The organism is Synechococcus sp. CC9605 (genome assembly GCF_000012625.1).
GTDB lineage: Bacteria > Cyanobacteriota > Cyanobacteriia > PCC-6307 > Cyanobiaceae > Parasynechococcus.
In genome coordinates this window covers 168,752-280,074 of record NC_007516.1, presented here as the reverse complement: position 1 = coordinate 280,074, position 111,323 = coordinate 168,752, and the positions used below count along the sequence as shown (strand labels likewise).

The window sequence follows — 111,323 nt, the reverse complement described above, 5'->3', positions numbered from 1 at the left end:
ACTCACGCCATGGAGAGACGTGAAGGAGGGCTGAGCCATCTGCCAATGGTTGCCGAGCACAACCGCAACCAGAAACAGCACCGTCAGCAACGGCGCCCGAACCGGAAGGCTCAGCAGTCGCAGAATTGGCATGGATGCAAGCTAGCGGCGGCCTTTTGAAGGAGCTGCCAGAGTGATCGCTGAGGTTGCAGTGCGATGACAGGCACTCCGAAGTCTTCGCCCCTGGGCACGGCACAGCAATGGGTGCTGGTGCTGATCGCGGTGGTTCTGGCCATTGGCCTGGTCATCCTGCGGGGCGGCATTCAGAGCGAAAGCCCGATGGAGCAGCTGGCGAGACGATCCCTCGACCCGCAAACAGCGTTAACGAATGGACGCCCAACCCTGATCGAGTTCTACGCCGATTGGTGCCAGGTCTGCAGGGAGATGGCCCCTTCGATGCTGGATTTGGAGAAGCGATCGCGGGATCGACTCGATGTTGTTCTGGTCAACGTCGACAACCCCCGGTGGCAAGATCTTGTTGATCGCTACGACGTCAACGGCATTCCCCAGTTGAACCTGTTTAACGCCGAGGGGGAGGCTAAGGGCCGATCCATCGGTTTACGCAGCGTTGAGGAACTCCAGCTGCTCACCACAGCACTGATTGAAGATCAACCGTTGCCTGCCTTGCCTGGCGTCGGCAACATCAGCCGGCTGGAGACGCCCTTCTCCGCGAACAATGCGTTGGCAGGTGCCTCAAGCCCAGCCAACGCCGGGCCCCGCAGCCATGGTTGACACGCCTCGCCATGATCACCACAACTCGTCACTCTGACGCTCCCATGGACCGCTTTCGGGTCGATCTGATCGCAGCCACGCCGAACCCGCAGCAATGCGTTTACGCCGCCATGCATCAGGACTACAGCGAAGGATTCGTGGCCGCAGATCGTGCCAACTGGCCCGATGAGCAACGGGCCGGGGAGATCTGTGTGAAACGTCTGCTGTCTGGAGAACGCGGCCACTACGGCCCGATGGAGCATGCGCAGATCGTGCTGAACGTGGGATGTTTCCCGCACTCGGTGATGCAGCAGGCCCGCACCCACCGGGTTGGGGTGAGCTTCGATGTGCAATCCATGCGCTACACCGGTGAACGCATCTGCCGTGCAGCGGATGGCGCCTTGGACCTGGAGGACGTGTTTTATCTACGGCCCGTCGGCGAGTACAGCGATCGGCAGGGAAAGAAATACACCTACACCGAAGCACTACGCCAACAGGATCTCGATCTGTGCCGAAGTGCCGCCGAGCGCTACAGGGATCTGCTCAAGGCCGGTTTCGCCGAGGAGCACGCACGCGGCATACTTCCTTTCGACTACCGCCAGCATTTTGTGGTGAGCTTCAGCCTGAGGGCATTCCTGCATTTCATGGATCTGAGGGCCAAGCTCGATGCCCAGTTGGAGATCCGCCAGCTCTGCGATCTGATGTGGCCCCACATGGTGAATTGGGCCCCGGAATTCGCAGCCTGGTATGAAAAAACCAGGCTTCACCGGGCGCGACTGGCCCCGTAAGCGGGGGCTAGACCTTAGCCAGCGTCACCCGTTCCGGTTGGTGCTGGTATTTGCCTTGTCGATCGCTGTAGGTGGTCGAGCAGGGATCACCTTCAAAAAACAGCAGCTGACAAATGCCTTCATCGGCATAGATCCGACAGTCAGCGCCAGAGCTGTTGCTGAATTCGAGGGTGAGATGACCCTCCCAGCTGGCTTCTGCCGGGGTGGTATTGACGATGATTCCAAGGCGGGCATAGGTGCTCTTGCCCAAACAGATAACGGTGATGTTGGGGGGAACCCGTAGCTTCTCCAACGCCACACCAAGGCCGTAGGAATGCGCAGGGAGAATGAAATAGCGCCCGTCTTCATCCTCATGAAGGGGGGTGGGCTCGAGGTTGGCTGGGTTGAACCGCTTGGGGTTCATCACCGTGCCCGGAACATGCCGGAAGATCAGGAATTCCTGGGGCGACAAGCGCAGGTCGTAGCCATAAGAGGAGCAACCGAAACTCAAAACCGGTCTCAGCTTTTGCTCCGGATCCAGGTGACGAACCAGACCGCTCTGGAATGGCTCGATCATTCCCTGGCCGGCCTGTTCAGTGATCCAGCGATCGCACTTGAGCATCAGAAACCTCGGCGCAACTCCGTGACTTGATCTGCCATCTCCATCACACCGGCGGGGATTGCAGGTCCAGTGATGATCACATCCATCGAAGCGGGCCGCTGCTCAAGGGCTGCAATCACATCCGCTTCATCCAGGTATCCGAAGGCCACGGCAAGGCCGATTTCATCCAACACCAGCTGGTCGAGATCTCCCTGAATCAAGTGCTGGCGACAGATGGACCAAACTGCAGCCACCGCCTCGGCGCCACCGGGATGCCCCGGTGAGGAGAGGCAGAGGGGCACTTCCGGACGGAGCCAGACAAGACCTCCGCAGAGCTGCACCCGTCCAGCCGGTCCCTGCTGAACGCCCCCTTTGAGGAACTGACTGATCAGAACACGACTGCCCAAGCCAGCAGCACGCATGGCCTGACTCAGAACACTGGCGAAACTGCCTCGGTAGGGCGCCGTATGCACTTGAAGCTGCCCTTCGGGGGCCACCAGATGCAGGGGTGGCGAATCAGAGACAGGTGCTACGGGCCTGAGGCCCGCCCGCTGCAAAGCCTGCTGATCCTGATCCAGGGAGTTCTGGAATGCTTGGGGATTGGCGAGGCTTGTGGTCATCACGGAAGCATCTGCCCGGGTGCCCCCGGCGAGACCTTGAATGTAGCGGCGAGATCACATTCCACAAGGGGATTGACACCACCCATGGTGTTTGGACGGGGCGAGAACCAACCGCCTGCGAGGCTTGACGAACTGCACACCACCGATGAGCCAATCCCCTGAACACCGCACTGATGGCCGTCGCCCAGAGCAGTTGCGACCGTTCTCGGTGACCTGGAATCCCATGGGGTTTGCTCTGAGCTCCCTGGTGGTTCACACGGGCCGAACCGCTGTGCTCTGCAGCGTCTGCTTGGAGGGCAAGGTTCCCCGCTGGCGGAAGGGAGAAGGGCTGGGATGGCTCAGCGCCGAATACCGGTTGCTGCCAGGGTCCACCCCACAGCGGCAATCACGGGAGCTGATGAAACTCTCGGGTCGCACCCAGGAGATTCAGCGGTTGATCGGGCGCAGCCTGCGCGCCGTGATCGACATGGAACGCCTGGGGGAGCGCACCTTGCTGATCGACTGCGACGTGATCCAGGCGGACGCCGGCACCCGGACGGCCTCGATCACCGGGGCTTGGCTCGCCCTGGACCAGGCCTGCCGATCGCTGGTGGAACAGGGAGTGCTGGAGCAATCGCCGCTGGTCGATCAGGTGGCGGCCGTCTCCGTGGGCTTGGTGGATGGCCAGGCCTTGCTGGATCTGGACTACAGCGAAGACAGCCGAGCCGAGGTGGACTTGAACGTTGTGCAGGCCGGCGATGGCCGTCTTTTGGAAATCCAGGGAACTGCGGAGGGAGCACCCTTCAGCCGCAGCCAGCTCAATGAGCTGCTGGATTTGGCGGAGCCGGGATTGTCATCCCTGATGCAGGCACAACGCCAAGCCTTCACCGAGCACAGCAGCGTTACGTAATAACCGCTACATGGCGGCCACCGCCGGGTCCGTAATTTCGCTTCACCAGGGGGTTGTCATGACCAGTAGCCGAGGTTTCAGCCGATACGCCCCGCAGATGGTGGCTCCTTCTCCCAGCGCAGAACCGGCCAACCGTTCTCTCCTTGAGATCATCCGAGATCTCGATGGCGCCAGCAGTGAACTGGTGGACCGCAACAAGACCATTTTCTTCCCTGGAGATCCCGCAGAACGGGTGTATCTGATCCGCCGGGGGGCCGTTCGTCTGTCCCGCGTCTATGAGTCGGGGGAGGAAATCACCGTGGCCCTGCTCCGCGAGAACAGCCTCTTCGGTGTGCTGTCACTGCTGACCGGCCAACGCTCTGATCGCTTCTACCACGCTGTGGCCTTTACCAGGGTCGAGATGGTGACGGCACCGGCGACCTCCGTCAAGGCCGCCATCGAAGCCGACACCAGCGTTGGACTGCGCCTGCTGCAGGGTCTCTCCAGCCGGATTCTGCAGACCGAAACGATGATTGAAACCCTCACCCATCGGGACATGTCGTCCCGGCTGGTGAGCTTCCTGCTGGTGCTGTGCAGGGATTTCGGCGTGGCGGATGAGCTGGGCATCACCATCGATCTGCGCCTGTCCCATCAAGCCATCGCTGAAGCAATTGGCTCAACACGCGTCACAATTACGCGTCTGCTGGGAGACTTGCGTCAATCCGGTCTGGTTCAGATTGACCGCAAGAAAATCACCGTTCTGGATCCGATCGCTCTGGCCAAACGCTTCAGCTAGTCCGGCCATCGCCCCACGAGTGCAGCCATGAGCGGCTGGGCACTGATTCTGGTTCTGCTGGTGCTCGGGGGAGTGCTGTCGACCCTGGGTGATCGTCTGGGCAGCCGCGTCGGCAAAGCGCGACTGAGTTTGTTCAAGATGCGCCCAAGGCGCACCGCCGTTCTGATCACGGTTCTGACCGGCAGCCTGATCAGTGCGCTTTCACTTGGCCTGATGCTGCTGGTGAGCCGACAGCTGCGGGTGGGCCTGTTTGAGTTGGATGCCCTGCAGGAGAAGCTCCAGGACAGCCGGCGACAGCTAAAGGCAGCCGAGCGTGAACGGGACAAGACCCAAACAGAAACCCGGCGGATCGCCATTGAGCTGAAGCAAGCGCAGCAGCGGGCCAACACCCTGCGCCTTGAACTGGCTCCTCTTCAGAACGAGCGGGCCCAACTTGAAGCTGAACGTGAGCGCCTCAGCCAGGACATCGCCTCCCGCGATGCGGACATTCAACGCACGGAAGCCGAACTCAACAGCGTTCGCAGCCGTATCCGTGCCGGGGAGCAGGAACTCAAACAACTTGAACGCAATCTGGTCGCCCTGAGGCGTGGATCGGTGGTGATCAGCAGCGGCCAGACCTTGGCGAGAGCAACGGTTCGACTCGAGGCTCCGGACCAGGCCAAACAGGCCGTCGACAGGTTGTTGCAGGAGGCCAATCTCAACGCCTACGGGAAAGTGAGGCCTGGCGAAGCGCCCGAACGCCAGTTGATCCGCGTTCCTCGAAGCGACGTGGAACGCCTGCAAAACATCATCCGCAAACCGGAAACCTGGGTGATCTCGCTGCGCTCTGCCACCAATGTGCTGCGGGGTGAAACGGCGGTGTACGCCTTCCCCGAGGCGCGTCCCAACCGGCCGGTGGCCCAACGTGGAGATGTGCTGGCCACAACCACGCTTCAACCGAATGACCGCACGCCAGAGGGCATTCGCACACGGTTGAACCTTCTCCTGGCCTCGGCCTATGCCGAGGTGCAGCGGCGTGGATCCCTGACCGAGGGGCTTCAGTTCGATGGATCAGCCCTCTCCCAACTGGCCCAGACCCTGATGGAAGGCCCCAGCCAAAGCGTGGTCCTGGAGGTGATTTCCGCAGGGGTCAGCGACAGCGCCGATCCTGTCGTTGTCACCATTCAGGCCTCCCTATGAAACGAGTGGCCGTTCTCGATCCAGGTCGCTGCAAATGTGGTCTTGTGCTGGCCGATCTTCAGCTCGGCCTTGTGCGCGAAGGATATGTGCTGGCCCCGGAGGCCGTGGAACCCTGGCTGGAGCAGTGGAATCAAGACCAAGCTCTCGACCGCATCCTGATCGGCGATGGCACGGGAAGCCGAGCCTGGATCAAGCGACTAGAACGGCTGTGCCATCTGACCTTGGTTCCGGAGCAGGGAACAACCCTGAGGGCAAGACAGCGTTACTGGACGCTGTGGCCGGCGCGGGGTTGGCGAAGGATGCTGCCGGCAGGGCTGCGCATTCCACCGGTGGATCTGGATGCGGTTGCAGCTTTGGTGATGCTTGAGGAGCACCTGCAGTGCAGCCTGAGATGGCCGGAGCCGGCCCCCACGTTCTCGCTCAGAACCTGGCCCGAACCATGAAGGTGTAGTCACCCCCCGGTTCCAGCCTGTAATCGGAACGCACCAGAAACCGCCGCAGAGCATCCTCGATCAAGGCACGTCCCAGGGACGGCTCCACCACCAGTTCGCCGCGATCAAAGGCCCAGGAAAACTGCCACTCAAAACCTCCGGCAGAGACTTCACCCTCCACGCATTTGGCTTGAAAACACTGGCGAAGCACCCGCAAATGGGCCGTTGTCGCCGGGAGAGCCGGCATCAGTCGACAGGCTCCAGGTCGTAGCGAAAACCGTTGATCCAGGTTCCAGCGCGCTCAAAGCTCTGGCGCTGAAGACGTTGAATCCCGTCCAGAACAGCATCAAGAACAGCGCCGACGCAGGGTTGCTCCACCTTGCTGAACGGACCAAGAACATGGGACACCGTTCGAACACGACGTTCGGCAGGATTCTCAGCAGGCGCACCAATACCGATCCTCAGCCTTGGGAACGCCTGAGTCCCAAGATGCTGAATGGTGCTGCGCAAGCCGTTGTGCCCCCCGGCGCTGCCCTGGGCCCGCAACCGCAAACGACCAAGCGGTAGGTCCATGTCGTCCACCAGCACCAGCAGTTGGTGGGGCTCCAGGCCAAACCAATCGAGGGCCGCACGAATCGCGCGACCGCTGTCGTTCATGTATGTCTGGGGCATCAGCAAGCGCAGCCGCTGCTCACCCACCCCTGTGTCTGCTGCAAGACCGTGCAACTTGGCTTGCTGACGAAAGCTGAATCCAGAGCGCTCGCCAAGAAGCTCGAGGGCCATGAAGCCGATGTTGTGGCGGGTGCCGGCATATTTCGCACCCGGATTACCGAGTCCTACCACCAGCTTCAGATCAGTGGCCATACCGCTGGAACGACTCAGTCGCTGGGGGGAAGTTCTTCGACAGGCTTCGCAGCATCACCGGACATCTCCGGGTCAGCCATGGCTTTGTTGATTTCGCGTTCAAATTCCTTTGACGCGGACTGGAAACCCTTCAGGGTTTTTCCAAGAGTCCGGCCAAGTTCTGGCAGCCGTTTCGGCCCGAAAACCAACAGGGCAACGGCGCCGATAACCGCCATTTCGGGGAGACCGACGCCGAAGATGTTCATGGGTGCAGATCAGCCGAGGCCGTTCCAATTCACGTTGATGCCCTCGAGGATGAGGGACTTGTTGTAAAGCTGAAGAATCACCAGCAGAAACACCAGGAACAGCACCATGAAGATGCCCATCACGGGAGTGGTGCCCCATCCGGGAACCACCTTGCCGTACTCGGAGTTCAGTGGGCGGAGAAGGTCTCCCAGACGGGTGCGTTGTGCCATGGCGACGCCGGGTCTCGGGTGGTTTGATGTCTCGATACTGTAGGGGCCGACTCCGGTTCGGGGTTGATCCTGTCGAGAGATGTGATGGAAACGTCGTCCCCAGCTCTGTCCGTCGCCATTGGCGTGCTCGCCGTTTTGTTCGGACTCACCGGATTTGGCGTGTACCAGGCCTTTGGGCCTCCATCAAAAGCACTCGACGACCCGTTCGACGATCACGAGGACTGATCCACCACCAGGGAGACGAGTTCTCCCGGGGCGATCACTACGGCATCAGCGGCACTTGAATCGACATCCCTGCGGACACTCCAGTCCGCTCCGGGGGTCCAGCGACAACGCGCTGATCCCGCATTCAGCAGCTTCAGCAGGCAAACGTTGGCATGGCGCTCCAATGCCACCGGCGTGAGTTGAAGCGGCAGCGAGGGGAACCACTGACGCAGCTCCGCCGGCAACGCCGCACACCACCCGGGCTCGCGAAAGGCAATCGCCGCCTGCGGCACACCGGCCTCACTCCAGGAGCCGGAGAAGGGCATAAGGGCCAAACGCTGGCGATGCCAGCCCTGATCAGCGCTGGGATCAGGCCAGGTCGGACCCCGCAGCAGCGAAATGCCAAGTCGGTCTGAGGACCAATCCACACCCTGGGGACCGTCCAGCAACACAGCCATCCCGCCTCCGGGAGCTTGCGACTGGGAAGCGAACCAGGAGATCACAGGGACTTCCCAGCGGGCCCGTTCCCGAACCGTCATCGGTTCAGCCGGCCGTTCGATCACGCCGCCGCTGGTATCGGCAGCGATGCGGACGGCGGGGGTCGCCAGCGGCAGGTCCAGGCGCAGCAACTCATGGGTCTGACACCAGTTGATGCTGCAGATCAGCTCCAGCCACGCGGTGTCGGCCTTCAGCCGCAGGTCCAGCCGCATGCAACTGGCGCCGAGCTGGCGCCGCAGCACCAGATGCGCCACCAGGGGGCCCTGATCGAGCCATTCCAGGGAATCCGTGCCGAGCACGCCCAGGGGCTGAGATCGATAGTCCGCCGCCAGATCCCAGGCATCCCAGAATTCGCCACAGTCCCGATAACGCTCCAACTGCAGGGGTGACGACAACTGATTCCGTCCATCGCGATCCCGCAGAGCCATCAGTCCAACCGCGGAGACATCGAGATCGATCAGACCATTGACCAGCCGCCAAACTCCTGCCCCCAGCGACGTGATGACCACAGGCTGACGGGGTTGAGCAGCGCAGGACGCCATGCCTGGTTCACGCCGGAGCGGCACAGAACAACTGCCGTGCTGACGCGGTAGCTGCACCCAGGCACCACCACCGGCAGCGGCTTGCTGCGGCAATGAAACGCCTTCGGATGACCATGATCCGGCCGGAAGGCGAACCAGGGGCGACCAGGACGCCAAGGGCTGCAGGCCCCACCAGCTCCATGCCGCCGCTGTGTCCTTCTGGCGCGTCAGCCTTGCCAGCCTCCGGTCGCGCTCTCCGCGGGCCTGGCGCCGAGCCGAGCGCCAAACCGGTTCCGCCTGCTCAAACACCTCCGGGATCGACGTTCCCGGAAGGATGTCGTGAAACTGCTGAAACAACAGCGGGCGCCAATCGCTCCCACCGCCATCCCGGCCGGCCAGGGCCAGCAGGGCTGAAGCAGCGTCGGCTTCCCGCAAAAGCCGCTCGAGCGTTCGGTTGTGACGTTTCTGATCGGGACGGCTGGTGGCACAACCGCGGTGCAGCTCCAGAAAGAGCTCATCGCGCCACACCGCCCAGGCCTGATCGTCCTGCTCCAGGTTGGCCAAGAACTCCCGCACCGTTCCGGCACGGGTGGGCACAGCGGCCGCTTGCTTCTCCCAGAGCCCGATCTGCTCAAGCAACTCCTCGGTGGGACCACCGCCGTGATCACCGACGCCCGGGATCCAGAGCGCTGCCTCAAGTCCCGTGGCCTGATGCCAGGCCCGCTGCTCGCCCTGCATCTCCACAGGATCAGCGCGACGCCCGATCGGCGGCAGCATCAGGCTGCGCAGTTCAGACCGCCCCCGTCCGCGCCAGCGGAACAAACGGTGGGGGAAAGGGTTCTCAGCATTCCAGGCCAGCTTGTGGGTGCAGAACCAGCGCACCCCGGTAGCTGCCGCCACCGCAGGCAGACCCGCAGCAAAGCCAAAGCTGTCCGGCAACCAGGCCAGCTCATGGGTCCATTCCGGAAAGCGGCGCAAGCTGTCCTTCTGACCGAGAGCGAACTGATTCCAAAGCGACGCCGTGGAAACCAACACACAGTCGGTCTCCACCCAGGGTCCGTTAATCGGTTCCCAGCGACCGGCACGGCTGGCCGCCTGGATCTCCGCAAACAGAGCCGGTCGATGCTGCTCCATCCAGGCGTAGAGGGCGGGCGTGGAATGGGCAAAGCGCAGTTCGGGCCAGCGACGCATCAGATCCAGCGCTGATCGGAAGGTGCGTTCAGCGGCCTGCCAGGTGTCGGCCACCGGCCAGAGCCAAGCCAGGTCGAGATGGGCATGACCAAGCCAATGCAACGACCCTCGTGGAGGGTTCACCTGATGCAGGTGCGTTGCAACAGCATCCTGCGCTTCAACACCGCTGGGATCCAGATCCGCCCAATGCGATGGCAGGTCTCCATCCGCCGCCAGATGCAGTTCCAGGGCCGCTGGCAACAACGTGCCCTCAGGATCGGGGCCTGCGAACTGCGGCTCCAGGTCGAGATGGCTGCTGATCAGAGCTCCGTCGTCATGCAAAGGGCTGCAGAGCTCCAGCACAAGATCGAGCGATGCTCCCTGACGACAGCGCGCAGGCAGCGGCCAGCGACAGGCGGTATCGAACAGATCCCCCTCATGAACCAGCACGCCATCCACCCACAGGCGCATCTGCTCGGCCCACCAGCTCAGCACCAACCGGGCACAGCAGGAATCACTGGTACTCCAGCCATCAGGCCAGCTCAACCGCTGCTCAAGCCGCAGCCATTGACGTCCCCTGGGCCAGATCAGCAGGCCGCGTTTGGCCCAGTCCGGACGGTGCGTAAATCCCCAGCTTTCATCGAGAAAAAACCCAGCCTGGGCAGCGCCTGAGCGGAGCCAGCGGCCACGCAGATCACGTCGCGATCGACTGCGAAACGTTTCAATCCACTCCGATCGACCGACCTGATCAGGGTTCATTCCCCTGCTGACGCTGTCATGCCCCATAGGATGATGCCCTTGTCACAGACGCCGGTCGGTCTCCATGCTCGCCCTCAAGATCTCCGTTTACTCGGTCGTCTTCTTCTTCCTCGGCATCTTCGTGTTCGGGTTCCTTGCGAGCGATCCAAGCCGCACCCCCAGCCGTAAAGACCTGGAAGATTGATTCACCTCCCGATCAGACCGCGCAACGCACTGGTCTGATCGGACCGTGATTACTGAAATGAGCTGGCAAGCTCATGGGGCGCAGCAGGATTGCCTTGGCGGCGCACCGCCTTCTCTTTGCATTGACCGGAACCCTGATCACAGGGTCGGTTTCAGTGTTGCTCGTCACGGCCGGCTCGGCTGAATCAACGCCAGAGACGGTTTCTCCAGCGCCGGCGCGCCTGAACATTCGAGCTGACCTCCAATACACGGACACCAAATCAAAAGCCACGATTGCCGAAGGCAACGTTTCGGTTCAGCTCGGGCAGGCTGAACTGCACGCTGATCGCATTGAATTTGATGCGGCGTATCGCACGCTCTACGCCCGCGGTGCCGTGCGCTTCCGGCGTGGCAAACAGTTTTTTCAAGCCTCGAGCTTCCGCTACAACCTCGTCCAAAACGAAGGTCAGCTCAACGATGTTTACGGGGTCATCGACCTTGAAGAGCCCCTTACCAATCCATTAACAAGCTCTCGAACAACATCAGCCCCGCCTGAGCCAGCCACCTCAGCCAGCCGTGAAGACATGCCTCCGGTGGCTTGTCCACCGCTGCTTCCCCCGGTTCCGGACTGGCATCCGCAACCTTGGGCAGTGACGGCCTGGGGCGGTCAGATGATTGATGCCGCCTTCGGGGACACCTTCCTGTTCAACGGTCGAATGCGTCCGGAAGCCGTTTTGGGCGTCGGCGTGCAGAAACGGATCATGCGCGCTGGTCCATTCGCCATTGAACTTGAGGCTGACCTGTTCAGCCACATCGCCAAGCAGCAACAGGGTGGCGAATTCAACCAGAGCAAGCCCTATGCCGATCTGCCGGCACAGAACTTCGGCGAGGGGGTGCTGGGGATTGGAGCACGCGTCTGGGTTCAGCCTTGGCTGAGCTTCAGCGTCATCGAAGGCATCAGCTACAACTCCAACGTCAGCCTCTACGAGAAAACATTCCGCGAGAACTACACCCAGCTGTTGAACTATCTCGGCTTCGAGGTGGAGGCAGCGGTGTCCTCCGACTTATCGCTCGTGGGCCGGATTCACCACCGCTCCGGTGCTTTCGGCACCTATGGAGGCGTCACTGAGGGCAGCAATGCCTACTTGCTCGGCTTGCGCTACCGCTGGGGACGGGACACACCCAAGCAGGCGAGCGACGTGATGCCGCCCATGCTGGAGTGTGACGACCCGGATCGCGGCCAGCGCTTCAAGCCCTCCTCCCTCTCCGAGCGCCTCGACTCGATTGCCCTCGGCGATGGAGGAAGCCCTCAACGCCATGTCAGCAGCGACAACACAGCGGAGCAACCCACGATTCCGCCAGCCCAGCAGCAGGCCATGCGGACTGAAGCGATCGCCAGGATCAACCAACGCATCTCAGACGTCGACCTCCAGGGCAGCTTCAGCATCGAACGGCGCAGCGGCATCCCCGTTCAACGCCTGAATTCCTCGGTCAGGGATGAAAACCGCTTTGGCGTGGTCAAAGTTCCCCAACTGAAGAGCCTGGGAAGCACGAATTTCCTCAACGGCACGATCAGCCGCTGGAGGGTGCAGGCCTCGAAGATCCTGATCACGGCGGATGGCTGGGAGGCTGACCGCATGGGCTTCAGCAACGATCCCTTCACGCCGGCGCAAACCAGAATCGATGCAGAGGATGTGATCGCCCGCGAGCAAGCCAATGGCGATGTGCTGATCTCGGCGCGACGCAACCGGCTGATCGTTGAAGAGCGGCTGCCCATCCCGGTCACCCGTCGACAGCTCATCCAGAAGGAAGAGGAAGTGGAGAACCGCTTCGTTGTTGGCATCGACAACCGGGACCGTGATGGCCTTTTTGTGGGACGCAACCTCAAGCCACTCACCATCGGTACGAGCACGGAACTGTCCGTTCAACCGCAGTTCATGGTGCAGCGCGCCATTGACGGCGACTTCAACAGCGCCGCTGATTTATTTGGCTTGGACGCCAAACTGCGCGGCCGCTACGGGAACTACAAACTGAACGGCGACGCCGACATCAGCAGCTTTGATCCCGCAGACATCCTCAGTAGCAGCCGCTACTGGGGAAGTTTTGGCCAGGACATCGACATGGGCAGCTTGGGCGTACTGAGCACCAATCTGTTCGGGGCCTACCGCTACCGCACCTGGAATGGCTCCCTCGGTGAAACCGACATCAATGCGGCCTACGGCGTTTATGCGCAGACCAAGGGCAGCTGGTCGACAGGCGAAGTGGACCATGACTACCTCATTCGCGGTGCCATCGGCGACTACGACGCCGACCGCTTCAACAGCAACCGCCGTTTGCGCAGTGGGCGAGGCAGCTTGTTTGCCTCGGTCACCAGCAAGATCCCCTTGCTCAAAGGGAAGACAGCAGAGCTGATTCCAACAGCGGCCTATCGCTATTCCCCCGTTCCCATCGTTCCGGGGCTGAGCCTGAACACCAACGTCAACACCTCGATTGCTGTGTACGGCGATGGCCTTCACCAGGAGACCCTGAGTCTCAGCGGAGGCCCCACCATCACCCTGGGCACCTTCAGCAAGCCCTTCCTCGATTTCACGCAGATCTCCATCGTCGGCAACGGCTCCCTGAAAAATGGCGACAGCCCGTTCGCCTTTGATCGGAACGTCGATCTCGCCACCCTTGGGGTTGGCCTCACCCAACAAATTGTTGGGCCGGTCGTGCTGAGCACCGGCGTCAGCTACAACGTCGATCCCGGTTCGAAGTTCTACGGCAGCACCGTCAACTCCAACATTGAATTGCGCTGGCAACGGCGCAGCTACGACGTGGGGGTCTACTTCAATCCCTACAAGGGCATTGGTGGCGTTCGCTTCCGGCTCAACGACTTTGACTTCAAGGGCACAGGCGTGCCGTTTGTTCCCTACACCCCAACAAACTGGATGGAAACGACAGACTCGGATCGGCCCTTCTGATCAATCACCGCCACCGATGATCAGATTGCTGCCGAACAGCGAAGCTCCGGCGTAGCGCATGCCGGAGGTCCGCACGTTCGGTGCATAGGCATTGATCACATGAGCCTCCCGTAGATCGGCATTGCGCAGATCCACGCCAGAAAGCTCAGCGTTGGTGAGGTTCGCTCCTCTCAGGTCAGCACCTTCCAGCAACGCTCCCGTCAGGTCAGCACCTTCCAGATTCGCCTCCCGCAGATCGGCACCGCGCAGATCACTGCCCCGAAAATCAGCACCGATGAGATGGGCCTGACGGAAATCCGCCTGGCGGAGATCACAGCCGGGGCAGCTGCGATCCAACGGATCATGGGCCTGCACCTGAAGCGGCAGGGCCCCAGCAGGACCCACACCGGCAACAACCAACAGCGGCACAAACGGCAACACCAACCGCGAAAGCGAACAGGCCATTAAGTCCCAACCTCCTATCTATTTCATAGACACAGGAGTCGCGCTTGGCTGTTACCCGGCGGCGAACTGGTTGATGTAGGGCAGTTTTTGCATCAATTCCGCAACCTGGGGGCCATGGTCCAGGAGCTGGGACGTTGCATCCCAACGACCGCTGCGCAGCATGTCCAGAGGACCGGGATCGATCGACATAGGCCAACTGGTGTCGGCTGCGGTCAGTTGCAAACTGGCAAGATCGAGGCTCCAGGATCGGCCGGGATCGCCATCCACCTGCGCCTGAATCGCCTTGATCTGCTCGGGGGCCGCCGTTGCACAGGGAATGCCAAGGGCAAGACAGTTGCCGTAGAAAATCTCGGCAAAACTGACCCCAACCACCGCGCGAATTCCCCAGCGCATCAACGCCTGAGGTGCATGCTCACGACTGGAACCACAGCCGAAATTGCCATTCACCACCAGGATCGAGGCCCCCTGATAACGGGCCTGATCAAAGGGATGCTCACCGGAGAGTTCAAGACGGTCATCGGCGAAGACCTGGTCACCCAATGCCTCGAAGCTGACGCATTTGAGGAACCTTGCCGGAATAATCCGATCCGTGTCGATGTCTTCACCGGAAACAACAATGGCCGTTCCACTCACCTGTTGAATCGGACCAGTCGGGAAGTGAGCCATCACGATGCGGACGGAGAAATCAAAGTACGAACATCGGTCACACGACCGTTAACGGCAGCGGCGGCCACCATGGCTGGACTCATCAACAAGGTCCGACCACTGGCCGATCCCTGCCGACCCTTGAAATTGCGGTTGCTGGAGCTGGCGCTGATCTGACGCCCCTCCAGCCGATCCGGATTCATAGCCAGACACATCGAGCAGCCGGGCTCACGCCACTCAAAGCCTGCGGCACGGAACACAGCATCCAGCCCTTCCGCTTCAGCAGCCTTCGCCACCTGCTCCGAGCCGGGAACCACAAACGCCTTGATGCCTTCAGCCACCTGACGCCCACGGGCCACATCGGCAGCCGCACGCAGATCGCTGAGACGACCATTGGTGCAGCTGCCGATGAAACAGACATCCACAGGCACCCCGGCGATGGCCGTTCCCGGCTGGAGATCCATATAGCGATAAGCCTCCTCCGCAATCGGACGCTCACCTGGATCCAGTTGATCAAGGCTGGGAACGGTTTCATCGATGCCCAGTCCCTGGCCAGGGGTAATGCCCCAGGTCACCGTGGGTGGAATCGCAGCGGCGTCAAACACCACCTCGTCGTCGACCGTTGCGTTGGCATCAGTGGCCAGGGAACTCCACCAGGCGACAGCGCGGGTCCAGGCGTCACCTTCGGGAGCATGGGGGCGACCTTTCAGATACTCAAAAGTGACCTGATCGGGATTGACGTAACCGCATCGGGCTCCTCCCTCGATTGCCATGTTGCAGAGGGTCATCCGCTCTTCCATCGACAACGCCTCGATGGCAGAGCCTGCGAACTCGTAGGCATAGCCAACGCCACCCTTCACACCAAGGTGGCGAATCACATGCAGGATCAGATCCTTCGCCGACACGCCCTCTGGCAGCAGGCCATTCACCTGAATCCGGCGCACCTTGAGCTTGTTCATGGCCAGGCTCTGACTGGCCAACACATCGCGCACCTGACTCGTGCCGATCCCAAAGGCGATCGCCCCGAAGGCGCCATGGGTGGAGGTGTGGGAATCACCGCAAGCCACCGTCATGCCTGGCTGGGTCAGGCCCAGCTCCGGGGCAATCACATGAACGATGCCCTGCCGGCCACTGCCGATGTTGTTCAGAGGGATGCCGTACTCCTGGCAGTTCCGCTCCAAGGTGCTGAGCATCTCCTCCGCCAACGGGTCGGCGAACGGCCGCTGCTGAGAGGTCGTCGGCACGATGTGGTCCACCGTTGCCACCGTGCGCTCAGGACAACGCACCAACAGGCCCTTGTCCTTCAAAGCCGAGAAGGCCTGAGGACTGGTGACCTCATGGATCAGATGCAGACCAACAAACAGTTGGGTGGAACCGCCGGGGAGCTCCGCCACCCGATGCAGATCCCACACCTTGTCGTAGAGGGTGCCGGAACTCAACAGCTCAGTCGCAAGAACCGTCGACCCTAAACCTGAGCGAGCAAGCAGAGACGCAGACGGTCTAAGCCACGGATCACGCTCATCCTCTGAATGGCCTCCCGACCCCGCCGCTCACCGAAATGCTGCACCCAGGCCTCACAGCCACCGGGACCAGCCAAGGCCAGATGCACCAAGCCCACGGGCTTCTCAGCACTGCCACCGCCAGGGCCGGCGATACCGCTTACAGCGATCGCCCAGTCGCAATTCAGGCGTTCCCTTGCTGCCCGAGCCATCGCCTCGACCACAGGCTGGGAAACAGCACCATGGGCAGTGAGCAGATCCAGCGAAACCCCCAGCAAAGCCTGTTTCACCGCGTTGCTGTAAGCGACGACGCCACCCTGAAAAACCGACGAAGAGCCTGGAACAGCCGTCAGGGCTGCCGCCAACCCACCACCGGTGCAGGACTCCGCCACCGCCATCGTCTGGTGCCGTTGCTTGAGCAGGTCGATCACCACCGACGCCAGGCTGTCCGCATCGACGCCATAGCAGTGGTTTCCCGTGCGACGGCGCAGCTCAGCTTCCACCGGCAGCAACAGCTCAGCGGCGGCATCGGCAGTGGGTGCACAGGCCGTGAGCCGCAATTTCACATCTCCAAGGGAGGCATAGGGAGCCACCGTTGGGTTGGTGGACGCCAACAAATCGGCAACACGCTCAGCCAGATCGGATTCACCAATGCCACTAAAGCGGAGCTGGCGGCTCACAAACACACCGGACGTCCCAGCATTGGCTTGAAGCCAGGGGGCGGCCGTTTCCGTCCACATCGCCCGCATTTCCGAAGGCACCCCAGGGAAGGTGAGGATCGTGAAATCAGGCCGGGGCGACCAGATCATTCCCGGTGCCGACCCCTTTGGATTGGGAAGCACCTCGGCTCCACGGGGCAGAAAAGCCTGGCTGCGGTTGCTGGGAGCAACCGGCCGGCCACCTGCCGATAACTTCTGCTGGATCTCCAGCCAGAGTTCGGGCCGCTCCTCGAGAGGAGTGTCGAAAGCAGCGGCCAGGGCCTCGGTGGTGAGGTCATCGGGGGTTGGACCCAAACCTCCTGTCGTCACCAGAACCCTGCAGCGCTGCCGTGCCTCGCGTACGGCAGAGATCAAACGCTCTTTGTTGTCGCCAACAACGGTTTGGCGGTAATGCGGCAGCCCCAGTCCCGCCAACTGTTCGGCAATCCATCGAGAATTGCCGTTGAGGATATCCCCCAACAACAGCTCTGTGCCCACGCACAGGATTTCAACACCCGATTCAGCCACGCGGTTCGCCAAGGGCCGCAGGATCAACAGGAGTGGAGCAAGGGTTGGTGTTCATCAGAGCTCGCTCATGTTGCAGCTGGCGACGGCTGATCACCACCGTTGCCACAAGGATGGCCGTGGCCAAAGCCAGCCAGAGGAAGCGCATCTCAGCATTGGCCACCACCAAGGCCAAAGCAGCAAGCCACTGGGTGAAGACGTAGATCAACAGCACCGTGCGCCGGTGACTGAAGCCAGCGCGGAGCAGGCGGTGATGAAGGTGACGGCGGTCGGGATAGAAGGGGGAACGTCCCTCGCGCAGACGGCCCATGATCACAGCCGACATGTCGGCCAGGGGCAGCGAAAGAATAAGCAACGGCAGCAGCAGACTCACTGTGGTGAGCCCCTTGGCGGGTCCCACGATGCTCACGGCAGCGAGGGTGAAGCCGAGGAAGTAAGAGCCCCCATCCCCCATGAAGATGCGGGCGGGGTTGAAGTTATGGCGCAGGAAGCCGAGGCAGCAGCCCGCCAGGGCTGCTGCAAGGAATCCGGCGGCCACCTGATGCAGCGAAAAGCTGACGGACACTAGCCCGACAGCGGCAATACCAGCCACGCCCGCAGCAAGGCCATCGAGGCCATCCAGCCAGTTGATGGCGTTGGTGATTCCCACCAGCCAAACAACAGTGGCTAGCAGGCTGAGGGTATCCGGCAGAGCAATCGGACCGGCTGCAGCGGTAAACCAGGGAAGATCGATCGCTCCAATCCGAACGCCCTGGCTCCAAACCGAACAAGCCACGGCAATCTGTCCAGCCAGCCGCGGCCAAGGAGAGAGAGCGAAGAGGTCGTCCGCCAGGCCAATCAGAAAAAAGCAGAGCGAACCGGCCAGGGTGCTCCAAATCAGCTGATCCTTGGCCGGCGCCAGCAGGCCGAAGCCCCCCATCGACCACACAGCCGTCAAAGCAGTACCAAAACCCAGCACCATGGCAATGCCCCCCAGCCTCACCATGGGGGTGACATGCTGCTTGCGCTCATCGGGCAGATCGGTCCACCCAAAGCGAAGCCCCAGCCTGCGAACTTGAGGCACCAGCACCGTGGTGGTCACCGCAGCCAAAAGAAAGCTGACCGAAGCGACCGCTATGGGGCTGGCCAAGAGATTCACGCAGGCTCCAGGAAAGAGACGATCCCCCGGTCAGAAGGAGTCATCTCAATCCTAAAGAGCCTCCAACCCATCCACCAGACATCGGCCAGACCCCTGTAGAGCCTGAGCCAGGCCTCACACCAGAACAGGCTGCTTGTGCTTGCTGTCGGCGTAGAGGGGGAAGCGCTCACATAGAGCACCCACCCGGTCGAGGCAACGCTGACGAATCGCATCATCCTCAGGATTGAAAAGACGGTCGGCAATCACATCGGCGACCTCCCGGAAAGCCTGCGAATCGAAACCACGGGTGGTGAGCGCAGCTGTTCCGAATCGCAGGCCACTGGTGACGAAGGGCGATTCAGGGTCGAAGGGAACGGTGTTCTTGTTGGCCGTGATGTGCACATCACTCACCAACAGATCAGCCACTTTTCCAGTCATCCCGATGCTACGCAGGTCTAACAGCACCACGTGGTTATCGGTGCCGCCGCTGACGACATCGATGCCGCGGGCGATCAGCTGTTCAGCGAGGGCTGCCGCATTGGCAACCACCTGCTGGCTATAGGCCTTGAACGAAGGCTGCAGTGCTTCCCCGAAGGCCACAGCCTTAGCAGCGATCACGTGCTCCAGAGGGCCGCCCTGGCTGCCAGGGAACACGGCCTTGTCGAACTTTTTGGCGAACTCGGCATCGCGGCAGAGGATCAAGCCGCCGCGGGGACCGCGCAGGGTCTTGTGGGTGGTGGTGGTCACCACATCGCAGTGGGGGACAGGGCTGGGATGCACTCCAGCGGCCACGAGGCCGGCGATGTGGGCCATGTCGGCCAGCAGATAGGCACCCACTTCATCAGCGATGGCGCGGAAGGCGGCGAAGTCGATGGTGCGTGGATACGCGGAGTAGCCACAGACAATCAGCTTCGGCTTGTGCTCCAAAGCCAGCTGGCGGATCGCCTCCATATCAAGGCGTTGGGTCTCCTTGTCGACGCCGTACTGGACGACGTTGAACCACTTGCCGCTGACGTTGACCGGGGAACCATGGGTCAGGTGACCTCCATGGGACAGATCGAGCCCCATGATCGTGTCGCCAGGCTGTAGCAGCGCCAGGAAAACCGCGAAGTTGGCCTGGGCACCGCTGTGGGGCTGCACATTGGCCCAAGCGGCACCAAACAACTGCTTGGCCCGCTCGATGGCCAGCTCTTCAATGGCATCAACGTGTTCACAACCGCCGTAGTACCGCTTGCTGGGCAGACCCTCGGCGTACTTGTTGGTGAGAACGGAACCCTGGGCCTGCATCACCGCACGGGACGCAAAGTTCTCCGATGCGATCAGCTCGAGGTGGGTTTCCTGACGCTGCCGTTCCTGGTTGATGAACGCAGCGATGTCGGGATCCGACTGAGCCAGATCAGCGTCGATGGCGCGTCCAGAGGCCTGGCTCATGGAATGTCAGTAAAGCTTTGGCCAATCGTAAGAAACCGCAGCGATCAGCTCGACCGATCAACCAAAAAAAAAACTGCCCATCGGGGACAGTTGAAACGCGCCTGGAGAGATTCGAACTCCCGACCCTCTGATCCGTAGTCAGATGCTCTAATCCGCTGAGCTACAAGCGCTTGCGCCAAACCATCAGACCCCATCGAGGGTCCGCTCGTCAACCGGGTGCGGGGCGCGTCAGGATTCAGGTGTTTCTGAGCCCGAGCAATGCCGATCCGCTGGTACGGCCCCGCTGACCCTGAGGATCCGACCTACCGGCATTTCGAGCGCATCGTGAACCTGTGCCTGCACGGCGGCGTGTTCGCTGCGGTGAACAGCGGCGGCTGGTTTCTGCAGGAGATGCGCCACCCCTTCCCTGGCGGGAGCCTGACCTGGATCACCAGCCTCTGGGCAACCCTGTGGCTGGGCCAGTTGATTTGGGTAATTCTTCAGCGACCCAAGCCTGAGGAATAAAGCCAGCATGGAGGCAATCCACACCGCGATCTCCCTGGGCTGATGTCCCTCTCCGCCAGCGACCTGCAAGACCTTCAGAGTGCTTTGGCTGACCGCCTCTACGTTCAAATCAGCGGTTGGCATCTGTACCTCGGCGATGCCGACCTGGCCTCAGCCCTGGCGATCGAATGCAGTGCCCGCGTAAATCAAGGTGCTGAGGTGGCAGCACGGCAGGCCCTCGACGCCGTCAAGGTGCCTCTGGCGGGTGGGGCGAGTCAACTTCCCCTCTCCAAGCTGATCCCCCCAGCCCAGCTGAGGGATCTTGAGGAGATCCTCGAGCCGTACTGCGGATAAGGTTGCACTCCATCCGCCGCGGTTGGTGTGCTGATCATTGAAGTCACCAACTCAAGAGAATTGGTGCGCCAACGCATTGGCCGCCTGGGTGAACGGCTGATCGGCCGGGTGGTAGATGCAGAGGCTCAAGTTGAGAAAGCCCTGATTCAGGAACTGGAAACCGCGTTTAAAGAGTTCGGCATCGAGGCCCGGATTGTGTCTGTTCAGGGCCCTCAACTCGTGGGTCGCGAACAGCTGGAGTTGCCCATCCAGGTGCGTGAAGAACTCGATGTTCGTCTCAGCGAGCCCTGAATCGGCCCATCACCAACTGCGTGATCTCACGCACCTCCGGCACCTGAAGCTGTGCACCGATTAAGGCAAACAACGCCAAACCCAGCAAGCCAGGGGCACCCACCTGAAACAGCAGGCCCAGCAACCCTGCGGGCCAGGACACAAAGGTCACGATGATCCCGGCGCCCCCCGCTGCCAGCACGCCTGCGATGGCTAGCCTCAGAAGGTCCATCCCCCAACGCCGTAGCGGCAGTCCTGAAATGCGTTGCTGCAGACCCAGCATCAGGGCGAAGCAGGTGAGCAGGTTGATGGCAACCGTGGCAAGCACCAGCCCGGGTGCACCGAAATTGAACGGGGACTGATTCCCCCAAGGGGTCGGACCACCAACCAGCAGCCAGTCAAAAATCACGTTGAGACCAATCCCCGCCAGCGAGAGCCGAAAAGGCGTCGTCCCATCCCCCAGGGCATAGAAGACACGCACCAGCACATCCCGGCCTAGGTAGGCCGGCATGCCCAGGCCGTAGGCCATCAGCAAACCCGTCACCAACTGGGCGGCTGACGCATCGAAAGCACCGCGCTCGTAAACCAGGGCGACGATGGGGCCACCCAAGGCGATGAAAAGCCCCCCCAGGGGAATCATCGATGCCGCAGACAGCATCAACCCCTGGCGGATCCGATCGATCAGCTGCGGACGATCTTCCGGCGCCGTGAGCCTGGCGAAGGTGGGCAGCAGGGGCACCAGCAGTGCATTCGAGATCAAACCCAGGGGCGTTTGCACCAGCAAATTGGCGTAGCCCAGACCCGCCGCCGCGCCGAGAATCCCGGAGGCGAAGAACAGATCGGTGAACACATTGATCTGCAGCATCCCGGACGACAGCGTCGCCGGCCCCATCACACGCCACACCTCGCGCACCCCCGGGTGCCTCCAGTCCCAGACCAGTTGAAAACGGGCCAACCCCTGCCGGATCAACGCCGGCAGCTGGATCAGCCACTGCAGCAAAGCCCCCACCAACGTGGCCAAGGCGAGCACCACACCCCCGGCCATGGCGGCAGACGGCAAGGCGATGTCAGCACCGAGCTGCCACCAGAGCAATCCAACCCCGATGATCAAGGCGCCGCTGGACATCAGCGGAGAAATCGCCGGAATCCAGAATTCATCGGCGGCGTTGAGGGATCCAAAACCCAACCCGATCAGTCCGGCCAGCAGCGCCATCGGCGCCATCACCTGCAGCTGCAACCGTGCGATGGCGTGAAGCTCGGGGGCAAGGCCAGGGCCCACAAGGGTGATCAGAGGATCCGCCGCCAGCACCAGAACGATGGTGACCATCAGCAACAGAGCACTGACGCTGGTGTTGAGCGCCGCAAGGATATGGGCTCCTTCGGCCCGTGGGCGCCGGCTCAGCACGCTCACCATGGCGCTGTGGAAGGGGCCATTGATCCCTCCCAGCAGGATCAGCAGAAATCCAGGCAGCACATAGGCGTAGTTGTAGGCGTCATAAGCCGCGCCCACCCCGAAGGCCGCTGCGATCACCAGCTGCCGAATCAGGCCACCCACCTTGCTCAGCAGGGTGCCGAGGGTCACCACCAGTGCGATCCCCTTCAGTGAACGCGCCATTCGGCCCCCAGCATTGGGCGCATTGTGGAGGCACCACACGAGACCATGGGCCAATCTCGGCTGCTGCCATGACTGGCCTTTCCTCTCCGGGCGATGCCCTGCTGCGCTTTGAACCTCTGACAGAGGGCGTGCTGCTGAAGCGCTACAAACGCTTCCTGGCCGATGTGGAGCTGAGCAGCGGCGAGACCGTTACCGCCCACTGCGCCAACACCGGCCCGATGACGGGAGTCTTGATCCCTGGCCAACGGGTGCGTCTGCGCTACGCACCCTCCCCCAAACGCAAGCTGGCCTGGACCTGGGAGCAAGCCGAAGTGCCAGGTGCCGATGGCCAACATTGCTGGGTGGGCATCAACACAGCCCTGCCCAACCGCCTGATTCGCGCCACGGTCGAAGCTGGGTGCCTGGAGGCTCAACTGGGCGCCATTGCAAGGATCCGCGCTGAGGTGGCTTACGGCACCAACAAGCGCAGCCGGATCGACCTCCTGCTGACGCCGGCCGAGCAGAACCCCGATCAACGTCCGATCTACCTGGAGGTGAAGAACACCACCTGGACCGACGGCAGCACGGCCCTATTCCCCGACACGGTGACTGAACGGGGGCAAAAGCATCTGATTGAGCTGATGGGGGTGCTTCCGGATGCGCGGGCAGTGCTGGTGCCCTGCCTAAGCCGGCCGGACGTGACTGCCTTTGCTCCAGGCGACAGCGCCGATCCGCGCTACGGGGAACTGTTTCGCCAGGCCACCAACAGTGGCGTGGAGGTTCTGCCTTGTTGTTTCAGCTTCAGCGCCGATGCGGTGCACTGGCAGGGGACTCGCCTAGTCGACCTAGGTTGATTTTGGTAGCAGATCGAACATAGAAAGACGAGACTGACGTGCAGCGTAGGCTGGTTCGCCTAGTTACAACTGGGCGTGTCACGCAGCTCTGCACCCTCGTTCATGACAACTGCATTCCACGCGCCACCGCAAAAGCGGCGCAAAACCCTGCAGGAGGCCAGCCTCCTGGAAGGCCCGATGCTGCTCCTGAAGAGCATCCGGGGCTTTAGCTCCAACCGTGCCATGACCTGGCTCGCCTGTGCGCCCCTGGCGCTCATGGGCCTTGGCATCTTCACCCTATCGGCCAAAGCCGAAGAGCTTCCTGAGCTCTCCGCCGCTTTCCTGGCCAACAACCTTTGGCTTCTGGTCGCCACCATCCTGGTGATCTTTATGAATGCCGGCTTCGCCATGGTCGAAGCAGGCATGTGCCGGCAAAAAAATGCCGTCAATATCCTCGCCAAGAACCTGTTCGTGTTCGCCCTCGCGGTGACCGCCTACTGGTTCGTGGGCTACTCCTTGATGTACGGCGACTCCGTCATCGACGGCTGGCTGTATTTCGGGGGCCTCTTCTTCGACCCGACCGTCACCGCTGAGACCATCAGCGATGCAGGCCTGGTTCCCACCGTTGATTTCCTTTTCCAGGCGGCCTTCGCCGGAACCGCCGCCACGATCGTTTCCGGTCTCGTGGCTGAGCGGATCAAGTTCGGCGAATTCGTGATCTTCGCCCTGGTCCTCACCGCCTTCATCTATCCAGTTGCTGGCAGCTGGGAATGGAACGGTGGCTGGCTCAACAGTGTTGGCAGCGTCGAATTCATCGACTTTGCTGGTTCCTCGATCGTCCACTCCGTTGGCGCCTGGGCCGGCCTCGTTGGCGCCATGCTGCTCGGACCCCGCATCGGCAAGTACGTCGACGGCAAGGTTCAGGCCATCCCTGGCCACAACATGTCCATCGCCACCCTTGGCGCTCTGATCCTCTGGATTGGCTGGTACGGCTTCAACCCCGGATCCCAGCTGGCCATGGACCAGTGGGTCCCCTATGTGGCCGTTACCACCACCCTCGGCGCAGCCGGCGGTGCCATCGGCGCCACGGTGATCTCCACGATGACCTCCAAGAAGCCTGATCTCACCATGATCATCAACGGCATCCTGGCTGGCCTGGTGAGCGTGACTGCCGGTTGCGGCAACCTCACCCTGACTGGCTCCTGGGTGGCTGGCGTGGTGGGCGGCATCATCGTCGTCTTCTCCGTCGCCGCTCTCGATGCCTCAGGCATTGACGATCCAGTTGGCGCCTTCTCCGTGCACGGTGTGTGCGGCGTGTGGGGCACGATCGTGATCGGTCTCTGGGGCTACGACGTCCAAGGCGATGGCTCCGGCCTCGGCCTGCTGGTCGGAGGTGGCGTTGAGCAGCTCGGCATCCAGGCTCTGGGTGCTGCTGCCTACGCCATCTGGACTGTGGTCACCTGCTTCATCGCCTGGTCGATCATCGGCTCCCTATTCGGCGGCATCCGCGTCACCGAACAGGAAGAGTCCGAAGGTTTAGACATCGGCGAACACGGCATGGAGGCCTACGCCGGTTTCTCCACCACCAACAACTGATTCCTCTTCGGATCAATTGCTGATCTCAAGCCCGGCCGACTGGCCGGGCTTTTTTACTGCCTGAAGCGCTGCTTCAGGCCACATAGAGTTGCCCCACTCCAGCGCCCTCCATGGACACCCACGCCTTCAAGCGCTCCCTCCACCATTCCGAGCGTTACAACCGGCGAGGCTTCGGGCGCGCCGAGGAAGTGGCGGAAAGCCTTGAGCAGGCCTACCAGAGCGGCCTGATCGGCACGATCCGGGACAACGGCTACCGACTGGAACACGGCCGGCTCAACGTCCGATTGGCGGAAGCCTTCGGCTTCTGCTGGGGTGTTGAACGGGCCGTAGCGATGGCCTACGAGACCCGCAAGCACTACCCCAGCGAGCGTCTCTGGATCACGAACGAGATCATCCACAACCCTTCCGTGAATGATCACCTCAGGGAAATGGATGTGCAGTTCATCCCTGTCGAACAGGGAGTGAAGGACTTCTCAGGCGTCACCTCCGGTGACGTGGTGATCCTGCCGGCCTTTGGTGCCACCGTTCAGGAAATGCAGCTGCTGAATGAACGGGGCTGCCACATCGTTGACACGACCTGTCCCTGGGTCTCCAAGGTGTGGAACACCGTGGAGAAACACAAAAAGCACACCTTTACCTCGATCATTCACGGCAAGGTGAAGCACGAGGAAACATTGGCCACCAGCTCATTTGCTGGCACCTATCTAGTGGTGCTCGATCTGGAGGAAGCCCAGTACGTCGCCGATTACATCCTCGGCAACGGTGACCGTGAGGACTTCATCAAACGCTTTGCCAAAGCCTGCTCCCCAGGGTTCGATCCCGATCGGGACCTCGAACGTCTGGGGGTGGCCAACCAGACCACGATGCTGAAGAGCGAGACCGAGGAGATCGGACGCTTGTTCGAACGCACCATGCTGAGCAAATACGGTCCGACTCAGCTGAACGACCACTTCCTGGCCTTCAACACCATCTGCGACGCCACCCAGGAACGTCAGGACGCCATGTTCTCCCTCGTGGATGAACCCCTAGATCTGATGGTGGTGATCGGTGGTTTCAACTCCTCCAACACCACCCACCTGCAGGAGATTGCTGTCAGCCGCGGCATTCGCTCGTTCCACATCGACACGCCCGAGCGCATCGACGTCGGCAGCAATTCAATCGAGCACAAACCACTGGCAGCCGACCTCTGTCGTGAGGGCGATTTCCTGCCTGAGGGCCCCGTTCGGGTGGGCATCACCTCCGGTGCCTCAACCCCGGATCGGGCGGTGGAAGAGGTGATCGAAAAACTGATGCAATTGAGCGAAAACTGAAGCGCAGAGAGCTTTACATTGGTTCATCTTTAATCGCCCTCCGCCGGCAGCTCCCCATCCGTGACGGTCTTGTCGTCCACTGAAACCGACAATCAGCTGCACGGTGCCGACCCGCAGGTGCGCTGCTACAGCAGCCTCTTCGAGGATTCGATGCAGATGCTGGCACCCCAAGCGGTGGTCGCTCGCTACCTGGATGACCATCAGAGCTGGTTTGAACGTTGCGCCAGCCCGATGCAGGTCGAGGCGATCGATCAGCAGTCCTACAGCCTCACCCTGGGGAAGTTCGGCAACTTCGGTTTCGAAGTGGAGCCCACGATCGCTCTGCGACTGCTGCCACAGCAGGAAGGGATCTACCGGATCGAAACGGTGCGGACCGTGCCGCAATCCCTGGGCCTGCGCCATCACTACGACGTCGACTTCCGCGCCGGGATGCACCTGGTCCCCGAACAGGAGCAAACATCCGTGCAATGGGACCTGGATCTCAAGGTCTGGATCCGTCTGCCCAAGGTGATCACCATGCTCCCGGATCAGTTGGTCCAGAGCAGTGGTGATCATCTGCTCAAGCAGATTGTGCGCCAGATTTCACGACGGCTGACCTGGAAGGTGCAGGAGGACTTTCATGCGGCCCATGGCCTCAGCTGCCCACCCCGTCAGCGGGCAGCCTTCTGAAGGATCTTCAGCGGTTGGCCCAGATCTTGTTGACGATCTCCATGCCGCTGACGGCCTGCCAAAGGAACAGCGTGAGCATGCCCATGTTCAGGCCCACATGAGCCTTGCGCGCAATCACATTGCCCCGCTGCATCAGGGGTGAGAGCGAAGCGGCGACGGCGATCATCCCAGTCATGGCCAGACCCACCAGCAGGTGCGGACCGACAAACAACTTGCCGTTGTTCAAATAGGTGACCGCCATGCCACCCAGCGTGCCGAGGGTCATCACGGCCAGCAGGATGCTGCCCCAGAGGTAATGGCGCTGGGCGAACTTTTTCGGCACCAGTTCTTTGCGCTGTTCGGGGGTGCCGGTGCGGGTTTTCTTGGCCTTGATCCCCAGGTAAAGAGCCCAACCACCAACGGCGAGCAGGCCCCACTCCGCTAAGGGGTGAGCGAAATTGAGGCTGAAGGGGAGGGTGGCGAGCATTGAAGGGGACTCTTCAGTCCCGCGAGGCTAGGGGGCCGGCGGCCCCCACCAGCGTCAATGCAGGAAATGACGGCGCCCCGTGAGCTGCATCGCCAGGCCGAGCTCATCGCAAGCTTTGATCGAATCGCCATCGCGCATGCTCCCGCCGGGATGAATCACTGCGGTGATGCCCTGGCTGGCAGCCAGACGCACTGTGTCGTCAAACGGGAAGAAGCCATCACTTGCCAGAACGGCTCCCTGCGCTTTCTCACCTGCAGCTTCCAGGGCAATCCGCGCGGAGCCCACGCGATTCATCTGCCCGGCACCCACGCCAAGGCTCTGCCCATCCTTGGCAACAACGATGGCGTTGGAGCGCACGTGACGCACCAAACGCCAGGCAAATTCAAGGTCCAGCTTTTCCTGGGGTGTGGGCGGCCGCTGGCTGGCCACGGTCCAGTCGGTCGGCGTGATCGCCTGGTCATCGAGATCCTGAACCAGGAGACCACCCAGAATGCTCCGCACGTGATCGGGGCCAGCCACATCAATGGCCTGCGGAGCCAGTTCCAACAAGCGCAGATTGGCTTTGGCCGCCAGCACCTCCCGCGCTTCGGGCGTGAAACCTGGTGCCACGACGCATTCCAGGAACAGGCTGGTGAGCTCACGGGCCGCCGTTGCTTCCACCACATCGTTCATGGCGATGATGCCGCCGAAGGCACTCACCCGATCGGCATCCAGGGCCCGCGTCAGTGCTGCAGGCATCGAAGCTCCGACGGCCACGCCACAGGGATTGGTGTGCTTGACGACCACGGCCGCGGGTTGCGACGCCGGTGCGGAGCCGTCGGCTCCGTAGCCGAACTCCCGCACCGTGGCGAGGGCCGCCTCGAGATCCAGAAGGTTGTTAGTGCTCAGCTCCTTGCCCTGCAGCTGAATGGCACCACCCCAACCCTGTTTGGGATGGCTGAACCAGCGCGCTTTCTGGTGGGGATTTTCGCCATACCGCAGGGTCTGCCGCAGCGGCACCGCCTCCAACCAGGGGCAGCCTTTTGCGGTGGCTTGCTCGGCCATCCAGCGGCCGATGGCGGTGTCGTACGACGCGGTGTGATTGAACGCTTCAAGGGCCAGTTGGCGCCGCAGCGCCGAAGGCACGCTCCCGCCCGACTCCGCCATGGCGGTCAACAGACGGTCGTATTGGTCAGGACTGGTGAGGACAGCCACATCGGCGTGATTCTTGGCGGCCGCCCGCACCATGGCAGGGCCACCGATGTCGATGTTCTCGATCGCCTGATCCCAGGTGACGTCAGGCCGCGCAATCGTTTCGCGGAAGGGATAGAGGTTGACCACCACCATATCGATGGGGGCGATGTTCTGCTGCTCAAGATCGGCCTGGTGAGACGCGTCACCCCGCTTGGCCAAAATCCCGCCATGCACCCTTGGATGGAGCGTTTTCACACGACCGCCAAGAATTTCTGGAGCCCCGGTGTGGTCCGACACACGGGTCACCGGTAGGCCGGCCTGCTCGAGCACCTTGGCCGTGCCCCCACTGGAGAGCAGCTGATAGCCATGGGTCCGATGCAGGGCCTCCGCCAGGGGCACCAGCCCGGACTTATCGGAAACACTCAGCAGAGCGACAGGAGCCATCGAAGGGTCGTGACTGGGTCGTGAGCCAACCTACGCAGCAGTGATGTTCATGCCCCATGGATGGCCGGCTGGTGCTGCTCCACGGCTGGGGAGCCAACGGAGAGGATCTCAAGCCCCTAAGCGATCGCCTTGCGCGCGAGTGCTCCAAAACCCTTGATGTGGTGTGCCTGGAGGCTCCTGAGCTCCATCCCTACCAACCGGGAGGACGCCAGTGGTATGGCCTGTTCCCAGCCCAGTGGGATGCCGTGCCCGCGGCCGTTGAGCGCCTGAAGGCCCAACTTCAGAGCCTGAGCAGATCAGGTCTTGGGCTTGAAAGAACCGTGGTGTTCGGCTTTTCCCAGGGAGGTGCCATGGCTCTGGAGGGCGGCTGCGCCCTGCCCATCGCAGGAGTGATCAGCTGCAGCGGCTATCCGCACCCCAACTGGGCTCCACGCCAGCAACACCCCCCTGTGCTGCTGATGCATGGTTCAGACGATCCCGTGGTGCCGTTCCAGGCGATGCAATTGATCGCTGCGCAGTTGCAGCCCAATCAATGTCAGACGCTCCAATTCAAAAACGGCCACACTATCCCCGATGAGACGGTGAAGCCGATCCTGATGTTTATCGAGCGTGTTCTGGAGAACGCCTGATCAAACGAAGGCGTATTCGTACTCCTCCATTTCCTCCCAATCATCAGCGCCAAGCTCGAGCCCCTCGAAGAGCTTGTCTTCACCGATGGAATCAACAATCGTGCGCAATGAGGGGAAGAGGAAGTGATTCTCCTCGGCGTATTGAGCGCTGAACAGACCCTTCTCTCCCCAGAAGAAGCGGTCGGTGGTGTGCTCATTGCGGCGGACATTCAGCAACGCCGGAGGCACCAGTCCACCCTCAGCGATGTAACGACGAGCGGCCGTCACGGGCTTGTACTCACCGGTTTCGAGGTGATGGGTAGGCACGTGGGCCAAAACCCGCTGGCCTGCCAGGCGACGACGGCTAATGCGCTTGCGCTTCTTGGACATGGAAGGGCTCCGGTACGAGAGGAAGAGGGTGGATCGTCAGAACAAACAGGCGCCGTCGGCACGAAAACGCCAGACGCGAGGGAAGCGTCGGGGCAATTGCAGACACACCACAATCACCGGCAGGACACCAACACCCAAGCAGGAACCAGCGGAGGACACTGCAACCTCTGCTGTAGCTTTGGTCGCAAAGCGATTGCAACCTTTGTGAGAGCTGGCGGGCGCCTGTTCACATTGAACAGCGCTTCGGTCGATAAAAGGATCTTAAGACTTTTCCCAGATTTTTCAAGTCCCCCTGGCGCAGGCTTGCGCAAGCGCCTGAATTGATCGTCCGGATCTGATGCAGCTCACCGATCGATTCTTCGATTTCACCGATCAACAGCTTGTTGATCTAACCGCCAAAGAAGGCATTCAGCATCTGGGGCTGTACGTCAGTGCGCCACCCAATCAGCAAGGCCCGCCCTTGTTGCTGATCCGGCAATGGTCGGCCAATGAACGATCGCTCCCCCCTGCCGACGCAGACCCGAACCTGCGCCTGCCTCACGAGAGCCGGCGCTGGTATCCCCTCCAGGATGCCGGCCTAATCCTGGGAGCCCTGCGCGCGGACCTGGATCCCCAGCGGAGCTGGACGCAGACCCTGGACCAACGGATGCGGCGCAGTGCCGCCGCCATCAGCCACGCCCTGGGGCGTGACCTGGAATGCCTGCAACTTCGCCAGGAACTCAACCAACAAAACGATCAGCTGCGCACCCTCGTGCATCAGCTGCGCAACCCACTGGCTGCCCTGCGCACCTACGCCCAACTGCTGCTGCGGCGGCTCGAAGCCGACAGCTCCCACCGTCCACTCGTGGAGGGAATGCTCTCGGAGCAACGCCAACTCGGCCAGTACATCGACGTGCTCGAAGGCCTCGGGCAGCAACGTCTTCCCCAACAGGAACCCCTTGGCCCCACCCTGTTGCCCCCCGGCCCTGCCGAAGGTGAGGCAACCATGCAAACCCTGCTGATGCCTCTGCTGGAGCGGGCAGAAGCGACGGCAAGCCTGCAGGGCCGCCCCTGGCGGGGTCCCGACCTGTGGCCCCAGTGGATTGATCAACCGTCCCAGGACGGAACGATCGCGGAGATCGTCGCCAACCTCCTTGAAAATGCCTTCCGTTACAGCCCAGCGGGCTGCAGCGTGGGGCTGTGCCTGTTGCCCGACGGGCTCTGCGTCTGGGACAACGGGCCGCCGATCCCCCTGGAGGAGCGCGAGCTGATTTTCGAGCGAGGAGCACGGGGGTCCACCGGGCACGACCGAGCGGGCACCGGCCTTGGCCTCGCTTTGGCACGCTCCCTGGCGGAGCAGCAGGGCCGCAAGCTCACGCTCTGCGTGGAGCCTTCCACGATCGCTCCGGATCTGCCCGCTCAGGGCAACGCATTCGTGCTCAGCTGGCCGGCAGAAGCAAAGCCAGACCCAACAACGTGATCATCTCGGTGAGCACAAGAACCGCTCCATAGCTGTCACCGGTGTGCCCCCCCAGGCGTCGCCCAAGGCTCTGGGCGACCAGGATCGCCACCACGCCTCCCAGAAGAAGGGGCAGGGGCCGCACCCAACCGGCCAACGCAACAACCACAAGAAGTGAGGGCAGGGCATCCCAGAGCGGCCTGCCGTTATCGCGATGAAACGCCGCGGTTCCATCAGCGCGGAGGTAGTTGAAACGTGCCATGGCCCAGAGCGGTGCCACGCGAGCCCAGAACGCAGCCAGGCACAGCCCGAGCGGCGCCTGCCCCCCCAGCTGAATCAATGCCGCAACCTGCAGCAGCAGCACAATCACGAGAGCCAGCACACCACTGGCGCCCACCCGGCTGTCCTCCATCGCCTCGAGCCGCCGCTCCGCTGGCGCCCCGAGGCCATCCGCCGTGTCGATCAGGCCGTCGTGGTGCAACCCACCACTGAGTTGGATGCCGAGAGCCACCACGCAAAGGGCACAGGCCGCCGGAGGCCAAGCGAGCCTGGACAGACCGATCCAGAGCAGCCCCTGCAGTGCACCGATCAGCAGCCCCATCCAGGGGGCGAAGCGGGCAATGCGCTGAAACGACGGCTGCGGCCAGGGCCATGGCGGCAGCACCGTGTAGAAGATCCAGGCTCCCGCCAGATCGGAAAGCCAGGGCAGAACGATCCTGGAAATGGCGCGATGGATGCAATCGGCCCTCACCGTAGGGTCATTGCAGGGGCGGATCAGTCGTGTTCGGCTTCGAGATCAACGCGCATTGCGCCAACACATCAGCACGGTGCGGCACCTTCGAGACGCCGCACGGGCCGGTGAACACACCACGCTTCATGCCGGTGGGAACCCTGGCGACCGTCAAGGGCATCAGCACGGAGCAACTGGGGCGCACGGGAGCCCAGATGGTGCTCTCAAACACATACCACCTGCACTTGCAACCGGGCGAGGAGATCGTGGCGGCGGCCGGTGGCCTGCACCGGTTCATGGGCTGGAACGGCCCGATGCTTACCGACTCCGGCGGCTTTCAGGTGTTCAGCCTGGGGGACCTGAACAAGATCGATGACCGTGGGGTGGTGTTCCGAAACCCCCGCGATGGACGCACCATCGACATGACTCCGGAACATGCCACCCAAATCCAGATGGCCCTTGGGGCGGATGTGGCCATGGCCTTCGACCAGTGCCCGCCCTATCCGGCGACGGAGAACGACGTCATCGATGCCTGTCGCCGCACCCATGCCTGGCTCGAGCGCTGCGTCACAGCCCACACCCGCGAGGATCAAGCGCTGTTCGGCATCGTTCAAGGCGGCTGTTTCCCCCATCTGCGACGGGAAAGTGCCATGGCCGTTGCCTCCTTTGATCTGCCGGGTACTGCCGTCGGCGGCGTCAGCGTTGGCGAGCCCGCAGAGGAGATGCATCGCATCGTGCGGGATGTCACGCCCCTGCTTCCCTCACACAAACCGCGCTACTTGATGGGCATCGGCACCCTGCGTGAGATGGCCATTGCCGTGGCCAACGGGATCGACCTGTTCGACTGCGTCTTGCCCACCCGACTCGGCCGTCACGGCACCGTTCTGGTGGGCGGCGAACGCTGGAACCTGCGCAACGCCCGCTTCCGCCACGACCACACCCCCCTGGATCCGAGCTGCTCCTGCGTGGCCTGCACCGGTCACACCCGGGCCTACCTGCATCACCTGATCCGCAGCGAGGAACTGCTGGGCCTCACCTTGTTGAGCATTCACAACATCACCCAGCTGGTGCGTTTCACCTCAGCCATGGCACAAGCCATCCGCGACGGCTGTTTTTCAGAGGATTTCGCTCCCTGGGAGCCAGACTCGCCAGCCCATCACACGTGGTAGCGTCCAGCCCAACGCCTTTTTGATGCAAGGGATGGCCGCCTTCACCCTCGACCTGCTGGCACAGCTGCCCGAGGCCTATCAGGCCTTCTCTCCGCTGATCGACATTCTTCCGTTGATCCCGGTCTTCTTCCTGCTGCTGGCCTTCGTTTGGCAGGCTTCTGTGGGCTTCCGCTGAAGCCTCAGCCCAACCGGATCACCTTCAGAGCAAACGCTGGCAGCGACAGCATGCGTAGCCAGCGTGATGGTTCCTGGATGAGCCGATAAAGCCACTCAAGCTGCATCCGGCACATCCAGGCGGGGGCACGTTTCTTAGTACCGGCCCAAACGTCAAAACTGCCGCCGACACCCATCCATAACCCTGGCTGTCCGGCCGCCACGCGTTCCGCCCAGGTTTCCTGGCGCGGCACCCCCAGGGCCACCAAAACGAGATCCGGCTTCAACGCCTTGAGCTGATCCTCAAGGCCCGGCCAGGCCTCAGGAGCTTGATAACCGTCGACAGCGAGCGCCAGATAGAGGCCACGGATCCGTTGCGGCAACTCCGCACGCATAGTTTCCATCACCTCAGGTGTCGCCCCCACCAGCGCCACGCGCCATTGATGGGCTGCGGCGTACTCCAGCAAGGTCCAGGCCAGTTCGATGCCCGCCGTTTTGACGACCCGGATCTGCTGACGGCCCAAGGCCCAAACCACTCCCGCACCATCGGGGATCACCAAATCAGCTGTTCGAATCGCCTGCCCCAAAGCGGTATCGGCCCGGGCCGACATCGTCATCTCAGCGTTGAGGGTGACGATGCGTCCGCCGCCGCGGGCATGCAGACCTAAGGCTGCAGCACAGACATCACGACAGGCATCAACCGGCACGCCGAGCACCTGGCAGCGGCGACGGTCATCGGGAGCGGTGCTGACAAAGTCCATGGCTGCGTGTTGTCTCAAAGAATTTAGGGTTGTTAATACGTGGGGGCATGGTCTTAAAGACGACGCGAATGCTCAAAGAGAACCAAACCAAAAGCCTTCAGCGTCTGGATCAATCCATTCAACGCGTGGTTCTCGATCGACAGGACCCGATCAGTGGCCTGCTCCCCGCCAGCACAGCCCACACCATCCATGGCAACTACGGAGATGCCTGGGTGCGGGACTGCGTCTATTCGGTGCAATGCGTTTGGGGACTGGCGCTGGCCCACAGCCGTCAGCAGGGGCAGACCAGCCGGCGTGCCTGGGAACTGGAGCAGCGGGTGGTGGCCCTAATGCGCGGGCTGCTGCGCTCGATGATGCGGCAAGCCGGGAAGGTGGAGCGCTTCAAAGAGAGTCTCAACCCCCTCGACGCGCTCCACGCCAAGTACGACAGCACCACCGGCGAGCCGGTGGTAGCCGATGACGCCTGGGGGCATCTTCAACTGGATGCCACCTCGCTGTTCATGCTGCAGCTGGCGCAGTTGACCAAAGGCGGCTGCGCCGTGGTGCAAAGCCGTGATGAGGTGGATTTTCTCCAAAACCTGGTGCATTACATCGCCAGGGCCTATCGCACCCCGGACTACGGAATCTGGGAACGGGGCGACAAAGGCAACCATGGTTTGCCGGAGCGCAATGCCAGCTCAATCGGCATGGCCAAAGCAGCCCTGGAAGCACTCGATGGGCTTGACCTCTACGGACCCCATGGCGACGGCAGCTGCGTCCTGCTGATTCCCCAGGGGGCCATCGTGCGCCTTCGTCGAGCCCTGGAAGGACTCTTGCCAAGGGAATCCGCCAGCAAGGAAGCCGACAGTGCATGCCTCTCGGTGATTGGTTATCCCGCCTGGGCGGTGGAAGACGCTGCCTTGGTGGAGCGTACCGGCCGTCGGATTCGACGTGAACTCGGTGGGGCCTACGGCTACAAACGCTTTCTCCGGGATGGTCACCAGACGGCGGTGGAAGACGTCACCCGCCTGCACTACGAACCTGAGGAGCTCGCCGTCTTTGAAGGGATCGAGTCGGAGTGGCCGTTGTTTCTGGCCTTCGAACTGGTCACCACATGCTGCGAGGAGAACTGGGACAAGGCCCGGCGCTTGCACAGCCAGCTCAAGACACTGGCCGTTGAACAGGATGGAGAACGTCTCTATCCCGAGCTGTACCAGGTCCCGGCCAGTGCAATCGAGCAGGAACGGATGAATCCCGGCAGCCAAAAGCGGGTGGCCAACACCAACCTGCCGCTGATCTGGACCCAGAGCCTCGTCTGGCTCGGGGAAATGCTGCTCGACGATCTGATCTGCCCCGAAGACATTGACCCCTGTGGCCGTAGGGAGCCGGAGCCCCTCGGCGCCAAAAAAATTCTTGTAGCGATGGCACCCGAATCGGATGCTGTGCGCCAGGAGCTGCTGGCTGCAGAGGTGCCGATCGATCCAACCTCAGTGATTTCGGTGCAGTCATCCGACGAGCTGAAGCAACGGTTGAAGGCTGCAGGCACCAATCCACGGCTTGAGCTCACCGGGCGCCCCGGGCACAGGGTGGAAACTGAGGACGCAGCTCGGGTTTACCGCCAGGGCGGCGTCATCAGGGTGTTCACCCCGTCCGTGCTGGAAGACGTCAGCAGCTATCTGGCCGATGACCCGGAGGAGCTGCTGGAGACCGTTATCGACGAGCTGCATCTGCTGCAACGGCACTGGTGCGGCGTGGGATGTCCCCTTCTGGTGATACCCATTCGCGACGCGGCCCTCCAGCAGCATCGCGACGTCATCCTCAAAATGGCGCGGCAACTCAGCAGCGGCGTTATTGAAAGCATCCCCGTGCACTTGGGCTGCCTCAGCAAGCTTGTGGATCAGGCGCAGGAGGTGCAGCTGCCTGCGCTAGAGGAGAAACCAGTACCAACAACCGAGCCACCCCAGCCCCTTCTGCGCGATGCCACCGATCTACGGGATCTGACCGCTGCAGAGGAGCAGGAGCTGGATGACACTCCGATCGAACAGTTGAGTCAACGCCTCTGGAGCAGTGAGCTGTTGCATGAACAGGCCGAAGTGCTCGAGTTGCTGCAACGGCGTCTTGGCCGCCAGGAGATTCAACACAGCCCCGAGAGTCATCCGGTGGCCCTGCGCAACCTGCTCGAGGAGGTGTATCAACGGGGCTTGCGTTGTGAAGACTGGAATGTGGTGCGGCGCTGTGCTGGCGCCATGGGGATGGTGCATCCCCAACTCGAGGATGCCCTCACCGATCTTCTCGTGCGCCAGAAACAGGTGGTGGTGGGGCGCAACTACACCGGCGACTCCCGACTTCGTCAACCGATGGACAGTGCCGCCATCGCCGAACGGATTGAAACCACCAGCGGCATCGACGGCCGTGAGCGCATGCTCGAACAGGAACTACTGCTCGCCCTCGATAGCGTGGCGCGGCGGGAGCCAGCTCTGCTGAAGGGGAGCCTCACCCTGCAGCTGGGGCAGCTGATGCTGCTGCTCACATCAGAGCTGGCCGTGGAGAAAATGCTCAGTCAGGACGAAGCCTTTGAAGCCCTCTGCAGCGAAGCACCCCACGCGATTCGCAAGCGCTTGCACGGCGTGCTCTCCGATGTGGACCATGCCAGAGCAGCCCTGCAACGCGGCGAACAGCTGCACGTGAGCGGCCGGGTGCAGTGGTCAGTGCCTGACCCCTTGGAGGAAACACCTGGGGGTGGGGACTGGCTTCAACACCGTATCCGCCTGGGATCCTTCCAAAAAGTTCCCCGCGATTTCTATGCCGGGATCTGGTCGCTGCTGCAGCACTGCCGCGGCCTGGTGATTGGCGACAAGCTGGAACGGCGCAATCGCCTCAACAGCAGCCTCATTCTCGAGAAAACGCCAGGGGAGCGCAATTTCGCCGCCCAGGTCGACCATTTGCTGAGTCGGATCAAGGCACCTGAATACCGCCAACTCTGCAGCGAATGCCTGCTTTCACTGATGGCCTTCGTCGAAGCCAATCCAGAGGTGCGGTTCGAGGATGACCTGGCCCTCGATGTGGTGATCGGTCATGCCGTTCGGGTCGGCTGGCAGCAGAGCCATCCCTCTCTACGTCCAGAGAACTACCCACAACACAAGGCCCAGGCCTGGGGGCAGTTTTATCGCTCCTCACCCGGTGATTGCCGCCGCTGGCAAGTCACGGCATTGCGGGAACTGGCCGAACAGCAGGGGCTGGTGTGATCCCAGAGAAAGCTCTCAGATCGGTGCGCACAGGGGCGCTCCCGTATCCGGGTGTTCAACGGCCTGCTCGATCAGGTCTGCCAACTTGAGAGCCCGCGAGGCCTGAAGACCATCCACCGCAGGGGTCTCACGGCCGCGCACGCACTGCAGAAAATGCTCGAGCTCGGCATAGAGCGGCTCGATCGAGGTGGTGCTCACCTCCTCGATGAAGCCGTCATTCCGATAGAGCAGCTCACCATGATCGGCGGAATACCACTCATGGGCCCGGCGGTGGATGTGCAGAGTGTGGTTGAGGAAGTCCGTCTCCACCAGGCTCGAACGGCAGTGCGCACTGAGGCTGCGGATTTTGCGGTGGCTCATTTTGCTGGCCATGAGGCTGGCCACAACACCGTTCTTGAAACCCAACGTGGCGTTGACGTAATCGATCGGGCCTTCGGCACTGCGACCACCGGCAGCGGCGAGCTGCACCACTGGTGCCTTCGCCAGCTCCAGCACGAGGTCGATGTCATGGATCATCAGATCCAGCACCACGGAGACGTCATTGGCCCGATCGGAGTGGGGACTGTGGCGACGGGCCTCAAGAACCACCACCTCCTCGTTGGCCACCACCTTGGTGAGCTCACGAAAGGCTGGGTTGAACCGCTCGATGTGGCCCACCTGCAGCAGACATCCCGCCGCAGAAGCGGCCTCAATCAGTGCGGTGGCTTCATCCTGACTTGCCGCAATCGGCTTTTCGATCAGAACGTGTACGCCCGCACGCAGGCAGGCCAGACCGACGGGATGGTGCAGCACCGTGGGAACCGCGATGCAAACGGCCTCCACCTCCGAAAGCATGGCGTAGTAGTCGGCGAACCAGCGGCAGCCGAATTGCTCAGTGGCGAGCTTGCCGCGCTCAGCATCCGGATCCGCGACTCCAACCAGATCGGCATCCCGCAGAAGACTGAGCACCCGAGCGTGATGCCAACCCATGTTGCCGATGCCGATCACCCCGACCTTGACTGGGACCATGGGGTCGGGAGACATCAGCACAGGCGGTCGATTGAGGGAAGACTATCGGCCTTCAGTCGAATTCTTCTTCTGAGCTGGGGAGAACAAGCCTGACCCGCTCGATCCGCGGGCCTGCCATGGCTGTGATCTCGAACTGAAGGCCATTGAAATGCAGCCCTTCCCCCGCGGATGGAATGTGCTGGAGCCGTTCCAGCAGGAAGCCCGCCAGGGTGTGATGGTCATCGGCCTCTGGGAGATCAAGATTGAGCTGCCGGTTGAGCTCGAAGATCTCCAGATCTCCAGCCACCAGCCAGGCACCGGGGTAGTCCTTGTCTTCGAGCAGATCCGGCTCATCGGTCTCGCCGGGATCCTCATCACCAACGATTTCTCCGGTGAGATCCGCTGCAGTCACCAGACCCTCGGTGCCGCCGTGCTCATCCACCACCAGCAGCAGCGGCTGACCACTGCGGATCATCGGCAGCAGCTCCGCCAACGTGCAGGTCTCCAGCACGGGCACCGCAGGCTGGAGATAGGGCTCGAGCAGCGAATCGGCCTGGAGCTCACCCCGTGCGATCGGTTCGGCCATCTGGCGCAGATCCAGCACGCCACGCACGTCATCCAGCGACTGGCCGATCACCGGGAAGCGGGCATGACGGGTGTGATGCACCGCCTCCATCATTTCCGCGAAACGGACCGTGGCCGGCAGGGTGACCATCCCCGAGCGCGGCACCATCACCTCCCGCACCTGGGTGTCCCGCAGGGCGAAAACCCCTTCCAGGATGTTCTTCTCATCAGGGAACAGACCCGTCACCCGACCGGATTCCACCAAAGTTTCCAGCTCACCAGCTGACAGGGCTGGCACCAGCACATCCCATTGGGGAGCCAGGCCGAGCAGGCGCATCAGCAGGCCCGCCAGCGCCTCAAGCAGGTTGAGCAGGGGAGCCAGGCAGCGCATCACCGCCTCCAGCAGCGGCGCCAGACGAAGCGCCGAGGATTCCGGACGGTTCAACACCCAGGCCTTGGGCAGCAAACCAGCCACCAGCGTGGCCAGCAGAACAATGCTGAGAAACAAGGCTGTATCGCGCCAAACGACACCCACAGACCCATCCGACCAGAGCCGCCCCCCCAGACCACGGCCGGCCCAGCCAAGGGCCACCAGAGCGAGGGTTGCACCCAATTGGGATACCAGCAAAGCGCGCCGCAGGCGTCGCTGGAGACGCTGGATGGAACGGGCCCCGGCCTGCTGTTCCTCCACCAGCACTTCAACGCGGCTTGGGCGAAGCCGCAGCAGGGCCACCTCTGCAGCCGCGAAGAAGGCCGGCAGAGCGAGCAGAACAGCCAGCAGAAGAAGCCGCATCAACAGGGGGGAATGGGGGTCGCGAGGATCGAACTCGCCTTAGGCGAATTATGAGTTCGCTGCATTCACCAGATTGCTAGACCCCCTCGAATGATTGTTACCACAGGGAAGTCGCGTCGGGGAAGTGGTCCGCCATGGGCGCGTCCGGCATGGATTCGTTGACCTCGGTGGCCGCCAGGCTGCCGTTGAACCCGCTCGAGATGTCCAGGGTTCGCGTCGGCAGCGGCGGACTCTGCTCCTCCAGCAGAGCTCCCGTCGTGTTCTGAAGTGCCGAACCATCCCATACCAGTGTCTGGTCGGGGAAGCCGAATCCCATGAACCGATTTCCCTCGATGCCGCCGACAGCAATCCCCAGAACATCGGTCAATTGATGCAGGGGGTCCATGCCCCGGGCCATGGGCGAGGTCCAGGTGTAAAAGCAACGGTTGATCAGCTCACTGGTGGTCTCCATTGGGTGGCACACCGTGACTTCGACGGGGGCGGAACCACTGCCGGACGGAGGGGCCTCGACACTGGTGGTGCAGACCAACGGACCCGCCAGCACCGACGGGCCGACGAGCAGGAGCAGGCTCGAGCCAAGAAACGACCGCAGCAGCACCGAATGAAACAGCTCTATGCGCAAACTAAGGACATCTGCGAAGTGCGGCCAGTCCCATGTCTGAATCGTCGAGTGTCCCGACTGAGCGGGAGCAACTGCTGAACCGTCTGGCCACCCTGGCCTACCGACGCGGAGACTTCACCCTGGCTTCAGGCCGCAAGAGCGAGCACTACGTGAACTGCAAACCCGTGAGCCTGAGCGGTTCCGGCCTGGCGCTGATCAGCCGAGCGATGCTCACCCACGTGGAGGCCGATGCGCGGGCCGTGGCTGGTCTCACCCTCGGAGCAGACCCACTGGTGAGCGGTGTTGCCATGGCCGCCGCCGATCAAAGTCGTGAGCTTGATGCGCTGATCGTGCGCAAGGAAGCCAAAGGCCACGGCACCGGGGCCTGGCTGGAAGGTCCGCTACCCGCCCCCGGGACCCTGATCACCGTCCTGGAAGACGTTGTGACCACAGGAGGTTCCTCCCTGAAGGCAGTGCGTCAGCTGCGCGACGCCGGTTACAAGGTGACCCGTGTTGTCACCATCGTCGACCGTGAGGAAGGCGGTGACGCCGCCATGGCGGCAGACAATCTTGAACTGATCAGCCTTTACAAGCTGTCTGAAATCGCCGCCTTCGTGCCGGCATGAGCAAGTTGTTTTGGGACGCCCAGGTGCCCTGGCTGCGCTTGAACGGCAGTGGAGCTCGCCAGTTTCTTCAGGGGCAGACCAGTGCTGACCTCAACGCACTCCAATCCGGCGATCTTCTTCAGACCTGCTGGCTGACCGCTACGGGACGCTTGCGGGCGGTGCTGGAACTTCGTTTCGATGCAGAGGGAGCCGATGTGATCGTTCTGGCGGGAGAGGCCTCTGCCGTTCACGCTGGATTTGATCAGGTGATTTTTCCAGCCGATCGGGTTCGCCTCCAACCCCTGGCTGAGTTGCGCCGACTGCAGTGGCTTGAGCCCAACGCTGCCGCAGTCTGGTGCGATGCGGAAGCGGAACTGCCGGAGCCCTGGGCATCAGGAGAAGCTGCCACCGTGATGGCTCTGGAGCAATGGCGGCTCCAGAGCGGATTCCCCCCGGGCCCCGGTGAACTCAATGGCGAGACCAATCCCCTGGAACTGGGGCTCGTCGCTCAGATCAGCACGGAAAAAGGCTGCTACCTCGGCCAGGAGACCATGGCCAAACTCATCGGTCAGGCAGGAGTGAAACAACAGCTGCGCCGTTGGAGCTGCAGCAGTGCACTCTCGCCAACGGCAAAGCTCACGCTGGAGGGAGAGCGAGCAGGGGTGATCACTAGTGCTCTCGAACGCGACGGCACTTGGCTTGGGCTGGCCCTGGTGCGCCGCCAGTGCCTGGCCAGTCCAACGCTGGAAGGTCCCAACGGAGAACAGCTCCAGATCCGTCAACCCGAGGCGTTTCAGGATCCCGACGCCTGATCCTGTTCAAGCAACCAAGCGGCAACGGCCCAGGTGGCCAAGCAGTCGTCGCGGTTGTAATCGAAGATCCAGCGCAGTCCGTACCTGTTGCCGCGTCGATCGGGTCCCTCCCCCTGCCACTGCCGCCACCAGAGCAGGGCCCGGGCCCCGTCCACACCGGCCTGACTCCATTGGAACCCCTGCCAAGCGGCCACGGCCTTGAGGCCATAGCTGGCCAGGGGCAGGCGCCAGTAATGCCGCACTCGGGCATGCACATCCACCAACCGCTGACGAAGCTGCAGCACCTCAGCCTCTGCAGCACCCTGCCGCTCAGCCATACGCCTTAAGGCCAGGCTTTCTGTCTCCCCGTAGTGAAGGATCGGCCAACCCCGATAGCGATTCAGCAGCCGCTGCAGCCGCAGCCAGCAACGGGCTTCACCATGCTCCGCCAGGGCCAGGATCGGGTGATACGCCACTGATGCCAGATCCCAGTCTCCGCTTTGGGTTCTGGGCAACACCAGAAAACCGTGAAGGAAGTCGTGACGAGCGTCGGGGTCGGATTCGATGTCGTAGAGCAGCACACCCGGGCAGTCCTGCAGTTCCGGCAGCGCCGCTGAGGCACTCAAACGCTCCACCCGTCCATCGCGCTGCGCCCGGGCCTGAGCCACCAGGGATGCGGCCACCTCACCGTGCTGATCCCCAAAACGTTGCAGCCGCTCGGCGAGCTGCAACGGATCAGCCGCGGCCAGATCGGACAAGCCGCGAATCCCAAGCTCCAGCAACATCTCGCGCCGCTTGGCCCCAATACCGCTGACCTCGCTCAGATGTCCTTCCTCCACCGCCACCGCATTGCAGGCGACACGCCAGCTGCAAAGTGAACACTTGCGCCGGTCGGCGGCCAGCGGAGGAGGAACAGGGCGTTCGAGGTCAGCGTGCAATTTGCGCAGCCCCTCCGACAGCTGTCGGCGCAGACCACTGGAGAGATGCAGCCGCTCCTGTTCCAGGCGCCGACCACCACCGCCGAGCACCAGCATGGACGGAACGTCGCCCTGCTGAATCTGCTCAAGCAACAGAGCCATCAGCGCCAGCGGCAGCTGGTGTTCCCGGGTCGTGCGGCGGCCCTGACGGGCGAGCACCGGTTGGTAGGCGAAGTCACCCCAGCGGCTCTGGCCCTTGACCCGCCGCAGCAGTGGAGGGTGTGCCTCCAACGGCTCACCGGATGGACCAAGGCCCTTGAGGCGCAGACCCACCACAGCCTCGGCACCGGCAGCACAGGCGGCGATGCCATGGCCAGGCTTGCGAGGCAGCAAGGCCACAAAACAGCGCTGCTGGTCGTCCAGCAGCAGATTGCGATGGGCCGTCCAGCGCCGCTCGGCTGGATTGCCGTGGCGGTCGAGCCAGGCCTTACGACGGCAGCGCAGCCAACTGCGCAGCAACCGGTCGGTGAGAGCGTTGTCGGCAGGCGGGGTGTCACCCATCCGCCGACCCTACGGCTGCCAGCTGCTAGATCCACTGAAGTGCAGGCTGTGCCATGGCATCGGCTCCCCTCCCTCTGAGTCCAGCTCCGATCAAGTTCGGTACCGATGGCTGGCGCGGGATCACAGGCGTCGACATCACGGTGGAGCGGTTGTTGCCCGTTGCCGCCGCCGCGGCTCAAGAGCTCGCCCATCGCGCTCCCGAGGGTCTCAGCAGCCGAACGGTGGTAATCGGTTACGACCGCCGCTTTCTGGCTCCAGAACTGGCGGAAGCCATCGCGGCCGCTGTGCGGGGTTGTGAACTCGAACCCCTGCTCACCGACACCGCTGTCCCCACGCCGGCATGCAGCTGGGCCGTGGTGGAGCGCAAAGCCCTGGGAGCATTGGTGATCACCGCCAGTCACAACCCCCCGGAATGGCTGGGGCTGAAGATAAAAGGCCCCTTTGGTGGATCGGTCGAGGGAGACTTCACGGCCGCCGTGGAACGACGTCTGGCTGCCGGCGGCATCACGGCCCCGATCAAGGCGCAGGTCCCCCGGTTTGATGGACGCGGCGAGCATCTCGAAGGGCTGCGCCGCAAGCTGGACCTGAATGCCCTGGTTGAGGGCCTCAAGGCCATCAACCTCAAGGTGATCGTCGATCCGATGCACGGATCAGCTGCCGGGTGTGTGACGGAGCTGCTCGGCCCTGAAGCCGCTGGCGTTGTGGAGGAAATCCGCAGCGAACGAGATCCCTTGTTCGGCGGTCATCCGCCGGAACCCCTGGCGCCCTACCTCGGGGGGTTGATCACGGCGGTGAAAGCCTCAACCGCCGCCGGAACCCCTGCCGTGGGACTGGTGTTCGATGGCGATGGTGACCGCATCGCCGCCGTGGATGAAACCGGCCGGTTCTGCAGCACCCAGCTGCTGATGCCCCTGTTGATCGATCACCTGGCCCGGGCCCGCCAGCTGCCGGGCGCCGTTGTCAAGACCGTGAGTGGCTCGGATCTGATGCGGCTGGTGGCGGAAGCCCAGGGGCGGAAGGTTCTGGAACTCGCGGTGGGCTTCAAATACATCGCCGCAGAGATGCTGGCCGGAGATGTGCTGATCGGCGGCGAGGAATCCGGTGGTGTCGGCTTCGGCATGCACCTGCCCGAGCGGGACGCCCTGTTCGCGGCGATGCTGGTGCTGGAAGCCCTGGTGGAAGGGAAGCAACCCCTGGGTGCACGTCTGGATGCACTCCAGCAACAGCACGGTGGCAGCAGTCACTACGACCGACTCGACCTGCGCCTGGCCGACATGGAGGCACGCCGGCGTCTCGAGACGCTGCTGGCCCAGAGCACGCCCTCGAGCGTCGCCGGCGCCGAGGTGCTGGAAGTGATCAGCACCGACGGGATCAAACTGAGAATGGGTCCGAACCACTGGCTGATGCTGCGCTTCTCCGGCACGGAACCGCTGCTACGGCTTTACTGCGAAGGACCTGATGCCAGTCGGGTGAACGAGGTGCTCGCCTGGGCCCGCCAGTTCGCGGAGGCCGCATGAAGACCCTTGTGATCGCCAGCGGCAACGCCGGCAAGATTCGGGAATTCCAGGGCCTGCTGCAGTCCCTGCCTGTCAGCGTGCAACCCCAGCGGGAAGGCTTGGAGGTGGAGGAGACGGGCACCACCTTTGCCGCCAATGCCCAGCTCAAGGCCCAAGCGGTTGCCGCCGCAACAGGGGAATGGGCCCTGGCCGACGATTCAGGCCTAAGCGTTGATGCGCTTGATGGAGCTCCGGGGGTTCATTCCGCCCGCTACGCCCCCACCGACCCGGAACGCATTGCCCGGCTGCTTCAGGCCCTCAACGGCTCAGACCAACGCCAGGCCTATTTCTGCGCCGCGCTGTGCGTTGCCGCCCCAGACGGCACGATCCTGCTGGAGGTGGAAGGCCGTTGCGACGGCTTGATCACGGCCGCACCCCGTGGAGATCAGGGTTTCGGCTACGACCCGATCTTCGAAGTTGCTGGAACCGGCCGCACCTTCGCGGAGATGCCGTTGGCGGAGAAAAAGCAGCACGGCCACCGCGGCAAGGCCTTCACCCTCCTGGAACCCAGGCTGCGCCAGTTGCTCCAAGCAAGCTGAAGAGGAACCACCGATTCCCCGGCCCCCAGGCCATGGTCTGTACGGTGAGGCCTGCCGCTGACGAGGTCCATGGCCATCGCCATGACCACGGGTTACAGCGCGCAGACCGAAGGGGCTCTCCTCTGCATTGAAGCCGCTTCGGACTGGGCCTTGACTTGTGTAGATGAACTGGCTGTCGCTGACAGCCATGTCCTGATCGATTACGGAGCTGCCGATGGCGGCACTGCCGTTGGGCTCTGGAACCAGGTGCTGGATCGCCTGCATGCCAACCAGCCAAAGGCGCACCTGACGGTGATCGGCAACGACCTGCCGAGCAACGACAACACTGCTCTGGCCAACAACCTGGCCCTGCAGATCCCCCGGGATCCAAGGCCAACGGTGCTGGTGAGTGCCCGCAGCTTCTATGAGCCCTCCGTGGCGCCGAACTCAGTGAGCTTCGGCTTCTCCGCCACGGCCATGCACTGGCTGAGCGCCTCCCCCGGCCCCCTGAACAGCCACACCCATGTGCTGGCCTCCGGTGATGCCGGAGCGCTTCAGCGCTTCACCGCCCAGGCGATGAAGGACTGGAACCACATCCTCGAGCTGCGCAGCCGCGAACTGAAGGTGGGTGGCCGCCTGCTGACGGTGAACCTCTCCCGTGATGAAGCAGGCCTCTATCTCGGCCACAACGGCGGCGAAACCCGCAACGTGCACGACCAGCTGCACCAGATCTGGCGGGGCATGGCCGAGGAAGGCCTGATCAGCCAGGAGCAGTACCAACAAGGCACGGTTCTGAACTTCTACAAGTCCCCCGAGGAGTTCATGGCTCCACTGAAGGACGAGACCAGCGCCGCATACCGCAACGGCCTACGGCTGGTGGACGAGCGCACCGTTTACGTGAAGTGCCCCTACCGACGCCGCTGGAACGAGAACGGTGACACGGCGACTTTCGCCGCCGGATTGATGGCGACGATCCGCAGCTGGAGCCGCCACAGCTTCGCCAGTGCTGCCGGTGATACCGCAGCAGACACGGTGTTCGAGCGGCTGCAGCAGCGCATTGCCGAAGCCCCCAGCGAATGGAGCCTCGACTACGTCGAACACCACCAGATGATGGAGAAGGTGGCCTGATGAGCAGCGGCAAGAAAACAGCGCCGACCGTGTCGGTGCTGGCGGAACACGTCTCCGACCACCTCTCGGTGTTCGTCGTGGCGGAAGACACCGATGCCAAGCGCCCCGCCAACGGAGGCCTGCGTGTGCTCAATTACCCGAGCGATGAGGCCTGCATCGCAGACGGACAGCGGCTGGCGGGGTTAATGACCCACAAGCACGATCTTTACGGCACTGGTTTCGCCGGAGGCAAGATCGTGGCCCGGGCTGCTGAACCCGATGCCGTCAAGGATGAACTGATCAGCGTCACCGCCGAGCTGCTGGAGTCGCTTGATGGCGCAATGATCACCGGCTGCGATCTCAACACCAGCCTGGAGGACATGGAGCGTCTGACGGCGCTCACCCCCCATGTGCTGGCGGCGGTCGGCAGCCCCGTGGACGCCAGTGCGGCCACCGCCCACGGCACTCTTGGGGCCGTGGAGGCCGTTCTGGACAAGGCCCTCAATGACGCCCAACCCGGACGGGCCCTGGTGCACGGCTGCGGCGCCGTTGGTGGCACCGTTGCCCGCCATCTCGTCGAGCACGGTTGGACCGTGTTCACCGTGGATCTGAATCGCGAGAAAGCCAGTTTTACCGGGGCGACGCCGCTACCGGACAGCTGCGCCTGGTGGGAGCTGAACCACGACCTGCTGCTGCCCTGCTCGATCTCGGGATTGATCAACGCCGAAATGGCCACGGCGCTGAAAACCCCCGCCGTGGTGCCTGCCGCCAATGCCCCCTTCCAGCAACCCCAATTGGCGGATGACCTGCGTCGCCGCGGTGTGAAGGTGCTGCCGGACCCCCTGGTGAATGCCGGAGCTGTGATCGCCGATTCAATCGAGCGGTTCTCCCCCGACGCCTGGAAAGACGCTGGTGCCGTGGACGTCTATGCCTTCGTTCGCGATGAGGTGCGCCGACGGGCCAGCGACTATTTGAACCGGCGCGAACAGGGCTTGTCGGTGGGTGCCGCCCTTGATGAAGTGGCAGCCACACCCTCCACCGAGCCCATCGGCCTCAGCTTTGGAGAAAGCGAATGAGCACACCCACCTCCATACCCAGCCGGGCAGCTGTCGTGATCGTTGGCGGCGGCATGGCCGGCCTCAGCTGCGCTGCATCCCTGGCCCGCCGCGGCGTGCGCGATGTGGTGCTGCTGGAAGCCCAGACCCTGGCCCACGCCAAAGCCAGCAGTTATGGCGAAACCCGGATGTTCCGGGAGATGTATTCCGACCCGGTGCTCTGCCGTCTCGCCCAGGAGGCCAACCGCCTCTGGCGCGAGGAAGAAAACCACGCCGGACAGCAATTGCGGGAGACCCACGGCCTGCTCTTCTATGGCGAAAGCTGGGATGAAGAGACGATCGAGGGGTCGATCCCTGGGGCCCGACGGGTCATGGACAATCAGGGCATCCCTTATGAAGCCCTCGATGCCAACCAGATTGCAGCCCGCTTCCCGCTGAAGCCGAAAGCGGGCTTCACGGGACTGTTCGAGCCCACCGCTGGTGCCGTGCGCAGCGACAGGGTCGTGGCCCACTGGATCAACACCGCCCGCAACGCGTCCCATCAGCTGATCGAGCACTGCCCCGTGGCAGGCCTCGATCCAGACGGCGGAGGCGTCACCCTGGAGAGTGGCGAACACATTGCCGCCGGACAGCTGGTGGTGGCCTGCGGGATCTGGAGCCAACTGTTGCTGGCCCCTCTGGGCCTCGCACCAAAACTGGAGGTGTGGCCGATGCTCTGGGCCCATTACACGGTCGACCCGGCACTGGCCGATCGCTACCCCCAGTGGTTCTGCTTCCAGCAGGAACGTGGCGATGACGGTGGCCTCTACTACGGCTTTCCTGTTCTGAGCCAAACGGCGGATGGCCGCCCCCGGATCAAAGCGGGCATCGACTGGGCCCCGAGTGAGCTGCGCGTCGCCGAACCCAACGCCATGGTCACCGGACCACCAGCCCGATTGGTGGAGTTGCTCGATGCCTTCCTGTTCAACGAACTGGACGGTGTGCAGGAGCGGGTGGAGACCGTGATCAGCCCTTACTCCATGGCAAGCGACGTGAACTTCGTGCTGGACCGGCTCACCCCGAAGCTGAGCCTGTTCGCAGGAGGCTCCGGCCAGGCCTTCAAGTTCGCCCCCCTGATCGGTGATTCCCTGGCACGCCTCGCCAGCGGCGAACAACCCGCCGTCGATCTCTCCTGCTGGAGCCACCAACGCACCGCCGTCCGCGCCTGACCCCTCACCCGTCATCCAATGTCTGACATCCCCACGAACCAGCGTTCCTGGTGGCGGCAGCCCCCCCTCTGGGTGGGCGCTGCTCCCCTACTGATTTTTCTGCTGGTGTCGGCCATCGACCTGGCGCTGGCCAAGCAATTCACCGACAACGGCAAAGCCGTGATCAGTGATGCCCTTGGCGGGGTCTGGCAGTGGATGGTGGTGCTGCTGTTTCTGATCGCGCTGATCCTGGCCATCAGCCCAGTCGGAAAACTTCGGCTTGGGGGGGCGGAAGCCAAACCCAGTCTGAAATTCTTTGATTGGTGCGCGGTGCTGATCTGCACCCTGCTGGCGGGGGGTGGTGTGTTCTGGTCGGCAGCCGAACCGCTTTATCACTTCCAGACCCCATCACCGGTGTTCGAAGGGGTCGAAGGCAGCACAGCCGCAGCAGTGGATCCCGCCCTGGCGGTGAGTTTTCTGCACTGGGGCTTCCTCGCCTGGGCTCTTGTGGCCACGACCACCACGATCACCTTCTCAATCCTGGAGCGACGCGGTGAGCCCCTGCGTCCCCGCACCCTGCTGGTGAACATCGTGCCGCGCAGCTGGGTGGATGGTCCGCTCGGTCACCTGGCGGATGGGTTGTCTGTGGTGGCCGCGATCGCCGGAACCGTTGGCCCCCTGGGCTTCCTCTCGCTGCAGCTCAGCAATGCCGCAGGGCAACTGCCCTGGCTCAGCGACAGTGCCGGACTGCAATCCCTGGTGGTGGTGCTGCTGACTGCCGTCTTCGCGACATCCACCGTCAGCGGCATTCAAAAGGGCATCAAGTGGCTGTCGGAACTCAATGTGTGGCTCACCCTGGCCTTGGCGGCGGGCCTGCTGCTGCTTGGGCCGGGCCTCTGGCTGATTCAGCACTTCTTCAGCGGCTTCATCACCTACCTGATCCACCTGCCGCAGATGGCCCTCACCCCCAATGCCGTGCCGGCGAACTGGGTGAACGGCTGGACGGTGTTCTACTGGGGCTGGTTCCTTGGCTATGCCCCATTGATGGGCCTGTTCACCGCCGGCGTCAGCCGCGGCCGCAGCATCCGTGAACTGGTGCTGGCGGTGGCCATCCTCTGCCCGATCGTGACCAATCTTTGGTTCACCCTGCTAGGTGGCACCGGACTGCATCTGGAGTTGGCCGGGGGCGTCATCAGCGACGCCCTGGCCCAGAACGGAGCCGCTGCGGCCCTGCTCACCATCCTCAGCCAGCTGCCCCTGGCAGGGCTGCTGATTCCGATCGGCCTGGTGCTGGTGGTGCTGTTCATGTGCACCAGCGCCGACTCGATGAGTTACGCCGCGGCCATGGTGGTGAGCGGCCGCAACGAGCCCCCTGCTCTGCTGCGCCTGTTCTGGGCCTTGATGATCGGCAGCCTCACCTTGGTGCTGCTACGCATCGGCTCAGGGCTGGGGGACAGCACCTCCATCGATGCCCTGCAGGCCTTCATCGTGATCACCGCGGTACCGGTCACCCCCTTGGTGCTGGCCACCCTGTGGAGCGCACCACGGCTGGCCTGGAAAGAATGGCACCGCACTGCCGATCAACGCAGGCAGTAATCCAGTTTGAGAGCGAGGCTCTGACTTGGCTTGGGAGCCTCCCCAGGCCTGAAGCTGGTGTTCTCCCTGCGTACAGCCATCTGCATGGGTCGTTGGGTCGAACCACGCTGGTCAATCAGCAACAGCTCCACCTTGCGCAGACCGAGAGCCCGGGCTGTGGCCTGCGCACGACGTTGCCCTGTCTCGAGAGCTTTCTTCAGCAACTGATCAGCCAATGAGGCACGGCTGTCGCTGGTCGCCAAAGACGTCATGCCTCGCAGCCGAACACCCGGCAAGCGACCAACGGCTTGGATCAGCGCGTTGTAGTTGTCACGGCTGACCTCGCCCGTGATGGTGGTGCTCGCCCGCTCCAATCGTGGTCCCGACGTGCCTCCCCCAACGGAGTAGCTACGGGGTGCAGGGATCGTGAGCCGACCCAGAGCAAGCGGCTGAATGACCTGACGCGCCTCAGCCAAACGGCCGTTCAGAGCGGTCATCGCAGCATCCTTGTTGGCCTTTTCAGCGTCGATCCCGAGCGAAAAACGAAAGCGATCGCTATGGCTCGTTCCACGCTCATTCACCTGGATCTGAAGCAGGGTGCCATTGCAAACGCGCTCTGCTGCCCTCAGGGGCGATGGCGCAACAACACTGAGCCCGAAGAGAACGGACACGGCAACCTTGGCAACGCCCCAGAGTCGATTCGTCATGCCGAGCCTTCAGTTGGGATCTTTATTCTGGCGAGCTTGGACAAGCAAACCCTGCTCAACCATGACCGGCTTGTTTCAAGCCATGACTCACCCCGCCGCCCAGCTCCCATGCAAACCATGGGGAACGGCCAATGGCAGCTCCAGCACCGCCACCTCCGACAGATCACGGGCGTTGAGGATCACCAGATCGGAGGCAACCCGGGCACCGTTCCAAACCAGGTCCAGCACCCAACCGTCGTCCTCCGATTCAGCGCCAGGGCGCCGCACCATCAGGGGCTCACTGACAAAACCGCGGGGCGCCGCACTCCAGGTGTGGGTCGCCCCGGAGTCCAGATCAAGTTTCTGAATGGCCTGCAACGGATCGTTGCCCGTCTCCCGCTCCGCCACCGCCATCCAGGCGTAGCGGGCACTGAGGCCCTGACGCTCGGGGTTGACCATGGCGAACTCACAGGTGCGCTCGCTGATCCGCTCGGTCTGAACCGATTCACGGCTGAGATCAAGACGGCAACGGTGCAGGGTGCCCTCCGGCACCGTGTCGAAATCCACCTCAGCGAAATCCTCGTCAGGTCCGATGGACGGGAAATCGTCGTAGACGATGCTCTCCACCACAACGTGATCGCCATCCTCAAAGGCATTGAGGTGGTGGAAAACGAAGCCGTCGGGGGCTTCGAGGATGCGGGGCTTCTGACCAGCGAAGCGACCGGAATCACGGGGGATCAGCCAGAAACGCCCCTTGCCGCCGGGTTGAGATGCCAGGCACTGGGCCGCACCCTTTTCGCCGGTCACAAACGGCAAGGGATTGAAGGCGATGGCATTCTGGAGGAACACCGCCCAGTTGGGGGTAATGGCGAAGTCGTGAAGAAAGGCGAAACCGGGGAAGCTGTCGGAACGGTCATGCAGCAAGGCGCCGGCCTCCGGGCCATCGGTGGCGAACTCCATCAGACGGATGGTGCTGCGGGGCCCGGTCTTCACTCCGAAGGTCACCATGCAGGGCCGGCCGTTATGACCAGGATCGAAGCGGGGGTGGGCACTGAAAGCCTCGCCCTTTTTCAAGACGCCATCGAGGCGTGAAAGACCGCGGGTCTCCAGGCTGCGGGGATCGAGCGCATGGGGTTCCGCCGCCTCCCAGAGGGCAAGCAGCTGATCGCCGAGACGCACGACATTGGTGTTGGCGATGTTCTTCAGGCGCAGATCAAAGGCGTTAGCCAGCCGACCACCTGGCTTCTGGCTGCCGAACACACCTCGGTAGAGAATCTTCCCGGCCTTCTCCTCCGCCAGCCAACCCTCGGTGCGCACATAACGATTGCTGAGGGAAACGCTGCCGTTCTCAAACCGCATCGCCGCGATCATGCCGTCGCCATCAAAGGGGTGATGAACGCGATGCCCATCCCGCTCAAGACGTCCGGGGCCATTGCGATAAAAGGTGCCCTGAAGCTCCGCCGGCACCGTTCCACGCACCGGCGTCAGCGCCACGTCGGTGAGTTCCTGCTCCACATTGACGAAGGAACTGGCCCAGTCGCTGCGGTCGTAGCTGCGGGTGGGGGCGACAGTCACGGGCGAATGATCAACGTTCGCCCATCCTCTCGTAACGGACTGTGAAGCGCGGAGGAGGCTTCAGCTGGCGCCAGCCTGCTCAAGCACCCCTTTGCTGCTGGGGATGGCGCCAGCCCGGCGTGGATCCACCTCCGTGGCCATGCGCAGGGCCCGAGCAAAAGCCTTGAAGCAGGCTTCCACGATGTGGTGGGAGTTGACCCCATCCAACTGCCGGATGTGGAGGGTCAGCCCGCTGTTGTTGACCACCGCCACGAAGAACTCCTTCACCAGCTCGGTGTCATAGGTGCCGATCCTCTGGCTGGGAATCGCGAGGCTGTAGCTGAGATGAGGGCGACCGGAACAATCCAGGGCCACCTGCACCAGGGCCTCATCCAGCGGTGCCACGAAGTGACCGAAGCGATGAATGCCGCGCCGGTCTCCCAAGGCCTGGGCCAGGGCTTGCCCCACGGCAATTCCCACGTCCTCGTTGGTGTGGTGGTCGTCGATGTGGGTATCTCCCACCGCATTGATCTCCAGGTCGATCAGGCCGTGGCTGCTGATCTGATGAAGCATGTGGTCGAGAAACGGCACACCGGTGCTGGCCTGGCATTGGCCGGAGCCGTCCAGATCCAGACGCACCTTCACATCGGTTTCACCAGTGACCCGATGGATCGTTCCCTGACGTGCCATCACCCGAGCTTCAGTGCCCTCATCGTGCCTCACATTCCGGTGACGCAATAGCCCGCATCCACGTAGATGGTCTGACCGGAGATGCCGCTGGCCAGATCGCTGAGCAGGAAGGCAGCGGTGCCGCCCACTTCCATCTGGGTCACGGTGCGGCGCAGGGGAGCCTTCTCCTCCACGTTGTGGATCATGTCGAGAATGCCGCCGATGGCGGAGCTGGCCAGGGTGCGGATCGGGCCGGCGCTGATGGCATTGACGCGCACCTGCTTTTCGGGACCCAGCTCTGCCGCGAGATAGCGAACAGACGCCTCCAGAGCCGCCTTGGCGACGCCCATCACGTTGTAGTTGGGGATGGCCCGCTCAGCGCCGAGGTACGACAGCGTGATCACACCGGCCTTCTCGCTGAACAGCGGCTTGGCATGGGCGCAGAGGGGGGCCAGGGAGTAGGCGCTTATGTCGAGGGAGCGGGCAAAACCTTCAGCGGTGGTGGCGCTGTAGTCACCGATCAGCTCTTCCTTACCGGCAAAGGCCAGGCAGTGCACCAGACCGTCGAGAACACCCCACTTCTCCTTGATCTCGCCGAAGACCTCAGCCATCTGGTCGGCATCCTGCACATTCAGAGGCAGGAACAGGCTGGGTTCCAAGGGAGCGGTGAGTTCGCGCACCTTGGCCTCAAAACGGCCCTTGTCATCAGGCAGATAAGTGATGCCGAGTTCAGCACCGGCCGCCTTCAGTTGCTGAGCAATGCCCCAAGCGATCGAACGGTTGTTGGCGATGCCGGTGACGAGAATCTTCTTGCCGGTGAGATCAAGCAGCATCGGGACAGACCGGAACGGGTTGAATTCGCGCGATTCTCCCCCATCCCCCGCCAAGATCACCGCTCCCTTGCTGACAAAGGCCGGTGCCCAGCGCTGCGTCACCCCCGATCAACGGCGACCTGCCGCGGCAATTCGCGTCCCGCGAAGCCCTCAACACCCTGCTGGCGCAAGAGTTCCCAGGAGCGGAAGGGGAGCTCAGCCCGATCCGCGGTGGGCGTGTGCCAGCTGAAGAGAAACTGCGGCGCATTGACGCGAGGCGCTACGCCAAAAGCCGAAATCACCTCAGGGGCGCGGTTACCGGGCTGTCGCCCTACATCCGCCACGGCGTGCTGACCCTCGCGGAGGTGCGCGATTCAGTGTTTGAACGGATCCGCAACCGCGATGAGGGCGGAAAGCTAATCAACGAACTCGGCTGGCGAGACTTCTGGCAACGGATGTGGCTCGATCTGGGGGATGGCATCCATGACGATCAGGAACCGTTCAAGACGGGCCATGACGCTGGTGCCTATGCCCAGGAGCTGCCGGCCGATGTGCGCGCCGGGACCACAGGGCTGGCCTGCATGGATGGCTTCCGTGATCAACTGGTGAGCACCGGCTGGCTTCACAACCACGCCCGCATGTGGATGGCCGCCTGGCTCGTGCATTGGCGACGGGTCCACTGGAAGGCTGGAGCCGACTGGTTCCTGGAGCACCTGCTGGATGGCGACCCGGCCAGCAACCATCTGAGCTGGCAGTGGGTGGCCAGCACCTTCAGCCACAAGCCTTACTTCTTCAACCGCGGCAATCTGGAGCGCTACAGCGAAGGGCAGTACTGCAACAGCTGCCCCAGCGCGAACAGCTGCCCCTTTGAAGGCAGCTACGACCAACTCGAAAACCAGCTGTTCGCTCCTATGCCAGCCATTCGGGAGACCGGCAACAACCGCAACCAGCAGCGCAACCGCCAGCGCCGGAGCAGCGGGGGCGCCAGTGCCGCCCTGGCCCGTCCCAAGCGATAAGCAGGAGATTCATTGATGACATTTCAACGCCCGATCCTCTGGATTCACGAGGAGGCCCTTGGTGCCAACAATCCAGCGCTGCAGGCCTGGCCCGAGGCACCTGCGGTGTTCGTGTTCGACACCCAATGGATCCAGGACGCACGAATCAGCCGCAAACGGCTCGGCTTCCTCTACGAAAACGCCCTCGACCTTCCCGTCACCCTGCGCAAGGGGAACGTCGCCGATGAGGTGCTGGCCTTTGCCCGTCGCCATCAGGCCGATGGTGTAGTGAGCAGCAGCGCAGTGGATCCACGTCTGGGGCGCATCGGTGAGGCCATCGATGCTGAACTGCCGCTAGACCTGCTGGATCCCGCACAGTTCGTGGAACTGCCGCGGCCTCCCCGGCTGGGGCGGTTCAGCCGCTACTGGCGCGAAGCCGAAGCGGTTGTTTGGGAGGGCTACTCACCAGCCCGTTGATCCCTCAGCAGCTGCCGGGCCCGCTTCAATTCCTCCACGGGATTGGTGAGCAGGTCTTCCTCTTCGAGGGAGGGCAGCTGCACAGGGACCACCTGATCCTCCTTACGGGGCGGCTCGGTCCACTGCCATCGGTCTTCCGGAGCGCGGGCAAGGCATAAAGCCTTCAGCTCGCCCTTCAACAGCGCACGCACGTCGATTCGGGCTACTGCATCGAAAAACTCCTGACGGGTCGCCAGCCCGGAACTGAACGGTGTTGACCCGTTGCCGTTGAACAGGCGGGCTGGATCAGGCAGCCATCGGGGACGACACACCCCCGGGAAGCTGGTGTCTGTCTCCAGATAAATGTGGAGCCCGAAGCCATCGGGCTGGTTCACCACAGCGACCCCGTCATGGGAGACATGGCGCTGCAAAGGAAACAACCGCCAGCTGGGCGGCTCCTTCGGAGCAGCGCAGGCCCCCAGCAGCAAGGCAACTCCCCAAAGCAGACGCGGGCGCGGCATCCATCACCACCGGAGGTGGCCATCCTGAAGCAGATTCGCCGCATCTGCCCGCGCCTTATGGCCCTAACACCATCCACGATGCTGGCGCTCGGCACACGCCTGCCCGATTTTGATCTTCCCCAGGTGACGGACGGGCGGCTGAACAGCCAATCGCTGGTCGAACGTCCGGTGCTGCTGATGGTGCTTTGCGCCCATTGCCCCTTTGTGAAACATGTGGAGCCCGAGCTCAGCCGGCTGGATCACGACTTCAGCGAAGCGGTGCAGCTGGTGGGCGTCAGCAGCAACAGCCTGATCACCCACCCCCAGGACGGACCGGAACAACTGGCGGATCAGGCCAAGCGCCAGGGCTGGAGCTTTCCCTACCTTCTGGATGAACAGCAAACTCTGGCCAGGGATCTGCGGGCCGCCTGCACGCCGGAGTTCTACCTGTTTTCACCCGATGGCGAAGGCCTACAGAGCCTGCGCTACCGCGGCCAATTGGACGGCAGCCGACCCAGCAACGATCTTCCCCTCGACGGCCGAGAGCTGCGCGCCGCCCTCGATGCCGTACTGACGGGATCTCCCGTCAACCCAGACCAGACCGCCTCTGTGGGCTGCAATGTGAAGTGGAACCCCGGACACGAACCGGAGTGGTTCGGCTAAGCCACTTAAGCTTTCCTTCATGCAGGTTCCTCCCTTCAGCCTCAGCCAGCAGATCGACGATCTCGGTGTGGACCTCGAAGAGGCGGTGCTCGAGGTGTTGCGCAGCGGCCAGTACATCGGTGGACCGCAAATCAAACGCTTCGAGGAGGCCTTTGCCGCCAGCGTTGGTTGCGAGCACGCCGTGGGCTGCAACAGCGGCACCGATGCATTGATCCTTGCCCTGCGCGGCCTGGGGATCGGAGCATGCGATGAGGTGATCACCTGCTCGTTCAGTTTTTTCGCCACAGCTGAGGCCATCAGCGCCGTCGGCGCCACGCCAGTGTTCGTGGATGTCGACCCCAGCACTTACCTGATCGATTTTGATCAGATCGAAGCCTCGATCACCCCCGCCACCAGGGCCCTGATGCCGGTGCACCTGTTTGGGCGTGCGGTGAACATGACCCGGCTAATGGCCATTGCCGAACGCCATCAGCTGAAGGTGATCGAAGACTGCGCCCAGGCGACGGGAGCCCGCTGGCAGGGCCAGGCGGTGGGCAGCTTCGGCGATGCAGGCTGCTTCAGCTTCTTCCCCACCAAGAACCTCGGTGCGGCGGGAGACGGCGGAGTTGTCACCACCAGCGATGCAGGACTGGCCCAGGCTATGCGCGAGCTCGCCGTGCACGGCATGCCCGAGCGCTACCTGCACACCAGCCTTGGCTACAACAGCCGACTGGATGCAATCCAGGCTGCGGTGCTGAATGTGAAGCTGCCAAAGCTGGAAGCGTGGATCAGCAAACGAACCGCCATCGCTGAGCGCTATCGGGATGCCCTCGGTGATCTCAACGGACTCACCCTGCCGACAGCCGACGACGGCCACAGCTGGAATCAGTTCGTGGTGCGCATCGGCAGTTGCCCCAACGGCCAGCAGCTCTGCAACGCCAGCTGCAATCCCTCCAGCACCAGCGCACGCCACGGAATTCCGGAGAGCTGTTGCCGCGACTGGGTCAAGCAGACCCTGCAGGAGCATGGGGTGAGCACGATCATTTACTACCCGATTCCGATCCACCGCCAGCCGGCCTACGCCCATCTGGGTTTGAAACAGGGCTCCCTACCGGTGACGGAACAGCTCTGCAGCCAGGTGCTAAGCCTGCCGACCTTCCCTGAGTTGAGTGATACTCAGCAACAAGCTGTGATCGACACGGTGCGCCAGCTGATGGCACCCAAGGTGCCGGCCCAGTTCCGCCGGAGCGATGAAGGCGATCAGGACCGGATGGTGGCGTAAAGCGCTTTAAAACGAGCCTGCTGGTTCTTGTGATCCACCAGCGGTTCGGGATAGTCGCGCCGCTCAAGCGCACCGATCTCACCACTGAGAAGATCTTTAGTGTTCACATGGCGGAGCTCAGGCACCCAACGGCGGATGTAATCGCCGGCTGAATCAAATTTGGAGGCCTGAGTCGCGGGATTGAAGATGCGCAGGGGCTTGGTATCCATGCCGCTGCTGGCGCTCCATTGCCAGCCGCCGTTATTGGCCGCCAGGTCGCCGTCCACCTCCAGTTCCATGAAGGCGCGCTCACCCCAGCGCCAGTCGCAGATCAGGTCTTTGACCAGATAGGAGGCCACGATCATGCGGCAGCGGTTGTGCATCCAACCGGTCTGGTTGAGCTGACGCATGGCGGCATCAATGATCGGCATGCCGGTCTGCCCTTCCTTCCAGAAGTCGAACCAGTCCTCGTTGTTCTCCCAGGGGAAGCGGCGCCACTGCTCGCGATAGGGGCCATCGGCGAGCTCCGGGAAATAGAACAGGGCCTGCTGGTAGAACTCGCGCCAGCCCAGCTCTTGTTCCCAAACAGCGATCGCCTGCAACTGCTCCTCACTGCGGGCTTGCTCTCGGGAATCCTGGGCGGCACACCAGGCCTGACGCGGGCTGAGGGTGCCCACGCTCAGGGCCGCGCTTAGATACGAGGTGCCGGCGGTGCCGGGAAAATTGCGGTCGGGTTCGTAACCGAGCAGCGGTCCATTACAGAAGGTGGTGAGTTGCTCCAGGGCCGCCGCCTCTCCAGGGCGGCAAGGGCATATCTCGGAGCCCTGGAACCCATGGCTCTCGCGCAGGGCTGGCAGGGGATCCCCAGCCGGCATCAGCTCAGGCGGAAGATCCACCAAGCCTGTCGGAGCTGCAACGGTGGCTGGCTTCTGAGCCAGCACCTGACCACGCCAGTTGCGCAGAAACGGGCCATACACGCGATAAGGATCACCAGCGCCGGTCTTGAGCAGCTCCGGAGCGATCAGCAGCTGATCCCAATCCGCTACCACCCGCCGGCCATCAGCCTGCAACGTTTTGGCCACCTGGCGATCCCGCTTACGGGCGTAGGGCTCCACATCGCGGTTCCACACCACAGCCTCAGCACTGATCTGCTGGGCCACTTGAGGCAACACCGCCACCGGGTCGCCTTCAACAACGAGCAAGCGGCTTCCGGCCTCCCGCCAGCGCTGTTGCAGTTCCACCAGGCTTTCGATCAGGAACCAGAGCCGGGCCGGCGCCATTGGTGGCAGCTCCGGCGGCGGGTTGATCACCGCAGGATCGAGCACGTACACCCCGGTCACCGCCGGGCTGATCTGCGCCGCAACCACCAGACCGAGGTTGTCCGCCAGACGCAGGTCGCGCCGGTGCCAGAACAGAACGCGAGACGTTGGCATCAGAGTCCGAGAAGTTGCTTGGCGCGGTACCAGGCGGTGACGCTCTTGCCATCAAGCCATTCATCCCCGGAGGCAAGGGCCGCATCCAGCGCCGCCGGCGTCATCAGCACCACCTCAAGGTCTTCGTCGTCATCGCCAGCCGGTGGGTTCTCCAGGGGGGTGAGCGCCCGGGCCAGGAAGCAGTGGATCACCTCATCGGAATACCCGGGGCAGGGCAGCATCGGGCCAAGCGCATCCCACTTGGCTGCGCTGTAGCCGGCCTCTTCCCCCAACTCCCGCTGCATCGACATCAGAGGGTCTTCGCCTTCTTCCAGGGTGCCGGCGGGGAATTCCAGCAGACGTGCCTGCACCGCGAAGCGGTACTGCCGCAGCAGCACCACCTGACCGTCACCGGTAATTGGTACAGCCAGGGAGGCGCCGGGGTGGCGGATCATCCCAAAGGTGGCCTCCACCCCCATCGGCAACTTGATGCGGTTTCGCTCGAAGCGAATCTTGCGCGCATCAACCGCCTCCACTGTGTCCAGCAGCTCGAACGGTTCCGGGGCCGGCAGCGGCGCCATGGGATCAGGCGAAAAGGGTCACCAGCATGGCGGGTGGATGCCTTGCATTGCCTGAAGCAATGGCTCCAGCACAAAACTGCGCAGGTGCATCCGCGGATGGGGCAAGACCAGGCGGGGATGTTCGAGCCGCAGCTCACCCCAAAACAACAGGTCAAGATCCAATGGCCGTGGGCCCCAGCGCTGCTCTCGCTGCCGATCGCGGCCGCAACTCTGTTCCAATCGCTGGAGGTGCTCCAGCAACTCAAGCGCGGCTAGCTCAGACGGCAAACGCTGAACACGGGTGAGCAGAAGAACGGCGTTGCAATACGCGTCCTGACCTAAGGGGCCCCCAATCGGCTGGGTTGTAAGGAATGAGGAGCAACGCACATCACAAGAATCAACATCGCCCCACGTCAGAAGCCAGCCGCTCAGGAGCGGAGCAATCAAACGCAGCGTGGCTTCAGGAGGACCGTGACAGCTACGGACGTTGGCACCAAGCCCAATCGCGAGAGCCTGTTGAAGGGGAAACGGTGCCATGACACAAAATCAGACCAATGCGTCTGTCGACTCTAAGAAGACGTCATGTAATAATATTGTGCGATTTAATAGTGACGAAGACGAAATGATTATCAAAAAATTCATCAAAAAGCTCTCATTTCTTAATTTTAGTAAATACGAACGTAAAAAATCCATACCCTTACTCAACCCTAGTAAAGACGAAATTGAGCGCCTCACCTTAAAAGAAGTTGACTCATTAATCTCGGAAAAGAAATATAAGAAAGCACTTAAATTAATTACTACGTCAATCAAAAGCGGAGCCAAAACCAACAAAATATTACTCAAAAAAGCATTTCTTCTTTCTCAAATTGGGCAATATACCGATGCTCACGCAATTTGGGAAAGACTCAGCAATTTAACAAACAAGCCAAAAATTGCAGCTCTTGCTAAAAAATCGCTTGAAATGTCGAAACATTTACAAGCAAATCAAATTAATTCCGTCAAACTCCTCATAGAAACTTGCCATGCGATAGCTCAGAAATACCAGCAGAAACTAAATCACCTTCCTTCATCAAAAGACGAATATTCTGGTGAAAATATCATCCCAGCAATTAGACGAGAAGCTGAAATAGCTCGCACCTATGAACTTCCAAAGCTCTCATCAGACATCATCGAACAGACCTTACAAGCTGGGCTTGAATCGCCACTACTAATCAACGACAAGGCTCTTTCAATGGGCATGCTGGGGCAGCACAAAAAAGCGCTGGAAATCCTCACATCACTAGAGCAAGAAATTAAAAATCCATCAATTAAAAACACGATTAAAGAAAGCATCACGAATCTGGAAAAATCAGCCAACCATCACCAAGCTAAAAAGTCAATCTATCTAATCAAGCAATCGAAACTGCTCGCCATCAGTAGTGGGATAGAAGCTAAACACATCCCTGATGAATTTAATGCAAACACAGAACTCGAGGTCAAGTCATTGATTTTTGGAGTAGCAATCAATTGCATCAAGACAAACCCAAAAGCTTGCTTAAGAATAGTAAATTCAATCTTAGACTATTTTCCCGACGACGGCGCCTCAATGCAACTTAAAGGCGAGGCTCTGGCCGAACTAAAAAGGGACAAAGAAGCAATCAATGTCTGGACGAAACTAGCCCACTCGGAACATGAAGAAACAGCAGACAAAGCGCGTAAATCCATTTCACAACTTTTAGCTCAGAAAGCCCTTCTAATCAGCGCTAACAAATCCCCTCAGGAAGCGCTCTCGATTTTTATAGACGAGCATTTGAAGATTAATCTCGCCCCAACATTTAATGAACTGATCGCACCGATCCTCAATCAGTTTGGGCCAGGCGATGAAACTTTGTTCGATCCCGAACTCGAACACCATCAGCTTCAACTGCAGTTCAACACCATTGTCATCCAACGTCTTGAGGCTCAATTAATTAATCAATCCAATTCAAAGAATCACTCACCAGCTGAAAAGCCCGACGCAATCAGCAAGACTGCCTCAAAAGCGGGTTGAACGCCTCCATGGTGTCAAGCGGTTTAGCGATCAAGGACGACCAGGCAACACGCGCCTTTCCGTTGGCTGCCATTACGGGCCACGGAACCCTCAAGCTTGCTCTTTTGTTGGCGGCGGTCGACCCAGGCCTTGGGGGCGTCGTCATCGCGGGTGGGCGCGGCACCGGCAAATCAGTCTTGGCGCGGGGTCTTCATGCTCTGCTCCCCCCGATCGACGTTCTAGATGCCGAAGGAGGCGTGGGGCGAAATCTCGACCCACAAAACCCAGAGGAATGGGATGACGCCACCCGGGAAAGCGTCAGTGGCGAAGCTCCGTCAACGGTCATCCCCGCCCCCTTCGTTCAGATCCCTCTTGGCATCACCGAAGACCGCCTGGTGGGCGCCGTCGATGTCGCCGCCTCGCTGTCCAGTGGCAGTGCCGTGTTTCAGCCCGGCCTACTGGCAGATGCCCACCGTGGGGTTCTCTACGTCGACGAACTCAATCTCCTGGATGACGGCATCGTCAACTTGATGCTGGCGGCCGTGGGCAGCGGCGAAAACCGCGTTGAGAGGGAAGGTCTCAGCCTCAGCCACCCCTGCCGGCCCCTGCTGATCGCCACCTACAACCCTGAGGAGGGCAACGTCCGCGATCACCTGCTGGATCGCTTTGCAATCGCGCTCTCGGCCAATCAGCTGGTGAGTACGGAGCAGCGGGTGGAAATCACCAATGCGGTGATCAGCCATGGCCAATGCAGCCGCAGCTTTGCTGAGAAGTGGGGCGAGGAAACCGATGCCCTGGCCACCCAGCTGCTGCTGGCTCGCCAGTGGCTGCCGGATGTGCAGATCAGCGGCGAACAGATCGAATACCTCGTCACCGAAGCCATCCGCGGTGGCGTGGAGGGCCATCGTTCCGAGCTCTATGCGGTGCGGGTGGCCAAGGCCCATGCAGCCCTCAGCGGACGGGATCAGGTGGAAGCCGACGACTTGCAAGTGGCCGTCGCCCTGGTGATCGCGCCGCGGGCCTCCCAGATGCCGCCACCGGACCAGCAGATGGAACCACCGCCACCGCAGGACCAGGAACCGCCGCCGCCGCCCCAGGACCAGGGCGACCAACAACAGGACAACCCACCACCACCGGAGGGATCCGGCGAGGAAGAGAACGAACCTCCGGAAGACAACAGCGAAGACGACAGCACCGACGATGACGAAGGTGACGACGAAGAGGACCAGGCTCCGCCGGCGGTGCCCGAGGAGTTCATGCTCGATCCTGAAGCGATCGAGGTGGACCCTGATCTGCTGCTGTTCAATGCCGCGAAAGCGAAAAGTGGCAACAGCGGCAGCCGCTCCGTGGTGCTGAGCGATAGCCGCGGTCGCTATGTGAAACCGATGCTGCCCCGTGGGCCGGTCCGCCGGATCGCCGTAGACGCCACCCTGCGGGCAGCGGCGCCATACCAAAAGATCCGCCGCGAACGTGAACCAGGCCGCTCAGTGATCGTGGAGGAGGGAGATCTGCGGGCCAAGTTGCTGCAGCGCAAGGCCGGCGCCCTGGTGGTGTTCCTTGTGGATGCCAGCGGCTCAATGGCCCTGAACCGAATGCAGAGCGCCAAAGGCGCCGTGATCCGTCTGCTCACCGAGGCCTACGAAAACCGCGATGAAGTTGCTCTGATCCCCTTCCGTGGCGATCAGGCCGAGGTGCTGCTGCCGCCGACCCGCTCGATCACGGCGGCCCGGCGCCGCCTTGAATCGATGCCCTGTGGCGGCGGTTCCCCCCTCGCCCACGGCCTCACCCAGGCGGCCCGCGTTGGTGCCAATGCTCTGGCCACAGGCGACCTTGGTCAGGTGGTGGTGGTGGCCATCACCGATGGACGCGGCAACGTTCCCTTGAGTACCTCTCTGGGCCAACCCGAGCTGGAGGGTGAAGAGAAACCCGACCTCAAGCAGGAGGTGCTGGATGTCGCTGCCCGCTACCGGATGCTCGGCATCAAGCTGCTGGTGATCGACACCGAGCGCAAGTTCATCGGCAGCGGCATGGGCAAAGACCTTGCCGAAGCCGCAGGCGGCAAATACGTTCAGCTGCCCAAGGCCAGCGATCAGGCGATTGCAGCGGTTGCGATGGACGCCATTAGCAACATCTGAGCAGCACAATATCGAGTCGATATTGATGCGATTTCGACTCGATATTGTGCCTATTGGGCGGTTTGTGCCGGGTAGATTTCGCTGAACAATTCACCCAAGCCGATGGTGAGATTGCGCACGCCCTTCATGAACTCAGGATCGCCGGTGAGTTGAGCCACATCGCCACCCACAGCATCAATCTTGGCGGTGAGCTGAGCTGCATTGGCGGCCGTCTGCTTGAACTCACTCACCGTCTGGGGATTGTCGAGCGAGGCAGCGATGTTGTTCACATGAGCCGTTGCCGACTCGAGATTGCGAATCACAGGAGCGGCCTTGGCCAGTTCATTCAGCAGCTGCACCGTCAGCGCCTCGAATTCCTTTGTGGTGGCCTCCATCTGCTCAAGCGAGGCCGCCACATTGGGAATCACCCGTTCGTCCTGAACCTGTGCCAGCAGCTCTTGCATGGTTGCCGTAACGGTGGAGAGACTGGGGGCTTCTCGTCCCACCACAGTTCCCCCGTTGCAGAGCTGGCGCGTTGGCTGACAATCAACCCCTCGGGGGAGGGGTGCGTCCTGGGGCAGTGGCTCACCACTGCTGACCAGGGCCACCTGGGCGTCACCCCCCAGCAGCGAGCCCGCCCCCACCGTGACTGTCACGGGACGAGACAGGCGCAGATCCCCTTTGTTGATCTCAAGCTCAGCCACCACAGCCTCAGGGGTGACCTCAATCGAGCGCACCGCACCAATGAGGATGCCCCGATAGGTGACGGGGGAGCGCTCCGCCAGACCCGCCGCATCATCGAACCGGGCGGTCAGGGTCCAGTGGCTAGCCCCCAATCGAACGCCTCTCAGCCACAGAGCCGTGGAAGCAAATCCGATGATGCCGCCGATCACCGTGAATCCGACGATGGCATCACGAACGCTGCGTCGCATGGTGGTCAGTGCTCCGCAGGTTGCATCGGTCCGCGCAGGCTACCCGTCCTGAACTGCACGACATAGGGGTTGTCGGTGGTGCGAAACGCATCCACCGAGCCTTCCCACTGGAACCTGCCGTCGTAGAGCATCACCACCCTTTCCGCAGAGCGTTCGATCGTGCTGCGCACGTGACTCACCACCACAGAACAGCCCTGCGCCACGGTGGTGGTTTTCACAATCAGATCCTCGATCCGCGTGCAAGCCACGGGGTCGAGTCCTGCCGTGGGCTCGTCATACAGCAGCAGGGGCATCGACTGATCCCCCCGCTGGGGATCATCAATCAGAGCTCGGGCAAAGCTGACCCGCTTCTGCATGCCACCACTCAATTCCCCGGCATAGAGATGGGCCACGTCATAGAGCCCCACCGCCTCCAGGCAGGCATGCGCACGATCACGGATCTCCTGCCGAGACAGCTGAGCCCGTTCCCGCAGCAGGAAGCCAACGTTATCTTCAACAGTGAGCGATGCCAGCAAAGCGGGGTTCTGGAACACCAGCCGCACGTCCGGCGGATCGGTTTGGTCCAGCCGCAGATAGGTCTGCGGCTGGTTGAACAAGCGCAGCTCACCACTGGTGGGCAACTGCAAACCAGCCAGCAAGCGCAACACCGTTGATTTGCCAGCCCCCGATGGACCCACCACGGCCAAACGCTCCCCCGCACGCAGGGTCAAATTGACCCGATCGAGAACAGGCCGAGGCCCCCACTGCATCATGAGGTCCCGCATCTCCACGACGGATTGAAGCTGCGGCACGGTCTGGGCCGAAAGACACACACATCCTGCCGCCTTTCCACAAGCTCCGTACAGTTCGTACAACTTGCGAACCAAGACGTTCCTTGGCGCCGAAGCCCCCGACAAGCAGACGCCAAGCCCGGATGATGCGCGATCAGCGGCGACGGGATCTGATGACCCGATCCCAACGGGCCGTTCGCTGGTTGCAACCCGGCCTGGTGGTCAAACGCTGGCTGCTGACCTCCGGCTTGGGCCTGTTGATGGCATTGCTTGGGGCCGCCGTCTGGGCCGACCTGAAACCGATCTACTGGATTCTGGAAACCCTCAGCTGGATTCTGGGCACGCTCACCACCGTGTTGCCCCGCGAGATCACCGGCCCCCTGGTGGTGCTGATCGGCAGTGGCCTCTTGCTTTGGGGGCAAAGCCGCAGCTTCGGCTCGATTCAACAGGCTCTCGCTCCCGACAAGGACACCGTTCTGGTGGATGCCCTGCGGGCCAAAAGCCGCTTAAACCGAGGCCCGAACATCGTGGCCATCGGCGGCGGAACAGGCTTATCGACCCTGCTGAGCGGCCTGAAGCGTTACAGCAGCCACATCACCGCCATCGTCACCGTCGCTGACGACGGCGGCAGCAGTGGGGTGCTCCGGCGGGAACTGGGAGTCCTTCCACCAGGTGACATCCGCAATTGTCTGGCCGCCCTCTCCACAGAAGAGCCACTGCTCACCCGCCTGTTCCAATACCGCTTTGCGGCTGGGAGCGGTCTGGAGGGGCACAGCTTCGGCAATCTGTTTCTCTCGGCCTTATCAGCGATCACGGGCAATCTGGAAACCGCCATCACGGCATCAAGTCGCGTGCTGGCCGTGCAGGGTCAGGTGGTGCCGGCCACCAACGTGGATGTGCAGCTCTGGGCCGAACTTGAAAACGGCCAACGGATCGAAGGGGAAAGCAACATCGGTCACGCCCCCAGCCCCATTGTTCGTCTGGGCTGCAGCCCTGAACGACCGCCGGCTCTGCCGCGGGCACTCGAAGCTATCGCCAATGCTGACCTAATCGTGCTCGGGCCGGGCAGCCTCTACACATCCCTACTACCCAATCTGCTGGTGCCGGAACTGGTGAACGCCATCAAACGCAGCCGCGCTCCACGGCTCTACATCTGCAACCTGATGACCCAGCCCGGCGAGACCGATGGCCTGGATGTACGCGGTCACATCCGAGCGATCGAAGCACAGCTCGCCAGCCTTGGAATTGAACCCAGGCTGTTCACTGCCGTCCTGGCCCAGGACGACCTCCCCGATTCAGATCTGGTGCGGTATTATCAAACCCGCGGTGCCCATCCAGTGCACTGCGATGCCGAAGGGCTACGCTCCGACGGCTATGACGTCACACAGGCACCCCTGCAGGGGGTGCGACCAACGGCAACACTGCGCCACGATTCGCGTAGCCTTGCTCTTGCGGTGATGCGGTTTTACCGCAGCCACCGCTCGCAGAACGCCGCATAAACGCCTTTCAATAGGCGTCCTGCATTTCATAGAAATCGGGCTGGACGTAATCTTTTCGCAGAGGCCATCCCTTCCAGTCCTCAGGCATTAGCAACCGTTTGGGATGGGGATGTCCCTCGAATTGGATGCCATACATGTCGAAGGTTTCACGCTCCTGCCAATCGGCGCCGCGGAACAACCCATAGATCGACGGCAATGAGGGGGTGCCTTCTCGATTGAGGAAGACTTTGATCCTCACTTCCCGCAGCTTGGCTGAGGGATCGGCCACCATCGCCTCGACCTGTTCAGCCATCGCCAACAGGTGATAGAAGCAAACCAGCTGCTCACCGGGGCCTTCGTCGTAGCCCCCTTGGCACTGCAGATAGTCGAAACCGTTGCTCTTGAGTGCAGCAGCGATCATCGGAAGAACGGCAGCGTCAACACCGATCTGCTCAACGCCAAGATGATCAGGCTCGAGGATGTTGTGATCAAAGCCTTGCTTGTTCAGCCATTGGCTCACCGGACCAGGCTCGGGAGCAACAACAGCACCCGTTTCATCCGAGGCGGCAGTCTGTTTGGAAGGGGTTTCGCTCATGACTCGAGAGGTTCAGCAGCAGGGGTAAGCACGGCGGCATCGGTGGCAAGCGTCTGACCAGCGGGCGCTGCAGCCAGGGCTGCTTTCTGGGATTCAGCCCGAAGGTAAGAACCGTTCACCACAGGCTCCACACGCTTCATCTGGTGAGAGACCGTCACGTAGCGATGGGTCTGCTGATGCTTGCGCCGCTCAGCCAGCGACTCATCGCCAACTTTCTTGCGCAGCTTGATCACGGCGTCAAAGATGGCCTCGGGGCGAGGCGGACAGCCGGGAAGATAAAGATCAACAGGAATCAACTTGTCGACGCCGCGCACTGCGGTGGTGGAGTCAGCGCTGAACATGCCACCCGTAATGGTGCAAGCGCCCATGGCGATCACGTACTTCGGCTCAGGCATCTGCTCATAAAGCCGCACCAGGGCGGGTGCCATCTTCATGGTCACGGTGCCGGCCACGATTAGAAGGTCGGCCTGACGCGGGGAACTGCGGGGAACCAGACCGAAGCGGTCGAAATCGAAGCGGGAACCAAGAAGCGCTGCGAATTCAATAAAGCAGCAGGCTGTTCCGTAAAGGAGAGGCCAAAGACTGCTTAAGCGAGCCCAGTTGTGCAGGTCATCCAAACTGGTGAGGATGACATTCTCGCTGAGGTCGTTGGTGACCGTCGGGGCACCAATCGGACTGCAGCTGGCTTCGCGCAGATCGCGAACAGCAGCAATGGAGGGGGATGTGTTCTCAGACATGACTAGCTCCACTCGAGGGCGCCTTTGCGCCAGGCATAGGCCAAGGCCACCAGCAGGATGGCGATGAAAATCAGGGCCTCAATAAAGGCCAACAAGCCAAGACGGTTGAACGCCACAGCCCAGGGATAAAGGAACACGGTCTCGACATCGAAGATGACGAAGACCAGCGCAAACATGTAGTAGCGAATATTGAATTGAATCCAGGCGCCGCCAATGGGTTCCATGCCGGATTCGTAGGTGAGCTGGCGCTCACCGGCACGGCTTTTCGGTGCTACAAGCTTGTTAGTAACCAGAGCCAACACAGGTACTGCTGCTGCAATCAGCAGAAACCCCAGGAAGGCGTCGTAGCCGGGCAGGGCAAACATGGAGGTCCCCGTAGACCGAGCCAGTCTGGCATTCACTGCCGGGAGTTGTCGCAGATAGAGTCGAGCCACCAAGCAGCACAACGGTGAGCGACGAACAACAGTCCGTCCAGCCGGTCGAAGCGACCGAAGCGGTAGAGCCAGCGATCGAAGCGGTTAAGCCAGCGATCGAAACCGCTTCAGAGAGCGATCCACGGACTCACCGTTTCGAATGTCGAAGCTGCGGCTACGTCTACGACCCTGAGGAAGGAGTCAAAAAGGTTGGTATCGAGGCCGGCACGGCTTTCGAAGATCTCGACCCGATGTCGTTTCGTTGTCCGGTATGCAGGAGCAGGGTGGCAGCATTCCGCGACATCGGCCCGCGGGCCAAGGCCAGCGGCTTCGACGAAAATTTGAATTTCGGCCTCGGTGTCAACCGAATGACCCCAGGGCAGAAGAATGTACTGATCTTTGGCGGCCTTGCCCTCGGCTTCGCCTTCTTCTTATCCCTTTATTCCCTGCGCTGAGGCCAACCCATGAAACGTCTGTTGAACTCTGCGACCCAGCTCTTGCTGGTGCTTGTGCTGGGGATCAGCCTCAGCGGCTGCGTCACCACGCACGTCCCCACGGCCACCACAAGCCCATGGCAGGCTATGGATCTCGACACTCAGGCCAACCCGCTGGATGTGGCCTTCACCGACAGCAGCCACGGCTACCTGGTGGGCAGCAATCGGATGATCCGGGAAACCAACGACGGAGGCGCCCACTGGAATGAGCGCAGCCTGGATCTTCCCGACGAAGAAAACTTCCGCCTGATCAGCATCGACTTCAGTGGCGATGAAGGCTGGATCGCCGGACAGCCAGGGCTGCTGATGCACAGCGACGACGGCGGTCAGAACTGGACTCGGTTGTTCCTCGACACCAAATTGCCTGGTGAGCCTTACCTGATCACGGCCCTGGGCAGCCATTCCGCAGAGCTTGCAACCAATGTAGGTGCGGTCTACGAGACGCACAACGACGGCAGCAGCTGGGAAGCCAAGGTCACCGACGCCGCCGGTGCCGTCCGCGACCTGCGACGCAGCAAGGACGGCAGCTACGTGAGCGTGAGTGGCCTGGGCAACTTCTACGCAACATGGGAACCAGGTGATTCCGTCTGGCAAGTCCACCAACGGGTGAGCAGCCAGCGGCTGCAGAGCATCGGCTTCCAGCCCGACGGCAATCTCTGGATGGTGGCCCGCGGCGCGCAGATTCGCCTTAACGATGAGCCAGGCGACTTCGACAGCTGGAGCAAAGCCATCATCCCGATCACCAATGGCTACGGCTACATGGATCTGGCCTGGGATGACGACGGCGCCATCTGGGCCGGCGGAGGCAACGGCACCCTGCTGGTGAGCCGGGATGGCGGCGACAGCTGGGAGAACGACCCCGTCGGGGACCGTCAACCCAGCAACTTCACCCGCATGGTGTTCGACGGGGAGCACGCCTTCGTGCTGGGTGAGCGGGGCAATCTGCTCCGTTGGGTGGACAACGCTGTGTAACTGCAGCAACGCCTCAGCCCCAGCTCACCTGAGCCACCTCCTAAGATCATCTTCCTGATACGCCCAACGCCATGGCCGCCGGCTCAACAGGAGAACGTCCGTTCTTCGAAATCATCACGAGCATCCGTTACTGGGTGATCCACGCCGTGACACTGCCTTCCATCTTCCTGGCGGGCTTCCTGTTCGTTTCCACCGGCCTGGCTTACGACGCCTTCGGAACACCTCGTCCCGATGCCTACTTCCAGGCCTCAGAAAGCAAGGCTCCCGTGGTGAGCCAGCGCTACGAAGGCAAGTCTGAACTCGACATCCGTCTGAAATAAGCAATGACACAAGCACCTCCCGTCGCCACAACGCCACGCAACTATCCAATCTTCACGGTGCGTTGGCTTGCTTTGCACACCCTCGGCATCCCAACGGTGTTTTTCCTTGGCGCCCTCGCCGCGATGCAGTTCATCCGCCGCTGATCTACCCATGGAACGCAATCCCAATCCCAACAACCTGCCAGTTGAGCTCAACCGCACAAGCCTGTATCTGGGCCTGCTGTTTGTTTTCGTGACCGGCGTGCTCATGTCCAGCTACTTCTTCAACTGAGGACTATTCGATGAGCGGAAAAAAATCCCCGTATCCCGACGGTCGAATTCCCGATCGCAACCCTGATGGCACACCTGCTGTGCCCTGGAGAAGCCGCTGGACAGAAGGTGTTCTTCCTCTATGGCTGGTTGCCACTGCGGGAGGCATGGCCGTTCTTTTTGTTGTGGGACTGTTCTTCTACGGCTCCTACACTGGCGTTGGCTCCGCTTAATAGATTAAGCAAAACAAATCCCTTGGATATATACCTAAGGCAGTATATATCCAAGGTATTTCCGCTGGAAACATGTAGATGTTATTTTTGAACATAATTATAAATAATTTCAGTTGATTTAGCCTGGAGCTCTTCGAGTGATTCAATAATTTTTTGCTTTTTTTCACTAAGTAAAAAATAATACTCGACTTCTTCTTGGAGTTTTTCTATATGCTGCATTGCCAACTTCCCATCGGCCAGAGATTGCTTGTATTTTGCGTCCTGGCATTCCACTTGCAGTTTTAACTCACGAATGCGCCTCTCCAGACTTTTGATTTCAGAACTAGAGTTATTGACATCGGAGTCTTGATTCACAAGAGAGGAATTTATTGGATGCATCATCGCAGACTAGATCTACATTCCAACTATACCAGAACAACCCGCACTGTGATTTGCCGTAACATCAGAGTAAGCTTGAGATCAAACCGTCCTTTTAATTGAGACGAATCCTATTCTGAGAGATCGAGCTTGAGACAACTTCATGACTGAGCGTCATCATGGCAAGGATGAAGATGGCTATAAAAAGATTTGACAAAAACCGGTGACGCGACCCTCTTAGTACTGAAGAACAGACGAAAGCAAAAATATTGTCTCTATCAATAAAATTAAATAATGCAGATTGACAGAGAGTGTCGATTGAACCTACACACAAAAAATTTCGACTATTGAGATGACGAAAGCCAAACACTAAAACACCCACACAAATCATAATCAAATTAATTACTCATAGATCGATGATTTATTAAAACAAAACTCACTAACGCATTTCCTACACAGCACAAACCACATAATGCTATAAATAATCTAAGACGTTAATCTAAAATTCAAATAATAGAATTTTTGGATGGATAGACAATTGAAAAATATTAAGCATTTAATAATTTTCAATCATCTAGAAATAACCAAGTTAGTCCATGCCAGATTTTATCACTGATGATTTAGAGGATGAAAATAATTTCGCTGTCTCAGAGTTCTCACGATTATAACGTTTTAAGTAATCCAAAATTGAAGCCTGCCAGTTTAAGTCTTGCGATCTAAGTATATTCGGCAAATTATCTAGATTAATTTTTAAAGGATTATCTCTAATCAGCTCTTTCTTCAGATAAGGATATCTTGAGCGAAGCAGGGACTCCCAATTAACATGAGTTGGATTTGTAGCCTCAGAGGTTCCGTATAGAGCAATTCCTTTGAAGCCAAGACGGACCAGGCGAGCAGACCAGCCAACCTCGTAGTTCATTATAATTTCATATTTAGAATCTAATATGCCTATATTAAACCAATACAACTTAAAAAACGAAGAACTAAACACCTTTCTAGAGTAAAATATGAAAAAGCTTTGCAAGTGCCACGACGGAGTAATTGACGAAGTTAATCCCATGAAATCTGCTTCTGAAGAATAACGATTGATCCTGGCGAAAGTATCCGAAAAATCATTCAAAGGGCCCCAATTGCTGTCATTAGCAAGTAAGACGCCTTCGTAATTACACAAACGAGCATAATTTTTTCTGATTACATGAGACCAACATCCAAAATCATATCCACTATTTTTACGAATTAGAATTTGGGAACAAAGAGGCTTGATTTTTTCAACTTCTTCAGGAGCATTGGCCAAACATTCTGAGCTGGACACGAAGAAGATATCGCAATATTCACTTAGTTTTTCAAGATGATAAACACAATCATCTGTAATCAAAGGATCTATATCATAATGTACAAATATACAGGCATATCTTTGTTTCATCGAGTTATGCACCTGATGAAGTACGAGATCGTCAAGCTCTATATCTGAGCTAGGCTTTGAAGTATGATCAATAAACTTACGATCAAAACTTGTTTTTACAATTTTCTGAAGATTATTGAAGACTGTACTAACACCAGTGAATTTATCTGGACGAGAGAATATATCCTCGTGACGAGAAACTAAATTTACCCTTTCATGATAAAGCCGGGTTCCAGATTCATCATCGTTATCATCACCTCTAGATTCAGATTCTAAATGATATATCTTTACCTCAGTAGAGCAAATTATAGGTCGCTGATGATATTCTTTTGTGGCTCTAAAGCATAGATCAACATCATTATAAGCAACTTTGAAATCCTCATCAAAGCCATCTATTCTAAGAAATTCTTCCTTCTTCATAATCATACATGCAGCTGTTACAGCAGAGCATTCATGAGTCCGCTCCCATGGATGAACATAATGGTCTAAAGAGAATCCGTGGTTTGAATGTGTATAGTGACGAGAGAATGGACTGTTGATCGCAATATGTTTTTCCATGGTCGAAGAAAGACCATTGTGCTGAATTTTTCCACTTGGATATAACAATTTTGAACCAGTAATAACGGCGTTATAAAAACAGTGCGTTTTAAGCAATGTGGTGACCGCGAAACTAGATTCAATTACGATATCGTTATTTAAAAATAATAGATATTCCTCTTCAACAAAATCTACGGCGTAATTGTTAATTTTAGCGTAATTAAACTCACCAGGAAAATCAATGCAAACAAAAAGATCTTCATATTGATTTTTTAGGCGATCCAATACCTCAAATGTTTTAGGTTCAATTGAACCATTATTAATAGCATAGATTTTCAATGCTACCTCTTCTTCGTTAAGAATGAGAGATTTTACACAATCTTCTAAAAGGTGAATCTTATCTTTGAAGGGTATTACAACGCCAACAGAATTATTCAGGCTCGGTATAAATTTAACAATTGAATTTTCACCATCAACATGAAGTGAACTTTTAGTACTTTCAGATTTATCAGATTGGTCAATAGAAGCTAGCTGTTTCTGCCAGGTCTTCACCAAGTCTCTCCTAATTGGGAAAAAACTTGATTTATAATCATTCAAGTAGTAAAAAGGCGACCAATAAGTAGAATGAGTGGAATCAAAATTAGCAATAGCTTTGCTAAATGATTCACTCAAGATTTCTCTCTTCAAGTTAAATTCTACTCCAAAATCCTCTAACTCGAGCACCAAAGCATGAAAATATCCATATGCAGTTTGATAATCTTTAAGACTACTTACAACGGCCAAGACTTCAATTGAGTTTGCAATAATGCAGCCATTTGTAATATCAGAAATCAACATATTAGGTCGTGAGTACTCGGTAACAGCACAAAATCTTCCGTTATTAGCTGAATAGCCGAAAATAGCAGTCCGATCTTCTAGTTTGATATCAACAATCCATTTTGCTGCAGATCGGGTCAACGTCTTACCCTTTAAAAGTATGCAGAGATTGTGATCATCTGAGATATTATAAAAGAGATATTGCTCTATAGTCATGGATGAACCATTGTGTGTATACACACAAGTATCCTTTATACTGTATACATCTGCATGCAACTTAGATAATTGAAGAGACTTTAGATCTAGCCTTTCAGATTCATCCAAATCATCGTAATTATCTACGATATAAAGAAGATTCCCGTCATATTTTTTCTTAGCATGAGAGAAAGAAAGTGATGAATGACGCCTACCTTCCAGAATTTCTATATAACCGTATCTTAGAAAATGATCAATTACTGAAACACAAACTCCACGATCAACGGCTTCAGGGACATCAGGATTATCAATTGAGTATTCCTTGACGGAGTAATGAAAGAGATTGGCTATTGGATCATTGGACGTTAAATCAGGAATAATTATTCTTCCGGTATCGATTTGAAAATTGTCAAAAACTAATTCGACTATTTTGTCAATTAAATTCGAATCTATATTATTTTTTTTGCTATACTCAGAAATTTTTTCTTCAAAAACTGCTCTTAAATCAGGGGTCAACTCGCTACATAAATTATCAACATTATATTCTTGACTTACAACAGCATCTAATGGGTGAACAAAGCCAGGATTTGTCTTTGCAAGAAGATTTTCCCATGAACTGATTAGACCAACAGGATAATTTAAATTACGTGCTTGATTTACGATTTGGTTGGCTGAACTGTAATCTCCAGAGGAAAGAAAATGTGAGAACTGCTTAGCGAGGGAATTGTCCATGGAGGAATGACTCTAGAGAAGGTTTGGTTTATGCGGTACAAAAATTTGCGAAATAGATAAATAGGCTTTTACAAATAAAATCTCCTAAAATACCTATTTTCAGAAACAGGGTATTTAAAATAACAACAATTGATTCTTAGAATCCGTTGCCAAATATTACCCCGCAACGACAGGAGTAGCTGCATGCAAGATCGAATGCAATTTATAATGAAAGAGGGGTTCATTGGGAATGATTCGTTGTTTTATTGTACCAAAATAGATGCCGCTCAACTGAACTGCAGAGAGTCATCCGCTTCTCTGGATAACCACTGCAAAAACCAACCAAAACCCACCGAACTGATTATCAGAAAAAGGAAATAAAAAGCAACATTCTAATCGCTGAGATCTGCTGATTAGAGGCTAATCTCCACAAAAAGCAAAAAATGCTATCTATATGCACACAAGCAAGCGCAAGTGCATAAACACATCCCAAAATCAATTAATATAATAAACATCAGTTCAAACCAGTTTTTATAATTATTTATTACAAATCAACGATTGAAAGCGCGCTAAATTATAAGCTATTTAAATATTGTTTATTTTGGGATCATTTAACTAAATAAATCAATAAAAGCAATATAGACAAAAAAGTAAATTGGGCTTACTTTTCACTGTGATTTGGAAGAGTCAGTGGCGCCAAAGGAGTTACTGGTTCAATCTTGAGCTCGATTAAGGTTTCCAATAGTTTATTGTAAACGGCCTGCCAAGGTAAACTGTAATCCATATATCCAACGCGATTTTCAGGATCAGGTTGGTCTTCTACTAATGCCTTATCAACAGTTTTAGTACAATAATGTATATGTTGAGCCTTATGATCTGCCATTTTATTACTCATGTGCCCTACCCCAGGCTTTTGGCATATTCTTGCTATATTTATAGAGCCTGTAGTATAATTAGCCATAAATAAATCAACTGACATACCAATACGAATTTTTTCCAACATAGGTAAACCAGCAATAACACCAAAACGTCCATGCTTTCTAAAGGGCAATTTCTTTATAATTTCTTGAATAACATCATTATCTTTACGTGATTCTTTTCGATGATAATCCGAACGATCTCCACTGACCAATGGCGGAGTCCATCCATCAAAAACAACTGCTAGGTTGGGGTAATGCTCATAAAGCTTATTTAAGATTGCCGCAGTACCTTCAACTTGTTCTAACCAACGGCGCTTTTGTCCCGTAATTCCTACCCATAGAAGTGGTTGAGATTCTTCTAAGAACTCCAAAGCACCTGAGGATGCTAAGTGTGAACTGGTATCTGCAAATTCACGCAATGAAGTATCAGTTGTGGTGGCAAGTGTAAATGAGTGGGGATCAGGTTTAGAATTACAATAAAACCACAAACCCAATTTTAATAAGTATCCTTCTTGGGATTCGGTCAATTTATTTAAACTAGCCTTGGTGCAAATCTGATGCTGTTGAACAAGCCCCAATCCAGCACCTAAATCAATAAAAGCTTCATCATCCTTGGAAAAAAGGGCATCTTCGGAAAGAAGTTCCCCTTCATCCCGAATGCGCTGTAACGCTAAAAGTGAATCGTAGTTGCAGTGATAGGGGCGTGCATGTCCAACAAGATAGCCATGAAAAGAACGTGATCTATCAAGTTGATAAAAATCAGGCGTGAGAGATAATTCGCGTAAACACGACAAAATATTTTGGGGGGTGATATGACAAACAATAATTAATTTATTCAGTCCTGGAATAAAAATAGCATCACAACTTGTCACACCCTGGAAAACAAACAGACGCTGATCTGCCTCTTGGATCATCAAAACATTCCAGTCCACCAAAAGCCGGCTTCCAAGCAAAACACCATCTTCTTGTGAGAAAACAGCTGGAAAACGACCAAGCCGAGACAGCCGGGCCATATGAACAACAAAATCTGGTCTTGTTACAAGGTCACAGAAAGCAGAAAATTGAGATGGAGGATTTCCAGCATGGACAACTTCAACCGTACTTAATATGCTCTTCGCTAATCCCCCAAGATTTAGAGCAGGCATTAGCCTCTTATAACCCGAGAAATAATTAGTCCATTTGGTTGCATCATCAAGATTCGTCATATCAAGCCTCATCTGCATCCACGGGCATTGGATATTGTTAAGAAGAAGCTTAAAAGAGACATCAATATCTAGCTCTTTGGTTGGGATCTCGCCCTGAATAATATGATTGCCTTCGTGAAAATGGCACGGAAAAGACCAACTACGAGAGCCACTAACCAGTAAAAGTGAAAAAGCTGGTGGTGATAGCTGATGTTTTGGTACGATCACACCAACAAAAGAAAACTCGTCAAGGGCAATACTTAAATGCTTTAATGTTATATTGAAGCCAAAATGATCAATTGGATTAATACTAGTAATCTTAGCAAGCATCCACCAATCAGCGATTTTACTTATTCTAAACCATGCGCGCTCAAATAAGCTTAATTGCTATCGAATTCAGCATGAGAGCTCTCACAGCAGGTAGATAGAAAGATCAAATAGAAAGTCCCAAAGGAACAAATATGATTTTTAAAGTCCAAAATAAACATCGAGAATAAATATTATAAAGCGTTAATCCTTATTTACACAGGAATAATTTGTGTGCTCACCCTTTATTGACGGCAACAAAGAGATCTCGTCTTTTTATTCGAGGTAAAATCAAAGTCACCCTTGACGGTGGACAATTCACAAATTACACCTTTGATGCCAATTCACTGAAAAGCGAACAGGAAGAATTTACATTGCTGGTACCTCTCAATACGCCAGGATCGACAGCTAACTTAGGTTAGTAAACAAGCTTTTATGAGCAATAGGTTGAGGTCACAACAAGGCAGTGATATAATTAGAAAAATTATGCCTAGATTTAAGTCGCTACTCCCATGGTGCATTCACACCATTGAGGCATTCCATAACAAATCAAGAGAACTACAGTGCCTGATTCAAGCAAACTAAGTCAAGAGTTCAAAGAATTTAGATTCCGACGTCGCTATGATCATTTATTGCGATTTAGGCTCAGGAATGCAAAGCCCAACGAAATTATTAAAGCAGCTCGAGAGCTTGGTTTTAAAATAAATGCCAAAGATTTAGAAAAAGCAAGGTCCAGAAAAGCAGAACAAGCCGCAAAGAAAGCAGAACCAATTCAAAAAAAATCAGCGTTTGACCGCCTAAACAACTTTTTCAAATGTTAGATATTTCAATGCCGAGTGTAATTAATCTGAGCTGCATTATGCAAGCTTAGAGATAACAATCGTTCTGTTATTGAAAACCCTATCAGAACGTCCTCCATCCTCAAAACAAGATAAAAAGTCGTTAAAAACGGTTACGAAATTGGTATAAAAAATATTTTTACCCTAATTATTTAGCAAAACAGAATAAGCAAATTAATTAAAATATTCAAAATACCAATTCGCAAATCTTTGAATTCCATCTTCAATAGATGTTGATGGGGTGAAATTAATCCATTTTTCCAAAGCGGAAGTATCAGCAGCAGTAGCTATTACATCGCCAGGCTGAATCGGTTGAAAATCTTTAATAGCTTCACGACCAAGTGCCTGCTCCATCACCTCGATAAAACGCAAAAGTTCTGTCGGCTGGCTGTTGCCAATATTGAACACCCGGTGCGGTGCTGCCGCCGTTGCAGGATCAGGTTGAAGCGGATCAAACTCCGGATTGGACGTCGCTGGTTTATCGCAGCAGCGCAGCACCCCCTCAACGATGTCATCGATATAGGTGAAGTCGCGCTGCATCTTGCCGTGGTTGAAAACCTTGATTGGCTCACCAGCCAGGATTGCCCTAGCAAACAGCATCGGAGCCATATCAGGACGACCCCAAGGTCCATAAACCGTAAAAAATCGCAGCCCGGTGGCAGGCAGCCCATAGAGATGGCTGTAGGTGTGAGCCATCAGCTCATTGGCTTTTTTGCTGGCGGCATAAAGGCTCACCGGGTGGTTCACCGGCTGACGTTCGTGAAAGGGAAGATTGCGATTGCCGCCGTACACGGAACTGCTTGAGGCGTAAACCAGGTTTTGCGTGCCGTGATACCGGCATCCCTCCAGCAGGTTGCCAAACCCCACCAGGTTGCTTTGGATGTAGGCCGCAGGGTTTTCCAGCGAGTAACGAACGCCGGCCTGTGCCGCCAGATTCACCACCACCTGTGGACGCTCTTCGACGAACAACGCCATCAATCCCTGATCATCTTCGAGGGCTAGGCGCTCAAACCGCCAGGCCCCGGCCGGGGCAATGGCTTCAACCTGACGCAACCTCGACTGCTTGAGGCCGGGGTCGTAATAGTCATTCAAATTGTCAAGGCCGACAACGCGATCACCGCGTTGCAACAACCGCTTCGACAACGCTGCACCGATGAAGCCGGCTGCCCCGGTGACCAGAACCGTTCTCGACATCAGCCCTCTCCATCCCCCACGCACCAGAGGTTGAGACCTGACGCTCTGACCTGCCCGTGATCAGTGATCGCGCGGGCGTCAAAAACCCATGCCGGCTTTCGCATCCGACCAGCAAGAGACATCCAGTTCAGGTTGCGGTAGTCCTGCCACTCGGTGAGCACCAGCACCGCATCGGCCCCCGTTACCGCCTCTTCAACACTGCAAGCTTCAGCCCAACTTCCAGTTGCACTGAGTGCGTCCGCCTGAGGGGCTGCCTCCTGCTGCAGATCCCTGGTCATCTGGCGAGCAACCACTTTGGGATCGTGAATGGCCAGCTGAGCACCTTCCTCAAGGAGGTCGCGGCAGATACGGATTGCCGGGGCTTCACGGGTGTCGTTGGTGTTGGCTTTGAAGGCAAAACCAAGAATCGCCAGCCGCTTTCCTGTCACCGTGCCAAACAATTTTTCCACCACCAACCTGGCAATGCGGTGCTGCTGCCAAGTGTTCAGGGCCACCACACTCTCCCAGTAATCCGCCACTTCCGGCAGCCCGAAATGCCGGCAGAGATACACCAGGTTGAGGATATCTTTCTGAAAACAACTGCCACCGAACCCCGGGCCAGCATTCAGGAATTTCGGACCAATCCGACTATCGGTGCCAATCGCCCTGGCCACCTCACGCACATCTGCTCCGCTGGCCTCACAAAACGCGGCAATCGAGTTGATCGAGCTGATCCGCTGCGCCAGAAAAGCATTGGCAGTGAGCTTGGAGAGCTCACTGCTCCAGAGGTTGGTGCGGAGAATCTGCTCCTGCGGAACCCAGTGGGCGTAGATCGCCGCGAGTGCATCAATGGATGCTGGATCATCACCACCGATCAACACCCGGTCGGGAGCCTCCAGATCACGGATGGCCGTGCCTTCCGCCAAAAATTCCGGATTGGAGAGCACCGAAAAGGTGCGCTGACCTTCCCCATTACTCGCTGCCTGCAGGATGGTTTTGATTGCAGCAGCGGTACGCACCGGCAGGGTGCTTTTCTCCACCACAATGGTGTGTTCGGTAGCCGCTTGAGCCACCTCGCGTGCACAAGCTTCCACCCAGCGGAGATCACTGGCCTGTCCAGCTCCCAATCCCTTGGTCTTGGTGGGCGTGTTCACCGAAATGAACACCATGTCTGCAGCAGCGATTGACTCAGCCACATCAGTGGAGAAATGCAGGTTGCGCCCCCGCGCTCGTTCCACAACGCGGTCGAGCCCCGGTTCGTACACCGGCAACTTGCTGAGGTCAGCGTCATTCCAGGCATCGATGCGCGCCTGGTTGATGTCCACCACCTGCACTTGAATCTGCGGGCAGTGATCGGCGATCACCGCCATGGTCGGACCACCCACATAGCCCGCACCGATGCAGCAGATCCGTTGAATGGTCACGTCCCGCAGCCTTCGGCGATTTCGAGGAGATTACGGAAGGAGTGGATGGTGGGAGCCAGACCCTGCTCCAGTGACACAGTCGGCTCCCAGTTGAGCTGCTGACGGGCAAAATTTATCGCGGGCTGCCGCTGGCGAGGGTCGTCTTGCGGCAATGGCTTTTCCATCAACGGCAGATTCGGCCTTATCTGCTGGCGGACCAGCTCCGCCAGCTCACGGATCGTGAATTCAGCGGGATTGCCCAAGTTGATGGGGCCGGTGTGATCGCCGTTCATCAGGCGGATCAAGCCCTCAATCAGATCGCTCACATAACAAAAGGAGCGGGTCTGACTGCCATCGCCGTACAGCGTCAACGGTTCGCCCCGCAGGGCCTGCACGATGAAGTTGCTCACCACCCGGCCGTCATCGGGGAGCATTCGGGGGCCATAGGTGTTGAAGATGCGCGCCACCCGCACCTCCACATCATTCATGCGTTGGTAATCGAAACAGAGGGTTTCTGCGATGCGCTTGCCCTCGTCGTAGCAACTGCGGACACCGATGGGATTGACGGAGCCCCAGTAACTCTCCGGTTGAGGGTGGACCTCAGGATCTCCGTAGACCTCACTTGTGCTGGCGAGCAGCAGCCGCGCACCCACCCGCCGCGCCAGGCCCAGCATGTTGTAAGTGCCGAGAAAGCTGGTTTTGGCTGTCTTGACCGGATTGAACTGATAGTGAATCGGCGAGGCAGGGCAAGCTAGATGCCAGATCCGATCCACCTCGAGCTTGATCGGTTCGGTGACGTCGTGACGGATGAGTTCGAACCGTGGATGGCCAATCCAGCGGGCAATGTTGGCCTTACGCCCCGTGAAGTAGTTGTCGAGGCAGATCACCTCATCACCGGCCTCCATCAGACGATCGATCAGGTGAGAGCCAAGGAAGCCGGCACCGCCAGTGACGAGGTGGATCTGCATCCTCAGGGGGTGAGCAGTTTCTCCACGATCGCGGCAACTGGCGCAAGCGCAACGGTGGATTCCTCAGCCTGCTGCTGTAACCGCTTCAGGCGCACCTCACCGCGCTCGACCTCCTCGTCTCCGAGCACCATGGCCCAGCTCGCACCACTTCGATCCGCCCGTTTGAACTGCTTTCCGAAGGCCGAGCCCGACCCATCCAACTCCACCCGCAGCCCAGCGGCCCGGAGGTCCCGTGCCAAGGCAAGAGCGACACACTCGGCCTCGTCACCACGGTTCACGAGAAAAACGTCAGGGGCTGCAGCTGCCGTCAGCCGAGCAGCGTCACCCTGAGGATCCGCCTTCGCTGCCGCTTCCAACACCAGCAACAACCGTTCCATGCCAAGGGCCCATCCGATGGCAGGGGTCTGAGGACCTCCCAACTGGCCGATCAGGCCGTCGTAACGACCACCCCCACAAACAGTGGCCTGGGCCCCAAGTTGATCGCTGGTGATCTCGAAAGCTGTGTGGCTGTAGTAATCCAAGCCACGCACCAATCGGGGATTCAACAGGAAGTGAATCCCAAGGGAAGTCAGCCCACGCTGTACCTCTTCGAAACGCTCACGGCTGGCATCAGAGAGAGCATCCACCAGCGTGGGTGCATCTTCCAGCAGCGCCTGGGTGTTCTTGTTTTTGGAATCCAGGATGCGCAGGGGATTGGTGCTCAGCCGCGCCTGGGAATCAGGATCAAGGACCTCCGATCGCTGCTCAAGCCAGGCCACCAGAGCATTGCGATAGGCCTTACGGTCTTCAGCGGTGCCAAGGCTGTTCAGCTCCAACTGCAAACCGCCCACACCGAGGGAAGCCAGCAGATCCCAGGCCAGGGCAATCACCTCAACATCACTGCGGGCCCGCTCAGCTCCAAGCCACTCCACCCCGATCTGATGGAACTGCCGCTGTCGGCCAGCCTGGGGGCGCTCATAGCGAAACATCGGCCCGGCATACCAGAGCTTCTGAGCGCCCTGGCTGAGCAAGCCGTGCTGCAGGGCGGCACGCACCACCGATGCAGTTCCTTCGGGCCGCAATGTGCAGGAGCGATCGCCCCGATCCTGAAAGCTGTACATCTCCTTACCCACCACATCGGTGCCCTCACCGATGCCTCGGCAGAACAGATCCGTTGTCTCCAACAGCGGCGTCCGAATTTCACCGAACCCAGAACGCTGGAAGTGCTCGCGCGCTTTGGCCTCAACCGCCTGCCAACGCTGAAGCACCTCCGGCAACAGATCGACCATGCCCCTGAGGCTCTGGAGCTGACTCACGTGCAGGATGCAGGTACAGCGGCTCAGTCTGCCGGGTGGAAGCACTGTGGAACAAAGCCGGGGATCTGCTTGAGAATTAAGGGATGAGAGGGAGTAAAGACATGGGCCGACGCGTCCTCATCACCGGCGGTGCCGGCTTCATCGGGAGTCACACCTGTCTTGTGCTGCTGGAGCAGGGCCACGAGCTTGTGGTGCTGGACAACTTCGACAACAGCAGTCCTGAGGCTTTGCGACGGGTGCAGGAGCTGGCGGGTTCAACCCAATTGACCCTGGTGGAGGGGGATGTGCGCGACCCCAGCGCTGTGGATCAGGCCTTCAGCTCCGGTGGAGCCGTGGATGGGGTGATTCATTTCGCTGGGCTGAAAGCCGTAGGCGAATCGGTCGCCAACCCACTCCGCTACTGGGATGTGAATGTGAATGGCAGCCGCGTTCTGGCGGCGGCCATGGAGCGCCATGGTTGCCGCACCCTGGTGTTCAGCAGCACCTCCACCGCCTACGGAGAGCCCGAAACGTTCCCGCTGAGGGAAGACATGCCAACGGCACCGGTGCACCCCTATGCCCAGACCAAGGTGGCGGTGGAACAAATGCTGGCGGCCCTCTGCCGCTCGGGCTCGTGGCAGGTGGCCTGCCTGCGCTACTTCAATCCAGTGGGTGCACACCCCAGCGGACGAATCGGTGAAGACCCGCTGGGAATTCCCAACAACCTCTTCCCCTTCATCACACAGGTGGCCGCAGAGCGTCGGGAGCGCTTGCGAATCTTCGGTAACGACTACCCCACGCCCGATGGCACCGGCATCCGTGATTACCTGCACGTGATGGATCTGGCTGAAGCCCATGGCTCGGCCCTTGACCACTTGTTCAAGCGGCAAGCATCGGATCCCTTGACGCTGAACATCGGCACCGGCTGCGGACTCAGCGTGCTGGACGTGGTGCACGGCTTCGAACAGGCCACAGGATTGGCCATCCCCTACGAGATCGTGGAGCGTCGACCCGGCGACGTGCCCCGCCTGGAGGCCTGCCCCCAGACCGCACAGACCGTGCTGGGCTGGCGCGCCCGCCGAAGCCTGGAAGAAATGTGCCGTGATGGCTGGGCCTGGCAGCAGGCCAATCCATCCGGATACCGAGGCCCCACATGAGCAGGGGTGGCATGCTGGTCATGGCCGGCGGAGGGCACAGCCATGCACTCGTGCTGAAACGCTGGGCCATGAAGCCAGAGCAGCGGCCCAGGCAGAGCATCGTGCTGGTGAACCGCAGCAGCACAACCCTGTATTCCGGCATGGTGCCGGGGTGGATCGCAGGCCTCTATCAGCTCGACGAGCTCGCCATCGATCTGCGCCAGCTGTGTGACCAGGCCGGGGTGGCCTTCGTGGAGGCGGAAATCACTGGATTGGACCCTCAGGACAGATGCCTGAGACTGCGCAAACGCCCGGCACTCCACTTCGATTGGCTCAGCCTGGATGTGGGGGGCGTCAGCAGACCGAGTGCCACAGGTGTTCCGATCAAGCCGTTGGAAACCTCTCTCGCCTTTCTCGAGAGCGAAGACCCATGCGACCCCAAGCCTCTGAGGGTGATCGGCGCGGGAGCTGCCGGTCTGGAAGTTATCTTGGCGCTGCGTCGCCGCTGGCCGCAGCGAGCGCTGCAACTGCAACAGCGCTGCGGACAACTGGATCCAACTGTGCAGAAGGTGCTGCAACGGGCGAAGATCGCCTTGATCGACGACGAACGCGATTACGGGGGACCCAGCCTGCTCTGCACCGGAAGTCAGGGGCCTGCCTGGCTGGCGGTGAGCGGTCTACCGCTGGATCGCGATGGCCGAATCCGCACCGATCGCTGCCTGAGGGTGGAAGGCCATCCGTGCCTGTTCGCCAGCGGAGACTGTGCCGTGATCAGCACAGAACCCCGGCCGGCATCCGGGGTGTGGGCCGTGCGAGCCGGACGCCCCTTGGCCGCCAATCTGGAGGCAGCCTGTCAGGGCCAACAACTACGCCCCTGGCATCCCCAGCGAGAGGCCCTGCAACTGATTGGGAGCCATGAAGATGCCGCCTGGGCGCGATGGGGGAGGTGGCGACTGGGGCCATCCCCCCTGCTTTGGCGTCTGAAGCAACGCATCGATCATGCCTTCATGGCCGGCTTTCAGCAGCCAGCAACGATGGCTGATGCAGCTCCGATGACCTGCCGGGGTTGCGCGGCCAAATTGCCGGCCCAACCCCTGGCCGCTGCTCTGGAGCGGGTGGGACTGGGGGGACAACCGGAAGACGCCGCCCATCTCCCTGGCAGCGAAGAGTTGCTGCAAAGCGTGGATGGCTTTCCAGCCCTGGTGAGTGACCCCTGGCTGAACGGCCGCTTGACGGCCCTGCATGCCTGCTCGGATCTCTGGGCTTGCGGTGCCCGTGTCTCCAGCGCCATGGCAACGATCACTCTGCCGATGGTGCCGGCTAATGAGCAGCAGGAGCTGCTGGTTCAGACCCTGGCCGGAATCCGCTCGGTTCTGGATGAACAGGGCGCTGAGCTGATCGGTGGACACACGATGGAGTCCCGCAGCGCATCACCCCTCCCAGCAAGCCTCGGGGTGCAGATCACCCTCTCGGTGAACGGCAGAAGCAGCCAATCACCCTGGCTGAAATCTGGGCTGCAACCCGGTGATGCCCTACTGATCAGCCGCCCCCTCGGCACCGGAGTGCTGTTTGCAGGGGCCATGACCGGCGCCACCAAGGCGACTGATCTGGATGCTGCGCTGAAAGGCATGGCCGGCAGCCAGCACACGCTGCTTGAGCAGCTTGAGCCGGTTCGAGGGGACATTCACGCCTGCACCGACATCACCGGTTTCGGCCTGCTTGGCCACCTGGGCGAGATGCTCCAGAACAGAACAGGGCTCAAGATCTTGCTGAACGGAGCTGCCATCCCGGCTTACTCCGGTGCGCTTGACCTGTTCGAACGCGGCATCTCCAGCACCCTGGCCCCCTCCAACCGGACCGCCTGGTGCTGGCTGGACGGCCCGGTTCAGCTGCAACAGCCCCCATCCGCAGCCTTGCTGGAGCTGCTGGTGGACCCGCAGACCTGCGGCCCGCTGCTGCTGGCGTGCAGCAGCAAAGCCGCGGCACAACTCACTCAGAAGGGCCCATGGCTTCGGATCGGCAATGCAACAACCGGGCATGGGTGAGGTCGGTGGCCTGTGGGTCACAGCGATACCCCACCTTCTCAACCCGTGATTGCAGGGGTTTGAGCTTGCGCTCCATGGCGGGCGGCGGCCCACTGCTGGCCAGCCAGAGCTGCCTGGGCAGATCCGGCCCCTGCAGCCGTTGCTTTAGATCCCCCTTCCCCCCCCATGGGGATGAAGGCAAGGGAATCCGGCCCATTGCCGCCTCCATCCGATCACTGAGGTTGAACAGTCGCGGCCTGGGGCTGTAGCGATCCTCAAGTCCCATGGTCCGCTGGCTGATCAGACGAAACTGGTCCTGTTCCCGAACACCACCGGCGCCTGCATCGAGCTCGCTGAACCCTGGCCCCCACCAGCTGACCACCAGCAGCACCGGGATGATCAGACCGCAGCCGCGGCCGAAGCGGTTCAGCTCAAAAGCACCGATCTGCACGGCCAGAACGGGCACCACCGCCGGCAGCAACACGACGAAGTAGCGGCTGAAGGCCATCGGCTTCACAAACGACACGACAACCACCCCAAGAACCATCAGCAGGGACGGGATCAGACCGCTTCGATCGAGAAGATTCCAAGCCGGCCACGGCACCCGACGCAGCCCTCCCCAACGCCGCAACACCACCAGCAACAGCAGGATCAGAGCCAATTTGGGCAACGGCCAGAGACCAAGGCCGCGAGCCAAGGTTTCCTCCACTAAGGCGTAATCCGGCACACCGATCCAACTGCCGGCCCGGGAGCTGAAGAGATAGTCCGCGGCATAAGTCATCCAGGCCAAGGCCGGGATGACTCCGATCAAGGCGGCGGTAAAAAAGCTCCAGCGGCGTCGCCAGCCATCCCATGCCGCGGCCGCCAGCACCAGAAACAACCCATAGAAGTGGGTCAGTCCGGCCAGCCCGGCCACCGCCCCGTAAGCGACGGGATGGGCGGAACGGCGCCACCACCAGGCCAGAGCCACCAGCAGCACCAGCACGGCATAGCTCTTGCCCTCGATCGCGAACCGAACCGGATAAGGACTGCAAAAGGCCAAGAGCGCTGCGACCGCTCCCACCCTGGCCCGAGTGCCGGCATGGCCAAGGGCCATCGCCTGACGGACCATGACCAGGCCACCCGCCAGATAAGCCAACCAGGACAGGAAGCGCAGGCTGACTGGGCTCTGACCGACCAGATGCCCCCAGAGCCAGAGCAAGCCGTAATAGGCCGGGGGATGGGTGTCCTCCCGCAGCATGGCCAAAAGGTGGCTGAAACTGGGCTGAAAACTCTTGCCGACGCTGTAGAGCTCATCGCTCCAAAGCGCCGTGGCATCGATCAACACCAAAGCCCGCAAACCAAAGGCCAGACAGACGGCAGCCACCACCACGATCCAGCTGCGTTTCATCGGCTGCGGTCCTGCGCTGCACTGCGCTGCCTGCGCAACTCCTCCCCGATCGCCGGCCCCGGCTGCCAACCCGCAGCGATCAGGTTACGCGCGGTCTGCGGCGCCTGAATCCTGCGCCAACGGCCCCACCAGCGCAGCAGCGGTCTCCATTGCTTCGGCCGAAGGGTGACCGCCAGGGCCACGGCCTCCGGCTGCCAACCCTTCTGCTCAAGGGCCGTCGACCAGATCGATGGGCTGGCCTGCAGGACCGGGGGGTTGTCCATCAGCCAGTCGCAGAGGGCCCCGCACTGTTTCAACCATTGCTGTTGCTTACCAGGAATCTGCAACCGTTCCGCGAGTGCGACTGGATCGGCTGCTCCTGCAAGCAGCGCCGGCATTAACGGGAGACCCAGACGTCGGGCCCAATGCAGCCGCTGGGTGCGCCCAGGATCCCGCTGAAGTTGGGCGTCCAACAGCGGCAGTGCTTGCCACTGCTCCAACAGGTCCAACGCCTGCGGCCAGGGTTCCCGCTCCAGCAGCCGCTCCAACTCCATCCGCAGTCGACTGGCCAGGGCCGGCGGTGCGGTCAACGCCGCATCGCCCTGGCCCCAGGCCCAGGGCCACTGCTGCATGGTGCTGCGGATCTGCTCACGGCTTTCCTTCGCAAGCTCGAAACCCAGCCGAGCGGCGTAACGGGCAGCTCGAATGACCCGGGTTGGGTCGTCCTGAACGCTGCCCGCGTGCAGAAAGCGGATCTGGCCTGAGGCCAGGTCCTCCTGGCCATGGTGGAGATCGATCAGCTCACCGGCCACCAGATCGAGGGCCATGGCATTGATCGTGAAATCCCGGCGAGCAAGGTCAGCCTCGAGGGTGCCGGCTCGCACGATGGGATTCTCGGCTGGCGCGGGGTAGTGCTCCTGTCGCGCTGTGGCCAGATCAAGCGGAATCCCATCCAGCTGAAATGCCACCGTTCCGAAGGCCCCATGCTCCTGAACACCGCTGATGCGTTCAGAGCCCACCTGAACGACCAGCTCCGCCACCAGGGCAGCGGCATCACCCTCGACCACCCAGTCCAGATCAGGAACACCCGACCAAGAGCGACCACAACGCTGATGCAGCAGCTGATCACGGACAACGCCGCCAACCAGGGCCAGACAACGAACGTCGCGTGATTGCCCAGCACGCTGCAACGCCTCCAGAACGGAAGACGGCACACCTGGAAGATCCATTGCGGGGCGTGCAGGAGAATGGGCCGATCATCACGGATCAGGTCCTTGTCCGCACTCACCCGCTGCCTTGAGGAGGAAGCCTCAGCGATCGCCACTGCTGCCGCACGCTTGAGCAGCGACCAGGTGGAAGCCGCTCTTGCTCTCCTGGATCGCTGTGCAAACCGCAAGGCCAAGCTGGTGATAACCGGTGTGGGCAAAAGCGGCATCGTGGCCCGCAAGATCGCAGCCACGTTCTCTTCGATCGGGCTCATGGCCCTGTTCCTCAATCCCACCGACGCACTGCATGGCGATCTGGGTGTGGTAGCCGCCGAAGACGTCTGCCTGCTGCTCTCGAACAGCGGAGAGACCACCGAACTGCTGGAGGTGCTGCCCCATCTGACCCGACGCGGAACCGGGCGAATCGCCATCGTCGGACGTGCTGACTCCTCCTTGGCTCGCGGCAGTGACGTGGTGCTGGAAGCCAGCGTTGACCGTGAGGTGTGTCCCCTGAATTTGGCTCCCACTGCCAGCACCGCGGTGGCCATGGCGATCGGCGACGCCCTGGCTGCGGTCTGGATGGAACGAAGGGGCATCTCGCCAGCGGATTTCGCCTTGAATCACCCCGCCGGATCCCTTGGCAAACAGCTCACCCTCACGGCCTCCGACCTGATGGTGCCCGCCAGCCAACTGCACCCCCTGCAACCCCACACCCCACTACCCGAGGTGATCGGCGGCCTGACACGCGACGGAATCGGCAGTGGTTGGGTCGAAAACCCAGACAGCCCAGGAAGCCTTCTCGGGATCCTCACGGATGGAGATCTACGCCGTGCCCTTCAGGATCACGGTGCTGAGACATGGACCCATCTGACAGCGAAGGATCTGATGACTGCCGATCCGATCACGGTGCAGACCGATGTACTGGTGGTGAAGGCCCTGGAGCAGATGGAACGCAACCGGCGGAAACCCATCTCCGTGCTTCCCGTGGTGAATCAAGACAAACAGCTGATGGGCTTGCTGCGCCTGCACGATCTAGTTCAGGCCGGACTCGCGTGAACAAACTGCGCTGGTGGTTGCTGCGGCGCCGCCTCAGATCGATTCAGCTGCTTGTGCTGGATGTTGATGGTGTGCTCACCGATGGGGGCCTCTGGTTTGACGCCGCGGGGCAACTGAGCAAGCGCTTCGATGTCCGCGATGGCCTTGGCATCCGCCTGCTGCAACAGGCGGGGCTTCACATCGCCTTTCTCAGTGGTGGTCAAGGAGGAGCGACGGAGGTGCGGGCACGGCAACTGGGCATCAGCCATTGCCTTGTGGGAATCAAGGACAAGCCTGCCGCCCTCACGGCCCTTCAGAACCAACTGGGGGTGAGCGCCCAGAAAACGGCCTTTGTCGGAGATGACCTCAACGATCTGGCCGTTCGGCCGGTGGTCGGGCTGTTATTTGCACCCGCCGATGCCTGTCGGCCCGTTCGTTGCGGAGCCGATGCGGTGCTCCGCCGCCAAGGCGGCCATGGAGCCGTCCGGGAGCTGGCGGAGCGAATCCTTCAGGAGCGTGGACGCTGGGGACGACTGAGCCGCGACGGTTGGAAAGACCGCAACGACTGAAGGATGGGATCCCTCAACGAACATCGAAGCGATCGAGGTTCATCACCTTCACCCAGGCCTGAACGAAGTCGCTGACAAAACGACTGGCGCCATCATCCTGGGCGTACACCTCCACGATGGCTCGCAGCTGACTGTTGGAGCCAAACACCAGATCGGCACGGCTGGCGGTCCAACGCTCGGAGCCTTGGGCATCCCGACCGATGTAACCCTCCATCGCCTCGCTGGTCGGCGACCAACGGATCGACATATCGAGCAGATTCACGCAGAAATCGTTGCTCAACACGCCAACGCGATCGGTCAAGACCCCTTGGCGGTTGCCGCCGTTGTTGGCTCCCAAAACCCGCAAGCCGGCCAGCAGCACCGTCATCTCCGGTGCACTGAGGCCGAGCTGTTGGGCACGGTCCACCAGGCACTCTTCCGCGCGAAGCGGCAGCCCACTGCGCTGCCAGTTCCGGAAACCATCGGCAATCGGCTTGAGCAGATTGAACGATGCGGTATCGGTCTGATCCGCGGACGCGTCCATCCGTCCGGGCAAGAACGGCACTGTCACGCTGTGACCGCCGGCAGCAGCAGCCTGCTCCACAGCAGCGGATCCGGCCAGCACGATCAAATCCGCCATGGACACCCGTTGACCACCGGTGGCTTCAGCATTGAACTGCTGCTGCACCGTCTCTAGCGTCTGAAGGACACTGCGCAACTGCTCGGGATCGTTCACTTCCCAGGTGTTTTGAGGTTGAAAGCGGATCCGGCCGCCATTGGCACCACCGCGTCGATCGGATCCACGGAATGTTGAAGCAGCCCCCCATGCAGTGGCCACCAACGCACCGACACTGCAACCGGTGGCCAGAAGCTTCTGCTTCAAGGCTTTAATCTCGACCGCACCGATCAAGGGATGATCCAAGGCTGGAACGGGGTCCTGCCAGATCTGAATCTCCTCCGGCACATCGGCACCCAGATAAAGAGCCCGGGGCCCCAAATCCCTGTGGGTGAGCTTGAACCAGGCCCGAGCAAACGCATCAGCGAAAGCGTCCTGATCCTGATGGAAACGACGGGCCACCGGCTCCATCAGCGGGTCATGACGCAGTGACAGATCCGCTGTGGTCATGATCGGCGCCGACGCACGACCGGGGACATGGGCATCCGGAATCATGTGCTCCGGCTTCACATCTTTGGCCACCCACTGCCAGGCTCCCGCCGGACTCTTGGTCAATTCCCATTCGTAGGTGAACATCATCTCGAAGTAGCCCTGGTCCCACCGGGTGGGATGGGGTTTCCAGGCGCCTTCGATGCCACTGGTGATGGTGTGCTCCCCCTTGCCGCTCTCGAAGCGGTTGTGCCAACCCAGGCCCTGCTGATGAAGTTCTGCCCCCTCCGGTTCCGCCTCCAGCTGTGACACTGGCGCCGCACCGTGACATTTACCGAAGGTGTGGCCACCAGCGACAAGGGCAACGGTCTCTTCCATAGTCATCCCCATCCGCGCGAAGGTATCCCTGACGTCTGGACCGGAGGCCACTGGATCCGGATGGCCGTGGGGGCCCTCAGGGTTGACGTAGACCAACCCCATCTCAACTGCCGCCAGGGGCTGATCAAGCGCTCCCTCAGTGGTGTGGCGCTCATCGGAGAGCCACTCGGTTTCCTTGCCCCAGAACACATCCTCTTCGGGCTGCCAAATATCGGTGCGGCCGCCGGCGAAACCGAACGTGCGAAACCCCATGGATTCCAGCGCCACATTGCCGCTGAGGATGATCAAGTCAGCCCATGAGATGGCATTGCCGTACTTCCGCTTCAGCGGCCAGAGCAACCGTCGTGCCTTGTCGAGGTTGGTGTTGTCTGGCCAGCTATTGAGAGGTGCGAAGCGTTGGTTGCCATGACCGGCGCCACCGCGACCATCCGCGCCGCGGTAGGTGCCAGCGCTGTGCCAGGCCATGCGAATGAACAGACCGCCGTAGTGTCCCCAGTCCGCTGGCCACCAGTCCTGGGAGTCGGTCATCAGTGCCGCCAGATCTGCCTTCAAGGCCTCCAGATCCAAGCCAGCAAAGGCAGCGGGGTAGTCGAAAGTGTCCCCCAATGGATTCGAGGCCGGATGGTGCTGGTGCAGGAGGCCAAGGTCAATCTGAATGGGCCACCACTGGCGGTTTCCCGTATGGGCCGATGCGGTGACGGCTCCGGTATGACCACTAAACGGGCACTTCAGATCAGACACGAGACTTCAACCCCAATGGAGGGGGTGTGAGCTGAAGCCTCAAGGTATTGATCTTTTGCGGTTGCGTCAGCGACTCAGACCATCGCCCGGGCCTGCTCCAGCTGTTCGGCGGTGTCCACCGACAACGAGGTGCCCTCGACCCGGAAGGTGGCAATGGTGAGGCCGGCCTCGATCAGCCGCAGCTGTTCGAGCCGTTCCAGATCCTCCAGCGGTGAGGCCGGCAGCTGATCCCATGCAGCCAATACATCTCCCCGGAAGCCGTACATGCCCACATGCCCCCAGTAGGTGGTGTGCTGATGCCAATCCGCCTCAGCTATATCCCGCACGTGGGGGATGGCGGACCGTGAGAAATAGAGCGCACGGCCGTCATGGGCCAGCAGGGTCTTCACCACATTGGGATTGTGGACCGATTCGGGCTTCAGCCCGTAGACGGGGGTCACGACCGCCGGCACAGGATCCTGACTCCGAAATTCCTCGGCCATGGCATCGATCACAGCAGGTTCGATGAACGGTTGATCGCCCTGAACGTTGATCACTGCGGTCTCTTCAGCCACAGGATCCGCATCGCCCCAGCCCAGGGCCATCAGAGGGTGAGCCACCGATGCGATGCGCTCACTGCCGGAGTTGCAGGATTCCGACGTCATCAACACTGGGAACCCCCAACCCTCAGCCAGGGTCTGAAGTTCGGTGCTGTCGGTGCACAGCACCACCGCTTCAACACCCTGAGCCTCACTGCAGCGTTCCAGCACGCGCTGAATCATCGGCTTACCGCCGATGTCGGCCAGCACCTTGTTGGGGAGTCGAGATGACTGAAGCCGGGCCGGAACGGCCACCACACACTTACGAATCGCCATCAATCCCAGAGTTTCATTGCATCGTCGCGGGCGCTGAACCATTCAGCAGCCAGAGGGCCACCCATGGTGCGCTGTTCGCGGAACCAGGGGCCACCCAGGGTCCAGTGCAGCATTGGAGCAGCCTGCTCGGACTCCGGTGGAGCCTGCACATCCACCAGATGATTCCAGCCCCCCTGGATGGCGCCGATCTCATGATCACCCTCCAGCCAGTGGAAGCGGTGAAGCTCCAACCCCGTGGCTGTGTTCACGTAATCGGGCGTGAGCTTGGTGCAGCGGCTGCAATTGAGCAGCATCAGTGAACTCCAGTTCTTCTTGGGGTAGGGGCTCTGCACCTCGCCGAGAAATTTCACGGTCTCCCCAGGCACATGCTCGTGCTGCACGCACATGGCTCCATAGGCGTCATCGCGCTGATCCCAGAGTGCCTTGATGTCAGCCCGGCAAAGCATGTCGCAATCCATGAACAGGGCCCAGCCCTCGTACCCCATCAAGTAAGGCACCAGAAAACGGGTGAAGGAAAACGCCGTGCTCTGCTTAGGGTCCCGCTCGCGCCGGAACAGTCCTTGAGCCTCCAGCTGAGGTGTCACCAGCGGCGTGATCGCCAGAGGAACGCTGCTGTTTTGATACAAGCTGTCGATCAGAACGTTGGTCGCTGCCCGTTCTCTCGGGTCGTAGCCGATGAAAATGGGAATCGGCTGGCTGATGCTCGACACAGGCCGTCAATGGCTGCTAAGGAGATTAAGCGGTGGTCACGGGTTCAATCGGCGCCAGGCGCGGATCAAGGATCTTGGGGCCCATCCCCGCAAACTTGACCGCAATCGACACCTTCTCGCCGCTGCCGAAGGTGTGGGTGATTTCGCCAACCCCGAAGCTGGCGTGGATGACCCGATCGCCGACCTGCCAGCTGCGGCCAGGAGCTGGGCCAGCCTGGCGGCGACGCACGGCATTGGCAGGGGCCGATGAGGGCTTGTCGCGGTCCACCCGCGTGAGCCGGTCCAGGCGCCGTTCACGCCGAAGCGCCGCCCCTCCGGTCTGCGGAATGTCGCCCTGGATCAGGGCCTCCGGCAGCTCCGAAAGGAAAACAGAGGGCACAGCCGCTTCACGCATGCCACCCCAGAGACGACGTTCACAGGCGTGGGATATGAACAGCCGTTCCTTCGCGCGAGTGATGCCCACATAACAAAGCCGACGCTCTTCCTCCAGTGAAGCCGGATCATCCAGGGAGCGGTAGCTGGGGAACAGGCCCTGCTCCAGACCCACCAGGCACACCACCGGGAACTCCAGTCCCTTGCTGCTATGGAGCGTCATCAAGGTGACGCGATCGGCTGCCGTGTCTTTACTGTCCGCATCGCTAGACAAGGCCGCCGTGGCCAGGAATCCCTCCAGGTAACCCTCGTCGTTTTCCTCCTGATACTGGAGAGCGGCATTCACCAGTTCCTGCAGGTTGCGGCGTCGCTCCTCCGCTTCATCGGTGCCATCCGCAATCAACTCACTGACATAGCCGCTCTTCTCCATCACCTGCTGAATCAATTCCGATGGGGCCACGTCACGGCTGCGGGCTTTCAGATCGTTAACCAAGTCACAAAACTGGAGCAGACCCTTGGCCGAACGGCCGCCGAGGGAGCGCACCGCTTCGGGGTCACTCACCACGTCCCACAGCGGAATCCCAAGTTGATTGGCCGCATCGGTGAGGCGCTGAATCGTGGTCTTGCCGATGCCCCGTTTCGGAACGTTGATCACCCGCAGCAGGCTGACGGTGTCAGCCGGATTCACCAACAGCCGCAGATAGGCCAGCAGATCCTTGATCTCGCGCCGGTCATAGAAGCGCAGCCCCCCCACCACGATGTAAGGGATCCCCCAGCGCACCAGGGATTCCTCAATGGCCCGGGACTGAGCATTGGTGCGGTACAGCACCGCCATATCCCCCCAGCTGAGCTCGGGGTTGGCCGCTTCCATCGTGCGCATGCGGTGCACCACGGCTTCCGCCTCGGCGATCTCGTCGTCACAGCGGGTGAGGGTGATCAGCTCCCCCTCACCTCGCGTGGGACGGAGCACCTTGTCGATCCGTTCACTGTTGTTGGCGATCAGGGCATTGGCCGCCTCGAGGATGGTGGCGGTGGAGCGGTAGTTCTCCTCCAACTTCACCATCGTCTGAGTGGAGTCATCCGGCGCCTGATCGCCGAAATCGTCCTGGAACCCCATCAGGATCGTGAAGTCAGCCGCACGGAAGCTATAGATGCTTTGGTCGGCGTCACCGACCACAAAGACGGAACGGCCTGACCAGTCCTCAACATCCTGAGGATCCTTGCCATCGGTGACCAACAGTTTGATCAGGTCGTACTGGGTTCGGTTGGTGTCCTGGTATTCATCCACCAGCACGTGGCGAAAGCGGCGGTGCCAGTAACTGCGCACCTGATCGTTCTGCTGGAGCAACTGAACCGGCAGCAGCAACAGATCGTCGAAATCCAAGGCGTTGTTGGCCGCCAACGCTTTGCGATAACGCCGATAGACATCGGCCGTGAGCTTGCCCCGCTGGCCTTCCGCATTCGCTTCAAGCTGGTCCGGCAGCCAACCCTGGTTCTTGGCATTGCTGATGGCCCAGCGGGTCTTTTTGGGCTCGAACCGCTTGGGATCCAGCTGCAACTCCTGAGTCACGATCTCCTTCACGAGGCTCTGGGCATCGGCCTCGTCGTAGATCGAAAACTGCTTGGTCCAGGTGAGTCCTTCCGCGTCTTTGAACTTGTCGATGTCGTAGCGGAGCATCCGCGCGAACAGGGCATGGAAGGTGCCGATCCACAGCTCCTTGGTCACCTCCCTGTAAATGCATGAGCGCAGCTGGCGCTGCTCCACTGGAGGCAGGGTGCTCCAGGGCTGGCCGTACTGGCTCTGGGCCAGACGTTGTGCCAGAAGAACCTCAAGCCGCTCCTTCATCTCGCGGGCGGCTTTGTTGGTGAAGGTCACCGCCAGGATCTGAGCGGGATCGGCACCATGCTCCCCGATCAGGTGAGCGATCCGATGGGTGAGGGCGCGCGTCTTACCACTGCCAGCTCCCGCCACCACCAGCAGCGGCCCCTCGTGATGGTCCACCGCCCGTCGTTGGGCGTCGTTAAGGCCGGCCAAGAAGCTCATGGATGGAGATTAGTGGTGCTTAGATGCCTCCAACGCAGCCGCGCATGACTGGCGAAGTCTCGATGCCATCCCCTAAAGGGTCACAGCGCGCGCTTCTCGTTCCGGCTCCACCGAAATGTGCCAGTCAGACCCTCGCGGCCCTGCTGAGCAATCACCTTGATGCGCCGGTTGTGCGCCACAAAACCACCAAGGGATTCGGACACCTGCTCCTGAACGTTCCAGAGCTTGGGCGCCGCGAACGTTGGATGCGCAGGATCCGGTTTAACCAACCGCACAAACGTCTCTTGGTTTACGGGCATTACCCGGCCTCCCACCACAACCTCAAGCAGCTCAAGCGGCGCTACAGCACAGCCGCGGTGGTGATGCCCGTGCGCCCCCTCGGCGCCTTGTTGTGCTCCCTGATTCACCACACCAGACGCAAGAGCTACGGCCCCCTCGACCTCCGCTGTGCAGGACTCACGGATGGCATCCCGAACCTCCATCAGCGCTCAGAAAGCGATTTGTTCCACCTCCTGGGCATCCTCTATCTCCCCCAGATTCATCTGCTGATTCGCAGCTGGATCGAAGCAACAAAGACAAACAAGTTCCCTCTATTTTTTGTGCCTTTCGAAAGCATCACCGGAGCCCAAAGCGACTTGCTCGCCAAGATCAACTCACTGTTGCCCGAGGACTACCAAAGCGCTGCAGATCCCAACGGGAAAGACAACGCAGTCAAGGTCAACATGTCAACGAATCGGAAAATAAAAATCGGCGACATCGGCTTCAACCAACGCGAATCCGTTGAGGAGATGGCGACAAAGCTGTTTGGCTGTGACGACAGACTGGGTGCCCTCCTGCCCTACCTCCTCTCCGACCTCCACTCTCCCGTAAGAGATTGCGTCGCCCCTCTGACCTGGAACTTCAACAGTCATCAGTAAAGTCAACATTCAGCAATCCGACGTTTCTTGCCCTTCTCTCGCACCCAGAAACGTATCCGCAGAGAGTTGCAAGAGCAGCGAGCCCTCTTAAGCCTTGCCATCGAGCGCAAAACGTTAAAGATCAAACGCGACAATCTTGATCGCGTCGTGTTTTACCCAGAACACAACATTGCTTTCAATAGAATCGCTAAAAGCGGCAATTCATCCGTCATTCTTTACCTGGATGAAGCCATCAGAGGCCCAAGCAGTCATCAAAACGACTACAAGCAAGCCAAACGAAGTGCCATGGGCACAGGCAAAAGCCTGGTTGAAATGTCCAGAACCAAACAAGACCGTGCAAGCCTGAAAAAGGCTTCATTTTTTACGGTCGTTCGCAATCCCTGGACGCGGACACTATCCGCATTTCTCGACAAAATCGCTAACGGCCCTCAAGACAAATACGGATCCATCCCAGGATTTGGTGACAACAGCAAAGCCGGCTTCGAAGCCTTCATCACCTTCCTCGAAAGCGGCGGACTGCATGCCAACCACCACTGGAAACCACAGAAAGATGCGTTGCTCCTGCCCGCATCCCAGTTCAAAAGCATTTGCAGGCTTGAACATCTCTCAACTGAACTTCCCAATGCCCTGGCCGAATCAGGCTTAACGCTGCCCAATTCCGAGCAGCTGCAACAACCGCACCGCATTGAAAGCAACCAGCACAGCAAACTCACCCAGGCCTCCAGCAAGCTGTCGCGCTACTACAGCCCTACAACCATCCAGGCTGTGGCGAATCTCTATACCGCCGACTTCAAGCTTGGAAGCTACAACCTGGACCCCCGCAGCATCGGCTTGAGTCTGCAGAGCAGCTAAAGGAAGGCGGGTAGGCTCGCGCGATCCGAAAGAACGCTCAAGACCGTGGCGCAGCAGATCCAACTGGGCGAGATCACCTTCGCAAACGATCGCCCCTTCGCCCTTCTTGGTGGCGTCAACGTTCTCGAAGATCTGGATTTCGCCCTGCGCTGCTCAAAGCACTACAAGGATGTGTGCGAGCGACTGAACATCCCTCTCGTCTTTAAGGCCTCCTACGACAAGGCCAACCGCTCATCGATTCACTCCTTCCGCGGCCCCGGCCTGAAACATGGATTGGAGATCCTTCAGGCGGTCAAAGACACCCATGGCATCCCGGTGATCACGGATGTCCACAGCCCTGAGGAGGCAGCTGCCGCCGCCAAGGTGGCCGACATCATTCAGCTGCCTGCCTTCCTCGCCCGTCAGACCAATCTGGTTCGCGCCATGGCTGAAACAGGGGCTGTGATCAACATCAAGAAGCCGCAGTTCCTCAGCCCGGAGCAGATGCGCAACATCGTGGACAAATTCCGCGAATGCGGCAATGAACAGCTTTTGCTTTGCGAGCGAGGGACCAACTTTGGTTACGACAACCTCGTCGTCGACATGCTGGGCTTCGGCGTGATGAAACGCACCTGCGACGACCTGCCCTTGATCTTCGACGTAACCCATGCTCTGCAATGCAGAGATCCAGGTGGTGCTGCCTCAGGCGGACGCCGCACGCAAGTTGTTGACCTGGCCCGCTCAGGCATGGCGGTTGGTCTGGCTGGTTTGTTCTTGGAAGCCCACCCAGACCCAGCCAAAGCACGATGCGATGGCCCCAGCGCCCTACCACTCGATCAGCTGGAGCCATTTCTGACGCAGGTCAAAGCCATCGATGATCTGGTGAAAGGAATGCCAGACCTGCACATCAACTGATGCCTGTTGGCACGGGAGAACCTCTTGGCCTCTGACGCAACCTTTCTGCTCGGCGTTGGCGCCCAGAAAGCAGGAACCTCCTGGCTGCACGATCAACTGAACCGCAGGAAGGATGCTGATTTCGGTTTCCTGAAGGAATACCACGTTTTCGATGCTCTGGAGCTGGAGCACTTTTCCTCCTTCCGGCCCAAGAACCCCACACCATTGAAGTGGCGCACCTGGCGGAGGGCACGGTTTATGGAACAACCTGAGCGCTACTTCGACTACTTCGCATCACGGCTCAAGCCACCTCAGATCCGACTCACGGGGGACATCACTCCCTCTTACGCCGGGTTGAGCGCAGAGAGCTATCAGCGCATCCAGAAGGCCTTCGCGCAACGGGGCGTGCAAACGCGGGCGGTGTTCATCATGCGCGACCCAGTGGAACGGTTCTTGTCTCAGCAACGCATGCAACTGCGCAAGCGGGGCTTGCTCACGCCCAAGCATGAAATCGAGCACCTGAACAAGGCCAGCCTCAAACTGCTCAAGCGTGACTCTCCTCGGAACGATTACCCCGCCACCCTCGATGCCCTGAAGGACGGGTTCGCTGCATCACATGTCTTCATCGGCTTGTACGAAACCCTGTTCACCGCAGACAACCACCGTGCGTTGTGCCGCTGTCTGAACATTGCGGAGCAGATCCCTGAACTGAGCCACCGGGTGAATGCCAGTCAGGCCACCACAGCTGTTCCAACGGAGGTGTTACGCCGTCTTGGCCAGCACTTCACCCCGTTGGTGACGGCGGTCCAGGAACGGTGTCCGGATCTCGGCGTTGAGCAGCACTGGGCCACCGCGATGACCTGGAGAGACGCCTAAGGCGACCCACCGCACAGCAGCCCGTCACAGCAAACCGTTGGAATACACAAGGCGGCGGTTCATGCGAGCCACGTTGGGCAAAAGCAAGCCGAGATGGGCAGCCGTGGGTGCCGGCGCTCCTAACCAAGCGCCGTCGTAGGCGATTGTTCGACTGCGCTCCGCATCAAAACGCACCCGATTGCCCGCAAGGATGTGGCTGCTGCTGTTCTGGCCGGGAGCCAGCATCGCCTCCTGAAAATCGATGGACAGCCAGGTGGAGAGCAACTCCAAACTGCGCTGGGGTTGAAGCGCAAATTCCTCATACCCCAGATGAAACACCGGGTAAGGAGACTGCCGGAAAGACCGTTCGAACTTGGCGTTGACACGCCACCAACGCGCCAGCTGACGCATGGCAGGCCAGCGCAGATCGGACTTGCGGCCGGCCCTGGCGCGGGAATGCACCCAGGAACGCACATCGCGCACGAGATGGATGATCCGGATGTCAAACATCGCCTCGGGCAACCGCGTCAACTCCAGATCGTCCTGGTACGAATCCACATGCCAGACGGCCCCGCCGTCGTGGGGGGAACCCTTCAGCAGCCGCAGCACTTTCTCCTGCATCGGCATTTGGTCGTGCAGGCGAAGCCACTCAAGCTGAGGGCCCCAGATGGGGCACTCCGCCGCAACGACCCCACAGGTGCAACGTCGCTCAAACCGATGGGCACCACGAAGTTGGCTGGGCCCGCGATGCTCATCCCCCGGCTTTGGCGTCGCCAGAATTCGTGCCGCTTCACCCAGGCCGATGATCTGTGGATGCGCCCCAAGGGCCAGATCCAGCATGGTTGTACCGCTGTGGCCGAGCCCCCGGATCAGCAGCAACTTCAGACGTTTGCTGCTCATGCTCTGTGCTCCACCAGATCGTTGAGCAGCATGGTGATCTGATCCACGTGGTGCTTCACGGTGAATCGTGCCTGGGTCCGACGTTGACCGGCAGCCCCCCAAGCAGCGGCAAGTCCCGGACGATCAGCCAGCAAGGCCATGGCCTCCGCCATCCCCCAACGGTCGCCTTCCTCCACCAGCCTTCCGGTCTGTTGATCCACAACCACATCTGGAATCCCGCCATGACGGGTCGCCACAACGGGCAGACCACAAAGCTGGGCTTCCATCACGGAGACAGGGCATCCCTCCTCATCACCATCTTCCGCTGTGCGGGAATGCTGCACAAACACCCGTGCACGCCTCATCTCCTGCACCACTGCATCCGGCGAAAGCACGCCTGGGAACTGAACAAGATGCTCAAGTCCCAGCTGGTGAGCCCTGTCCTGCACGACGGAAAGGAGAGGTCCATCACCCACCATCACCAGGCTGCAGGCATCAGCATGGTCCGTAAGGCCTTGCAGGAGAGCAAAAGCCTCCAGGGTGTCCAGCGGGCCTTTTTTGGCCACAAAGCGTCCCACCGCCAGAAACCGCGGAGGCATGGATGCGGGAGTGGCTCCCTGAAACCGCTGCTCATCGGCACCGGATGGACTGATCACGAGCTGTGCCGGCTGGGCTCCGAGGGAGATCAATCGGCTCCGCATCGTTTGGTTCTTGACGATCACAGCCGAGGTGAGCTGAAACAAACGGCGGTAGCGCGGCTCAAGGCGCTTCAAGTAGCGCTCCGCTGAGGCATCAGCGCCGCGAAAGTGAACCGCCAAGGGAACTCCCAGACGAGCCAGCTCCATCACCCTGACGGCATGGAAACCGAACTCCACCATCACCACATCCGGTCGGTGGCGTTTCACCAAAAGCATGGCCACGATTGAAGTGGGAAGTGTGGCCAGCCGAAGCCAGCCCAAGCGGGTGCAGACTTTGCTGGTCAGCACCGCCAGGCCATAGAGCGCTTTGAGGGGCTCGCGCCAAGGCATCTCATCCCCGAAACAGGCCTCCACCGCAAAGGGCAAGCGGGCCAGATTGGCGCGCACAAAGGTTTCCGTCCGCGCCCGCCGGGTCGGGGCCAATACCAGGACACGAGCGGTCATGACAACGCCAGGATCGACCGCCAGAGCGGTTCCAACTGGGGCCAATCCAACGCAACAATCCGTGCCTTGGCCGCTGCCCCCATCCGCCGGCAACGGTCTGGATCCGAAACCAGCGCCTGCATGGCTTCCGCTAGAGCGGCAGGATCATCGCTTGGAACGACCAATCCACTGATCCCGGGCTCAACCACCTCCAGAGGGCCAGGGGATGCGTCCGTCACGATCACAGCCAGACCGGCAGCCATGGCCTCCAGCAGAGCATTGGGCATGCCTTCAAAACGGGAGGGGAGCACAAACACGGCAGCTTCCGCCAGGAACTGATCTGGATCTGAGCGAAAGCCCAGGAAGCGCAGCCGACTGGAGACCCCCAGATCCTTGGCCTGTTGCTGCAACGCCTCACGCTCGGGCCCATCACCCACCAGGTTGACGGGCCATGCAGCTGCGGATCCGCTCAGCTTCGGCAGAGCAGCGACCAAGACATCCAGGCCTTTCTGGGGCACCAACCTGGCAACACTGATGAAGCCAGAGGCCCGCGATTGATCTACGCGAGCCGCAGCCTTGGAGGCGCCAGGCAACGGATTGGGCAGCAGGGCCAACCGCTCCCAGGCCCCCATGGAGTCCAAAGCCGAGAGAACGCCGGCTGTGTTGGCGGTCACCACATCGGCCCGGCGATAGGCAAGCGGCCGCAGGCGCTGCCACACCTCCGGCAGGAGCTGAAGCGAGGGGTCGTTGCGCTCCGACACAACAAGGTGAATCGGCAAGTCCCAAGCGGCACAACAACAGGTGATGTTGGTGCGGGTCAGCAGAGCCAAAACCCGATGGGGCCGCTGACGACGGAACTCCCGGCGTAACTGGCGCAAACGCAAGCCAGCCGTCGCCTCGGTGCCGACATGAAAGAGCCTCATAGCGAGCCCCAGCCCCTCGGGATGGATGCAGGTTTGGAACCAACCCTCGAACCAGCGCAACTGCAGCTGGAAGAACAGGCGGATGAGCTTGTCAAGCTGCGCCAGGGCGAAACGACCAGCGCGGGCCCACCAGGAGCGATGGGTCGGCGCCCCCAGTTCGAGCCAAGGAATCCCGTCGGGAAGGGTATGGGCCACAGGATGCCCCGGGATCAGCGTCACCAGCTTCACCTTCAAGCCCTGCGCCGCAAAATGACGGGCGGCAATCAAGGCCACTTTCTGAGCGCCCCCCGCTCCGAGATGTGGCAACACCAGCCAGAGATCATCACGGCCTTCAGCCAAAACTGATTCAGTCATCACCAACCAGCTGCAACACGCCGTGCATGAAACACCGGCGCAGGCGTTCCTCGGAAAAGCGTTGCCTCACCGCCAAAGCGGCATCCCCTAAGCGCAGGCGTTGGTCTGAGTCCTCTAGCAGCTCCGACACCAGATCAGCCCAGGTCTCCGGGGTGGCATCGTTCGCCAACAAACGACCGTCAACGCCATCGCGGATCAACTCGGCTGGGCCCTGGGGGCAGTCGGACGAGACGCAACAACAGCCGCTGGCCATGGCTTCGAGCAGCACGTTGGGAAAACCCTCGTAGCGAGAGGGGAGCAGGAACATATCGGCCCGCTCGTACCAATCCTGCACATTGCCCACCCGCCCCGGGAAGTGCAAGCGGTGGGATGCCTGCGGCAGCAATCGGCGCAACTGGGCCTGTTGGTCAACACCGTGATAAGGCCCCTGATCGAGGCCAAGGATCACCAGATGCGCGGCGGGATGCCGCTGCGCCAACAGACCAAACATGGCGACCAGGCGGTCAAAGCCCTTTTGATGGGATTTGGTTCCCACAGCCAGGAGCACTTGCTGGTCAGCCCCGACATTCCGGCGAACGAGCCAAGCGATGGGGTCGGGATCGGGCGCAAACCGGGGCAGAGGCCAGGCCACGGGGTTGGGCAGACAGAGTTGGGGACGCGCCTTCAAATGCTGGGCCAGCCAGCGCCCCGTGGCCTCGGTTTGGACAAGATGCAGCTGGGCCCATGGGTAGGTGAGCCGCCGCAGCAACCGCCAGGGCCAACTCGGTCGCTTCAAAGGGGGGAAGTTCCGTTCCGAGACGATGCATGGACAGGCCATGCCCCGCACCGCCAGCAGCAGTTTGATCGCCGGCAGGGTGGTCATGCCGACAACCAGATCAGGTTGATGGCGCTGCAACCATGCGCGCAACCGCAGCATGCGAAGGGGAAAACCAAAAGGCCCGAAGCGTCTTAACCAAATCGGATCTCCGGGTTCGACAGACCGTTGGACACCCGCCGGGAGGGGATAGAAATCGCGGGACGCACCATGACGGGTGAGCACCGTTGCCTGCCAGCCCGCTTCCACAAGCCAGCGTGCAAGCAGAAGAGTGACGCGCTCGGCTCCACCGGTCTTGAGGGAATCGATGTAGAGCACGACCCTTCGGGTCATGGCGTACTCGACGTTGCAGGGTGAGGCTCAAGAAAGCCCTCGAAGCAAGGCAAAACTCCCGGCAACCGCTCGGTCCGCCAGGCCTCGTTGACGATCTTGGCGCGGAACAGCAACAGCATCAGATCTTCGGTGGCCCGGCGCCTCGCAGCCACGTCAGCAAGGGCGGGGTCCATCAAAGCGACACGCTCCATCACCTGGACGGCGAAGGCACGATGGTCTTCCTGCACTTCGCGATCGTCATGCTCCTGTCGATGGGCATGGTCATGAACCGCTTGCAACGCCTGCCTCGCCTGCCAGTAGAGCGCGACATCCGCTGAAGCCCAGGCCTCAAGAGCATTGATCGCCAGCACGCGCATCAGATTCCGCGTGAGCCGAAAGGAGGTATCGGTTTCGATCATGGTGAGATCGAGGCGTGCACAGAACTGCAGCGCGCGCCGCCCGAGGCGAGCAGCACCGGGCCGATCCGCCAGGGTGAGCTGAAGCCGCAGCGCGGTGGCATAACAGGAAATCAGCAGCTTGGCGCGGTTGAAGCGATTCCCCTGGCGACACAAATGTGTGTTGGGATCGTTTTCCAGCCCTGTTGCCACAACGTCCAACGCTGCAAGCGAAGCACGCATCAGCTGGGGATCCTTGGCTTCAGCAGCGCGGTAAGCAGAGACGACCCTGCAGTAAGTGCGGTAGCTGAGGGGCAAGCGAGTGCTGGACCCGAGGGTCTCAAATAAGGCGATCTGCGCCTCCAGCGCCTTGGGCCTGGCGCCACGGCGGAACAACAGCTGGTGAAGGTGATCGGTGCGGCCGAGCTCCAACCAGGACCGCTCCATCAGCGCCAAGGCCTCGGCATACAGCCCTTTCTGGATTAGCCGGGGAATCTGTGCATCAAGCACCTGCGGCTCAATCGGATGGTGCCCGTCAATCCAGCCCAACAGCTGACGTCCGGCTTCACTGCGTCCACATCGGTTGCGCAACCGCACCGAGCGAAACAAGGCCGGCATCAACAGCCGCTGCAACGGCCAGGTTCGGGCTTGGGCCCGCAGCATCGAGCGACCACTTGAGGCCGCTTCCAACAATCCTTCCCGCTGCAGGTCAGCAAGCATCTTGCGGGTGCGGCTCTCATAAGTGTGTTCAGCGGCCAGCGCCAAGCGCTGCCGTATAGGTGGGCCGTCACCCGCCAATGCCGTCGCGATAGCGGCATCGAATGCCTCCGCATCCGGAGGGCAAAGCAACGCTCCAGCGGCGTAGGGGCGCAACGCCGGAATTCGGGTGGCCACAACGGGTGTTCCTGCTGCCAGGTATTCGAAGAATTTCATCGGGAACATGTGCTGCGTGTAGGTGTTCTCCTGCAGGGGCAGCAGAGCCACATCGGCGTGGGCGAGCCATGCCGGCAAATCGGCATAGGGCTGCAAACCCATGACGTACACATTCGGCAAGGCCTCAAGGGCCGTAATGCTTGTGTCCGGATCGGCCTCGCCAACAGGGCCCAGCAGAACGAACGACCACTCCGAACGTCGACGAGCGAGGGACGTCAGCATGGGTAAATCAAGCTTGTAGGCATCGATCGCGCCGACAAACATCAAGCGAGGCTTCGGGATGCCAGCCAGAGGCTCCGGGGCATAGGGCGCATCCAGGGCGGCAGCGAAATGGGCCTGATCGGCAACGTTGCCGTAGTGGAATGTGCAGGCATTCAGTCGCATCAACGACGCCTGAAGGTCAGGAGACGTGGTGAACACCACATTCACCGTGCGGCACAACTGGCGCTCGCTGTCAGCAATCAAGGTCGCGGGCATACCTGGCTGGGCATGAATGCGATCGACGCAGTGGTAGACAGCAGCGGAGAACATCGACGACGTCGAGGCTGTTGCGCGTCGTCTGAGGTTGAGATAACGACCGGTCAGCGGGTTGTACGTCCACAACAGTGGCGAGCGAAAACGCAGACTCCGGAGAACCCAGGCCAGAGCGCCGCTGAACAACATCCGGTTGATCCGCATCAACACCCCGCGTGTCCCACCGGGAATCACCATCGGCGACCAGATCCACAAGCCGGGCTCAACCTGGCGCGGAGGGCTGAACATCCGCCTCAGACGCTTGACGATCCGCTGCCTGTCCTGACGATCAGCACGCGGGGGACGCAAACCAAGAGACTCGATGTACAGCACGCGGTGGCCAGCCCGATACAGGGAAAGCGCGGTGTGCTGCTTGTTCGTCCACAAGGGATGGTCCCAGTCGGCCGTGGAAAGCAGAACGATATCTGGCATTAAGTGTTTTCGATGCGGTACATATCTCTGAACGTCTCTGACTTCTCGCAAAGAGAGAAAAAATCACCTTGAGCATGGATCCTGCCGTTTTCAATCTCAATAATCCGATCGCACTTTTTAACCGTTGACAAGCGATGGGCAATCACAATCGTTGTGCAACGACGCCCAACTAGATCCAAAGCCTGGAGCACATCATGCTCAGTTCTGTTGTCGAGTGCGCTTGTTGCTTCGTCCAAAACAAGAACTTTGGCGCCACGATAAAATGCGCGAGCGAGAGCAAGGCGCTGACGCTGCCCGCCAGATAATTTCACGCCATTCTCACCAATCATGGTGTAAAGGCCATAAGGCATTTGAGCAACAACATCATCAAACTGAGCCGTTTTCAACGCCGACCAAATATCTTCATCATCGATCGAATCGTTATCCAATCCAAAAGCAACGTTATCGCGAATACTTCCATCAAAAAGACGAATGTCTTGAGGGACCAAAGCGCAATTGGCTTGCCATGCTGGCAAATCTTGCGGACTCACAGGAATACCGTCCAACATGAGCTCACCAGAGGACGGCTGCAGCAAACCCAAAAGCAGATGGGCAATTGTGGTTTTTCCGCTTCCGGTGCGCCCCACAAGAGCAAAGCGCGATCCAATCGGAATGGAAATATTAATTGAATCGAGAATTAATTTGTCGCTGCGGCGGTAGGAAAAACTGGCATCCTTCAACTGGATGAGACGACGGGGCATCAACCCTTCCGGGGTTGGCACACCTGGAGAAGCCAGAAGAAGCCGTTCGGGCTTTAAATCCAACAAATCAAGTGCATCTTTAATCTCCGGGAGACCACCTCGCAAACGGTTCAGACTGCGAAATGTGTTCTGAAGCGGTCCAGAAATTTTCAACAGCGTGAACATGATTGCGAATAAATCAGGTATCGCATTACGCACATCACTCGAATCTCCGCTCAAAACAGCAGGAGCCAAGCCGATTAAAAATAAAATGGAAATTCCGGCAGGCTCAATCACAAAGCGCGGCACATCAGGGAGCAGTCGCGTTAATCGGTCATACCGTTTTGCAATAACGCCATCGGAAGAAAAACGAGTTACAAAATATTTATCGGCGGAGTAAAGATGCACATCACGAATGGATCGCAACGACTCCATCAGCAAAAGGTTGATACGGCGGCCATAACGGACACGCTGCTTGGTCGCCAACCTCATGTAGGGAGTAATGACCACTGAGGCAACGGCATAGGCCATAAGCATCAGCGCGAAAATGGCCAAGGCCTGATAGCCAAGAACAAAAACAACTCCAATCAGCAACGACGTCACCGACAAAGCATTGCCAGCAATCGCAATCAAAGGAATGACAACTTTTGTTGAAACACTATTCAGAATTCGATTAAATTTTTCAGAAAGATTTGCGGTGCGATTTTCAATAAAAAATTCATATCGCTGACAAAGAACATTTTTATAAACTTGATTAACAAGATCATTCCATATCTCCGCACTCAACAAACTTTGCATCAAAGACACAGAAAAACGCACAAAAGATGTGAGCCAAAAAGAGGCAATTAACAATGCCAATAACCATCCAGTTTGATCTAAAATTCCACCCCCAAAGACCCAAATCCCAGGCAAACGGTCTGCAAGCTTTGCCCCTGAAAAAAGGCCCACAAATCGAGCCAAAAAGGCAATCAGAAGAAGATCAAGAATGCCTTGAAAAAACGAAGCAAGAAGAACGAACCCGACCAACCGCTTCCGCCTCGCCGGCAACTTGCCCAGCAGCGCAGAGATATCTTTCCAGGTCTGACTCTGCAGCGAAAATCTTGGAAACTGGCGGCTCATCTTCCCCAAGCCAGAACCGACGTATCAACCTGTTATCTGAACGTACGCGTTGAAGATCAGGCTGAACTATCTGCAAGGCCAGCCGGGCAACCGATTGACCACTCGCTGCAGCCGAGCAAACAGCTGCTGCAGTCGTAACTGCCACGTGGGAGGAGTGCTGAGGGGTGGACCTGAAACAGCCTTGAGAGCATCCAGCTGAGCGAAAGCGTCGTGCCAGCGCTCCAACAGCGCAGCTTCCGAACACTCCCGCAGGAGTGCCTCCAAACGATCGCGGGAGGGCCGCCAGGGCTGAGGAGATGCTGCAGCAGCCTGTATCCGCCCAACGTCGAAAAGCAGCCGCCCACAACCGATCTGATGCAGGGTGTGGCCGGGGTCGCCGTAGTCGGCCAGGGCATGATTCAGGCTGCTGAACACAACGCAGCCGCAGGCCAGCGCCTCCAGCGGTGGCAACCCAAAACCCTCGGTCACGCCGCGGCCGCGCCAATACTCTGCAGAGTCGTAGAGGTAGACCGTGGAGCGGTTGAACAGATCGACCAGGTCATCCACCCAGCCGGTCTGAACCTCCACCACAAGGCCCGCCTGGCGCAGCGCCGGCACCAGCTGATGCAACACATAGGGGCTGCTTTTACGAGCCTGCACCAGCACATCGATCGGTCGACGCTGGCCTGTCAAACGGTCGCCACGATCAAGCCAAACCTGGTCCAAGGCATTCGGAACCAGAAACAAGGGATTGCGGGGAGCCTGATGCCCCCAATAGCCCAAGGTGTTCCGACTGACGGCCAACACAGGAACCCCCGGCGGCAAACGAAATCCGTACTGACTGCTGTGGGCGTGATACACAACCCTGCGACCGCTCAAGCGCCTGATCAAGCCAGGAACATCAAAGCCCCAACTCACCACCCAGAGAACCTGAGCATCAGGGGGCTCATTGCGAAGACAGTCATCCAGATACGGATGATCAGGTGATCGCTCGCGATAAGTGACCAGTTCTGTTGGGCAGAGATTCGCCACCAGGCGGGCGGTCTGCTGTTCAACGCTTAGTCCGCCACACCGGAACCGGGAACCTGTGCCGGGAACCAGAAAGCGGACAAGCGCAGGGGCCACAGATTTAGGCAGCGAATCAGGCCGCAACCGCCTCCGTGCTGCCGGCCCGCTGACGGCGGGTGAGGAAACCAAACAGCACCTTGCCGATGGCGGCCACCAGGTTGCCCTCCAGCTCTTTGAACATGTTCATATTCAGGTGGAAGGCGTGATTGGCCTCCTCAACGATGCGATCGGCCATGGCCTGGTCGATCGGCAGCGTGTCCATCGCAAAGCGATAGGTCGTCTTGAACGCCTTCTCATCGGCGATGTCGTCAAAGACGTAAAAGCGCAGGCCGTCATCCCCATCCATGTTCATCGCTTTCTGGGCAATGTTCTTGAGGATCTGTCCACCAGAGAGATCACCGAGATAGCGGGTGTAGTGATGACCCACCAACAACTCGGGAGAGTCCTTGGCCACAGCGTGAATGCGCTCGACGTAGGCCGCTGCTGAAGGAGAGGGCTGGATGTTGTCCTGCCAGCTGTCACCGAAGTAATAGGTGAGGTCTTGCTCAAGAGCCTCACGGCGGTTCAGCTGGGCCATGGCGACAGGAGCAACCACGGGATGATCCGTCAGCTTGCTGATCTCGTCCTCCATGGCGGAGTAAACGAAATAGAGATCAGCCACAAGCTTGCGGTAGCTGGCCTTATCAACGACTCCCTTCAGAAAGCAGCTCACGAAGCCGGTGTTCTCAGCCATGGTGTGCGACTTTTTCGTGCCTTCCCGGAGCTGGGCAGCAAGGGCGACAGACATGATTGCTTTTGATTGGTCCGATAGAAGGACCCTATAAGCAGTCCACGCAAGGGTGGTCACGAGCGTTGCGAAGGGTTACGCCGCTGGTTCGGACGAAGCATTCCGATCAAACAGTTCGAACAGCTCGCGACAAATCTGCTGAAGCTGCTTCACCTGCTGCTGCTGAGGCAGGTGGGGGCCTTCCGGCAACCATTCACCAACAGTGGCGAGGCGCCAGCGTTCGCCGTCGTAGGTCATGCCCCGCATCAGCACCCCCAACAGGCGCAGCTGGTCGTCACCACGGTCCGTGCTGATGCGCAATTGCATCAGCAAACTGCGGCATTCCAGCCGTGGACTCCAGCCAGGGAAGTGAAACGAGAGGTCCAGCGATTCCGTCTCAGTCCACTGTCGGGTCTGCGGGTCGTCCCGCCAGGGGCTGAGGTTGGCCTGTGCAGCGGGAAATTGGAGGCGCACAAGCGTGATTGTGGATGCAAGCGCTCGCATCCGGGCCATGCTGTGCACCGATTCGCCCGCGTTCACTGCAACCTCGTCATTCCGCACAGTGTGGAGGGAGATGCAAGA

111 protein-coding genes and 2 tRNA genes (1 of these 113 cut by a window edge) are annotated in these 111,323 nt (G+C 59.9%); 51 read left to right on the top strand and 62 right to left on the bottom strand.

Annotated elements, in window-relative coordinates; translation table 11 throughout:
- Positions 1-132, bottom strand: partial view of a hypothetical protein gene (locus tag SYNCC9605_RS01370; protein ID WP_011363303.1) — the start only. The gene continues 372 nt to the left of window position 1, outside the view; only the first 132 of its 504 coding nucleotides appear in the window; its start codon is at positions 130-132; its stop codon lies beyond the left edge, outside the window.
- 63 nt (positions 133-195) lie between these two features.
- Here SYNCC9605_RS01370 and SYNCC9605_RS01365 point away from each other — a divergent pair, with 63 nt between their 5' ends.
- A complete protein-coding gene (locus SYNCC9605_RS01365; RefSeq protein ID WP_011363302.1) occupies positions 196-771 on the top strand; it encodes a thioredoxin domain-containing protein in 576 nt (191 codons plus the stop codon).
- Between the two features lie 44 nt (positions 772-815).
- Positions 816-1,538 carry an FAD-dependent thymidylate synthase gene (gene thyX / locus SYNCC9605_RS01360; protein ID WP_041434338.1) on the top strand — a complete coding sequence of 241 codons (723 nt, stop codon included), beginning with the start codon at positions 816-818 and terminating at the stop codon, positions 1,536-1,538.
- 7 nt (positions 1,539-1,545) lie between these two features.
- Here thyX and dcd read toward each other — a convergent pair whose 3' ends face one another.
- On the bottom strand, positions 1,546-2,139 hold the full coding sequence (dcd, locus tag SYNCC9605_RS01355; protein ID WP_011363300.1) for a dCTP deaminase: 594 nt from the start codon (positions 2,137-2,139) through the stop codon (positions 1,546-1,548).
- Entirely contained in the window at positions 2,139-2,738 is a 600-nt protein-coding gene (locus tag SYNCC9605_RS01350) for a cob(I)yrinic acid a,c-diamide adenosyltransferase (RefSeq protein ID WP_011363299.1), read from the bottom strand. Before SYNCC9605_RS01350 ends, dcd begins: the two co-directional genes overlap by 1 nt.
- Before the next feature lie 145 nt (positions 2,739-2,883).
- Between SYNCC9605_RS01350 and rph the strand changes: the two genes are divergently transcribed.
- Genes rph through SYNCC9605_RS01330 form a run of 4 tightly spaced genes read left to right on the top strand, consistent with a single transcriptional unit; the run spans position 2,884 to position 6,024 of the window.
- Positions 2,884-3,627: a ribonuclease PH gene (rph, locus tag SYNCC9605_RS01345; protein ID WP_011363298.1), complete on the top strand. Its 744-nt coding sequence runs from the start codon at positions 2,884-2,886 to the stop codon at positions 3,625-3,627.
- A 58-nt stretch (positions 3,628-3,685) separates the two neighbouring features.
- Positions 3,686-4,402: a global nitrogen regulator NtcA gene (gene ntcA, locus SYNCC9605_RS01340; protein ID WP_011363297.1), complete on the top strand. Its 717-nt coding sequence runs from the start codon at positions 3,686-3,688 to the stop codon at positions 4,400-4,402.
- A 27-nt stretch (positions 4,403-4,429) separates the two neighbouring features.
- Positions 4,430-5,581 (top strand): DUF3084 domain-containing protein, encoded by a 1,152-nt coding sequence (locus SYNCC9605_RS01335; RefSeq protein WP_011363296.1) that lies wholly within the window; start codon positions 4,430-4,432, stop codon positions 5,579-5,581.
- Positions 5,578-6,024, top strand: a complete 447-nt coding sequence (locus tag SYNCC9605_RS01330) for a resolvase (protein WP_011363295.1) — start codon at positions 5,578-5,580, stop codon at positions 6,022-6,024. Before SYNCC9605_RS01335 ends, SYNCC9605_RS01330 begins: the two co-directional genes overlap by 4 nt.
- On the opposite strand, the gene SYNCC9605_RS01325 is transcribed toward SYNCC9605_RS01330, so the two are convergent.
- From SYNCC9605_RS01325 to psbH, 4 genes are read right to left on the bottom strand one after another with little or no spacing between them, the layout of a single operon-like run.
- Complete coding sequence (locus tag SYNCC9605_RS01325) at positions 6,002-6,259, bottom strand: DUF3146 family protein (RefSeq protein ID WP_011363294.1); 258 nt, start codon at positions 6,257-6,259, stop codon at positions 6,002-6,004. The two genes, SYNCC9605_RS01330 and SYNCC9605_RS01325, sit on opposite strands and share 23 nt — an antisense overlap.
- Positions 6,259-6,876, bottom strand: coding sequence for an aminoacyl-tRNA hydrolase (gene pth, locus SYNCC9605_RS01320; protein WP_011363293.1), 618 nt, complete (start codon positions 6,874-6,876; stop codon positions 6,259-6,261). Before pth ends, SYNCC9605_RS01325 begins: the two co-directional genes overlap by 1 nt.
- Before the next feature lie 14 nt (positions 6,877-6,890).
- Complete coding sequence (locus SYNCC9605_RS01315) at positions 6,891-7,121, bottom strand: TatA/E family twin arginine-targeting protein translocase (RefSeq protein ID WP_011363292.1); 231 nt, start codon at positions 7,119-7,121, stop codon at positions 6,891-6,893.
- Positions 7,122-7,130: 9 nt separating this feature from the next.
- Positions 7,131-7,331, bottom strand: a complete 201-nt coding sequence (psbH, locus tag SYNCC9605_RS01310) for a photosystem II reaction center phosphoprotein PsbH (protein ID WP_006849996.1) — start codon at positions 7,329-7,331, stop codon at positions 7,131-7,133.
- Positions 7,332-7,415: 84 nt separating this feature from the next.
- Between psbH and psbN the strand changes: the two genes are divergently transcribed.
- Positions 7,416-7,556 carry a photosystem II reaction center protein PsbN gene (gene psbN, locus SYNCC9605_RS01305; RefSeq protein ID WP_011363291.1) on the top strand — a complete coding sequence of 47 codons (141 nt, stop codon included), beginning with the start codon at positions 7,416-7,418 and terminating at the stop codon, positions 7,554-7,556.
- Here the strand turns inward: psbN and SYNCC9605_RS01300 are convergent.
- On the bottom strand, positions 7,544-10,483 hold the full coding sequence (locus tag SYNCC9605_RS01300; protein WP_041434337.1) for an alpha-mannosidase: 2,940 nt from the start codon (positions 10,481-10,483) through the stop codon (positions 7,544-7,546). The two genes, psbN and SYNCC9605_RS01300, sit on opposite strands and share 13 nt — an antisense overlap.
- Positions 10,484-10,547: 64 nt before the next feature.
- On the opposite strand from SYNCC9605_RS01300, the gene SYNCC9605_RS01295 reads away from it, so the two are divergent.
- Both SYNCC9605_RS01295 and SYNCC9605_RS01290 read left to right on the top strand, forming a co-directional pair.
- Positions 10,548-10,667, top strand: coding sequence for a photosystem II reaction center protein I (locus SYNCC9605_RS01295; RefSeq protein WP_006042333.1), 120 nt, complete (start codon positions 10,548-10,550; stop codon positions 10,665-10,667).
- Between the two features lie 73 nt (positions 10,668-10,740).
- Positions 10,741-13,608: a DUF3769 domain-containing protein gene (locus SYNCC9605_RS01290; protein WP_083757045.1), complete on the top strand. Its 2,868-nt coding sequence runs from the start codon at positions 10,741-10,743 to the stop codon at positions 13,606-13,608.
- On the opposite strand, the gene SYNCC9605_RS01285 is transcribed toward SYNCC9605_RS01290, so the two are convergent.
- From SYNCC9605_RS01285 to SYNCC9605_RS01255, 7 genes are all read right to left on the bottom strand, one after another.
- On the bottom strand, positions 13,609-14,052 hold the full coding sequence (locus SYNCC9605_RS01285) for a pentapeptide repeat-containing protein (RefSeq protein ID WP_011363288.1): 444 nt from the start codon (positions 14,050-14,052) through the stop codon (positions 13,609-13,611).
- 51 nt (positions 14,053-14,103) lie between these two features.
- The gene (locus tag SYNCC9605_RS01280; protein ID WP_011363287.1) at positions 14,104-14,718 is read right to left on the bottom strand and encodes a 3-isopropylmalate dehydratase small subunit; all 615 of its coding nucleotides are present in this window, start codon (positions 14,716-14,718) and stop codon (positions 14,104-14,106) included.
- The gene (gene leuC, locus SYNCC9605_RS01275; protein WP_011363286.1) at positions 14,718-16,136 is read right to left on the bottom strand and encodes a 3-isopropylmalate dehydratase large subunit; all 1,419 of its coding nucleotides are present in this window, start codon (positions 16,134-16,136) and stop codon (positions 14,718-14,720) included. The genes SYNCC9605_RS01280 and leuC overlap by 1 nt, the downstream gene beginning before the upstream one ends.
- Positions 16,137-16,162: 26 nt before the next feature.
- Positions 16,163-17,422, bottom strand: a complete 1,260-nt coding sequence (locus SYNCC9605_RS01270; protein ID WP_011363285.1) for a competence/damage-inducible protein A — start codon at positions 17,420-17,422, stop codon at positions 16,163-16,165.
- A complete protein-coding gene (locus SYNCC9605_RS01265) occupies positions 17,415-18,557 on the bottom strand; it encodes a glycosyltransferase family 4 protein (RefSeq protein ID WP_011363284.1) in 1,143 nt (380 codons plus the stop codon). The genes SYNCC9605_RS01270 and SYNCC9605_RS01265 overlap by 8 nt, the downstream gene beginning before the upstream one ends.
- 114 nt (positions 18,558-18,671) lie before the next feature.
- A complete protein-coding gene (glyA, locus tag SYNCC9605_RS01260) occupies positions 18,672-19,967 on the bottom strand; it encodes a serine hydroxymethyltransferase (protein WP_011363283.1) in 1,296 nt (431 codons plus the stop codon).
- 96 nt (positions 19,968-20,063) lie between these two features.
- Positions 20,064-20,137, bottom strand: a tRNA-Arg gene (locus tag SYNCC9605_RS01255).
- Positions 20,138-20,225: 88 nt separating this feature from the next.
- Here SYNCC9605_RS01255 and SYNCC9605_RS01250 point away from each other — a divergent pair.
- Genes SYNCC9605_RS01250 through SYNCC9605_RS01240 form a run of 3 tightly spaced genes read left to right on the top strand, consistent with a single transcriptional unit; the run spans position 20,226 to position 21,095 of the window.
- Positions 20,226-20,471 carry a hypothetical protein gene (locus SYNCC9605_RS01250; RefSeq protein WP_011363282.1) on the top strand — a complete coding sequence of 82 codons (246 nt, stop codon included), beginning with the start codon at positions 20,226-20,228 and terminating at the stop codon, positions 20,469-20,471.
- Positions 20,472-20,513: 42 nt separating this feature from the next.
- A complete protein-coding gene (locus tag SYNCC9605_RS01245; RefSeq protein WP_011363281.1) occupies positions 20,514-20,804 on the top strand; it encodes a DUF3181 family protein in 291 nt (96 codons plus the stop codon).
- 27 nt (positions 20,805-20,831) lie between these two features.
- Positions 20,832-21,095: a hypothetical protein gene (locus SYNCC9605_RS01240; RefSeq protein ID WP_011363280.1), complete on the top strand. Its 264-nt coding sequence runs from the start codon at positions 20,832-20,834 to the stop codon at positions 21,093-21,095.
- On the opposite strand, the gene murJ is transcribed toward SYNCC9605_RS01240, so the two are convergent.
- Positions 21,082-22,689, bottom strand: coding sequence for a murein biosynthesis integral membrane protein MurJ (gene murJ, locus SYNCC9605_RS01235; RefSeq protein ID WP_011363279.1), 1,608 nt, complete (start codon positions 22,687-22,689; stop codon positions 21,082-21,084). The two genes, SYNCC9605_RS01240 and murJ, sit on opposite strands and share 14 nt — an antisense overlap.
- 68 nt (positions 22,690-22,757) lie before the next feature.
- On the opposite strand from murJ, the gene sfsA reads away from it, so the two are divergent.
- The 4 genes from sfsA (at position 22,758) to SYNCC9605_RS01215 (ending at position 27,076) form a co-directional block, all read left to right on the top strand.
- Positions 22,758-23,522 carry a DNA/RNA nuclease SfsA gene (sfsA, locus tag SYNCC9605_RS01230; protein ID WP_011363278.1) on the top strand — a complete coding sequence of 255 codons (765 nt, stop codon included), beginning with the start codon at positions 22,758-22,760 and terminating at the stop codon, positions 23,520-23,522.
- A gap of 102 nt (positions 23,523-23,624) precedes the next feature.
- Positions 23,625-25,097, top strand: a complete 1,473-nt coding sequence (locus SYNCC9605_RS01225) for an ammonium transporter (RefSeq protein ID WP_011363277.1) — start codon at positions 23,625-23,627, stop codon at positions 25,095-25,097.
- A gap of 110 nt (positions 25,098-25,207) precedes the next feature.
- Entirely contained in the window at positions 25,208-26,407 is a 1,200-nt protein-coding gene (locus SYNCC9605_RS01220; protein ID WP_011363276.1) for a 4-hydroxy-3-methylbut-2-enyl diphosphate reductase, read from the top strand.
- A 60-nt stretch (positions 26,408-26,467) separates the two neighbouring features.
- Positions 26,468-27,076, top strand: coding sequence for a DUF1997 domain-containing protein (locus SYNCC9605_RS01215; protein WP_041434335.1), 609 nt, complete (start codon positions 26,468-26,470; stop codon positions 27,074-27,076).
- A gap of 7 nt (positions 27,077-27,083) precedes the next feature.
- Here SYNCC9605_RS01215 and SYNCC9605_RS01210 read toward each other — a convergent pair whose 3' ends face one another.
- Together SYNCC9605_RS01210 and purH are read right to left on the bottom strand one after the other, a co-directional pair.
- A complete protein-coding gene (locus SYNCC9605_RS01210) occupies positions 27,084-27,542 on the bottom strand; it encodes a DUF4079 domain-containing protein (RefSeq protein ID WP_011363274.1) in 459 nt (152 codons plus the stop codon).
- A 54-nt stretch (positions 27,543-27,596) separates the two neighbouring features.
- Positions 27,597-29,159 carry a bifunctional phosphoribosylaminoimidazolecarboxamide formyltransferase/IMP cyclohydrolase gene (purH, locus tag SYNCC9605_RS01205; protein WP_011363273.1) on the bottom strand — a complete coding sequence of 521 codons (1,563 nt, stop codon included), beginning with the start codon at positions 29,157-29,159 and terminating at the stop codon, positions 27,597-27,599.
- 56 nt (positions 29,160-29,215) lie between these two features.
- On the opposite strand from purH, the gene SYNCC9605_RS01200 reads away from it, so the two are divergent.
- A complete protein-coding gene (locus SYNCC9605_RS01200) occupies positions 29,216-29,788 on the top strand; it encodes an alpha/beta hydrolase (protein ID WP_011363272.1) in 573 nt (190 codons plus the stop codon).
- Here SYNCC9605_RS01200 and SYNCC9605_RS01195 read toward each other — a convergent pair whose 3' ends face one another.
- Together SYNCC9605_RS01195 and SYNCC9605_RS15325 are read right to left on the bottom strand one after the other, a co-directional pair.
- A complete protein-coding gene (locus tag SYNCC9605_RS01195) occupies positions 29,789-30,157 on the bottom strand; it encodes a DUF3155 domain-containing protein (RefSeq protein ID WP_011363271.1) in 369 nt (122 codons plus the stop codon).
- A 36-nt stretch (positions 30,158-30,193) separates the two neighbouring features.
- Entirely contained in the window at positions 30,194-30,316 is a 123-nt protein-coding gene (locus tag SYNCC9605_RS15325) for a hypothetical protein (RefSeq protein WP_257929819.1), read from the bottom strand.
- Between the two features lie 178 nt (positions 30,317-30,494).
- Here SYNCC9605_RS15325 and SYNCC9605_RS01190 point away from each other — a divergent pair, with 178 nt between their 5' ends.
- Positions 30,495-31,616, top strand: coding sequence for a sensor histidine kinase (locus SYNCC9605_RS01190; RefSeq protein ID WP_011363270.1), 1,122 nt, complete (start codon positions 30,495-30,497; stop codon positions 31,614-31,616).
- Here the strand turns inward: SYNCC9605_RS01190 and cobS are convergent.
- Positions 31,576-32,346, bottom strand: a complete 771-nt coding sequence (gene cobS, locus SYNCC9605_RS01185) for an adenosylcobinamide-GDP ribazoletransferase (protein WP_011363269.1) — start codon at positions 32,344-32,346, stop codon at positions 31,576-31,578. The genes SYNCC9605_RS01190 and cobS overlap by 41 nt on opposite strands.
- Before the next feature lie 29 nt (positions 32,347-32,375).
- Here cobS and tgt point away from each other — a divergent pair, with 29 nt between their 5' ends.
- On the top strand, positions 32,376-33,494 hold the full coding sequence (gene tgt, locus SYNCC9605_RS01180) for a tRNA guanosine(34) transglycosylase Tgt (protein ID WP_011363268.1): 1,119 nt from the start codon (positions 32,376-32,378) through the stop codon (positions 33,492-33,494).
- A 31-nt stretch (positions 33,495-33,525) separates the two neighbouring features.
- Positions 33,526-33,669, top strand: a complete 144-nt coding sequence (locus SYNCC9605_RS01175; RefSeq protein ID WP_025362038.1) for a photosystem II reaction center protein K — start codon at positions 33,526-33,528, stop codon at positions 33,667-33,669.
- Positions 33,670-33,673: 4 nt separating this feature from the next.
- On the opposite strand, the gene SYNCC9605_RS01170 is transcribed toward SYNCC9605_RS01175, so the two are convergent.
- Entirely contained in the window at positions 33,674-34,408 is a 735-nt protein-coding gene (locus tag SYNCC9605_RS01170) for a WecB/TagA/CpsF family glycosyltransferase (RefSeq protein ID WP_011363267.1), read from the bottom strand.
- Between the two features lie 47 nt (positions 34,409-34,455).
- On the opposite strand from SYNCC9605_RS01170, the gene SYNCC9605_RS01165 reads away from it, so the two are divergent.
- Complete coding sequence (locus SYNCC9605_RS01165) at positions 34,456-37,632, top strand: glycoside hydrolase family 15 protein (RefSeq protein WP_011363266.1); 3,177 nt, start codon at positions 34,456-34,458, stop codon at positions 37,630-37,632.
- 15 nt (positions 37,633-37,647) lie between these two features.
- Here SYNCC9605_RS01165 and SYNCC9605_RS01160 read toward each other — a convergent pair whose 3' ends face one another.
- From SYNCC9605_RS01160 to SYNCC9605_RS01150, 4 genes are all read right to left on the bottom strand, one after another.
- On the bottom strand, positions 37,648-38,655 hold the full coding sequence (locus SYNCC9605_RS01160) for a Gfo/Idh/MocA family protein (RefSeq protein WP_011363265.1): 1,008 nt from the start codon (positions 38,653-38,655) through the stop codon (positions 37,648-37,650).
- 37 nt (positions 38,656-38,692) lie between these two features.
- Positions 38,693-39,976, bottom strand: coding sequence for a hemolysin family protein (locus SYNCC9605_RS01155; RefSeq protein ID WP_011363264.1), 1,284 nt, complete (start codon positions 39,974-39,976; stop codon positions 38,693-38,695).
- 13 nt (positions 39,977-39,989) lie between these two features.
- Positions 39,990-40,062, bottom strand: a tRNA-Ile gene (locus tag SYNCC9605_RS14410).
- Positions 40,063-40,073: 11 nt separating this feature from the next.
- Entirely contained in the window at positions 40,074-40,574 is a 501-nt protein-coding gene (locus SYNCC9605_RS01150; RefSeq protein ID WP_198002462.1) for a hypothetical protein, read from the bottom strand.
- A 56-nt stretch (positions 40,575-40,630) separates the two neighbouring features.
- Here SYNCC9605_RS01150 and pyrE point away from each other — a divergent pair, with 56 nt between their 5' ends.
- The gene (gene pyrE / locus SYNCC9605_RS01145; RefSeq protein ID WP_011363262.1) at positions 40,631-41,203 is read left to right on the top strand and encodes an orotate phosphoribosyltransferase; all 573 of its coding nucleotides are present in this window, start codon (positions 40,631-40,633) and stop codon (positions 41,201-41,203) included.
- A complete protein-coding gene (locus SYNCC9605_RS01140) occupies positions 41,200-41,994 on the top strand; it encodes a hypothetical protein (protein WP_011363261.1) in 795 nt (264 codons plus the stop codon). The genes pyrE and SYNCC9605_RS01140 overlap by 4 nt, the downstream gene beginning before the upstream one ends.
- On the opposite strand, the gene SYNCC9605_RS01135 is transcribed toward SYNCC9605_RS01140, so the two are convergent.
- Positions 41,976-43,451 carry a TM0106 family RecB-like putative nuclease gene (locus SYNCC9605_RS01135; protein ID WP_011363260.1) on the bottom strand — a complete coding sequence of 492 codons (1,476 nt, stop codon included), beginning with the start codon at positions 43,449-43,451 and terminating at the stop codon, positions 41,976-41,978. The two genes, SYNCC9605_RS01140 and SYNCC9605_RS01135, sit on opposite strands and share 19 nt — an antisense overlap.
- A gap of 53 nt (positions 43,452-43,504) precedes the next feature.
- Here SYNCC9605_RS01135 and SYNCC9605_RS01130 point away from each other — a divergent pair, with 53 nt between their 5' ends.
- The 6 genes from SYNCC9605_RS01130 to SYNCC9605_RS01105 all read left to right on the top strand — a co-directional run bounded on the left by SYNCC9605_RS01130 (position 43,505) and on the right by SYNCC9605_RS01105 (position 50,470).
- The gene (locus SYNCC9605_RS01130) at positions 43,505-44,968 is read left to right on the top strand and encodes a phosphoglucomutase/phosphomannomutase family protein (RefSeq protein ID WP_011363259.1); all 1,464 of its coding nucleotides are present in this window, start codon (positions 43,505-43,507) and stop codon (positions 44,966-44,968) included.
- Positions 44,965-45,546 carry an RdgB/HAM1 family non-canonical purine NTP pyrophosphatase gene (rdgB, locus tag SYNCC9605_RS01125; protein ID WP_011363258.1) on the top strand — a complete coding sequence of 194 codons (582 nt, stop codon included), beginning with the start codon at positions 44,965-44,967 and terminating at the stop codon, positions 45,544-45,546. Before SYNCC9605_RS01130 ends, rdgB begins: the two co-directional genes overlap by 4 nt.
- Positions 45,547-45,615: 69 nt before the next feature.
- A complete protein-coding gene (locus SYNCC9605_RS01120) occupies positions 45,616-46,653 on the top strand; it encodes a hypothetical protein (protein WP_011363257.1) in 1,038 nt (345 codons plus the stop codon).
- Positions 46,653-47,708: a Glu/Leu/Phe/Val dehydrogenase dimerization domain-containing protein gene (locus SYNCC9605_RS01115; protein WP_011363256.1), complete on the top strand. Its 1,056-nt coding sequence runs from the start codon at positions 46,653-46,655 to the stop codon at positions 47,706-47,708. The genes SYNCC9605_RS01120 and SYNCC9605_RS01115 overlap by 1 nt, the downstream gene beginning before the upstream one ends.
- On the top strand, positions 47,705-48,895 hold the full coding sequence (locus SYNCC9605_RS01110; protein ID WP_011363255.1) for an FAD-dependent oxidoreductase: 1,191 nt from the start codon (positions 47,705-47,707) through the stop codon (positions 48,893-48,895). The genes SYNCC9605_RS01115 and SYNCC9605_RS01110 overlap by 4 nt, the downstream gene beginning before the upstream one ends.
- A gap of 18 nt (positions 48,896-48,913) precedes the next feature.
- A complete protein-coding gene (locus tag SYNCC9605_RS01105; protein ID WP_011363254.1) occupies positions 48,914-50,470 on the top strand; it encodes a BCCT family transporter in 1,557 nt (518 codons plus the stop codon).
- Here the strand turns inward: SYNCC9605_RS01105 and SYNCC9605_RS01100 are convergent.
- From SYNCC9605_RS01100 to fabI, 4 genes are all read right to left on the bottom strand, one after another.
- Positions 50,455-51,156 (bottom strand): SIMPL domain-containing protein, encoded by a 702-nt coding sequence (locus SYNCC9605_RS01100; RefSeq protein ID WP_011363253.1) that lies wholly within the window; start codon positions 51,154-51,156, stop codon positions 50,455-50,457. The genes SYNCC9605_RS01105 and SYNCC9605_RS01100 overlap by 16 nt on opposite strands.
- Before the next feature lie 87 nt (positions 51,157-51,243).
- Positions 51,244-52,710: a carotenoid oxygenase family protein gene (locus SYNCC9605_RS01095; RefSeq protein ID WP_011363252.1), complete on the bottom strand. Its 1,467-nt coding sequence runs from the start codon at positions 52,708-52,710 to the stop codon at positions 51,244-51,246.
- 60 nt (positions 52,711-52,770) lie between these two features.
- The gene (hisB, locus tag SYNCC9605_RS01090; RefSeq protein ID WP_011363251.1) at positions 52,771-53,379 is read right to left on the bottom strand and encodes an imidazoleglycerol-phosphate dehydratase HisB; all 609 of its coding nucleotides are present in this window, start codon (positions 53,377-53,379) and stop codon (positions 52,771-52,773) included.
- Between the two features lie 29 nt (positions 53,380-53,408).
- A complete protein-coding gene (gene fabI / locus SYNCC9605_RS01085; protein WP_025362030.1) occupies positions 53,409-54,191 on the bottom strand; it encodes an enoyl-ACP reductase FabI in 783 nt (260 codons plus the stop codon).
- Between the two features lie 83 nt (positions 54,192-54,274).
- Between fabI and SYNCC9605_RS01080 the strand changes: the two genes are divergently transcribed.
- On the top strand, positions 54,275-55,186 hold the full coding sequence (locus SYNCC9605_RS01080) for an FAD-binding domain-containing protein (protein WP_011363249.1): 912 nt from the start codon (positions 54,275-54,277) through the stop codon (positions 55,184-55,186).
- Between the two features lie 15 nt (positions 55,187-55,201).
- The gene (locus SYNCC9605_RS01075; RefSeq protein ID WP_011363248.1) at positions 55,202-55,642 is read left to right on the top strand and encodes a hypothetical protein; all 441 of its coding nucleotides are present in this window, start codon (positions 55,202-55,204) and stop codon (positions 55,640-55,642) included.
- Here SYNCC9605_RS01075 and SYNCC9605_RS01070 read toward each other — a convergent pair.
- On the bottom strand, positions 55,624-56,142 hold the full coding sequence (locus tag SYNCC9605_RS01070; RefSeq protein WP_011363247.1) for a hypothetical protein: 519 nt from the start codon (positions 56,140-56,142) through the stop codon (positions 55,624-55,626). The two genes, SYNCC9605_RS01075 and SYNCC9605_RS01070, sit on opposite strands and share 19 nt — an antisense overlap.
- 57 nt (positions 56,143-56,199) lie before the next feature.
- Here SYNCC9605_RS01070 and SYNCC9605_RS01065 point away from each other — a divergent pair, with 57 nt between their 5' ends.
- Positions 56,200-56,784: a thioredoxin family protein gene (locus tag SYNCC9605_RS01065; RefSeq protein ID WP_011363246.1), complete on the top strand. Its 585-nt coding sequence runs from the start codon at positions 56,200-56,202 to the stop codon at positions 56,782-56,784.
- Positions 56,785-56,803: 19 nt separating this feature from the next.
- Positions 56,804-58,045 carry a DegT/DnrJ/EryC1/StrS family aminotransferase gene (locus SYNCC9605_RS01060; protein ID WP_011363245.1) on the top strand — a complete coding sequence of 414 codons (1,242 nt, stop codon included), beginning with the start codon at positions 56,804-56,806 and terminating at the stop codon, positions 58,043-58,045.
- Here SYNCC9605_RS01060 and SYNCC9605_RS01055 read toward each other — a convergent pair.
- Genes SYNCC9605_RS01055 through folK form a run of 3 tightly spaced genes read right to left on the bottom strand, consistent with a single transcriptional unit; the run spans position 58,024 to position 60,533 of the window.
- On the bottom strand, positions 58,024-59,457 hold the full coding sequence (locus tag SYNCC9605_RS01055; RefSeq protein WP_011363244.1) for an FAD-binding domain-containing protein: 1,434 nt from the start codon (positions 59,455-59,457) through the stop codon (positions 58,024-58,026). The genes SYNCC9605_RS01060 and SYNCC9605_RS01055 overlap by 22 nt on opposite strands.
- Positions 59,457-60,017, bottom strand: a complete 561-nt coding sequence (locus tag SYNCC9605_RS01050; RefSeq protein ID WP_011363243.1) for an NUDIX hydrolase — start codon at positions 60,015-60,017, stop codon at positions 59,457-59,459. The genes SYNCC9605_RS01055 and SYNCC9605_RS01050 overlap by 1 nt, the downstream gene beginning before the upstream one ends.
- 18 nt (positions 60,018-60,035) lie before the next feature.
- On the bottom strand, positions 60,036-60,533 hold the full coding sequence (folK, locus tag SYNCC9605_RS01045; protein ID WP_011363242.1) for a 2-amino-4-hydroxy-6-hydroxymethyldihydropteridine diphosphokinase: 498 nt from the start codon (positions 60,531-60,533) through the stop codon (positions 60,036-60,038).
- Between folK and SYNCC9605_RS01040 the strand changes: the two genes are divergently transcribed.
- Positions 60,532-62,025, top strand: coding sequence for a tetratricopeptide repeat protein (locus SYNCC9605_RS01040; protein WP_041434333.1), 1,494 nt, complete (start codon positions 60,532-60,534; stop codon positions 62,023-62,025). The genes folK and SYNCC9605_RS01040 overlap by 2 nt on opposite strands.
- Positions 62,026-62,033: 8 nt before the next feature.
- The gene (gene bchD, locus SYNCC9605_RS01035) at positions 62,034-64,139 is read left to right on the top strand and encodes a magnesium chelatase ATPase subunit D (protein WP_011363240.1); all 2,106 of its coding nucleotides are present in this window, start codon (positions 62,034-62,036) and stop codon (positions 64,137-64,139) included.
- A gap of 50 nt (positions 64,140-64,189) precedes the next feature.
- Here bchD and SYNCC9605_RS01030 read toward each other — a convergent pair whose 3' ends face one another.
- Positions 64,190-65,050 carry an MlaD family protein gene (locus SYNCC9605_RS01030; protein ID WP_011363239.1) on the bottom strand — a complete coding sequence of 287 codons (861 nt, stop codon included), beginning with the start codon at positions 65,048-65,050 and terminating at the stop codon, positions 64,190-64,192.
- Between the two features lie 5 nt (positions 65,051-65,055).
- Positions 65,056-65,814, bottom strand: a complete 759-nt coding sequence (locus SYNCC9605_RS01025) for an ABC transporter ATP-binding protein (protein WP_198002493.1) — start codon at positions 65,812-65,814, stop codon at positions 65,056-65,058.
- A 149-nt stretch (positions 65,815-65,963) separates the two neighbouring features.
- On the opposite strand from SYNCC9605_RS01025, the gene yvcK reads away from it, so the two are divergent.
- Positions 65,964-67,319: a gluconeogenesis factor YvcK family protein gene (yvcK, locus tag SYNCC9605_RS01020; protein WP_011363237.1), complete on the top strand. Its 1,356-nt coding sequence runs from the start codon at positions 65,964-65,966 to the stop codon at positions 67,317-67,319.
- 7 nt (positions 67,320-67,326) lie between these two features.
- Here the strand turns inward: yvcK and SYNCC9605_RS01015 are convergent, their stop codons facing one another.
- The 3 genes from SYNCC9605_RS01015 to SYNCC9605_RS01005 are packed head-to-tail and all read right to left on the bottom strand — an operon-like array spanning position 67,327 to position 68,995.
- Complete coding sequence (locus SYNCC9605_RS01015; protein ID WP_011363236.1) at positions 67,327-67,893, bottom strand: NAD(P)H-quinone oxidoreductase subunit J; 567 nt, start codon at positions 67,891-67,893, stop codon at positions 67,327-67,329.
- The gene (nuoB, locus tag SYNCC9605_RS01010) at positions 67,890-68,630 is read right to left on the bottom strand and encodes an NADH-quinone oxidoreductase subunit NuoB (protein ID WP_011363235.1); all 741 of its coding nucleotides are present in this window, start codon (positions 68,628-68,630) and stop codon (positions 67,890-67,892) included. Before nuoB ends, SYNCC9605_RS01015 begins: the two co-directional genes overlap by 4 nt.
- A 2-nt stretch (positions 68,631-68,632) precedes the next feature.
- The gene (locus tag SYNCC9605_RS01005) at positions 68,633-68,995 is read right to left on the bottom strand and encodes an NAD(P)H-quinone oxidoreductase subunit 3 (protein ID WP_011363234.1); all 363 of its coding nucleotides are present in this window, start codon (positions 68,993-68,995) and stop codon (positions 68,633-68,635) included.
- A gap of 83 nt (positions 68,996-69,078) precedes the next feature.
- Here SYNCC9605_RS01005 and SYNCC9605_RS01000 point away from each other — a divergent pair, with 83 nt between their 5' ends.
- From SYNCC9605_RS01000 to SYNCC9605_RS00975, 6 genes are all read left to right on the top strand, one after another.
- The gene (locus SYNCC9605_RS01000) at positions 69,079-69,498 is read left to right on the top strand and encodes a rubredoxin (protein ID WP_011363233.1); all 420 of its coding nucleotides are present in this window, start codon (positions 69,079-69,081) and stop codon (positions 69,496-69,498) included.
- Between the two features lie 9 nt (positions 69,499-69,507).
- The gene (locus tag SYNCC9605_RS00995) at positions 69,508-70,509 is read left to right on the top strand and encodes a photosynthesis system II assembly factor Ycf48 (RefSeq protein ID WP_011363232.1); all 1,002 of its coding nucleotides are present in this window, start codon (positions 69,508-69,510) and stop codon (positions 70,507-70,509) included.
- A 71-nt stretch (positions 70,510-70,580) separates the two neighbouring features.
- A complete protein-coding gene (gene psbE / locus SYNCC9605_RS00990) occupies positions 70,581-70,829 on the top strand; it encodes a cytochrome b559 subunit alpha (RefSeq protein WP_006850675.1) in 249 nt (82 codons plus the stop codon).
- A gap of 3 nt (positions 70,830-70,832) precedes the next feature.
- Entirely contained in the window at positions 70,833-70,973 is a 141-nt protein-coding gene (gene psbF, locus SYNCC9605_RS00985) for a cytochrome b559 subunit beta (protein ID WP_006851435.1), read from the top strand.
- A gap of 7 nt (positions 70,974-70,980) precedes the next feature.
- Positions 70,981-71,100 carry a photosystem II reaction center protein L gene (locus SYNCC9605_RS00980; RefSeq protein WP_006852026.1) on the top strand — a complete coding sequence of 40 codons (120 nt, stop codon included), beginning with the start codon at positions 70,981-70,983 and terminating at the stop codon, positions 71,098-71,100.
- Between the two features lie 10 nt (positions 71,101-71,110).
- Positions 71,111-71,311 carry a photosystem II reaction center protein J gene (locus tag SYNCC9605_RS00975; protein ID WP_011363231.1) on the top strand — a complete coding sequence of 67 codons (201 nt, stop codon included), beginning with the start codon at positions 71,111-71,113 and terminating at the stop codon, positions 71,309-71,311.
- Positions 71,312-71,392: 81 nt separating this feature from the next.
- Here SYNCC9605_RS00975 and SYNCC9605_RS00970 read toward each other — a convergent pair whose 3' ends face one another.
- From SYNCC9605_RS00970 to SYNCC9605_RS00960, 3 genes are all read right to left on the bottom strand, one after another.
- Positions 71,393-71,665: a hypothetical protein gene (locus tag SYNCC9605_RS00970; RefSeq protein ID WP_041434331.1), complete on the bottom strand. Its 273-nt coding sequence runs from the start codon at positions 71,663-71,665 to the stop codon at positions 71,393-71,395.
- A 592-nt stretch (positions 71,666-72,257) separates the two neighbouring features.
- On the bottom strand, positions 72,258-75,350 hold the full coding sequence (locus SYNCC9605_RS00965) for a rhamnan synthesis F family protein (protein WP_011363228.1): 3,093 nt from the start codon (positions 75,348-75,350) through the stop codon (positions 72,258-72,260).
- A 640-nt stretch (positions 75,351-75,990) separates the two neighbouring features.
- Positions 75,991-77,763, bottom strand: coding sequence for a hypothetical protein (locus SYNCC9605_RS00960; protein ID WP_011363227.1), 1,773 nt, complete (start codon positions 77,761-77,763; stop codon positions 75,991-75,993).
- Between the two features lie 539 nt (positions 77,764-78,302).
- Between SYNCC9605_RS00960 and SYNCC9605_RS14405 the strand changes: the two genes are divergently transcribed.
- Entirely contained in the window at positions 78,303-78,560 is a 258-nt protein-coding gene (locus SYNCC9605_RS14405; RefSeq protein ID WP_011363226.1) for a hypothetical protein, read from the top strand.
- A gap of 192 nt (positions 78,561-78,752) precedes the next feature.
- On the opposite strand, the gene SYNCC9605_RS00955 is transcribed toward SYNCC9605_RS14405, so the two are convergent.
- The 4 genes from SYNCC9605_RS00955 to hisS are packed head-to-tail and all read right to left on the bottom strand — an operon-like array spanning position 78,753 to position 83,417.
- Positions 78,753-79,772: an NAD-dependent epimerase gene (locus SYNCC9605_RS00955; protein ID WP_011363225.1), complete on the bottom strand. Its 1,020-nt coding sequence runs from the start codon at positions 79,770-79,772 to the stop codon at positions 78,753-78,755.
- Positions 79,772-81,175 (bottom strand): nucleotide sugar dehydrogenase, encoded by a 1,404-nt coding sequence (locus tag SYNCC9605_RS00950; RefSeq protein WP_011363224.1) that lies wholly within the window; start codon positions 81,173-81,175, stop codon positions 79,772-79,774. The genes SYNCC9605_RS00955 and SYNCC9605_RS00950 overlap by 1 nt, the downstream gene beginning before the upstream one ends.
- Positions 81,172-82,122 (bottom strand): UDP-glucuronic acid decarboxylase family protein, encoded by a 951-nt coding sequence (locus SYNCC9605_RS00945; RefSeq protein ID WP_011363223.1) that lies wholly within the window; start codon positions 82,120-82,122, stop codon positions 81,172-81,174. The genes SYNCC9605_RS00950 and SYNCC9605_RS00945 overlap by 4 nt, the downstream gene beginning before the upstream one ends.
- 2 nt (positions 82,123-82,124) lie before the next feature.
- Positions 82,125-83,417 (bottom strand): histidine--tRNA ligase, encoded by a 1,293-nt coding sequence (gene hisS / locus SYNCC9605_RS00940; protein WP_041434330.1) that lies wholly within the window; start codon positions 83,415-83,417, stop codon positions 82,125-82,127.
- A 101-nt stretch (positions 83,418-83,518) separates the two neighbouring features.
- Here hisS and galE point away from each other — a divergent pair, with 101 nt between their 5' ends.
- Together galE and selD are read left to right on the top strand one after the other, a co-directional pair.
- Positions 83,519-84,553, top strand: coding sequence for a UDP-glucose 4-epimerase GalE (galE, locus tag SYNCC9605_RS00935; protein WP_011363221.1), 1,035 nt, complete (start codon positions 83,519-83,521; stop codon positions 84,551-84,553).
- Positions 84,550-86,577 (top strand): selenide, water dikinase SelD, encoded by a 2,028-nt coding sequence (selD, locus tag SYNCC9605_RS00930; protein ID WP_011363220.1) that lies wholly within the window; start codon positions 84,550-84,552, stop codon positions 86,575-86,577. Before galE ends, selD begins: the two co-directional genes overlap by 4 nt.
- Here selD and SYNCC9605_RS00925 read toward each other — a convergent pair.
- Positions 86,522-87,946, bottom strand: coding sequence for a hypothetical protein (locus SYNCC9605_RS00925; protein WP_011363219.1), 1,425 nt, complete (start codon positions 87,944-87,946; stop codon positions 86,522-86,524). The genes selD and SYNCC9605_RS00925 overlap by 56 nt on opposite strands.
- A complete protein-coding gene (locus SYNCC9605_RS00920; RefSeq protein WP_011363218.1) occupies positions 87,943-89,154 on the bottom strand; it encodes a CCA tRNA nucleotidyltransferase in 1,212 nt (403 codons plus the stop codon). Before SYNCC9605_RS00920 ends, SYNCC9605_RS00925 begins: the two co-directional genes overlap by 4 nt.
- An 18-nt stretch (positions 89,155-89,172) precedes the next feature.
- Here SYNCC9605_RS00920 and SYNCC9605_RS00915 point away from each other — a divergent pair, with 18 nt between their 5' ends.
- The gene (locus SYNCC9605_RS00915; protein ID WP_011363217.1) at positions 89,173-90,186 is read left to right on the top strand and encodes a KpsF/GutQ family sugar-phosphate isomerase; all 1,014 of its coding nucleotides are present in this window, start codon (positions 89,173-89,175) and stop codon (positions 90,184-90,186) included.
- Positions 90,183-90,734 carry a KdsC family phosphatase gene (locus tag SYNCC9605_RS00910; protein ID WP_011363216.1) on the top strand — a complete coding sequence of 184 codons (552 nt, stop codon included), beginning with the start codon at positions 90,183-90,185 and terminating at the stop codon, positions 90,732-90,734. Before SYNCC9605_RS00915 ends, SYNCC9605_RS00910 begins: the two co-directional genes overlap by 4 nt.
- A gap of 13 nt (positions 90,735-90,747) precedes the next feature.
- On the opposite strand, the gene katG is transcribed toward SYNCC9605_RS00910, so the two are convergent.
- The 4 genes from katG to SYNCC9605_RS00890 form a co-directional block, all read right to left on the bottom strand.
- Complete coding sequence (gene katG, locus SYNCC9605_RS00905) at positions 90,748-92,937, bottom strand: catalase/peroxidase HPI (RefSeq protein ID WP_011363215.1); 2,190 nt, start codon at positions 92,935-92,937, stop codon at positions 90,748-90,750.
- A 74-nt stretch (positions 92,938-93,011) separates the two neighbouring features.
- Complete coding sequence (gene kdsB / locus SYNCC9605_RS00900; protein WP_011363214.1) at positions 93,012-93,791, bottom strand: 3-deoxy-manno-octulosonate cytidylyltransferase; 780 nt, start codon at positions 93,789-93,791, stop codon at positions 93,012-93,014.
- On the bottom strand, positions 93,791-94,492 hold the full coding sequence (locus SYNCC9605_RS00895; protein WP_374699859.1) for a hypothetical protein: 702 nt from the start codon (positions 94,490-94,492) through the stop codon (positions 93,791-93,793). Before SYNCC9605_RS00895 ends, kdsB begins: the two co-directional genes overlap by 1 nt.
- 34 nt (positions 94,493-94,526) lie before the next feature.
- Positions 94,527-96,917 carry a UvrD-helicase domain-containing protein gene (locus SYNCC9605_RS00890; protein ID WP_011363213.1) on the bottom strand — a complete coding sequence of 797 codons (2,391 nt, stop codon included), beginning with the start codon at positions 96,915-96,917 and terminating at the stop codon, positions 94,527-94,529.
- A 44-nt stretch (positions 96,918-96,961) separates the two neighbouring features.
- Here SYNCC9605_RS00890 and SYNCC9605_RS00885 point away from each other — a divergent pair, with 44 nt between their 5' ends.
- The 4 genes from SYNCC9605_RS00885 to SYNCC9605_RS00870 are packed head-to-tail and all read left to right on the top strand — an operon-like array spanning position 96,962 to position 100,435.
- Entirely contained in the window at positions 96,962-97,834 is an 873-nt protein-coding gene (locus tag SYNCC9605_RS00885; RefSeq protein ID WP_156782939.1) for a hypothetical protein, read from the top strand.
- Between the two features lie 27 nt (positions 97,835-97,861).
- Positions 97,862-98,686 carry a sulfotransferase family protein gene (locus SYNCC9605_RS00880; RefSeq protein WP_011363211.1) on the top strand — a complete coding sequence of 275 codons (825 nt, stop codon included), beginning with the start codon at positions 97,862-97,864 and terminating at the stop codon, positions 98,684-98,686.
- Between the two features lie 45 nt (positions 98,687-98,731).
- Positions 98,732-99,580 carry a 3-deoxy-8-phosphooctulonate synthase gene (gene kdsA, locus SYNCC9605_RS00875; protein ID WP_011363210.1) on the top strand — a complete coding sequence of 283 codons (849 nt, stop codon included), beginning with the start codon at positions 98,732-98,734 and terminating at the stop codon, positions 99,578-99,580.
- 24 nt (positions 99,581-99,604) lie between these two features.
- Positions 99,605-100,435: a sulfotransferase family protein gene (locus tag SYNCC9605_RS00870; protein ID WP_011363209.1), complete on the top strand. Its 831-nt coding sequence runs from the start codon at positions 99,605-99,607 to the stop codon at positions 100,433-100,435.
- A 24-nt stretch (positions 100,436-100,459) separates the two neighbouring features.
- Here the strand turns inward: SYNCC9605_RS00870 and SYNCC9605_RS00865 are convergent, their stop codons facing one another.
- The 9 genes from SYNCC9605_RS00865 to SYNCC9605_RS00825 all read right to left on the bottom strand — a co-directional run bounded on the left by SYNCC9605_RS00865 (position 100,460) and on the right by SYNCC9605_RS00825 (position 111,254).
- A complete protein-coding gene (locus SYNCC9605_RS00865) occupies positions 100,460-101,314 on the bottom strand; it encodes a sulfotransferase (protein WP_011363208.1) in 855 nt (284 codons plus the stop codon).
- Entirely contained in the window at positions 101,311-102,435 is a 1,125-nt protein-coding gene (locus SYNCC9605_RS00860) for a glycosyltransferase (RefSeq protein ID WP_011363207.1), read from the bottom strand. The genes SYNCC9605_RS00865 and SYNCC9605_RS00860 overlap by 4 nt, the downstream gene beginning before the upstream one ends.
- Positions 102,432-103,691 (bottom strand): glycosyltransferase, encoded by a 1,260-nt coding sequence (locus SYNCC9605_RS00855; RefSeq protein WP_011363206.1) that lies wholly within the window; start codon positions 103,689-103,691, stop codon positions 102,432-102,434. Before SYNCC9605_RS00855 ends, SYNCC9605_RS00860 begins: the two co-directional genes overlap by 4 nt.
- The gene (locus SYNCC9605_RS00850; RefSeq protein WP_011363205.1) at positions 103,684-104,838 is read right to left on the bottom strand and encodes a glycosyltransferase; all 1,155 of its coding nucleotides are present in this window, start codon (positions 104,836-104,838) and stop codon (positions 103,684-103,686) included. The genes SYNCC9605_RS00855 and SYNCC9605_RS00850 overlap by 8 nt, the downstream gene beginning before the upstream one ends.
- Positions 104,835-107,090, bottom strand: a complete 2,256-nt coding sequence (locus SYNCC9605_RS00845; RefSeq protein ID WP_011363204.1) for a glycosyltransferase — start codon at positions 107,088-107,090, stop codon at positions 104,835-104,837. The genes SYNCC9605_RS00850 and SYNCC9605_RS00845 overlap by 4 nt, the downstream gene beginning before the upstream one ends.
- Complete coding sequence (locus SYNCC9605_RS00840) at positions 107,090-108,928, bottom strand: ABC transporter ATP-binding protein (protein WP_011363203.1); 1,839 nt, start codon at positions 108,926-108,928, stop codon at positions 107,090-107,092. The genes SYNCC9605_RS00845 and SYNCC9605_RS00840 overlap by 1 nt, the downstream gene beginning before the upstream one ends.
- Positions 108,929-108,994: 66 nt before the next feature.
- Complete coding sequence (locus SYNCC9605_RS00835) at positions 108,995-110,032, bottom strand: glycosyltransferase (protein ID WP_011363202.1); 1,038 nt, start codon at positions 110,030-110,032, stop codon at positions 108,995-108,997.
- A gap of 16 nt (positions 110,033-110,048) precedes the next feature.
- A complete protein-coding gene (locus SYNCC9605_RS00830) occupies positions 110,049-110,762 on the bottom strand; it encodes a heme oxygenase (biliverdin-producing) (RefSeq protein WP_011363201.1) in 714 nt (237 codons plus the stop codon).
- A gap of 75 nt (positions 110,763-110,837) precedes the next feature.
- Positions 110,838-111,254: a hypothetical protein gene (locus tag SYNCC9605_RS00825; RefSeq protein WP_011363200.1), complete on the bottom strand. Its 417-nt coding sequence runs from the start codon at positions 111,252-111,254 to the stop codon at positions 110,838-110,840.
- Positions 111,255-111,323: the final 69 nt, after the last annotated feature.

What these genes read in the sequence shown, in the direction of transcription:
- SYNCC9605_RS01365 (WP_011363302.1), top strand. Translation starts at nt 196, where the DNA reads ATGACAGGCACTCCGAAGTCTTCGCCCCTGGGCACGGCACAGCAATGG.
- thyX (WP_041434338.1), top strand. Translation starts at nt 816, where the DNA reads ATGGACCGCTTTCGGGTCGATCTGATCGCAGCCACGCCGAACCCGCAG.
- dcd (WP_011363300.1), bottom strand. Translation starts at nt 2,139, where the DNA reads ATGCTCAAGTGCGATCGCTGGATCACTGAACAGGCCGGCCAGGGAATG.
- SYNCC9605_RS01350 (WP_011363299.1), bottom strand. Translation starts at nt 2,738, where the DNA reads ATGACCACAAGCCTCGCCAATCCCCAAGCATTCCAGAACTCCCTGGAT.
- rph (WP_011363298.1), top strand. Translation starts at nt 2,884, where the DNA reads ATGAGCCAATCCCCTGAACACCGCACTGATGGCCGTCGCCCAGAGCAG.
- ntcA (WP_011363297.1), top strand. Translation starts at nt 3,686, where the DNA reads ATGACCAGTAGCCGAGGTTTCAGCCGATACGCCCCGCAGATGGTGGCT.
- SYNCC9605_RS01335 (WP_011363296.1), top strand. Translation starts at nt 4,430, where the DNA reads ATGAGCGGCTGGGCACTGATTCTGGTTCTGCTGGTGCTCGGGGGAGTG.
- SYNCC9605_RS01330 (WP_011363295.1), top strand. Translation starts at nt 5,578, where the DNA reads ATGAAACGAGTGGCCGTTCTCGATCCAGGTCGCTGCAAATGTGGTCTT.
- SYNCC9605_RS01325 (WP_011363294.1), bottom strand. Translation starts at nt 6,259, where the DNA reads ATGCCGGCTCTCCCGGCGACAACGGCCCATTTGCGGGTGCTTCGCCAG.
- pth (WP_011363293.1), bottom strand. Translation starts at nt 6,876, where the DNA reads ATGGCCACTGATCTGAAGCTGGTGGTAGGACTCGGTAATCCGGGTGCG.
- SYNCC9605_RS01315 (WP_011363292.1), bottom strand. Translation starts at nt 7,121, where the DNA reads ATGAACATCTTCGGCGTCGGTCTCCCCGAAATGGCGGTTATCGGCGCC.
- psbH (WP_006849996.1), bottom strand. Translation starts at nt 7,331, where the DNA reads ATGGCACAACGCACCCGTCTGGGAGACCTTCTCCGCCCACTGAACTCC.
- psbN (WP_011363291.1), top strand. Translation starts at nt 7,416, where the DNA reads ATGGAAACGTCGTCCCCAGCTCTGTCCGTCGCCATTGGCGTGCTCGCC.
- SYNCC9605_RS01300 (WP_041434337.1), bottom strand. Translation starts at nt 10,483, where the DNA reads ATGAACCCTGATCAGGTCGGTCGATCGGAGTGGATTGAAACGTTTCGC.
- SYNCC9605_RS01295 (WP_006042333.1), top strand. Translation starts at nt 10,548, where the DNA reads ATGCTCGCCCTCAAGATCTCCGTTTACTCGGTCGTCTTCTTCTTCCTC.
- SYNCC9605_RS01290 (WP_083757045.1), top strand. Translation starts at nt 10,741, where the DNA reads ATGGGGCGCAGCAGGATTGCCTTGGCGGCGCACCGCCTTCTCTTTGCA.
- SYNCC9605_RS01285 (WP_011363288.1), bottom strand. Translation starts at nt 14,052, where the DNA reads ATGGCCTGTTCGCTTTCGCGGTTGGTGTTGCCGTTTGTGCCGCTGTTG.
- SYNCC9605_RS01280 (WP_011363287.1), bottom strand. Translation starts at nt 14,718, where the DNA reads ATGGCTCACTTCCCGACTGGTCCGATTCAACAGGTGAGTGGAACGGCC.
- glyA (WP_011363283.1), bottom strand. Translation starts at nt 19,967, where the DNA reads ATGAGCCAGGCCTCTGGACGCGCCATCGACGCTGATCTGGCTCAGTCG.
- SYNCC9605_RS01250 (WP_011363282.1), top strand. Translation starts at nt 20,226, where the DNA reads ATGCCGATCCGCTGGTACGGCCCCGCTGACCCTGAGGATCCGACCTAC.
- SYNCC9605_RS01245 (WP_011363281.1), top strand. Translation starts at nt 20,514, where the DNA reads ATGTCCCTCTCCGCCAGCGACCTGCAAGACCTTCAGAGTGCTTTGGCT.
- murJ (WP_011363279.1), bottom strand. Translation starts at nt 22,689, where the DNA reads ATGGCGCGTTCACTGAAGGGGATCGCACTGGTGGTGACCCTCGGCACC.
- sfsA (WP_011363278.1), top strand. Translation starts at nt 22,758, where the DNA reads ATGACTGGCCTTTCCTCTCCGGGCGATGCCCTGCTGCGCTTTGAACCT.
- SYNCC9605_RS01225 (WP_011363277.1), top strand. Translation starts at nt 23,625, where the DNA reads ATGACAACTGCATTCCACGCGCCACCGCAAAAGCGGCGCAAAACCCTG.
- SYNCC9605_RS01220 (WP_011363276.1), top strand. Translation starts at nt 25,208, where the DNA reads ATGGACACCCACGCCTTCAAGCGCTCCCTCCACCATTCCGAGCGTTAC.
- SYNCC9605_RS01210 (WP_011363274.1), bottom strand. Translation starts at nt 27,542, where the DNA reads ATGCTCGCCACCCTCCCCTTCAGCCTCAATTTCGCTCACCCCTTAGCG.
- purH (WP_011363273.1), bottom strand. Translation starts at nt 29,159, where the DNA reads ATGGCTCCTGTCGCTCTGCTGAGTGTTTCCGATAAGTCCGGGCTGGTG.
- SYNCC9605_RS01200 (WP_011363272.1), top strand. Translation starts at nt 29,216, where the DNA reads ATGGATGGCCGGCTGGTGCTGCTCCACGGCTGGGGAGCCAACGGAGAG.
- SYNCC9605_RS01195 (WP_011363271.1), bottom strand. Translation starts at nt 30,157, where the DNA reads ATGTCCAAGAAGCGCAAGCGCATTAGCCGTCGTCGCCTGGCAGGCCAG.
- SYNCC9605_RS01190 (WP_011363270.1), top strand. Translation starts at nt 30,495, where the DNA reads ATGCAGCTCACCGATCGATTCTTCGATTTCACCGATCAACAGCTTGTT.
- SYNCC9605_RS01175 (WP_025362038.1), top strand. Translation starts at nt 33,526, where the DNA reads ATGGCCGCCTTCACCCTCGACCTGCTGGCACAGCTGCCCGAGGCCTAT.
- SYNCC9605_RS01170 (WP_011363267.1), bottom strand. Translation starts at nt 34,408, where the DNA reads ATGGACTTTGTCAGCACCGCTCCCGATGACCGTCGCCGCTGCCAGGTG.
- SYNCC9605_RS01165 (WP_011363266.1), top strand. Translation starts at nt 34,456, where the DNA reads ATGGTCTTAAAGACGACGCGAATGCTCAAAGAGAACCAAACCAAAAGC.
- SYNCC9605_RS01160 (WP_011363265.1), bottom strand. Translation starts at nt 38,655, where the DNA reads ATGTCTCCCGACCCCATGGTCCCAGTCAAGGTCGGGGTGATCGGCATC.
- SYNCC9605_RS01155 (WP_011363264.1), bottom strand. Translation starts at nt 39,976, where the DNA reads ATGCGGCTTCTTCTGCTGGCTGTTCTGCTCGCTCTGCCGGCCTTCTTC.
- pyrE (WP_011363262.1), top strand. Translation starts at nt 40,631, where the DNA reads ATGTCTGAATCGTCGAGTGTCCCGACTGAGCGGGAGCAACTGCTGAAC.
- SYNCC9605_RS01140 (WP_011363261.1), top strand. Translation starts at nt 41,200, where the DNA reads ATGAGCAAGTTGTTTTGGGACGCCCAGGTGCCCTGGCTGCGCTTGAAC.
- SYNCC9605_RS01135 (WP_011363260.1), bottom strand. Translation starts at nt 43,451, where the DNA reads ATGGGTGACACCCCGCCTGCCGACAACGCTCTCACCGACCGGTTGCTG.
- SYNCC9605_RS01130 (WP_011363259.1), top strand. Translation starts at nt 43,505, where the DNA reads ATGGCATCGGCTCCCCTCCCTCTGAGTCCAGCTCCGATCAAGTTCGGT.
- rdgB (WP_011363258.1), top strand. Translation starts at nt 44,965, where the DNA reads ATGAAGACCCTTGTGATCGCCAGCGGCAACGCCGGCAAGATTCGGGAA.
- SYNCC9605_RS01120 (WP_011363257.1), top strand. Translation starts at nt 45,616, where the DNA reads ATGGCCATCGCCATGACCACGGGTTACAGCGCGCAGACCGAAGGGGCT.
- SYNCC9605_RS01115 (WP_011363256.1), top strand. Translation starts at nt 46,653, where the DNA reads ATGAGCAGCGGCAAGAAAACAGCGCCGACCGTGTCGGTGCTGGCGGAA.
- SYNCC9605_RS01110 (WP_011363255.1), top strand. Translation starts at nt 47,705, where the DNA reads ATGAGCACACCCACCTCCATACCCAGCCGGGCAGCTGTCGTGATCGTT.
- SYNCC9605_RS01105 (WP_011363254.1), top strand. Translation starts at nt 48,914, where the DNA reads ATGTCTGACATCCCCACGAACCAGCGTTCCTGGTGGCGGCAGCCCCCC.
- SYNCC9605_RS01100 (WP_011363253.1), bottom strand. Translation starts at nt 51,156, where the DNA reads ATGACGAATCGACTCTGGGGCGTTGCCAAGGTTGCCGTGTCCGTTCTC.
- hisB (WP_011363251.1), bottom strand. Translation starts at nt 53,379, where the DNA reads ATGGCACGTCAGGGAACGATCCATCGGGTCACTGGTGAAACCGATGTG.
- fabI (WP_025362030.1), bottom strand. Translation starts at nt 54,191, where the DNA reads ATGCTGCTTGATCTCACCGGCAAGAAGATTCTCGTCACCGGCATCGCC.
- SYNCC9605_RS01075 (WP_011363248.1), top strand. Translation starts at nt 55,202, where the DNA reads ATGACATTTCAACGCCCGATCCTCTGGATTCACGAGGAGGCCCTTGGT.
- SYNCC9605_RS01070 (WP_011363247.1), bottom strand. Translation starts at nt 56,142, where the DNA reads ATGCCGCGCCCGCGTCTGCTTTGGGGAGTTGCCTTGCTGCTGGGGGCC.
- SYNCC9605_RS01065 (WP_011363246.1), top strand. Translation starts at nt 56,200, where the DNA reads ATGGCCCTAACACCATCCACGATGCTGGCGCTCGGCACACGCCTGCCC.
- SYNCC9605_RS01060 (WP_011363245.1), top strand. Translation starts at nt 56,804, where the DNA reads ATGCAGGTTCCTCCCTTCAGCCTCAGCCAGCAGATCGACGATCTCGGT.
- SYNCC9605_RS01055 (WP_011363244.1), bottom strand. Translation starts at nt 59,457, where the DNA reads ATGCCAACGTCTCGCGTTCTGTTCTGGCACCGGCGCGACCTGCGTCTG.
- SYNCC9605_RS01050 (WP_011363243.1), bottom strand. Translation starts at nt 60,017, where the DNA reads ATGGCGCCGCTGCCGGCCCCGGAACCGTTCGAGCTGCTGGACACAGTG.
- SYNCC9605_RS01040 (WP_041434333.1), top strand. Translation starts at nt 60,532, where the DNA reads ATGACACAAAATCAGACCAATGCGTCTGTCGACTCTAAGAAGACGTCA.
- folK (WP_011363242.1), bottom strand. Translation starts at nt 60,533, where the DNA reads ATGGCACCGTTTCCCCTTCAACAGGCTCTCGCGATTGGGCTTGGTGCC.
- bchD (WP_011363240.1), top strand. Translation starts at nt 62,034, where the DNA reads ATGGTGTCAAGCGGTTTAGCGATCAAGGACGACCAGGCAACACGCGCC.
- SYNCC9605_RS01030 (WP_011363239.1), bottom strand. Translation starts at nt 65,050, where the DNA reads ATGCGACGCAGCGTTCGTGATGCCATCGTCGGATTCACGGTGATCGGC.
- SYNCC9605_RS01025 (WP_198002493.1), bottom strand. Translation starts at nt 65,814, where the DNA reads ATGCGGGACCTCATGATGCAGTGGGGGCCTCGGCCTGTTCTCGATCGG.
- yvcK (WP_011363237.1), top strand. Translation starts at nt 65,964, where the DNA reads ATGATGCGCGATCAGCGGCGACGGGATCTGATGACCCGATCCCAACGG.
- SYNCC9605_RS01015 (WP_011363236.1), bottom strand. Translation starts at nt 67,893, where the DNA reads ATGAGCGAAACCCCTTCCAAACAGACTGCCGCCTCGGATGAAACGGGT.
- nuoB (WP_011363235.1), bottom strand. Translation starts at nt 68,630, where the DNA reads ATGTCTGAGAACACATCCCCCTCCATTGCTGCTGTTCGCGATCTGCGC.
- SYNCC9605_RS01005 (WP_011363234.1), bottom strand. Translation starts at nt 68,995, where the DNA reads ATGTTTGCCCTGCCCGGCTACGACGCCTTCCTGGGGTTTCTGCTGATT.
- SYNCC9605_RS00995 (WP_011363232.1), top strand. Translation starts at nt 69,508, where the DNA reads ATGAAACGTCTGTTGAACTCTGCGACCCAGCTCTTGCTGGTGCTTGTG.
- psbE (WP_006850675.1), top strand. Translation starts at nt 70,581, where the DNA reads ATGGCCGCCGGCTCAACAGGAGAACGTCCGTTCTTCGAAATCATCACG.
- psbF (WP_006851435.1), top strand. Translation starts at nt 70,833, where the DNA reads ATGACACAAGCACCTCCCGTCGCCACAACGCCACGCAACTATCCAATC.
- SYNCC9605_RS00980 (WP_006852026.1), top strand. Translation starts at nt 70,981, where the DNA reads ATGGAACGCAATCCCAATCCCAACAACCTGCCAGTTGAGCTCAACCGC.
- SYNCC9605_RS00975 (WP_011363231.1), top strand. Translation starts at nt 71,111, where the DNA reads ATGAGCGGAAAAAAATCCCCGTATCCCGACGGTCGAATTCCCGATCGC.
- SYNCC9605_RS00965 (WP_011363228.1), bottom strand. Translation starts at nt 75,350, where the DNA reads ATGGACAATTCCCTCGCTAAGCAGTTCTCACATTTTCTTTCCTCTGGA.
- SYNCC9605_RS00960 (WP_011363227.1), bottom strand. Translation starts at nt 77,763, where the DNA reads ATGCTTGCTAAGATTACTAGTATTAATCCAATTGATCATTTTGGCTTC.
- SYNCC9605_RS00955 (WP_011363225.1), bottom strand. Translation starts at nt 79,772, where the DNA reads ATGTCGAGAACGGTTCTGGTCACCGGGGCAGCCGGCTTCATCGGTGCA.
- SYNCC9605_RS00945 (WP_011363223.1), bottom strand. Translation starts at nt 82,122, where the DNA reads ATGCAGATCCACCTCGTCACTGGCGGTGCCGGCTTCCTTGGCTCTCAC.
- galE (WP_011363221.1), top strand. Translation starts at nt 83,519, where the DNA reads ATGGGCCGACGCGTCCTCATCACCGGCGGTGCCGGCTTCATCGGGAGT.
- selD (WP_011363220.1), top strand. Translation starts at nt 84,550, where the DNA reads ATGAGCAGGGGTGGCATGCTGGTCATGGCCGGCGGAGGGCACAGCCAT.
- SYNCC9605_RS00925 (WP_011363219.1), bottom strand. Translation starts at nt 87,946, where the DNA reads ATGAAACGCAGCTGGATCGTGGTGGTGGCTGCCGTCTGTCTGGCCTTT.
- SYNCC9605_RS00920 (WP_011363218.1), bottom strand. Translation starts at nt 89,154, where the DNA reads ATGGATCTTCCAGGTGTGCCGTCTTCCGTTCTGGAGGCGTTGCAGCGT.
- SYNCC9605_RS00915 (WP_011363217.1), top strand. Translation starts at nt 89,173, where the DNA reads ATGGGCCGATCATCACGGATCAGGTCCTTGTCCGCACTCACCCGCTGC.
- kdsB (WP_011363214.1), bottom strand. Translation starts at nt 93,791, where the DNA reads ATGGCGATTCGTAAGTGTGTGGTGGCCGTTCCGGCCCGGCTTCAGTCA.
- SYNCC9605_RS00890 (WP_011363213.1), bottom strand. Translation starts at nt 96,917, where the DNA reads ATGAGCTTCTTGGCCGGCCTTAACGACGCCCAACGACGGGCGGTGGAC.
- SYNCC9605_RS00885 (WP_156782939.1), top strand. Translation starts at nt 96,962, where the DNA reads ATGACTGGCGAAGTCTCGATGCCATCCCCTAAAGGGTCACAGCGCGCG.
- SYNCC9605_RS00865 (WP_011363208.1), bottom strand. Translation starts at nt 101,314, where the DNA reads ATGAGCAGCAAACGTCTGAAGTTGCTGCTGATCCGGGGGCTCGGCCAC.
- SYNCC9605_RS00860 (WP_011363207.1), bottom strand. Translation starts at nt 102,435, where the DNA reads ATGACCGCTCGTGTCCTGGTATTGGCCCCGACCCGGCGGGCGCGGACG.
- SYNCC9605_RS00855 (WP_011363206.1), bottom strand. Translation starts at nt 103,691, where the DNA reads ATGACTGAATCAGTTTTGGCTGAAGGCCGTGATGATCTCTGGCTGGTG.
- SYNCC9605_RS00850 (WP_011363205.1), bottom strand. Translation starts at nt 104,838, where the DNA reads ATGACCCGAAGGGTCGTGCTCTACATCGATTCCCTCAAGACCGGTGGA.
- SYNCC9605_RS00845 (WP_011363204.1), bottom strand. Translation starts at nt 107,090, where the DNA reads ATGCCAGATATCGTTCTGCTTTCCACGGCCGACTGGGACCATCCCTTG.
- SYNCC9605_RS00840 (WP_011363203.1), bottom strand. Translation starts at nt 108,928, where the DNA reads ATGAGCCGCCAGTTTCCAAGATTTTCGCTGCAGAGTCAGACCTGGAAA.
- SYNCC9605_RS00830 (WP_011363201.1), bottom strand. Translation starts at nt 110,762, where the DNA reads ATGTCTGTCGCCCTTGCTGCCCAGCTCCGGGAAGGCACGAAAAAGTCG.
- SYNCC9605_RS00825 (WP_011363200.1), bottom strand. Translation starts at nt 111,254, where the DNA reads ATGGCCCGGATGCGAGCGCTTGCATCCACAATCACGCTTGTGCGCCTC.